General features: G+C 64.7%; 100 protein-coding genes, 1 pseudogene and 1 riboswitch (1 of these 102 cut by a window edge). Of the genes and pseudogenes, 56 read left to right on the forward strand and 45 right to left on the reverse strand.

The window, feature by feature from the left end:
* Positions 1-697, reverse strand: the 5' portion of a protein-coding gene (locus P8H27_RS08960) for a pitrilysin family protein (RefSeq protein ID WP_289636893.1). The gene continues 659 nt to the left of window position 1, outside the view; only the first 697 of its 1,356 coding nucleotides appear in the window; the start codon lies at positions 695-697; its stop codon lies beyond the left edge, outside the window.
* Between the two features lie 207 nt (positions 698-904).
* Complete coding sequence (locus tag P8H27_RS08965) at positions 905-1,837, reverse strand: LysR family transcriptional regulator (RefSeq protein WP_289636894.1); 933 nt, start codon at positions 1,835-1,837, stop codon at positions 905-907.
* 108 nt (positions 1,838-1,945) lie between these two features.
* Here P8H27_RS08965 and P8H27_RS08970 point away from each other — a divergent pair, with 108 nt between their 5' ends.
* From P8H27_RS08970 to P8H27_RS09000, 7 genes are all read left to right on the forward strand, one after another.
* Positions 1,946-3,688 carry an amidohydrolase gene (locus tag P8H27_RS08970; RefSeq protein ID WP_289636895.1) on the forward strand — a complete coding sequence of 581 codons (1,743 nt, stop codon included), beginning with the start codon at positions 1,946-1,948 and terminating at the stop codon, positions 3,686-3,688.
* Between the two features lie 85 nt (positions 3,689-3,773).
* Entirely contained in the window at positions 3,774-4,520 is a 747-nt protein-coding gene (locus P8H27_RS08975; protein WP_289636896.1) for a TorF family putative porin, read from the forward strand.
* A 450-nt stretch (positions 4,521-4,970) separates the two neighbouring features.
* The gene (gene ftsY, locus P8H27_RS08980; RefSeq protein ID WP_289636897.1) at positions 4,971-6,386 is read left to right on the forward strand and encodes a signal recognition particle-docking protein FtsY; all 1,416 of its coding nucleotides are present in this window, start codon (positions 4,971-4,973) and stop codon (positions 6,384-6,386) included.
* Positions 6,386-7,054 carry a cell division ATP-binding protein FtsE gene (gene ftsE / locus P8H27_RS08985; RefSeq protein ID WP_289636898.1) on the forward strand — a complete coding sequence of 223 codons (669 nt, stop codon included), beginning with the start codon at positions 6,386-6,388 and terminating at the stop codon, positions 7,052-7,054. Before ftsY ends, ftsE begins: the two co-directional genes overlap by 1 nt.
* A complete protein-coding gene (ftsX, locus tag P8H27_RS08990) occupies positions 7,054-8,070 on the forward strand; it encodes a permease-like cell division protein FtsX (protein ID WP_289636899.1) in 1,017 nt (338 codons plus the stop codon). The genes ftsE and ftsX overlap by 1 nt, the downstream gene beginning before the upstream one ends.
* Before the next feature lie 112 nt (positions 8,071-8,182).
* Entirely contained in the window at positions 8,183-9,037 is an 855-nt protein-coding gene (gene rpoH, locus P8H27_RS08995) for an RNA polymerase sigma factor RpoH (RefSeq protein ID WP_289636900.1), read from the forward strand.
* Positions 9,038-9,104: 67 nt separating this feature from the next.
* Positions 9,105-9,710, forward strand: a complete 606-nt coding sequence (locus P8H27_RS09000) for a hypothetical protein (RefSeq protein WP_289637049.1) — start codon at positions 9,105-9,107, stop codon at positions 9,708-9,710.
* A 45-nt stretch (positions 9,711-9,755) separates the two neighbouring features.
* On the opposite strand, the gene mtgA is transcribed toward P8H27_RS09000, so the two are convergent.
* Positions 9,756-10,466 (reverse strand): monofunctional biosynthetic peptidoglycan transglycosylase, encoded by a 711-nt coding sequence (gene mtgA, locus P8H27_RS09005; protein WP_289636901.1) that lies wholly within the window; start codon positions 10,464-10,466, stop codon positions 9,756-9,758.
* 67 nt (positions 10,467-10,533) lie between these two features.
* On the opposite strand from mtgA, the gene P8H27_RS09010 reads away from it, so the two are divergent.
* From P8H27_RS09010 to P8H27_RS09030, 5 genes are all read left to right on the forward strand, one after another.
* A complete protein-coding gene (locus P8H27_RS09010) occupies positions 10,534-10,911 on the forward strand; it encodes a DUF423 domain-containing protein (protein WP_289636902.1) in 378 nt (125 codons plus the stop codon).
* 129 nt (positions 10,912-11,040) lie between these two features.
* Positions 11,041-11,241 (forward strand): sulfur carrier protein ThiS, encoded by a 201-nt coding sequence (gene thiS, locus P8H27_RS09015; RefSeq protein ID WP_289636904.1) that lies wholly within the window; start codon positions 11,041-11,043, stop codon positions 11,239-11,241.
* 18 nt (positions 11,242-11,259) lie between these two features.
* Positions 11,260-12,054 (forward strand): thiazole synthase, encoded by a 795-nt coding sequence (locus P8H27_RS09020; protein WP_289636905.1) that lies wholly within the window; start codon positions 11,260-11,262, stop codon positions 12,052-12,054.
* A 10-nt stretch (positions 12,055-12,064) separates the two neighbouring features.
* Entirely contained in the window at positions 12,065-12,784 is a 720-nt protein-coding gene (gene trmB / locus P8H27_RS09025; protein ID WP_289636906.1) for a tRNA (guanosine(46)-N7)-methyltransferase TrmB, read from the forward strand.
* Positions 12,785-13,043: 259 nt separating this feature from the next.
* Positions 13,044-14,387 carry a DUF1329 domain-containing protein gene (locus P8H27_RS09030; protein ID WP_289636907.1) on the forward strand — a complete coding sequence of 448 codons (1,344 nt, stop codon included), beginning with the start codon at positions 13,044-13,046 and terminating at the stop codon, positions 14,385-14,387.
* A gap of 394 nt (positions 14,388-14,781) precedes the next feature.
* On the opposite strand, the gene P8H27_RS09035 is transcribed toward P8H27_RS09030, so the two are convergent.
* From P8H27_RS09035 to P8H27_RS09050, 4 genes are all read right to left on the reverse strand, one after another.
* Positions 14,782-15,153: a RidA family protein gene (locus P8H27_RS09035; RefSeq protein WP_289636908.1), complete on the reverse strand. Its 372-nt coding sequence runs from the start codon at positions 15,151-15,153 to the stop codon at positions 14,782-14,784.
* 72 nt (positions 15,154-15,225) lie between these two features.
* Complete coding sequence (locus P8H27_RS09040) at positions 15,226-16,746, reverse strand: BCCT family transporter (protein ID WP_289636909.1); 1,521 nt, start codon at positions 16,744-16,746, stop codon at positions 15,226-15,228.
* An 89-nt stretch (positions 16,747-16,835) separates the two neighbouring features.
* Positions 16,836-17,825, reverse strand: a complete 990-nt coding sequence (locus P8H27_RS09045) for a membrane dipeptidase (RefSeq protein WP_289636910.1) — start codon at positions 17,823-17,825, stop codon at positions 16,836-16,838.
* A 10-nt stretch (positions 17,826-17,835) separates the two neighbouring features.
* Positions 17,836-19,278 (reverse strand): aldehyde dehydrogenase family protein, encoded by a 1,443-nt coding sequence (locus P8H27_RS09050; RefSeq protein ID WP_289636911.1) that lies wholly within the window; start codon positions 19,276-19,278, stop codon positions 17,836-17,838.
* Between the two features lie 93 nt (positions 19,279-19,371).
* Here P8H27_RS09050 and P8H27_RS09055 point away from each other — a divergent pair, with 93 nt between their 5' ends.
* The 4 genes from P8H27_RS09055 (at position 19,372) to P8H27_RS09070 (ending at position 23,691) form a co-directional block, all read left to right on the forward strand.
* Entirely contained in the window at positions 19,372-20,277 is a 906-nt protein-coding gene (locus P8H27_RS09055) for a LysR family transcriptional regulator (protein ID WP_289636913.1), read from the forward strand.
* Between the two features lie 187 nt (positions 20,278-20,464).
* On the forward strand, positions 20,465-22,186 hold the full coding sequence (locus P8H27_RS09060) for a hypothetical protein (protein ID WP_289636914.1): 1,722 nt from the start codon (positions 20,465-20,467) through the stop codon (positions 22,184-22,186).
* Complete coding sequence (locus P8H27_RS09065) at positions 22,186-22,935, forward strand: DUF3726 domain-containing protein (RefSeq protein WP_289636915.1); 750 nt, start codon at positions 22,186-22,188, stop codon at positions 22,933-22,935. The genes P8H27_RS09060 and P8H27_RS09065 overlap by 1 nt, the downstream gene beginning before the upstream one ends.
* A gap of 24 nt (positions 22,936-22,959) precedes the next feature.
* Positions 22,960-23,691, forward strand: a complete 732-nt coding sequence (locus tag P8H27_RS09070; RefSeq protein WP_289636917.1) for a sulfite exporter TauE/SafE family protein — start codon at positions 22,960-22,962, stop codon at positions 23,689-23,691.
* Positions 23,692-23,747: 56 nt separating this feature from the next.
* Here the strand turns inward: P8H27_RS09070 and P8H27_RS09075 are convergent, their stop codons facing one another.
* The 11 genes from P8H27_RS09075 to P8H27_RS09125 form a co-directional block, all read right to left on the reverse strand.
* Positions 23,748-24,071, reverse strand: a complete 324-nt coding sequence (locus P8H27_RS09075) for a DUF3392 domain-containing protein (RefSeq protein WP_289636920.1) — start codon at positions 24,069-24,071, stop codon at positions 23,748-23,750.
* 34 nt (positions 24,072-24,105) lie between these two features.
* Positions 24,106-25,281 carry a radical SAM family heme chaperone HemW gene (hemW, locus tag P8H27_RS09080; RefSeq protein ID WP_289636921.1) on the reverse strand — a complete coding sequence of 392 codons (1,176 nt, stop codon included), beginning with the start codon at positions 25,279-25,281 and terminating at the stop codon, positions 24,106-24,108.
* Entirely contained in the window at positions 25,278-25,871 is a 594-nt protein-coding gene (gene rdgB / locus P8H27_RS09085; protein WP_289636922.1) for an RdgB/HAM1 family non-canonical purine NTP pyrophosphatase, read from the reverse strand. The genes hemW and rdgB overlap by 4 nt, the downstream gene beginning before the upstream one ends.
* Positions 25,871-26,287 carry a DUF4426 domain-containing protein gene (locus P8H27_RS09090; protein ID WP_289636923.1) on the reverse strand — a complete coding sequence of 139 codons (417 nt, stop codon included), beginning with the start codon at positions 26,285-26,287 and terminating at the stop codon, positions 25,871-25,873. Before P8H27_RS09090 ends, rdgB begins: the two co-directional genes overlap by 1 nt.
* Before the next feature lie 37 nt (positions 26,288-26,324).
* Positions 26,325-26,927, reverse strand: coding sequence for a methionine biosynthesis protein MetW (gene metW / locus P8H27_RS09095; protein WP_289636924.1), 603 nt, complete (start codon positions 26,925-26,927; stop codon positions 26,325-26,327).
* 7 nt (positions 26,928-26,934) lie between these two features.
* Complete coding sequence (locus P8H27_RS09100) at positions 26,935-28,074, reverse strand: homoserine O-acetyltransferase (protein WP_289636925.1); 1,140 nt, start codon at positions 28,072-28,074, stop codon at positions 26,935-26,937.
* A 104-nt stretch (positions 28,075-28,178) separates the two neighbouring features.
* A complete protein-coding gene (locus P8H27_RS09105) occupies positions 28,179-30,161 on the reverse strand; it encodes a dynamin-like GTPase family protein (RefSeq protein ID WP_289636926.1) in 1,983 nt (660 codons plus the stop codon).
* 163 nt (positions 30,162-30,324) lie between these two features.
* Positions 30,325-30,621 (reverse strand): DUF167 family protein, encoded by a 297-nt coding sequence (locus P8H27_RS09110; protein ID WP_289636927.1) that lies wholly within the window; start codon positions 30,619-30,621, stop codon positions 30,325-30,327.
* Positions 30,622-30,634: 13 nt separating this feature from the next.
* The gene (locus tag P8H27_RS09115) at positions 30,635-31,225 is read right to left on the reverse strand and encodes a YggT family protein (RefSeq protein WP_289636928.1); all 591 of its coding nucleotides are present in this window, start codon (positions 31,223-31,225) and stop codon (positions 30,635-30,637) included.
* Positions 31,226-31,267: 42 nt separating this feature from the next.
* Positions 31,268-32,086, reverse strand: coding sequence for a pyrroline-5-carboxylate reductase (gene proC / locus P8H27_RS09120; RefSeq protein WP_289636930.1), 819 nt, complete (start codon positions 32,084-32,086; stop codon positions 31,268-31,270).
* A gap of 33 nt (positions 32,087-32,119) precedes the next feature.
* Complete coding sequence (locus P8H27_RS09125; protein WP_289636931.1) at positions 32,120-32,800, reverse strand: YggS family pyridoxal phosphate-dependent enzyme; 681 nt, start codon at positions 32,798-32,800, stop codon at positions 32,120-32,122.
* 54 nt (positions 32,801-32,854) lie between these two features.
* On the opposite strand from P8H27_RS09125, the gene P8H27_RS09130 reads away from it, so the two are divergent.
* The 3 genes from P8H27_RS09130 to P8H27_RS09140 all read left to right on the forward strand — a co-directional run bounded on the left by P8H27_RS09130 (position 32,855) and on the right by P8H27_RS09140 (position 35,857).
* Entirely contained in the window at positions 32,855-33,889 is a 1,035-nt protein-coding gene (locus tag P8H27_RS09130; protein ID WP_289636932.1) for a type IV pilus twitching motility protein PilT, read from the forward strand.
* 312 nt (positions 33,890-34,201) lie between these two features.
* Positions 34,202-35,347 carry a PilT/PilU family type 4a pilus ATPase gene (locus P8H27_RS09135; protein WP_289636933.1) on the forward strand — a complete coding sequence of 382 codons (1,146 nt, stop codon included), beginning with the start codon at positions 34,202-34,204 and terminating at the stop codon, positions 35,345-35,347.
* Positions 35,348-35,455: 108 nt separating this feature from the next.
* Positions 35,456-35,857 carry a TM2 domain-containing protein gene (locus tag P8H27_RS09140; protein ID WP_289636934.1) on the forward strand — a complete coding sequence of 134 codons (402 nt, stop codon included), beginning with the start codon at positions 35,456-35,458 and terminating at the stop codon, positions 35,855-35,857.
* A 164-nt stretch (positions 35,858-36,021) separates the two neighbouring features.
* Here P8H27_RS09140 and P8H27_RS09145 read toward each other — a convergent pair whose 3' ends face one another.
* From P8H27_RS09145 to gshB, 7 genes are all read right to left on the reverse strand, one after another.
* Entirely contained in the window at positions 36,022-37,293 is a 1,272-nt protein-coding gene (locus tag P8H27_RS09145) for a dihydroorotase (RefSeq protein WP_289636935.1), read from the reverse strand.
* Positions 37,293-38,303, reverse strand: coding sequence for an aspartate carbamoyltransferase catalytic subunit (locus P8H27_RS09150; protein WP_289637050.1), 1,011 nt, complete (start codon positions 38,301-38,303; stop codon positions 37,293-37,295). The genes P8H27_RS09145 and P8H27_RS09150 overlap by 1 nt, the downstream gene beginning before the upstream one ends.
* A 5-nt stretch (positions 38,304-38,308) precedes the next feature.
* Positions 38,309-38,821, reverse strand: a complete 513-nt coding sequence (gene pyrR, locus P8H27_RS09155; RefSeq protein ID WP_289636937.1) for a bifunctional pyr operon transcriptional regulator/uracil phosphoribosyltransferase PyrR — start codon at positions 38,819-38,821, stop codon at positions 38,309-38,311.
* A gap of 207 nt (positions 38,822-39,028) precedes the next feature.
* Entirely contained in the window at positions 39,029-39,463 is a 435-nt protein-coding gene (gene ruvX, locus P8H27_RS09160) for a Holliday junction resolvase RuvX (protein ID WP_289636939.1), read from the reverse strand.
* Positions 39,463-40,032: a YqgE/AlgH family protein gene (locus tag P8H27_RS09165; protein WP_289636941.1), complete on the reverse strand. Its 570-nt coding sequence runs from the start codon at positions 40,030-40,032 to the stop codon at positions 39,463-39,465. Before P8H27_RS09165 ends, ruvX begins: the two co-directional genes overlap by 1 nt.
* A gap of 81 nt (positions 40,033-40,113) precedes the next feature.
* On the reverse strand, positions 40,114-41,010 hold the full coding sequence (locus tag P8H27_RS09170; RefSeq protein WP_289636943.1) for an energy transducer TonB: 897 nt from the start codon (positions 41,008-41,010) through the stop codon (positions 40,114-40,116).
* An 87-nt stretch (positions 41,011-41,097) separates the two neighbouring features.
* The gene (gshB, locus tag P8H27_RS09175) at positions 41,098-42,069 is read right to left on the reverse strand and encodes a glutathione synthase (RefSeq protein WP_289636944.1); all 972 of its coding nucleotides are present in this window, start codon (positions 42,067-42,069) and stop codon (positions 41,098-41,100) included.
* A gap of 243 nt (positions 42,070-42,312) precedes the next feature.
* Between gshB and pilG the strand changes: the two genes are divergently transcribed.
* From pilG to P8H27_RS09215, 8 genes are all read left to right on the forward strand, one after another.
* On the forward strand, positions 42,313-42,720 hold the full coding sequence (pilG, locus tag P8H27_RS09180) for a twitching motility response regulator PilG (protein ID WP_289636946.1): 408 nt from the start codon (positions 42,313-42,315) through the stop codon (positions 42,718-42,720).
* A 47-nt stretch (positions 42,721-42,767) separates the two neighbouring features.
* On the forward strand, positions 42,768-43,133 hold the full coding sequence (gene pilH, locus P8H27_RS09185) for a twitching motility response regulator PilH (protein ID WP_289636948.1): 366 nt from the start codon (positions 42,768-42,770) through the stop codon (positions 43,131-43,133).
* Positions 43,134-43,177: 44 nt separating this feature from the next.
* Positions 43,178-43,714: a chemotaxis protein CheW gene (locus P8H27_RS09190; protein ID WP_289636949.1), complete on the forward strand. Its 537-nt coding sequence runs from the start codon at positions 43,178-43,180 to the stop codon at positions 43,712-43,714.
* Between the two features lie 84 nt (positions 43,715-43,798).
* A complete protein-coding gene (locus P8H27_RS09195; protein ID WP_289636950.1) occupies positions 43,799-45,847 on the forward strand; it encodes a methyl-accepting chemotaxis protein in 2,049 nt (682 codons plus the stop codon).
* Between the two features lie 68 nt (positions 45,848-45,915).
* Positions 45,916-46,773, forward strand: a complete 858-nt coding sequence (locus tag P8H27_RS09200) for a CheR family methyltransferase (protein WP_289636951.1) — start codon at positions 45,916-45,918, stop codon at positions 46,771-46,773.
* A 247-nt stretch (positions 46,774-47,020) separates the two neighbouring features.
* Complete coding sequence (locus P8H27_RS09205; RefSeq protein WP_289637051.1) at positions 47,021-54,283, forward strand: Hpt domain-containing protein; 7,263 nt, start codon at positions 47,021-47,023, stop codon at positions 54,281-54,283.
* Positions 54,280-55,299, forward strand: coding sequence for a chemotaxis protein CheB (locus tag P8H27_RS09210; RefSeq protein WP_289636952.1), 1,020 nt, complete (start codon positions 54,280-54,282; stop codon positions 55,297-55,299). Before P8H27_RS09205 ends, P8H27_RS09210 begins: the two co-directional genes overlap by 4 nt.
* Before the next feature lie 31 nt (positions 55,300-55,330).
* Positions 55,331-55,801, forward strand: coding sequence for a chemotaxis protein CheW (locus P8H27_RS09215; RefSeq protein ID WP_289636953.1), 471 nt, complete (start codon positions 55,331-55,333; stop codon positions 55,799-55,801).
* 81 nt (positions 55,802-55,882) lie between these two features.
* On the opposite strand, the gene P8H27_RS09220 is transcribed toward P8H27_RS09215, so the two are convergent.
* The 3 genes from P8H27_RS09220 to P8H27_RS09230 form a co-directional block, all read right to left on the reverse strand.
* Positions 55,883-57,376 (reverse strand): sodium:alanine symporter family protein, encoded by a 1,494-nt coding sequence (locus tag P8H27_RS09220; RefSeq protein ID WP_289636954.1) that lies wholly within the window; start codon positions 57,374-57,376, stop codon positions 55,883-55,885.
* Positions 57,377-57,600: 224 nt separating this feature from the next.
* Positions 57,601-58,323, reverse strand: coding sequence for a 16S rRNA (uracil(1498)-N(3))-methyltransferase (locus tag P8H27_RS09225; RefSeq protein ID WP_289636955.1), 723 nt, complete (start codon positions 58,321-58,323; stop codon positions 57,601-57,603).
* A 77-nt stretch (positions 58,324-58,400) separates the two neighbouring features.
* Positions 58,401-59,807, reverse strand: coding sequence for an adenosylmethionine--8-amino-7-oxononanoate transaminase (locus P8H27_RS09230; protein WP_289636956.1), 1,407 nt, complete (start codon positions 59,805-59,807; stop codon positions 58,401-58,403).
* Positions 59,808-60,106: 299 nt separating this feature from the next.
* Between P8H27_RS09230 and P8H27_RS09235 the strand changes: the two genes are divergently transcribed.
* Together P8H27_RS09235 and P8H27_RS09240 are read left to right on the forward strand one after the other, a co-directional pair.
* Positions 60,107-60,652 carry a cytochrome b gene (locus tag P8H27_RS09235; RefSeq protein ID WP_289636958.1) on the forward strand — a complete coding sequence of 182 codons (546 nt, stop codon included), beginning with the start codon at positions 60,107-60,109 and terminating at the stop codon, positions 60,650-60,652.
* 63 nt (positions 60,653-60,715) lie between these two features.
* The gene (locus P8H27_RS09240) at positions 60,716-61,294 is read left to right on the forward strand and encodes a YceI family protein (RefSeq protein WP_289636960.1); all 579 of its coding nucleotides are present in this window, start codon (positions 60,716-60,718) and stop codon (positions 61,292-61,294) included.
* Positions 61,295-61,403: 109 nt separating this feature from the next.
* On the opposite strand, the gene P8H27_RS09245 is transcribed toward P8H27_RS09240, so the two are convergent.
* A complete protein-coding gene (locus tag P8H27_RS09245; RefSeq protein WP_289636962.1) occupies positions 61,404-63,251 on the reverse strand; it encodes a DEAD/DEAH box helicase in 1,848 nt (615 codons plus the stop codon).
* A gap of 483 nt (positions 63,252-63,734) precedes the next feature.
* On the opposite strand from P8H27_RS09245, the gene ppnN reads away from it, so the two are divergent.
* A complete protein-coding gene (gene ppnN / locus P8H27_RS09250) occupies positions 63,735-65,108 on the forward strand; it encodes a nucleotide 5'-monophosphate nucleosidase PpnN (protein ID WP_289636963.1) in 1,374 nt (457 codons plus the stop codon).
* A gap of 175 nt (positions 65,109-65,283) precedes the next feature.
* Here the strand turns inward: ppnN and metF are convergent, their stop codons facing one another.
* On the reverse strand, positions 65,284-66,129 hold the full coding sequence (gene metF, locus P8H27_RS09255) for a methylenetetrahydrofolate reductase [NAD(P)H] (protein ID WP_289636965.1): 846 nt from the start codon (positions 66,127-66,129) through the stop codon (positions 65,284-65,286).
* Between the two features lie 91 nt (positions 66,130-66,220).
* The gene (ahcY, locus tag P8H27_RS09260) at positions 66,221-67,627 is read right to left on the reverse strand and encodes an adenosylhomocysteinase (RefSeq protein ID WP_289636967.1); all 1,407 of its coding nucleotides are present in this window, start codon (positions 67,625-67,627) and stop codon (positions 66,221-66,223) included.
* Positions 67,628-67,793: 166 nt separating this feature from the next.
* Positions 67,794-67,887: riboswitch (S-adenosyl-L-homocysteine riboswitch) on the reverse strand.
* A 370-nt stretch (positions 67,888-68,257) separates the two neighbouring features.
* On the opposite strand from ahcY, the gene P8H27_RS09265 reads away from it, so the two are divergent.
* Positions 68,258-68,707, forward strand: a complete 450-nt coding sequence (locus tag P8H27_RS09265) for a cytochrome c (RefSeq protein ID WP_289636969.1) — start codon at positions 68,258-68,260, stop codon at positions 68,705-68,707.
* A 73-nt stretch (positions 68,708-68,780) separates the two neighbouring features.
* Here P8H27_RS09265 and ligB read toward each other — a convergent pair whose 3' ends face one another.
* The 3 genes from ligB to P8H27_RS09280 all read right to left on the reverse strand — a co-directional run bounded on the left by ligB (position 68,781) and on the right by P8H27_RS09280 (position 72,923).
* On the reverse strand, positions 68,781-70,454 hold the full coding sequence (ligB, locus tag P8H27_RS09270; protein WP_289637052.1) for an NAD-dependent DNA ligase LigB: 1,674 nt from the start codon (positions 70,452-70,454) through the stop codon (positions 68,781-68,783).
* 249 nt (positions 70,455-70,703) lie between these two features.
* Positions 70,704-71,894 (reverse strand): methionine adenosyltransferase, encoded by a 1,191-nt coding sequence (gene metK / locus P8H27_RS09275; RefSeq protein ID WP_289636971.1) that lies wholly within the window; start codon positions 71,892-71,894, stop codon positions 70,704-70,706.
* A gap of 18 nt (positions 71,895-71,912) precedes the next feature.
* On the reverse strand, positions 71,913-72,923 hold the full coding sequence (locus P8H27_RS09280) for a metalloregulator ArsR/SmtB family transcription factor (protein ID WP_289636972.1): 1,011 nt from the start codon (positions 72,921-72,923) through the stop codon (positions 71,913-71,915).
* Positions 72,924-73,136: 213 nt separating this feature from the next.
* On the opposite strand from P8H27_RS09280, the gene tkt reads away from it, so the two are divergent.
* The 5 genes from tkt to P8H27_RS09305 all read left to right on the forward strand — a co-directional run bounded on the left by tkt (position 73,137) and on the right by P8H27_RS09305 (position 79,522).
* Entirely contained in the window at positions 73,137-75,134 is a 1,998-nt protein-coding gene (tkt, locus tag P8H27_RS09285; RefSeq protein ID WP_289636973.1) for a transketolase, read from the forward strand.
* A 116-nt stretch (positions 75,135-75,250) separates the two neighbouring features.
* Positions 75,251-76,318: an erythrose-4-phosphate dehydrogenase gene (gene epd, locus P8H27_RS09290; protein WP_289636974.1), complete on the forward strand. Its 1,068-nt coding sequence runs from the start codon at positions 75,251-75,253 to the stop codon at positions 76,316-76,318.
* 4 nt (positions 76,319-76,322) lie between these two features.
* Positions 76,323-77,486, forward strand: a complete 1,164-nt coding sequence (locus P8H27_RS09295) for a phosphoglycerate kinase (RefSeq protein ID WP_289636976.1) — start codon at positions 76,323-76,325, stop codon at positions 77,484-77,486.
* A gap of 214 nt (positions 77,487-77,700) precedes the next feature.
* Positions 77,701-78,765: a class II fructose-bisphosphate aldolase gene (fba, locus tag P8H27_RS09300; protein WP_289636977.1), complete on the forward strand. Its 1,065-nt coding sequence runs from the start codon at positions 77,701-77,703 to the stop codon at positions 78,763-78,765.
* 250 nt (positions 78,766-79,015) lie between these two features.
* Entirely contained in the window at positions 79,016-79,522 is a 507-nt protein-coding gene (locus tag P8H27_RS09305) for a YgjP-like metallopeptidase domain-containing protein (RefSeq protein WP_289636979.1), read from the forward strand.
* Between the two features lie 47 nt (positions 79,523-79,569).
* Here the strand turns inward: P8H27_RS09305 and P8H27_RS09310 are convergent, their stop codons facing one another.
* The gene (locus P8H27_RS09310; RefSeq protein WP_289636980.1) at positions 79,570-79,803 is read right to left on the reverse strand and encodes a DUF2789 domain-containing protein; all 234 of its coding nucleotides are present in this window, start codon (positions 79,801-79,803) and stop codon (positions 79,570-79,572) included.
* Between the two features lie 111 nt (positions 79,804-79,914).
* Between P8H27_RS09310 and P8H27_RS09315 the strand changes: the two genes are divergently transcribed.
* The gene (locus tag P8H27_RS09315) at positions 79,915-80,679 is read left to right on the forward strand and encodes an ABC transporter substrate-binding protein (RefSeq protein ID WP_289636981.1); all 765 of its coding nucleotides are present in this window, start codon (positions 79,915-79,917) and stop codon (positions 80,677-80,679) included.
* Positions 80,680-80,911: 232 nt separating this feature from the next.
* Here the strand turns inward: P8H27_RS09315 and P8H27_RS09320 are convergent, their stop codons facing one another.
* Complete coding sequence (locus P8H27_RS09320; protein WP_289636982.1) at positions 80,912-81,394, reverse strand: transcription elongation factor GreAB; 483 nt, start codon at positions 81,392-81,394, stop codon at positions 80,912-80,914.
* 120 nt (positions 81,395-81,514) lie between these two features.
* Between P8H27_RS09320 and P8H27_RS09325 the strand changes: the two genes are divergently transcribed.
* Both P8H27_RS09325 and P8H27_RS09330 read left to right on the forward strand, forming a co-directional pair.
* Complete coding sequence (locus tag P8H27_RS09325) at positions 81,515-81,745, forward strand: hypothetical protein (protein ID WP_289636983.1); 231 nt, start codon at positions 81,515-81,517, stop codon at positions 81,743-81,745.
* Positions 81,746-81,845: 100 nt separating this feature from the next.
* Positions 81,846-82,703 carry an HDOD domain-containing protein gene (locus P8H27_RS09330; protein ID WP_289636984.1) on the forward strand — a complete coding sequence of 286 codons (858 nt, stop codon included), beginning with the start codon at positions 81,846-81,848 and terminating at the stop codon, positions 82,701-82,703.
* A 62-nt stretch (positions 82,704-82,765) separates the two neighbouring features.
* Here the strand turns inward: P8H27_RS09330 and yccS are convergent, their stop codons facing one another.
* Positions 82,766-84,943: a YccS family putative transporter gene (yccS, locus tag P8H27_RS09335; RefSeq protein WP_289636986.1), complete on the reverse strand. Its 2,178-nt coding sequence runs from the start codon at positions 84,941-84,943 to the stop codon at positions 82,766-82,768.
* A 229-nt stretch (positions 84,944-85,172) separates the two neighbouring features.
* On the opposite strand from yccS, the gene P8H27_RS09340 reads away from it, so the two are divergent.
* From P8H27_RS09340 to ald, 3 genes are all read left to right on the forward strand, one after another.
* The gene (locus P8H27_RS09340) at positions 85,173-86,531 is read left to right on the forward strand and encodes a nodulation protein NfeD (RefSeq protein WP_289636988.1); all 1,359 of its coding nucleotides are present in this window, start codon (positions 85,173-85,175) and stop codon (positions 86,529-86,531) included.
* Positions 86,532-86,533: 2 nt separating this feature from the next.
* Positions 86,534-87,292 (forward strand): slipin family protein, encoded by a 759-nt coding sequence (locus tag P8H27_RS09345; RefSeq protein ID WP_289636989.1) that lies wholly within the window; start codon positions 86,534-86,536, stop codon positions 87,290-87,292.
* Positions 87,293-87,388: 96 nt separating this feature from the next.
* Positions 87,389-88,513, forward strand: coding sequence for an alanine dehydrogenase (ald, locus tag P8H27_RS09350; protein WP_289636990.1), 1,125 nt, complete (start codon positions 87,389-87,391; stop codon positions 88,511-88,513).
* 223 nt (positions 88,514-88,736) lie between these two features.
* Here the strand turns inward: ald and P8H27_RS09355 are convergent, their stop codons facing one another.
* Positions 88,737-89,531, reverse strand: a complete 795-nt coding sequence (locus P8H27_RS09355; protein ID WP_289636991.1) for a phosphatase PAP2 family protein — start codon at positions 89,529-89,531, stop codon at positions 88,737-88,739.
* A gap of 221 nt (positions 89,532-89,752) precedes the next feature.
* Here P8H27_RS09355 and hslO point away from each other — a divergent pair, with 221 nt between their 5' ends.
* A complete protein-coding gene (gene hslO / locus P8H27_RS09360) occupies positions 89,753-90,640 on the forward strand; it encodes an Hsp33 family molecular chaperone HslO (RefSeq protein WP_289636992.1) in 888 nt (295 codons plus the stop codon).
* 160 nt (positions 90,641-90,800) lie between these two features.
* Positions 90,801-92,342, forward strand: coding sequence for a phosphoenolpyruvate carboxykinase (locus tag P8H27_RS09365; protein WP_289636993.1), 1,542 nt, complete (start codon positions 90,801-90,803; stop codon positions 92,340-92,342).
* 46 nt (positions 92,343-92,388) lie between these two features.
* Here the strand turns inward: P8H27_RS09365 and P8H27_RS09370 are convergent, their stop codons facing one another.
* Positions 92,389-94,266: a bifunctional diguanylate cyclase/phosphodiesterase gene (locus tag P8H27_RS09370; RefSeq protein WP_289636994.1), complete on the reverse strand. Its 1,878-nt coding sequence runs from the start codon at positions 94,264-94,266 to the stop codon at positions 92,389-92,391.
* Between the two features lie 251 nt (positions 94,267-94,517).
* Here P8H27_RS09370 and P8H27_RS09375 point away from each other — a divergent pair, with 251 nt between their 5' ends.
* Positions 94,518-96,446 carry an ATP-dependent DNA helicase RecQ gene (locus P8H27_RS09375; protein ID WP_289636996.1) on the forward strand — a complete coding sequence of 643 codons (1,929 nt, stop codon included), beginning with the start codon at positions 94,518-94,520 and terminating at the stop codon, positions 96,444-96,446.
* An 80-nt stretch (positions 96,447-96,526) separates the two neighbouring features.
* On the opposite strand, the gene P8H27_RS09380 is transcribed toward P8H27_RS09375, so the two are convergent.
* Positions 96,527-97,435, reverse strand: a complete 909-nt coding sequence (locus P8H27_RS09380; RefSeq protein WP_289636997.1) for a LysR substrate-binding domain-containing protein — start codon at positions 97,433-97,435, stop codon at positions 96,527-96,529.
* Between the two features lie 157 nt (positions 97,436-97,592).
* Here P8H27_RS09380 and P8H27_RS09385 point away from each other — a divergent pair, with 157 nt between their 5' ends.
* From P8H27_RS09385 to P8H27_RS09410, 6 genes are all read left to right on the forward strand, one after another.
* Positions 97,593-98,729: an FAD-binding oxidoreductase gene (locus tag P8H27_RS09385; protein WP_289636999.1), complete on the forward strand. Its 1,137-nt coding sequence runs from the start codon at positions 97,593-97,595 to the stop codon at positions 98,727-98,729.
* Positions 98,719-99,060, forward strand: a complete 342-nt coding sequence (locus P8H27_RS09390; protein WP_289637001.1) for a (2Fe-2S)-binding protein — start codon at positions 98,719-98,721, stop codon at positions 99,058-99,060. The genes P8H27_RS09385 and P8H27_RS09390 overlap by 11 nt, the downstream gene beginning before the upstream one ends.
* On the forward strand, positions 99,050-100,456 hold the full coding sequence (locus tag P8H27_RS09395) for an NAD(P)/FAD-dependent oxidoreductase (protein WP_289637002.1): 1,407 nt from the start codon (positions 99,050-99,052) through the stop codon (positions 100,454-100,456). The genes P8H27_RS09390 and P8H27_RS09395 overlap by 11 nt, the downstream gene beginning before the upstream one ends.
* Entirely contained in the window at positions 100,453-100,806 is a 354-nt protein-coding gene (locus P8H27_RS09400; protein WP_289637004.1) for a RidA family protein, read from the forward strand. Before P8H27_RS09395 ends, P8H27_RS09400 begins: the two co-directional genes overlap by 4 nt.
* A gap of 162 nt (positions 100,807-100,968) precedes the next feature.
* Complete coding sequence (locus P8H27_RS09405; RefSeq protein WP_289637005.1) at positions 100,969-101,751, forward strand: ABC transporter substrate-binding protein; 783 nt, start codon at positions 100,969-100,971, stop codon at positions 101,749-101,751.
* Positions 101,752-101,830: 79 nt separating this feature from the next.
* On the forward strand, positions 101,831-102,157 hold the full coding sequence (locus P8H27_RS09410; protein ID WP_289637007.1) for a hypothetical protein: 327 nt from the start codon (positions 101,831-101,833) through the stop codon (positions 102,155-102,157).
* A gap of 437 nt (positions 102,158-102,594) precedes the next feature.
* Here the strand turns inward: P8H27_RS09410 and P8H27_RS09415 are convergent, their stop codons facing one another.
* Positions 102,595-102,852 (reverse strand): hypothetical protein, encoded by a 258-nt coding sequence (locus P8H27_RS09415; protein WP_289637009.1) that lies wholly within the window; start codon positions 102,850-102,852, stop codon positions 102,595-102,597.
* An 864-nt stretch (positions 102,853-103,716) separates the two neighbouring features.
* Here P8H27_RS09415 and P8H27_RS09420 point away from each other — a divergent pair.
* Positions 103,717-104,061, forward strand: coding sequence for a cupin domain-containing protein (locus P8H27_RS09420; protein ID WP_289637011.1), 345 nt, complete (start codon positions 103,717-103,719; stop codon positions 104,059-104,061).
* A gap of 41 nt (positions 104,062-104,102) precedes the next feature.
* Here P8H27_RS09420 and P8H27_RS09425 read toward each other — a convergent pair whose 3' ends face one another.
* Complete coding sequence (locus P8H27_RS09425) at positions 104,103-104,570, reverse strand: hypothetical protein (RefSeq protein WP_289637013.1); 468 nt, start codon at positions 104,568-104,570, stop codon at positions 104,103-104,105.
* Positions 104,571-104,947: 377 nt separating this feature from the next.
* Between P8H27_RS09425 and P8H27_RS09430 the strand changes: the two genes are divergently transcribed.
* A complete protein-coding gene (locus P8H27_RS09430) occupies positions 104,948-105,373 on the forward strand; it encodes an HPF/RaiA family ribosome-associated protein (protein ID WP_289637014.1) in 426 nt (141 codons plus the stop codon).
* Between the two features lie 66 nt (positions 105,374-105,439).
* Here P8H27_RS09430 and P8H27_RS09435 read toward each other — a convergent pair whose 3' ends face one another.
* A complete protein-coding gene (locus P8H27_RS09435) occupies positions 105,440-105,784 on the reverse strand; it encodes a hypothetical protein (protein WP_289637054.1) in 345 nt (114 codons plus the stop codon).
* 503 nt (positions 105,785-106,287) lie between these two features.
* Here P8H27_RS09435 and P8H27_RS09440 point away from each other — a divergent pair.
* The gene (locus tag P8H27_RS09440) at positions 106,288-106,545 is read left to right on the forward strand and encodes a hypothetical protein (protein WP_289637015.1); all 258 of its coding nucleotides are present in this window, start codon (positions 106,288-106,290) and stop codon (positions 106,543-106,545) included.
* Positions 106,546-106,817: 272 nt separating this feature from the next.
* Positions 106,818-107,223 (forward strand): annotated as a pseudogene (locus P8H27_RS09445) (acyl-CoA thioesterase).
* A 51-nt stretch (positions 107,224-107,274) separates the two neighbouring features.
* On the opposite strand, the gene P8H27_RS09450 reads toward P8H27_RS09445, so the two are convergent.
* Positions 107,275-108,564: an MFS transporter gene (locus P8H27_RS09450; protein WP_289637016.1), complete on the reverse strand. Its 1,290-nt coding sequence runs from the start codon at positions 108,562-108,564 to the stop codon at positions 107,275-107,277.
* 256 nt (positions 108,565-108,820) lie between these two features.
* Between P8H27_RS09450 and P8H27_RS09455 the strand changes: the two genes are divergently transcribed.
* Positions 108,821-111,625: an AMP-binding protein gene (locus P8H27_RS09455; RefSeq protein WP_289637017.1), complete on the forward strand. Its 2,805-nt coding sequence runs from the start codon at positions 108,821-108,823 to the stop codon at positions 111,623-111,625.
* A gap of 46 nt (positions 111,626-111,671) precedes the next feature.
* Here the strand turns inward: P8H27_RS09455 and P8H27_RS09460 are convergent, their stop codons facing one another.
* Complete coding sequence (locus P8H27_RS09460; protein ID WP_289637018.1) at positions 111,672-112,091, reverse strand: glycine zipper domain-containing protein; 420 nt, start codon at positions 112,089-112,091, stop codon at positions 111,672-111,674.
* Positions 112,092-112,122: the final 31 nt, after the last annotated feature.

Raw genomic sequence — 112,122 nt, forward strand, 5'->3', positions numbered from 1 at the left:
AGCGTTCGGCGAGCACCTTCACCTCGCTGGCGCTGACATCGCCAACCACCACCAGGGTGGCGTTGTTCGGCACGTACCAGGCGGCATACCAGGCGCGCAGCTCCTCGACGGTCATGCGCTCGAGGTCGGCCATCCAGCCGATGGTCGGAGTGTGGTAACCGCTGGCGGGGTAGGCCATGGCCTTGAACCGCTCGTACGCCAGCGCGCCGGGTTTGTCGTCGGTGCGCAGGCGCCGTTCTTCCTTGATCACCTCGATCTCGCGGGCGAATTCATCGGCCGGAAGCGCAAGGCTGGCCAGGCGGTCGGCTTCCAGTTCCAGGGCCACGGCCAGACGGTCGCGGGCCAAGACCTGGTAGTAGGCGGTGTAGTCGTCGCTGGTGAAGGCGTTCTCCTCGGCGCCGAGTTCGCGCAGGATGCGCGAGGCTTCGCCGGGGCCGAGCTTGCGGCTGCCTTTGAACATCATGTGCTCGAGGGCGTGGGACAGGCCGGTCTGGCCGGGCGTCTCGTAGCTGGAGCCGACCTTGTACCAGAGCTGGGACACCACCACCGGCGCGCGGTGATCTTCGCGGACGATGACCTTGAGGCCGTTGTCCAGGCTGAACTCGTGGGTCGGCTGTGGTTCGGCAGCCGTGGCCAGCAGCGGCAGGCCGATGGCGGCGAGCAACAGGGTTGCGGCGCGTAGAGCGATCATATGCATGGGAATGAGGTCACCGTGATGGGCTGCGTGCGTCGCCGAGTATGCCGTTGAGAGGTTGCAGCGTGGTGGCTGCAGGAGATCCCTGGGCATGCAGTTGTCGACGGATTCTAGCGGTAAGTGGCTATTAACAGAACCGTGAGACTCCTGAGGTGTGCCGGCGTTCCTTGGCCTGGGGTCGCGCAACTATTGCGAATATTGCGAAAGCGGTCATTCAGTGCTGCTGCTCAAGCCAAAGCCGCGCCGGTCGAAGAACGCGGCCAGGTAATCGATAAAGGTTTGCACCTTGCGCGTGGCCCGGCGGTGGCTGGGGTAAACGGCGAGGATCAGCGGGCCGAAGGCATCCGGATCGAAGTCGTACTCCGTCATCATCTGGAGCAATTGGCCGGTCTCCAGATAGGGCTGCACACTCCACAGGGGGCAGGCGTGCAGGCCTACTCCCAGCAGGCAGTTGGTCAGCAGCAGGTCGTAGTTGTCGCTTGCCAGGCGTGCTTGCGGCACCGGGGTGCGCAGGCGTACGCCGTGGTGCGCCAGCCACCAGTAGTGTTGATCCAGCGCCGGGTGGCGGTAGAGCAGCCATTGGTGGCGGCCGAAGGTTGCCGGCGTGACCGGCGTCGGGTTGGCCGCCAGGTAGGCCGGGCTGGCGCACAGGACGATGCGATTGTGCCCCAGCGGTTTGGCAATCAGCCCCGGCAGGTCGCTGCGGCCCTCGCGCAAGGCCAGGTCATAACCGCCCTCGGCCAGGTCGACGAAGGCGTCGCACAAATCCACCCGCAGGCTGAGCTGCGGATGTTCGGCGAGAAAATCGGCGCAGACTCGATCGAGAAACGCCCGGCCAAACGCCAAGGGGGCGGTCAGTCTCAGGCTGCCATGCAGGCCCTGCTTGAGCTGGCCGATCTCTTCGCCGGCATCGTGCAGGCGCTGCAGCACCTGGCGGGCGGTCTCCAGGTAGAGCCGGCCGGCCTCGGTCAGCGCCGTGCGTCGGGTGCTGCGCTCGAACAGTTGCGCGCCCAGTTCCGCTTCCAGGTGGCTGACCGCCTTGGTCAGGGCCGAAGGGGTCTTGCCCAACTGCTCGGCCGCACGGCTGAAACTGCCCTGTTCGGCGGTGGCGACAAACATGCTCAGGGCGCCGAGCTTGTCCATAGTGTTTTTCCTGTTTGGCAAGAATGTTTTGCTCGGCAGCGCTGTTCTGCCGCTGCCTATCCGCCGCTAGTCTCATGGCCAGACCAATAAAAACTAGAGGCTGCGGCGATGCAACGATTTATTCCAGGCTTGTTGGCCGGCGTGCTGGCTTTTTCCTCGATGGAAGCCATGGCGGCGGCGGATCTGTTGTTATTCAACGGCAAGGTGTTTACCGCCGAACCCGGCCAGCCGCTGGCCCAGGCGGTGGCGGTGGCGGGCGGCAAGATCCTCAAGGTCGGCAGCGATGCCGAAATCCAAGCCCTGGCCGATGCCGATACGCAACGGGTCGACCTGGCGGGCAAGGTGTTGATGCCGGGCATGATCGACAGCCACAGCCATCCGGTCATGGGCGCCATGGCCAGCCTGCGGGCCAACCTGTATGACGAGGTGCTGGCGCTGGCCGAGCTGGAGCAGTGGATCCTCGAACAGGATCGGGCCGGCAGCGCGCGCATGGGCGATCTGATCGTGATTTCCGGCGCCAGTTCGGCCTATTGGCAGCAGAGCGCCGGGCTGGGCGCTATCTTCAACCAGGGCCGTTGGGCCGAGCAGCCGCTGGTGCTCGATGGCATCGACGGGCATACCGGCTGGGCCAATCAAGCCCTGCTCAAGCGCCTGAACATCGATGCCGGACTGGTGCGCAGCCTGTCCGACAAGGAGCGCGGTTTTATCGGCCACGATGCCGACTTCAACCCCACCGGCTACCTGGCGGAGAATGGCTGGGATCGGGTGCGTAGCCAGTATCCGGCGCCCAGCGAGGCCGACATGCTCGCAGCCGCCCGCGAGGCGGTGAAGATCAACAACCGGGTCGGCATCACCGCCTGGATGGATGCGGCGGCCAATGCCGGTGACGGCGATGGCCTGTTCGAGCTGCGCCCCAGCGAACAAGACCTGGGCGTGCTGCCGCTGTACCGCGCGCTGGCCGAGCAGGGCGAGCTCAGCGCCCACGTCGCCGCGCTGCTGGTGACCCATCCGCAAAGCCAGCCGGCCGACCTGCAGGTGCTGGACAAGGTCATGCAGCAGTTCCGGGGCGTGCCCAACCTGAGTTTCCCCGGCATCAAGATTTTCGCCGACGGCGTCATGGAGTTCCCGGGGCAGACCGCCGCGGTGCTCGAACCGTTCAACAACAGCCGCAAACGCGGCGAGCTGCTGATCGACCCGGCCGGCTTCGGCGGGTTGGTGACGGCTGCCGAACAGCGGGGCTGGATCGTGCATGTGCATGCGGTGGGCGACCGCGCGGTGCGTGAGGCGCTGAACGGCTTCGAGCAGGCGCGCCAGCTCAACCCCGCGCCGCTGGCGCACAGCATCAGCCACCTGCAGATGGTCGATCCCGCGGAGTTCCCGCGCTTTCAGCAGCTCGGCGTGATCGCCTCCATGCAGCTGCTCTGGGCCACCGCCGAGAGCTACACCGAGGAGCTGGTCAAGCCCTACGTGAGCGCCGCGGCTTACCTGCACCAGTACCCGGCGCGCTCGCTGCACCAGGCTGGCGCGACTATCGCCGGCGCCAGCGACTGGCCGGTGTCCAGTCCCAATCCGTGGAACGCCATCGCCCAGGCCAGCACCCGCAAGGGCCCGCTCGGGGTGCTCAACGGCGCCGAGAGCATCGACCGCGAAAGCATGTTCCAGGCCTACACCCTCAATGCGGCCAAGGCCCTGCGCCTGGAGCAGCGCATCGGCTCCCTGGCGCCGGGCAAGCAGGCCGACCTGATCGTGCTGGATCGCGACGTGTTCCAGGTCAGCGACGAGCAGCTGTTCGACACCCAGGTGCTGCGCACCTACTTCGCCGGCCAACTGGTGCACGCTCAGGAGTCCTGACCCGCTGCGTCCGATCGGCCCTGCTCCGCGTTGGAGTGGGGCGGGCGGAACCTCGATCCACCCCGATAACAATAAGGAAAACCCTATGCGCGCGTTAACCGCCTTCGTTATGGCTGCTCTGGGATTGGCTCCGCTTGGCCAGCTACAGGCCTTGGAGCTGAACCAACAGTTCGACTTGCAGATCACCCCCAAGCTGCTCAGCGATTACCGCTCCAGCGGCATTTCGCAAACCCTGGGCGACCCGGCCTTGCAGCTGGATGTGCTGCTGGCCCATGCCAGCGGCCTGTATGCCGGGGTCTGGAGCAGCAATGTCGAGTATGGCTATGACTGGGAACAGGACGACGACTACGGCACCCGTCAGGAGGTCGACTACTACGCCGGCTATTACTGGCAGATCGACGACGACCTCAGCCTCGACCTTTACTACAACAGCTACAGCTACCCGGGGGAGGGCCAGTTCAACGGCGCCGATGTCTACCTGACCCTGGATGCCTACGGCTTCTTTATCGGCGGCAAGCACTCGGCCGATGTCGACGAGAGCAGTTCCAGCTACTTCGCCGGCTACCGCACCCAGTTGCCGCTGGAGATCGGCCTGGAGTTGAAAGCCGAGAATGTCGACTACAAGGACAAGGTGTTCTTCAACAAGGACTGGATCCGTGGCCAGGAGGACTACAACAACTGGAGCATCGGCCTGCAGCGGGAAATGCTCGGGGTGAACTGGGGCGCGAGCTATGTCGATACCGATCTGTCGCAGGCCGAGTGCATGAGTTACATGGGCTATGACGACCTGTGCAGCGCCACCCTGGTCTTCAGTGCCAGCCAGACCTTCTGATGCCCACGAGCGAGGACAGCGCCGTGAACTCCCCCGGCCTGCTCGCCGCCGTCGGCCTGCTGGCACCGATTCAAGGAAGTGGCCGGCGGCTGAGTCGGTCGACATGCTCCCTGGCGCTCGTGGGGCTTGCAGCGAGGAGGCGTCCATATGCGACAGATAGACCTGCTCCGCGGCGGCTTATAGTGGTAAAGTCGCGCGCAATTCTCGTGTGTTGCCCGTCAGCATGACTGGCTTCATGTCGGCTTGAGCCCTGTGCGGTCAAAGCCACACGCACGGTTCTTGGGGCTCCCGCTCAGGAATGATCCGGGGGTCGCCCGACCTTACCGGCGGCCACGTCTGGTATCTGGTCTGAATGTTACTGTGCGCTTCCTTCAGCTTTATATTCTGCTGCGCAGCCAATGTTCCAGACCCGCCCACTGGCGCGTCGCACCTTTGAGATAGCCGTCCTCCATGTTTGGTTCCAACGACGACAAGAAGACCCCCGCACCCGGCGCCACGCCCGCTGTACCGCCATCGGCCGAGAAACCCGCCGAGAAGAAAGACCTGTTCGGCTGGTTGCGCAAGAAGCCGCAGGAGCCCGCCAGCAGTCCAGCAACTCCCGCGGCCGAACCCACGCCTGCACCCGAGTCGCCAGCACCGGCGCCAGCGCTGCCGCCAGCCGGCGAGGCCGCTGCGCCAGTGCTCGGACAGGTCGCGCCGGCTGCCGGTGCCGAGCCCGCATCGACGCCGACACCGACACCGACACCGACGCCCGCGTCGGTGGCCGAGCCGGTGCAGGCGCCGCGGCCTTCGCGGTTTCGCATCAATGCCGGCAGCGAAGTGCTGCATCCCGTCGTTCACGTGGCGGAACCCGAGCCGCCTGCGCCGGCCGCAGCGAGCGTCGCGCCGGCTCCGGCAGCCGAGGTGCAGGTCGAGCAGAACAAACCGGGCGATAACCAGGGCGGCTGGTTCGCCCGCCTCAAGCTGGGGCTGTCGAAAACCAGCGCCAGCCTGGGCGAGGGCATGGCCAGCCTGTTCCTCGGCAAGAAGGCGATCGACGACGAGCTGCTCGAGGAGATCGAAACCCGCCTGCTCACCGCCGACGTCGGCGTCGAAGCCACCAACCTGATCATCCAGAGCCTGACCCAGAAGGTCGCGCGCAAGCAGTTGACCGACAGCGGCGCCTTGTACCAGGCACTGCAGGACGAGCTGACCGCGCTGCTCAAGCCGGTCGAGCAGCCGCTGCGCGTGGATCAAACCAAGCAGCCCTATGTGATTCTGGTGGTCGGCGTGAATGGCGCCGGCAAGACCACCACCATCGGCAAACTGGCGCAAAAACTGCAGCAGGACGGCAAGAAAGTCATGCTGGCCGCCGGCGACACCTTCCGCGCCGCCGCCGTGGAGCAGTTGCAGGTGTGGGGCGAGCGCAACCGCATTGCGGTGATCGCCCAGCACACCGGGGCCGATTCGGCGTCGGTGATCTTCGATGCGGTACAGGCCGCCAAGGCGCGCGGCATGGACGTGCTGATCGCCGATACGGCCGGGCGCCTGCACACCAAAGACAACCTGATGGAAGAGTTGAAGAAGGTGCGCCGGGTGATCGGCAAGCTGGACGACACGGCGCCGCATGAGGTGTTGCTGGTGCTGGATGCCGGCACCGGGCAGAACGCGATCAACCAGGCCAAGCAGTTCAACCAGACGGTGAACCTGACCGGCCTGGTGCTGACCAAGCTGGACGGCACCGCCAAGGGCGGGGTGATCTTCGCCCTGGCCAAGCAGTTCGGCCTGCCGATTCGCTATATTGGCGTCGGCGAAGGCATCGACGACCTGCGCACCTTCGAGGCTAACGCCTTTGTCCAGGCGCTGTTCCAGTCGCGGGAATCCTAATGATCAAGTTCGAGCAGGTCGGTAAGCGTTACCCCAACGGTCACGTCGGGCTGCACGAGCTGAGTTTTCGCGTGCGCCGTGGCGAGTTCCTGTTCGTCACCGGCCACTCGGGTGCCGGCAAAAGCACCCTGTTGCGCCTGCTGCTGGCGATGGAACGGCCGACCAGCGGCAAACTGCTGCTGGCCGGGCAGGATCTGGGGCAAATCAGTAACGCCCAGATTCCCTACCTGCGCCGGCAGATCGGCGTGGTGTTCCAGAACCACCAACTGCTGTTCGACCGCAGCGTGTTCGACAACGTCGCCCTGCCGCTGCAGATCCTCGGCCTGTCCAAGGTGGAGATCGGCAAGCGCGTCGGCGCCGCCCTGGAGCGGGTGTCGCTGGCGGACAAGGCCGAGCAGTTTCCCAGCGAGCTCTCCACCGGCCAGCAGCAGCGCGTCGGCATCGCCCGCGCGGTGGTGCATCGGCCGGCCCTGTTGCTGGCCGACGAGCCGACCGGCAACCTCGACCCGCGCCTGGCCGCGGAGATCATGGGGGTGTTCGAGGATATCAACCGCCTGGGCACCAGCGTGCTGATCGCCAGTCACGACCTGGCGCTGATCGCGCGCATGCGCCACCGCATGCTGACCCTGCAGCGTGGCCGCTTGATCGGCGACGGGGAGGCGGTCTGATGAGCGCTACCCGCATGCCCGCCCCCCAGCCGGCGCAACGCGTCGGCGCCGCGCCGAAAAAGCCCGAATCGAAGACCCCGGACGACGGCCCGGATTTTCGCAGTCAGTTCCACGCCTGGCTGGAAAGCCACCGCGCCAGCCTGGTCGACAGCCTGCGGCGCCTGGCCAAGCAGCCGATTGGCAGCTTCTTCACCTGCCTGGTGATGGCGGTTGCCCTGAGTTTGCCGATGGGCCTGGCCTTGCTGCTGGACAACGTCGAGCGTCTCGGCGGCTCCTGGCAGCGCGCCGCGCAGATTTCCCTGTTCCTGCAGATCGACGCCAGCGAGGCCGAAGGCCAGGCGCTGCGCGAACAGATCGGGGGCATGGACGAGGTTGCCGAAGCCGAGTGGATCAGTCGCGAGCAGGCCTTGCTGGAGTTCCAGCAACTGTCCGGGTTGGGCGAGGCGCTCAAGGAGTTGCCGGACAATCCGTTGCCGGGCGTGGTGCTGGTGACGCCCAAGGAAGTCGACAAGGTCACTCTGGAGGCTCTGCGTCTGCGCCTGGCCGATTTGCCCAAGGTGCAGCAGGCGCAACTCGATCTGGTCTGGGTCGAGCGGTTGACGGCGATTCTCAACCTGGGCGACCGTTTCGTCTTCGGCCTGACCCTGTTGCTGGTGATGGCCTTGTTGCTGGTGATCGGCAATACCATTCGCCTGCACATCGAGAACCGCCGCACCGAGATCGAGGTGATCAAGCTGGTCGGCGGCACCGACAGCTATGTGCGCCGGCCCTTCCTTTATATGGGCGCGCTCTACGGCTTGGGTGCCGGGCTGCTGGCCTGGCTGCTGCTGGCCTATGGCCTGGGCTGGCTGAACGACGCGGTGATTCGCCTGGCCGGGCTCTACGGCAGCGACTTCGCCCTGGCGGGCGTGCCGGCAGACGACGGCCTGTCCTTGCTGCTCGGCGCGCTGCTGCTCGGCTACATCGGCGCCTGGCTGGCGGTCGCCCGGCATTTGAACGAATTACAGCCAAGATAGTTAAGTGGTTGATTTTATTGATATTGACTATGTGTAAGGGAACTTGTACAGGCGTTCCTAGTCGTATTGCTCAGTGTTACACTGCGCTCGATTCGTGAGTCGGAGGATCCATATGTCCACTTCTTTGCAACCTGTTCATGCTTTAGTCCCGGGCGCCAACCTGGAGGCTTACGTGCATGCGGTCAACTGCATACCGCTGTTGACCGCCGAGCAGGAACGCGAGCTGGCCGAGAGTCTCTATTACCAGCAGGATCTCGAAGCCGCTCGGCAAATGGTGCTCGCCCATCTGCGCTTCGTCGTGCATATCGCCCGCAGTTATTCCGGTTATGGCCTGGCCCAGGCCGACCTGGTTCAGGAAGGCAACGTCGGCCTGATGAAGGCGGTCAAGCGCTTCAACCCGGAAATGGGCGTGCGCCTGGTGTCGTTCGCCGTGCACTGGATCCGGGCCGAGATCCATGAGTTCATCCTGCGCAACTGGCGCATCGTCAAGGTCGCCACCACCAAGGCGCAGCGCAAGCTGTTCTTCAACCTGCGCAGCCAGAAGAAGCGTCTGGCCTGGTTGAACAACGAGGAAGTGCATGCCGTGGCGGAGAGCCTGGGCGTCGAGCCGCGCGAGGTGCGCGAGATGGAAAGCCGCCTGACCGGCCACGACATGGCCTTCGACCCGGCCGCCGAGGCCGACGACGAAAGCGCCTTCCAGTCGCCCGCCCAGTACCTGGAAGACCACCGCTACGACCCGGCGCGCCAGCTCGAAGCTGCCGATTGGAGCGACAGCTCGACCGCCAACCTGCATGAGGCGCTGGAAGGGCTCGACGAGCGCAGCCGCGACATCCTCTACCAGCGCTGGCTGACCGAGGAGAAAGCCACGCTGCATGAACTGGCCGCCAAGTACAACGTCTCCGCCGAGCGCATTCGCCAGCTGGAGAAAAACGCCATGAACAAGCTGAAAGGCTCGATCGCGGCGTGATTGCACACCCCGAAAGAGCCGCACCCTGGTGCGGCTTTTTTCTGCCTGGAGAAAAGCCTTGAGGAAAATGCCGCCCCTGCGCGCGCAACACGGGTTGGTATTTGCCGCTGTTGCGTTGCTGTTCTTCGCCTGGGGCGCCTGGCTGATGCGCCCGCAACCTGCGGCGGCGCCGCTGCCCTGGTTGGCCGAGTGGCAAGCCGAAGTGTTCGTGCCCCTGGCCGATAACCGCCTGAACCTGGCGATGTTGAGAGCTCGGGTAGAGGGCGAGCTGTGGCTGCAGTCGCGTCCGGAGGGGGCGCGCTTGCTCTACCGCGCGGATTGGCCGGCGAGCGGCGAGCCTTGGGCGTTGGAAGCCGAACTCGAATTGGGCGAGGCCGAGCGCGCCAGCCTGATGGCGGCGGCCGGCTTGGGCGTGGGCGACGATGAGCAGCCGCTCGGCCGGCAGTTGCTGGCCGGACTGGGCAGCCATGCCATCGTGGCCCTGAGGCTCGAACCGCAGCAGGCCGTGGCCGCCGCGCGTCTGGCCAGCAGTCTCGGCCAGCCGCGCCTGCGCCTGGAACTGGGCGAGGGCCAGGCCTGGGTCTATCCCGAGGCGGGGTTGACGGCGCACACCGAGGGCGAGCGCTTGCGGTTGTTGCAGGTGCTGCCGCGGCAGGCCTTGAAGCGGCGCTGACATCGGCGGGCAGGACTCTCGTCGGGCGCTCAGCCCGTTCGGCCGTCAGTCCAGGCGCGCCGCGTGCAATCGATTGAGGTAGTGGCTGCCGCCGAGTTGGCGCATCTGCTGGCGAATCCAGGCCGCGCGGCGGTTGACGTGAGCGCTCGGCCGGCTGGCGCTCCAGTGCCGCGGATTCGGCAGCACGGCAGCCAGTTGGCTGGCCTGTTGGGCCGACAGGTAGGGCGCGCCGGTCTTGAAGTGGTAGCGCGCCGCGGCTTCGGCGCCGAATACGCCGTTGCCCCATTCGGCGCTGTTGAGGTACACCTCGAGAATCCGCTGTTTTGGCCAGAGCAGTTCGATCAAACCGGTGAACCAGAACTCGATCCCCTTGCGCAGCCAGCTGCGGCCCGACCAGAGAAACAGGTTCTTCGCCACCTGCTGGCTCAGCGTGCTGGCGCCGCGCAGCGAGCCGCCTCGCAGATTGTGCGCCAGCGCCGCGCGAATCGCCGCGACATCGAAGCCCCAGTGTTCGGCGAATTTCTGGTCTTCGCCGGCGATCACCGCGATTTTCAAGTCGTCCGGCAGCTCGCCCCAGGGGCGCCAATTGCGCTGCAGGTTGATGGGCTGGCCGTCGACCCAGGATTCGACCTTGCGCTCGACCATCAGGGCCGTGCCGGGTGGCGGCACCCAGCGCAAGACCAGCACCAGCAGCGCCGAGCCGGCCATGAGGCAGAGCAGCAGTTTGAACATCAGGCGGCGGATGGAGCGAAACATGCGGGCTTGGCCAGGGGGATTTTGCCGGCCATTATAGCGGTCGCCGTTGTCTTGTCTGGAGTGATGCATGGTGCGTCTGTGGTTGTTGCTGTCTGCCTTGGCCGGGTTTACCGGCGTCGCCCTGGGGGCTTTCGCCGCCCATGGCTTGAAGAGTCGACTCGGCCCGGAGTATCTGGCGCTGTTCCAGACCGGCAGCCACTACCAACTGATCCACGCCCTGGCGTTGTTCGGCGTCGCCCTGCTGGCGCTGCGGGTGCCGGGCCGCTGGGTGAATCTGGCCGGAGGTTTTTTCGCCCTGGGCATTCTGTTGTTTTCCGGCAGTTTGTATCTGTTGGCGCTCAGCGGCATCGGCGGGCTGGGGATCATCACGCCGTTCGGTGGCCTGGCCTTTCTTGCCGGTTGGCTGTGCCTCGGCCTGGCGGCCTGGCGTTGCGGCGAATGCTGAATACGGCTGCTGGGTCAGGTTAACCTGACCCGCACGTCAGAATGTGGGGCGAATGCCGTCCTTTGGCCTTGGTCATCGTCCGTGATCGGGCTAGAATGCCCGCCCCTGCCAAGTTGTGACCGTCCCGTTATGCGTATTCAGTTGAACGGTGAATCATTCGAGCTGGCCGATGGCGCCACCGTTGCCGACCTTATCGGTGGTCTGGATCTGGCTGAACGCCGGGTCGCGGTCGAACTCAACCTGGATATAGTGCCGCGTAGCCAGCATGCCGCCACCGCGCTTCGCGACGGCGACCGGGTTGAAGTGGTGCACGCAATTGGTGGCGGTTAATCCGCACTGGAGTTTGCAATGAGCCAAGTTCGTAACGACAAGCCGTTTACCCTGGCCGGCCGTACCTATCAGTCGCGTCTGCTGGTGGGCACCGGTAAATACAAGGATCTCGACGAGACCCGCGCGGCCATCGAAGCCTCGGGCGCCGAGATCGTCACGGTCGCCGTGCGCCGCACCAATATCGGCCAGAATCCGGGCGAGCCGAACCTGCTCGACGTGATCAGCCCGGAGCGCTACACCATCCTGCCGAATACTGCCGGTTGCTACGACGCCGAAGAGGCGGTGCGCACCTGTCGCCTGGCCCGTGAGCTGCTCGACGGTCACAAGCTGGTCAAGCTGGAAGTGCTGGCCGACCAGAAGACCCTGTTCCCCAACGTGATCGAGACCCTCAAGGCCGCCGAAGTGCTGGTCAAGGACGGTTTCGATGTGATGGTCTACACCAGCGACGATCCGATCATCGCCCGCCAGCTGGCCGAGATGGGCTGCATCGCGGTGATGCCGCTGGCCGGCCTGATCGGCACCGGGCTGGGCATCTGCAACCCGTACAATTTGCGCATCATCCTCGAAGAGGCGACGGTGCCGGTGCTGGTCGATGCCGGCGTGGGCACCGCCTCCGACGCCACCATCGCCATGGAGCTGGGCTGCGAGGCGGTGCTGATGAACAGCGCCATCGCCCATGCGCAGCATCCGGTGCTGATGGCCGAGGCCATGAAGTACGCCATCGAAGCCGGGCGCCTGGCCTACCTGGCTGGGCGCATGCCGAAAAAACTCTATGCCAGCGCGTCCTCGCCCCTGGACGGCCTGATCAAGTAACGAGCAGAACATGACCGAATCGCACCAACCCTCGGCCGAAGCCGAGGACACGCGCCAGCACCGCACCATCAAGAGTTTCGTGATGCGCGCCGGGCGCATGACCGAAGGCCAGCAGCGCGGCCTCGATCTGGGCTGGCCTAAGTTCGGCTTGAAGCTGGAGGACGGTGCTCAGGATTTCGACGCGCTGTTCGCTCGCCAGGCGCCGCGCACCTTCGAGATCGGCTTCGGCATGGGCCACTCCACCCTGGAAATGGCCGCCGCCGCGCCCGAACAGGACTTTATCGGCGTCGAGGTGCACCGCCCCGGCGTTGGCGCGCTGCTCAACGGCTTGATGACGCAGAACCTCGACAACGTGCGGGTCTACAGCTGCGATGCCCTGGAAGTGCTGCGCCACTGCGTGGCCGATGCCAGCCTCGATCGCGTGCTGCTGTTCTTTCCCGACCCCTGGCACAAGTCGCGGCATCACAAGCGGCGCATCGTCCAGCCCGCGTTCGCCGAGCTGGTGCGGCAGAAGCTCAAGGTCGGCGGCGTTCTGCACATGGCCACCGACTGGGAAGCCTACGCCGAATACATGCTGGAAGTGATGAACGTGGCGCCCGGCTACCGCAACCTGGCGGCCGACGGCCGTTGCGTGGCGCGCCCGGCAGAGCGGCCGACCACCAAGTTCGAGCGCCGTGGCGAGCGCCTCGGCCATGGCGTTTGGGATCTGAAATTCCAGCGCGAGAGCTGAGAGCCTGTAAAACGAATCCCCGCCTACTGCCAGTGCCGCAGGAGCACGCCGCGGCAGCGCAGGCAAACAGTATCGAGCGCTGCCCCGGCAGCGCGACCCGGCTGAACCACAGCCACAGGACGCTTGCACAAGATCGGGATCACCCGGCGCCAGGACGGCCCCTCACCGCATGACTGAAACACATCAAGTTCGAGCCCTTTGGCGGTTCGGGCACAAACAAGCAGTGGCGCCTGGCGCCAGCTGCGGTGAGGAGTTCGTTGTGTTGAGAGTATGTTCAATTGCGTTGCTGGCCGCCATTGCGCTGCAGGCGCAGGCCCAGGTCGACAGTGCCCAGGCCGCGCGCCTCGGCCAGGATCTCACCCCGCTCGGCGGCGAGCGCGCCGGCAATGTCGCCGGCACCATCCCCCCTTGGGAGGGCGGGCTGGCCGAGCCGCCGGCCAATTACCGGCCGGCCATGCACCATCCCGACCCTTACGCCGACGATGCGCCGCTGTATCGGGTCGACAGTCAGAACCTCGGCCAATACCAGGCGCAGTTACCGGCCGGGCTGAAGCGCTTGCTGGAAAACAATCCGGATTACTTCCTGCGCGTCTATCCGACCCGGCGCAGCGCTGCGGCGCCGCAACGGATCTACGATGCCACCCGCTTCAATGCCCTGAATGCCCAGTTGATCTCCGGCGGCAACGGCGTCGAAGGCGTCGCGGCGGGTATTCCGTTCCCGCTGCCGCAGAACGGCCAAGAGGCGATCTGGAACCACATCATGCGTTACCGTGGCGAGCAGGTCAGCATGGTCACCAACCAGGCGGCGGTGCTCGCCAACGGTGGCTACAACCTGCTCAAGCTGGAGCGCGACGTGTACTTCCGCTATGGCCGCGAAGGCGTCAACCCGCAGGATCTGGACAACACCCTGTTCTATTACAAGTACCGGGTGGTGGCCCCGTCCAAGCTGTCCGGCTCGGCGCTGGTGGTGCAGGAAACCCTCGACCAGGTGCTGGCGATCCGCAAGGCCTGGCGTTTCAACCGTGGCGAGCGGCGGGTGCGCCGTCTGCCGATGTTGGCCTACGACAGCCTGCAGCCGGACACCAACGGCATGGCCACCGCCGACCAGGTCGATGCCTATAACGGTGCGCCGGATCGCTACGAGTGGCAGCTGCTCGGCAAGCAGGAGATGCTGGTGCCCTACAACAGCTACGCGGTGCATCAGCAGGGCATTGCCTACGAGCGCATCCTCAGGGACAACACGCTTAACCCCGAGCTGCTGCGTTACGAGCTGCACCGCGTGTGGGTGGTCGAGGCCGAGCTGCGCAAGGGCTTCCGCCATCCTTACGGCAAGCGCCGCTTCTACCTGGACGAGGACAGCTGGCAGATCCTCGCGGTCGACTTGTACGACCGGAATGGCGAGCTGAGCGGCCTGCAGGAAAGCCACCCGATCAGCTACTACGAGGTGCCGATGTTTGGCAGCACCCTGGAAACCCTCTATGACTTGAAGGGCGGCCGCTACTTCGTCGACGGCCTCGACAACAACGAGCCGATGTACGATTTCAACGCCCGCCTCAACCCGCGCGACTTCACCGCGCAGGCGCTGCGCCGCGAAGGTAACTGAGTTCGGTTAGCGCCGCTACACACAAAAGCCGCCCACTGGGCGGCTTTGTTGTGTATGCAACGCCGCGCTTGGCTGACGCGGTCGACGCAGTGGCAGAAGAAACCGTCCTCGCTTGTGGCAAATAGGGACTTGTGCCGAGGGAGGTAGAGAACCCCAGGGTTGCGATGGTGGCCGCTCTCAAGGGCTTGAGTGCCAGGCACTCTGCGCGCCAGCCGGTTGTGCCGAGCCAGCGCGTTAGCAGGTCGTTGAAAAATGTAGGCGAGGCAGGCAAGACAAGGCAAAAACGGCCGAGGAAGCGGAGTTTACTGGCTGTAAATGAGCATTCCGAGGCCGTTTTTAACGCAGTATTGCCAACGTAGGTAGTTTTTTAACGGCCTGCTAGACACGGCGTGGCTTAGGCGGCGGCGTACACCACCAGCTCGACCAGCATTTCCTCGCGGGCCAGGCCGGCGATGACCAGGGCCGCGCGGTTCGGGTAGGGCGCGCTGAAGTATTCGGCGTACACCGCATTGACCGTGGCCAGGTAGCTGCGGTCGGTGACGTAGATCAGCACCTGGGTCACCGCGTCCATGCCCAGGCCGGCGCATTCCAGCGTGTGCTTGAGGTTGTCCAGGGTCTGCCGGGTCTGCGCCTCGATGCCGCCGGGCACCACTTGGCCCTGGGCATCGATGGGGATCTGCGCGGTGTACAGGGTGCCGTTGCCGATCACCGCCCACTCCAGCGGGGCCTTGGACGGGAACAGTTGGGTTTTTACGGCCTGTTTCATGGAGGCTCCTAGGTTCTTGCGAAATAAAAAAAGAGGGAGGCGACGTTAGTCGCGCTCCCTCAAAGGTGAGGATTAGAGGCCTTGCTCGTCGGCCATGCGCCGGGCGATCTGCGGCGCGTTCCACAGCGCCGGCAGCAGCACCAGGGACACCGGCACGGCGGTGATGACGATGAACGACTGCAGCGCGCTGATGCCGCCGGCACCGATGGAGATCAGCAAGGCCGCCACCACGCCCATCATCACGCCCCAGAACACGCGGATCTCGGTGCGTGGGTGATCGGTGCCGGTCATCACCATGGAGATGGTGTAGGTCATGGAGTCGCCGGTGGTGGTGACGAAGATGATGGTGAGGATCAGGAACAGCACCGAGATCAGGTAGCCCAGCGGCAACTGCGCGGTGATCGCCAGCAGGGCGCCGGGCAGGTTGAAACCGGCGAAGGCTGCGGACACCGAACCGGGGTTGTTCAGCTCGAAGGCCAGGCCGCTGCCGCCGACGATGGTGAACCAGAAGCAGGTGATCACCGGCGCCACTATCGAGATCATCAGCACCAGCTCGCGGATGCTGCGGCCACGGGAGATGCGCGCGACGAACATCGCCATCAGCGGGCCATAACCGAGGAACCAGCCCCAGAAGAACACCGTCCACCAGTCCAGCCAGGCCGGGTCGGCGCGGAAGGTGGCCATCGGGATGAACTTGTCCAGGTAGATGCCCATGGACTGCACGTAGGCATCGAAGATGAACGCGGTCGGGCCGAACAGCAGGATGAACAGCATCAGCAGCACCGCCAGGGCCACATTGAGCTGGCTGAGGAGCTTGATCCCGCGGGTCACCCCGGAGACGGCGGAGATTGTGTAGATGCCGACCAGGATGAAGATGATGGTCAGCTGGGTGCCGTAGTCGTTGCTGATGCCGAACAACTTCTCCAGGCCGAAGCTCACCTGCAGGCCGAGGAAGCCGATCGGGCCGATGGTGCCGGCCACTACCGCCAACACGCAGCAGGCATCGACCAGGGCGCCGAACCAGCCGCCCATGACGCGCTCGCCGAACACCGGGTAGAGCAGGGTGCGTGGCTTCAGCGGCAGGCCTTTCTCGTAGTGCAGGTGCATCAGCACGATGCCGCTGAGGCTGCCGAGAATCGCCCAGGCGAGGAAGCCCCAGTGCATGAAACTCTGTGCCAGCGCGTTGTAGGCCGCCTGCGGGGTGCCGGTCTCGCCGCCGAACAGCGGCGGCGGCGAGAGGAAGTGGGCCATCGGCTCGGCCGCGGCCCAGAACACGCCGCCGCCGGCGAGCAGGGTGCACATGATGATCGACACCCAGGTGTAGGTCGGCATCTCAGGCACCGCCAGGGCGCCCAGGCGCACCCGGCCGGTGCGGCCGAAGGCCAGCGTCAGGCCGATGCCGAAGGTCAGCAGCAGCAACACCTGCCAGTAGGCGCCGAACAGCTTGGTCGACCAGGCGAAGGCGCTGTTGACCCACTGGGTCATGGCTTCGATGTCCCACAGGGCGAGGGCGGCGAACAGCAGGATGAAGCCGCCGCTGATGAGGAACACCGGGACATCCACTTCGTGCAGCAGCTTGCTCTTGTAGCTCATGGCGGGACTCCCGTGGTGGGTAGCCAATGGCGTGCTATTCATTACAGCCTCCTGACAAGAATCTTGTACTTGTTGGTTGTTCAGGGCAGTTACTGGGCAGGCTTGAGGCCTTGCTCCAGGGTGTTGAGCCAGTTCAGGCCCATCACTTTGGCGGTGTCTTCGGCGCTGAAACCGCGCTGCAGCAGGCCTTGGGTGATGTTCGGGAAGTCGCGGCTGTCGCCGAACCAGCCCAGCGGCCTGGGCCAGTCGGCGTTGCTCGCCGAGCCCTCGCCGTAGTCGACCTGCTTCGACCAGCGGCCGCTGCGCATCCACTCCAGCACCGACTGCGGCTGGTTCTGGCACAGGTCGGTGCCGATGCCGATGTGCTCGATGCCGATCAGCTCGGCGGTGCGTGCGACCATGTCGCAGAACTGCTCGAGGCTGCAGTCCGAGCCGTTGTGCAGGTGGAAGGGGTACAGGCTGAAGCCGAGCAGGCCGCCGGAGCGGCCCAGCTCGCGCAGCACCGTCTCCGACTTGTTGCGTTTGGCCGGGTGGAAGAACGCCGGGTTGGCGTGGGAGATGATGATCGGCCGGCTCGACAGCTCGATGGCTTCCAGGGTGCTGCGCTCGGCGCTGTGCGACATGTCGATGAGCATGCCGACCCGGTTCATCTCGGCGATGGCCTGCTTGCCGAAGCGGGTGATGCCGCTGTCGCTGCCCTCGTAGCAACCGGTGGCCAGCAGGCTCTGGTTGTTGTAGGTCAGCTGCATGATCAGCAGGTTGAGCTGGCGGAACACCTCGATCAGGGCGATATCGTCCTCGATCGGCGAGCAGTTCTGCGCGCCGAAGAACACCCCGACCTTGCCCAGCTGCTTGGCCCGGCGGATATCGGCGGCGCCCGCCACCGGCATGATCAGGTCGGCGTGCTGCTCGAAGCGGCGGTTCCACTCGCCGAGACGGCTCAGGGTCTCGCGGGCGTTCTCGTGGTAGACCAGGGTCGCGTGCACGGCGCTGACGCCGCCCTCGCGCAGTTGGCTGAAGATCTCGCGGGACCAGTTGGAGTACTGCAGGCCGTCGATCACGATCAGGTCGTCATGCATGGCGCCGTCCTCAAGCACGGATGTAGGTGGTCTTGACCACGGTGTAGAACTCGCGGGCGTAGCTGCCCTGCTCGCGCGGGCCGAAGCTGGAGTTCTTCCGGCCGCCGAACGGCACGTGGTAGTCGGTGCCGGCGGTCGGCAGGTTGACCATCACGCAGCCGGTCTTGGCCCGGCGCTTGAAGTCGCTGGCGACCTTCAACGACTGGGTCATGATCCCGGCGGTGAGGCCGAAGTCGGTGTCGTTGAGGGTGGCCAGGGCCTGCTCGTAGTCATCGACCTTGATCACGCAGGCGATAGGGCCGAACACCTCGTCGCGGTTGATCTGCATGTCGTTGCGGGTGTCGACGAACAGCGCCGGACGCATGTAGAAGCCCTCGTACTCTTCCTCGATGCGCTCGCCGCCGCAGACCAGACGGGCGCCCTCGGCCTTGGCCTGCTCGATGTAGCGCAGGTTCTGTTCCAGCTGCTTGCCGTCGATCACCGCGCCTATCTGCACGCCTTCGCGCAGCGGGTAGCCGACCTTGAGCTGGCCCATGCGCTCGACCAGGGCGGCGACGAAACGGTCGTGAATGCCGGCGCTGACGATCAGGCGCGAGGAGGCGGTGCATTTCTGTCCGGTGCCGAAGAAGGCGCCGTTTAGCGCGCAGTCCACGGCCTGCTCCAGGTCGGCGTCGTCGAGCACGATCAGGGCGTTCTTGCTGCCCATCTCCAGCTGGCAGCGGACGAAGTTGGCGGCGGTGGCGCTGGCCACCTTGCGCCCGGTCTCGACCGAGCCGGTGAAGCTCAGGGCATCGATCTTGTTGGAGTGGATCAGCGCGTCGCCGACCGTGGCGCCGCTGCCCATGACCAGGTTGAAGGTGCCGGCCGGCAGGCCCTGGCGGGCGATGATCTCGGTCAGCGCCCAGGCGCTGGCCGGTACCGCGTTGGCCGGCTTGAACACCACGGCATTGCCGAAGGCCAGCGCCGGGGCGATCTTCCAGGCGGCGGTGGCCATGGGGAAGTTCCACGGGGTGATGATGGCGACCACGCCCACCGGTTCGCGGCGGGTTTCGATTTCCACGCCGGGGCGCACCGAGTCGGCGGTCTCGCCCATCTGCCGCAGCACTTCGGCGGCGTAATACTGGAAGAACTGGCCGGAGCGGTAGACTTCGCCCATGCCCTCGGCGAGGGTCTTGCCCTCTTCGCGGGCCAGCTGCTCGCCCAGTTCGGCCTTGCGCGCGATCAGCTCGTCGCCGATCGCCATCAGCACCTGGTAGCGCTGCTCCAGGCCGCTGCGCTGCCACTGCGCCTGGCCGGCGCTGGCCGCGTCGAGGGCCTGCTCGATTTGCCCGGCGTCGGCCTGGGCGTACTCGCCGAGCACATCCTGGGTGTTCGCGGGGCTGACATTGCGGATAGTCGCGGAGCCCGTAAGCCACTCGCCATTGATGTAGTTAGCAAAGATATCGCCGGACATATGCACCTCCTCTCAAACTGTTAACGAATGGTAGGCGCCGTCTTGAATAAACTAAAATCAGTAGTAACTATTGTTCGATAAGGAAAACTTACCGTGCTTCCCGACCTCAAGATCGTCCAGCTGCGCCATTTCGTCTGGGTCGCCGAGCTGCAGGGTTTCCATGCCGCCGCGGAGAAGGCCCACCGCACCCAGCCGGCGATTTCCCTGTCGATCCGCGACCTGGAAGGCAAGCTCGGCCAGGCCCTGTTCGAGAAGCGCAACGCCCGCGCGGCGCGACCGGAGCTGACCCCCTTCGGCGTGCAGTTCATGGTCTACGCCAAGGAGCTGATCGCCCACCACGACCGGGTGGTCAAGGACATGAGCCTGATCGCCCAGCACAAGTCCGGGCACCTGCGCATCGCCTCGGTGCCCTCGATCGCCAGCCGCCTGCTGCCGGACATCCTCACCCGCTTCATCGGCGACTCCACCGACCTGCACGTCAGCCTGTTCGACGACAGCTCCGAGGTGGTGCTGGGCATGGTCGAGAATCAGCAGGTGGATTTCGGCATCGCCAGCCTGTGGGAGGCGGAGAGCGACATCCAGTTCATCCCGATCTGGGAGGACAGCATCGGCGTGGTCTGTCGCAGCGACCATCGCCTGGCCGGCGAGGCGCAGCTGAGCTGGCGCCAGTTGCGCGGCGAGCGGCTGATCGGCAACGGCACCTCGCGCCTGCTGGCCGGCAGCGAGGCCGAAGAGCTGGTGGCCGATTCGCAGTTCTTCATGTCCAACATGATTTCCCTGCTGGCCATGCTCGAGGCCGGCATGGGCATCACCACCCTGCCGCGTTTCGCCTTCCCGGCCGAGCACGGCCAGCTGCGCTTCATTCCGCTCAGCGAGCCGCAGGTCAACCGCGACATCGGCATCGTCCGCCGCGCCGACCACTCGCTGCCGGTGGCGGCCCAGGCGCTGTTCGAGTTCATCCTGCGCGACAACGAACTGGATCCGGCAGACTGGCAGTAGATGACTCTTATCTGATCGATATGGTCATGCGAATAAGTTTCCCTTATCAGGCGATAGGACGATCTGAATTGCCCGGCCCTCGCCCTTGGACCACCATCGACGGCAGATAACAACAATCCGTCGCACCCCTCAGACCTCTGGCCGAGCCTGATGTCGGGTGGGGCCTGCGCCAGTCGAGGGCACCGGTATGACTACTTCATCCAGCAACCATCCCGCCATGCAGGGGGCGCAGGCGCTGCCCATGCGTCCGGCCTCTGTGGTCATGGACCTGGAGCGGCTCGGCAGCCTGCACCAGAGCCGCCTGAGTTTCATGCGCAGCCTGGTGCGCAAGATCATGCGCGAGGGCTGGCGCATCGAGCCGCGCCGTTTCGAGCTGGATGCCGAGGGCTACGGCAGCGTGATCTACCGGGTGCAGACCGAAGGCGATCTGTTCAGCTTCGTGCTGTTCTCCCAGTACCTGGCGCCGGACAAGCGCAACGACCGGGTGATCGCCACCGAATGGGATCTGACCATGGCCCTGTGCGAAGGCGAGGTGGACGACGACTACGTCGAGTTCCTGCGGCGCAACGTGCCGCTGCAGGAAGCCGGGCGCCTGGATGCGCGGGTGCTGGTGCTGTCGCGGGCCAACCGCAGCGTGCGCAACTTCGATGCGGTGGTCGACGCCCTCAGCGCCGGCCGCCAGCCCGACGCCGCGCAGATCGCCAAGGTCGGCTACCTCTATCGCACCACCGCGGTCTATGGCAGCGGCAAGCTGGGCATGGCCGACTGGGAGAAGGTCAGCGGCAAGCACCCGGACTTCGCCCGGCCCTACGCCGCCGAGATGTTCGTCTGCTACATGCTGCGCAACTTCAGCCTGCAGCAGGCCGAACACATCGCCCGCCAGCGTGCGCCGCAGACCGCGGTGCCTATGCAGCCGGCGCTCAAGCGCTACTTTGGCATCGGCAACTCCACCGGCCTGGGCATGGCGCCCTACCTGATCAATCACCCGCAGCTGGTCAGCCGCTGGATCGAGATGCGCGAGCTGGCCCTGGCGCGGGTCTGCGGCCTCGGCCAGGTCACCGCCGAGCGCCTGGCCCGCCTGCAGGCGCTGGTCGCTCGCGGCATCGCGCATATCCAGCAGACCGTCACCGAAGACGCCTGGCAGACCGGGCATAACCAGGCGGTGCTGGAGGATCTGGCCCGGCTGCAGGACTGGCTCGCCAGCCAGCCGCTGCAGAGCTGGGCGCAGCTGCAGGCGTGGTCGGCGCGCATGCTCGGCCTGCAGGGCCAGGAGCTGCTCAATTGCATCCTGCTGGAACTCTACCCGGAGCTGGTCGACAGCCTGGAAGACCGCCTGGTCGTGGTCGAGAACCTGGAGTTGCAGCCGCAGATGCCGGCCCGCGAGCTGCGCGCCCTGATCGAGCGGCACTACGATTGGGCGCTGGCCATCGACTTCGCGGCCGAGGGCGCCAGCGAGACCTTCTGGTACCGCTCCGAGGAGAAACAGGAGCCGCGCCTGGGCAACTGCAGCCTGGAGAGCGGCCGCGACAAGCAGATGCCGCTGGGCATCGGCTACCTGGTGCAGCAGTGCCATCGTCAGCTGCTGGCCTACCTGGCCGAGCAGCCGGAGCAATGCACCGCCAGCTTCCTCCTGCGCCATCCCGAGCAGCGCGGCATCGCCCGGCGCATCCAGAGCATGAGCCAGACCCATTACGGCGAGATTCGCGCCAACCTGCTGGATCGCGAGGTGCTGCCGATGCACCTGCTGCGCTGCAAGCTGGCCTTCTTCGGCGTCAGCAAGTTCGATCCGCGCTCGCGCCTGTGGGTGCGCAACACCATGTTCCAGGGCGCGCCGCTGCTGGAGGATATCGGCCAGCCGTTCGAAGACGACTGGTTCCTGCCGTTGGCCCCGACTGAGGAGAAATGCTGATGCTGATTTCATCGAATGAACTGACCGCCCTGCTCAAGCGGGTATTCGAGGGCATGGGCTATCCGGTCGGCTACTACGAGGACGCCGCCGCCCTGGTCAAGTGGCTGCAGGTGCATGGCGAACAGGGCTTCGGCGAGTTGCAGCGTGCCCTGCCCTATGTGGCCGACAGCCAACGCCCGGCCCTGCAGCTGCTCGCCGAGGAGAGTCAGGCGCTGCTGTTCGATTGCTTCGGGCGCAGCGCCCTGAACTGCCTGCCGAGCATCGTCGAGCTGGCCCAGACCAAGGTGCTGGAGCAGGGCTGCGTCAACGTCAAGGTGCGCAATTGCCACAACCGCAAGTTCATTCTCAAGCTGCTGGTCGACTGTGCCCGTCAGGGCATCAGCGTGCTGGCCTATTGGCAGAACGGCAAGCAACCGGTCAGCGAGCATGTCGCCAGCATCGCCGCCGGTACCGCTTACCCCAGTTACAGCGAGGCGTTGCTGGCCGATGCCAGCGCGGCCGATACCCAGACCCTGACCCTGTTGCTGAGCACCCGCATCGACCTGAGCGGGCAGTTGCACGGCAGCGCCAGCCAGCGTAGCGGCTATCGCCAGGTCGCCCCGGAACAGTTCGCCCGGGCCGGCCAGGGTGCCCTGGAAGGCGGCATGGATATCGCCATCGAGTTGTGGCAACAGCTCAACCAGTTGGCCGAGGCGGTGCTGGTGGAAAGCTCCGAGCAGTCGCGCATGGGCGCGGGCGGCGGGCGCTAAGGCGCCAGCGACGGGCAGGCAGCCATGGACTACAGCGGCAGCGAATGCCTGGCGCTGCTGATCGTGCTGGGCGGCAGCCTGGTGCAGGGGCTGCTGGGCATTGGCTTCGGCCTGCTGGCGGCGCCGCTGCTGTATCTGCTCGACCCCGGCTACGTGCCCGGCCCGGTGTTGCTGCTGGGTTTTCTCCTGGCCTGCTGCATGCTCCTCGGCCACCGCCAGGCCCTGGCCTGGCGGCGGCCGCTGCCGGCCATCCTGGCGCGACTGCCCGGCGCCTGGTGCGGCGGCCTGTTGCTCGGCCTGCTGCCCAGCGCCTGGCTCGGCCTGCTGCTCGGCGCCTGCGTGCTGCTGGCGACAGTATCCAGCTACCGCTGGCTGGAGGTTCGCTGCAACCCGCACAACCTGGCGCTCGCCGGTTTCTGCTCGGGACTGCTGGGCACCGCCACCTCGGTCGGCGGGCCGCCCATGGCGCTGGTCTACCAGACGCGCGAGCGACTCGGCGCGCGCGATGAACTGGCCGCCTTCTTCCTGCTGACCACCCCGGTCTCGCTGCTGGTGCTGCTGTACCAGGGGCGCCTGCCGCTGGATTACCTGCACAGCACACTCAAGCTGGCGCCTGGCGTGCTGGCCGGCTATGCCCTGGCCCGCTGCCTGGACGGCCGCTTCGACACACGCAGCCCGCGCCGGCTGTTGCTGCTGCTGTCTTTGCTGGCGGCGGGCGGGCTGCTAATGCGCAGCCTTTGGCAGTTGTTGCGGTAGTGCATCGCCTCGGTCTGTCGACGACCCCTCGCTATTACACCGGCAGCGGCAGGTGCTTAGCTGCGATCCGCCAGTACGCCGATCAGGAAGAACACCAGCAGCAACACCGGCGCCAGGGTGTAGTTGTTGAAGTGGCCGAGGCCCTGGGCCAGCCAGGGGGTGAGGAAGACCATCGCCAGACCGTAGCCGACCGCGCAGATCAGGACGAAGATCAGGGTGCGGAAGATGAAGTTGAGGCTGCCGATTCTGCGTTGTACCCAGGCGTTGATGCCGGGGCCGAACAGCACCAGCAGGGTGGCCATGATCGCCAGGGCGATGTCGTACAGGTGGCCACGGCTCCAGCGCGACAGGGTGGCGATCAGGTCGAATAGCAGATCCAAACGGAGTCCTTAGCGCCATGTGGCGCACAGCAGGTCAGGGCAGAAAATGTTGCAGCAGGTCGTTGAGAAACAGCTGGCCTTCGCGGGTGGCGACCAGGCGGGCCGGGTCGCTGTGCAGCAGGCCGCGCTGCTCGGCTTCGGCGCGGGCGGCGGCCAACTGGCTCAGCGCCAAGCCGGTGCGCCGAGTGAACAGGGCGCTGGCGACGCCGTCCGTGAGGCGCAGCACGTTCATCAGGAATTCGAAGGGCAGTTCGTCCGGGCCGAGCCGGCGCTCGCCGGCACTGAAGCCTTTGTCGCGATCCAGGTAGTCTTTGGGCAGGCGGGTTTTCCAGCTGCGCGTGATCGTGCCGTCCGGGTTGCTGAGTTTGGCGTGGGCGCCGGCGCCGATGCCGAGGAAGTCGCCGAAGCTCCAGTAGTTGAGGTTGTGCCGCGCCGCCTGGCCGGGTTGGGCGTAGGCGGACACCTCGTACTGGGCGTAGCCCTGTGCGGCGAGCAGCGCCTGGCCGGCCTCCTGGATGTCCCAGAGGATGTCGTCTTCGGGTATCAGCGGCGGCTGGTTCCAGAACAGCGTATTCGGTTCCACCGTCAGCTGATACCAGGACAGGTGGGTGGGGCCCTGGGCGATGGCGATGCGCAAATCGCCGAGGGCATCCTCAAGCGACTGGTCGGGCAGGCCGTGCATCAGATCCAGGTTGAAGTTGTCGAAGCCGGCGGCGCGCGCCATGTCGGCGGCGCGGATCGCCTCGTCACCGTCATGGATCCGCCCCAGGGCCTTGAGTTTGGCGGCCTGGAAGCTCTGCACGCCAATCGACAGGCGATTGATGCCCAGCGCGCGGTAGTCGCGGAACTTGGCCTGCTCGAAGGTGCCGGGGTTGGCTTCCAGGGTGATTTCGATATCGGCGGCGAAGGGCACGCGGCGCGCCACGCCTTCGAGCAAACGGCCCAGTGCCTTGGCCGAGAACAGGCTGGGGGTGCCGCCACCGAAGAACATCGAGCTCAGCGGCCGGCCATGAACTTGCGGCAAGTCCCGGTCGAGGTCGGCGAGCAGGGCGTCGACGTACTCTTCTTCCGGCAATGTCGGCCCGGCGGCATGCGAGTTGAAGTCGCAGTACGGGCACTTCTTCACGCACCAGGGGATGTGGACATAGGCCGCCAGGGGCGGCAGCTCGAAGCGGCCAGCTGTAGGCGCGGCGCTTGAACCCGTGCTCATAGCCCCAACCGCTGCTTGAGCAGGCGCATGGCGCGGGCGCGATGGCTGATCTGGTTCTTCTCGGCGGGGGCCAGTTCGGCGCTGGAGCAGTCATGTTCCGCTACCCAGAACAACGGATCGTAGCCGAAACCCTGGGTGCCTCGCGCGGCATGCAGGATGTGCCCGTGCCAGAGGCCCTCGCAGATGATCGGCAGCGGGTCTTCGGCATGCCGCAGCAGCGCCAGGCAACAGACGAATTGCGCGCCGCGCTGCGCGTCCGGCAGGCCTTTGAGCACCTCGAGCAGCTTGGCATTATTGGCCGCATCGCCCTGGCCATCGGCATAACGCGCCGAGTAGATGCCCGGTGCGCCGCCGAGAAAGTCCACGGCCAGGCCGGAGTCGTCGGCCAGCGCCGGCAGGCCGGATACGCGGGCCGCATGGCGGGCCTTGAGGAGGGCGTTTTCGACGAAGCTCAGGCCGGTTTCTTCCGGCTCCACGCTGCTGAATTCGGCGACCGAATGCACGCGCACGGCATCGCCGAGCATGGCCTGGAGTTCCTTGAGTTTGCCGGCGTTATGGCTGGCGAGTACGAGCTCGTTTAGCTGGATCATCAGTCGGGGAAGAGTTCCTGGTTGAAGTCGAGGCTGTGCGTGGTGCCGCCGGTCGCCTGGATCGTGAGGCTGAAACGCAGGACTTCCTGTTGCTCGATGGGGAACTGGGCCAGGTAGTAGATGGCCTCGCCTTCGCTCACCTGTTTGAACTTCAGGGTGTGGATCTGGCCGAGCAGGTTGCGCATCTCGCCGCTGACCACGGCCGCGGTCGGTTGCCCGGCCTTGAGCAGCGAGATATTCAGCACGCCCTGCTTCTTGCCGCGGCTGAGACCCACCGCCGCGGCGATCTCCGGTTGCAGGAAGCTGGAGTTGAAGGCGATGTAATGCACGTCCAGCTCGCCGAAGCTTTGCTTGCGTTCGGCAACGGCCGGCAGGCTCAGGCACAGGGCGATAAACAGTAGGGCGATGCGGCGCATGGTGGTTCTCCTCGGGGTGGCCTGGTTGCCGGCGAAGTCAGGTGGCGATCGATCCGCTGATCCGGTAGATACCGATCTCTCCTAACAGATTAGGCCAAATGCGGCTGGCCCATCCGTGGCGATGGTCGCGATCCACCGCCAGGCGCTCGAGAACCCTGGCCTGCTGTGCGCGGCACAGGCGCTCGAAATCCTCGAAGGTGCAGAAGTGGATGTTCGGCGTGTTGTACCAGGTGTAGGGCAGAAAGTCGGACACCGGCATGCGGCCCTTGCTGGCCAGGTACCAGCGGCAACGCCAGTGGGCAAAGTTGGGGAAGGTGATGATGCAGGTCTTGCCGACCCGCAGCATCTCCGCCAGCACCTTGTCCGGGAAGTGCAGGGCCTGCAGCGACTGGGTCATCACCACCACGTCGAAGCTGTTGCTGGCGAAGTTGCCCAGGCCCTTGTCGAGGTTCTGCTCGATGACGTTAACGCCTTTTTCGACGCAGCGGGCGATGTTGTCCGGGTCGATCTCCAGGCCATAACCGCTGACCCCCTTGTGCTCGGCCAGCCAGGCGAGCAGTTCGCCATTGCCGCAGCCGAGGTCGAGCACCCGGCTGCCGGCGGGGATCCAGTCTTGGATGATGTCCAGGTCGGCTCTCATGGGCGCCTCATACTGCGATTCGGTTCATATAGCTGCGGAAGGCCTGCAAATAACGCGGAATGGGGATCAGGAAGGCGTCGTGGCCCTGCGGTGCGTCGATTTCCAGGTAGCAGACGTTCTTGCGTGCGGCGATCAGGGCGTCGACGATCTCCCGCGAGCGCGCCGGCGAGAAGCGCCAGTCGGTGGTGAAAGACATCACGCAGAAGTCCGCCTGCACCCCGGCCAGGGTCTGGGCCAGGTCGCCGTCGTGGTTGGCCGCCGGGTCGAAGTAGTCCAGCGCCTTGGTCATCAGCAGGTAGGTGTTGGCGTCGAAGCGCCCGGAAAACTCCTCACCCTGGTAGCGCAGGTAGCTTTCGACCTGGAATTCGACGCTGTGGAAGTCGTAGTTGAGTTTTTCGCTCTTCAGGCCGCGGCCGAATTTCTCGCCCATGGCGTCGTCCGACAGGTAGGTGATGTGGCCGACCATGCGCGCCAGCATCAGGCCGCGCTTGGGGATCACCCCGCGTTCCTGGAAGTGCCCGCCATGGAAGTCCGGATCGGTGAGGATGGCCTGGCGCGCCACCTCGTTGAAGGCGATGTTCTGTGCCGAGAGCTTCGGTGCCGAGGCAATCGCCAGGCAATGACGGATGCGCTCGGGGTAGCTGATGGCCCACTGCATGGCCTGCATGCCGCCGAGGCTGCCGCCGATCACTGCGGCCCATTGGGCGATGCCGAGGGCGTCGGCCAGACGCGCCTGGCTGTGCACCCAGTCTTCCACGGTCATCACCGGGAAGTCCGCGCCAAAGGGCTTGCCGCTGGCCGGATTGAGGCTGCTGGGGCCGGTCGAGCCGTTGCAGCCGCCGAGGTTGTTGAGGCTGACGATAAAGAAGCGGTTGCTGTCGATCGGCTTGCCCGGGCCGATGCAGCTGTCCCACCAGCCGGGCTTGCGCTCGTCCGCGTGGTGGTAGCCGGCGGCGTGGTGGTGGCCGGACAGCGCGTGGCAGATCAGCACCGCGTTGCTGCGCGCGGCGTTCAGTTCGCCGTAAGTTTCGTAGACCAGTTGGTAGTCGGCCAGGCTGCGTCCGCACGCGAGCGTCAGGGGCTCGGCGAAGTGCAGCACCTGGGGGGTCACCAGGCCAACAGAGTCTTGGGGGAAGGCTGTAGACATCGACCCTGCTCGCAGTAAAGGAAGTGCCGCAGTCTAAAGAGCGCTGCTGCGGGCGGCAAGCGTGCGGGCCGCGGGCAAGGCCTGGGCGCGCCGCTGGCGGCGGATTATTCGCCGACTCTGTGCTGGCGTGCCGGGCCGGGCAGGTTGACCACCTTGCCCTGGCGTTGCACCGGCGCGGGGCGGCGCAGGTTGCGCAGTATCTCGTCCGCCTGGTGCAGTTGATGGGTCAGTTCATCGCGGTAATCCAGCAGTTGCTGGCCGCGCTGACGGGCTTGCTGGGTTTCCTGGGCCAGGGCCTTGAGCCGCAGCATGTGGCTTTCCAGCAATTGTTTGTGTTCCAGGGTGTGTTGCATCAGCGGCATCAGGGCGTCGCTGGCCCACTGCCCGGCGTCGGCCCGCAGGCGTTGGTGCAGGCCGATGACTTCCTGCACCAGGGTGGCGAAGAAGCGCTTGCTCAGGCTGCGTTGTTCGGTGAGCAGGGTTTTCAGGTGCAGGCGGAACTGGTCGGCCTGGGTCTGCAGCTGTTTGAGCTCGCGCAGGTAGCGTTTGACGTTGAACTGCGGCGCATCGATGCCCTGCAGTGGGTTGTCTTGATTGTGTCGGCGATAGATGGCCGCGACCATCTTGTTGGCCATCTCGGCTTCATGCGCCAGGCTGTCCATGTCATGTTCCACCGAGCGGAAGAAGGCCAGGATAGCCTGGTTGATGCCCAGGGTGGTCCAGCTGCCGGCGAGGTTCTTGCGCACTTTATTCAGGTGTTCGTCGAGGCGTTCCGGGCGTACGGCAAGGCGCAGTAGCTCGCCTTGGCGCTGGAGCAGGCGTTGATTGGTTTTCAGGCCGAGCAGGCGCTTGTGGTGTTGGCTGTGATCATTCTTGGTCTTGGCGGTCAGCTCGAACAGCAACTGACCGTTGTCGTGCTGGTGGTTGCTCAGCAGCGCCTGTTGTTCGTGAACCTTGTCCAGGCGCAGGTTGAGGGCATGCCGGCTGCCCTGCAGCAGCGCCAGCACCTGGTTGACCACCCGGTCTTCGATCAAGCGCTCCTTCTGGCTGACGATACGCTCGCACAGCAGGGTCTCCAGATCGCCCATCTGGCTGCGGGCCAGCAAAGCCTGATCCTTGCGCACCTTGGCCAGCAACGCTTGTTTGGCCGATAGCGGCAGCACGTCCTCGGGCCGGATGCCGAGTTGCTTGGCGGTCATGGTCTGGATCTGCGCAATGGCGTTCTGCACGAAGGCTTCGCCGGCCAGGTCGTCCCAGAGGATGTCGATCTTGTTGAGCACGGCGAACAGGCAGGTCTGGGTGTCGTCGTCGAGTTGGCGGATATGCTGCTGCCAGACTGCCATGTCGCTGGCGGTCACCCCGGTGTCGGCGGACAGCAGGAAGATGATCGCCTGGGCGCTGGGCAGCATCGACAGGGTCAGCTCGGGTTCGCTGCCCAGGGCATTCAGGCCGGGGGTGTCGAGAATACGCAGGCCTCGGCGCAGCAGCGGGTGGTCGAAGTTGACCAGCGCGTGGCGCCAGGCCGGCACCAGCACCTGGCCGGGTTTGCCGGTGCTTTCCAGGGCGTCGGGGTGGAAGCCCAGCTGGATGGCTTGCTCGACCGGCATGGGTTTGCTCTTCGCCACCTGGGTGAAGGCCTGGATCATGTTGTGCGGATCGCTGAGATCCAGCGGGATATTCACCCAATGCCGGGGAATGCGCTTGAACTGGGCGACGCTGGCCTCGGTCGAGCGGGTTTCGATCGGCAACAGGCGGATGTAGGAGCGCTCCGAGCGGGGGTCGAAGAACAGCTCGGTGGGGCACATGGTGGTGCGCCCGGCCTGGGACGGCAGCATGCGCTGGCCGTATGCGGAAAAGAACAGGCTGTTGATCAGTTCGGTCTTGCCGCGCGAGAACTCGCCGACGAAGGCCAGGGTGATGTGGTCGCTACGCAGCAGCTTGAGGGCGCGCTCGAGCTTGGCGTCCAGCGCATCGGAGTTGAGCCGATTGTTGACCAGCCAGGTGCGGTAGCGCGTGATCTGGCGCATCAGTTCGCGCTTCCAGCCGACGTAGGCGTCGATCTGTTGACTGAGACGTTCCATGCTCATCCTGGCGTTCCTCTGGCTGACGCGCCCTTGGGGGCCGTGCTGTTGGCGGCGCGAGTCCGTCAGGCCTGGTGGGGTGGGCGCTGATGCACTGGGCTGGCGAGCATTATGCGGGGCGTGCAGGGGCTGTCAATTGGCTAGTATTTCGATCCGGCCTGATGGTCGCTCAGGCGGGGCGAACGGTCAGCCCGAGCGCTGCTGGCAGTTGCTGCGGCTGTTTGATGCGCACGCGTTTTTGCCGGCTTTGCTGGCCGCTTTCCAGGCTGACCTGGCTCTTGCCGACGGCAAAGGCGGCGGCGAGAAAGGCCAGCAACTTGGCGTTGGCCTTGCCGTCGACTGGCGGGGCGGTGAGGCGAATCTTCAACCGCTCGCCGTGCAGCCCGGCGAACTCGTCGCAACTGGCTTTGGGCTGCAGGTGGCAATCGAGGATCAGATCCGCGCCGTCCCAGCGATAGAAACTCATCGGCTTCTCGGGGTCAGACCGCCATGCTGAGGCCCTTGAACATGCCGGTCATCACCGCCAGGTTGCGGATCACCAGCATGTCGATCAGGTTGAGGGCGAGAAAGGCGAAGATCGGCGACAGATCCAGCCCGCCCAGGCTCGGCAGAATGCGCCGGATCGGCGCCAGCAGCGGTTCGCAGATCTGATTGATCAATTCGGCCGCCGGGTTGTGGCTGCCCTGGGCGACCCAGGACAGGATCACGCTGATGATCAGGGCGAAGAAGAACACCTTGATGAACAGGGCGGTGACGCCAATGATCGACCAGATCAGCAGTTGCAGCGGGTTGTCCAGGCCATAGCCCATCAGCAGCAGGACCAGGGCCATGAGCACCAGTTGCACCAGGATCGCCAGCACCAGCGAAGCCAGGTCGAGGCCGGCGAAACTGGGAATGACCTTGCGCAAGGGTTTGAGCAGCGGGTGGGTGGCGCGCACGATGAACTGGCTGAGCGGGTTGTAGAAGTCGGCCCGCACCAGTTGCAGGATGAAGCGCAGCAGCACGATCAGCAGGTACAGGCTGCCGATGGTTTGCAGGATATACACCGCTGCGGTACTCAGTCCGATCATGATTGACTCCTTGTTGGTCCAGCTGTTTGTGGGCCAGATTGTTTAGCGACCGAGCTGCTCGGCCAGTTGCGCCGAGCGCTGGGCGGCGGCATTCAGTGCCTGTTCGACCAGGGCTTCGAAGCCGCCGGCCTGGAAGGTCTTGATTGCCGCTTCGGTGGTGCCGGCCGGCGAGGTGACGCGACGGCGCAATTCGCTGGCATCGACGTCGCTGGCCACCGCCATGCGTGCCGCGCCCAGCGCCGTGTGCAGGGTCAGTTGAGCGGCGGTGTCGCGCGGCAGGCCGAGTTTTTCGCCGGCAGCCGTCATGGCCTCCATCAGCAGGAAGAAATACGCCGGGCCGCTGCCGGAAACGGCGGTGACCGCATCGATCAGTTGCTCTTCGTCCAGCCACAGGGCCAGGCCAACCGCGCCCAGCAGCTGTTCGGCTTGCTGGCGCTGTTGCGCCGAAACCAGGTTGTTGGCATACAGGCCGCTGACGCCCTGGCGCAGCAGCGCCGGGGTATTGGGCATGCAGCGCACTATCGCGCGGGCGCCGAGCCAGTGTTCCAGGCTGGCGCAGCTGATGCCGGCGGCGATGGATACGACCAACTGACCCGCGTCGAGATGGGCGGCCAGATCCAGGCAGACGTCTTTGATCACTTGCGGTTTGACGGCGAGGACGATCAGGTCGCAGCCCTGAATCGCCTCGGCGTTGCTGGCGAAGGCGTGGATGCCGTGTTCGGCGCTGATTTTGGCGCGTTGTTCGGCGCCATGGTCGCTGGCGCGAATGCTGCTGGCGTCGACGCCTTGGGCGCGCAGCCCGCCGATCAGGCTAGCGGCCATATTACCGGCGCCGATAAACGCAATGCGGGGGGAGGTCATAGCGGGTTTCCTTTAATGAGTCGGGGCTGGCGGCTAGGCATAGTCGCGGGCACCAAACAGAGCGGTACCGATGCGCACCCAGGTCGCGCCTTCGGCAATGGCGGCTTCCAGGTCATGGCTCATGCCCATGGACAGGGTATCGAGGTTCAGGTTCAGCTTGCTTTGCAGTTCTGCCAAGCGGGCAAAGGCGGCCTGTTGCGTGGCGCGGTCTTCGCTGGGTTGGGGAATGGCCATCAATCCACGCAGCTTGAGGTTGGGCAGTTGTGTCACCGCCTGGGCCAATACCGGCAATTGTTCGGGGTTGCAGCCGGATTTGCTGGCCTCGCCACTGACATTCACCTGCAGGCAGATATTCAGCGCCGGCAAGTGCGGCGGGCGTTGCGCGGACAGGCGCTCGGCGACTTTCAGGCGATCCACCGAATGCACCCAGTCGAAATGCTCGGCGATGGCCCGGGTCTTGTTCGATTGAATGGGGCCGATGAAATGCCAAATCAATGGCAGGTCGCGCAACTCGAGTTGTTTTTCCAGTGCTTCCTGCAGGTAGTTTTCGCCGAAATCGTGCAGTCCGGCAGCATGGGCCTGGCGGATTGCCGCTGCGGGTTTGGTTTTGCTCACTGCGAGCAGGCCAATCGTTGCACAATCTCGCTGCGAGGCTTGCGCCGCCTCACGGATGCGCGCGCCGACCTTTGCAATATTCTCTGCTATCGTGGACATTACTTGCGCCAGCCGCCTAGGGTTTGCGGCATTCTACCGTCATTAGGGAGTTCCATGGATATCACTGAGCTGCTTGCCTTCAGCGCTAAGCAAGGCGCGTCGGATCTGCATCTCTCTGCTGGTCTGCCGCCGATGATTCGGGTCGACGGCGATGTGCGCCGAATCAATTTGCCGGCCCTGGATCACAAGCAGGTGCATGCACTGATCTACGACATCATGAACGACAAACAGCGCAAGGATTTCGAGGAGTTCCTCGAAACCGACTTCTCCTTCGAAGTGCCGGGTGTCGCGCGTTTCCGGGTCAACGCCTTCAACCAGAACCGGGGTGCCGGCGCGGTGTTCCGCACCATTCCGTCCAAGGTGCTGACCATGGAAGACTTAGGGATGGGCGAGGTGTTTCGCAAGATCACCGACGTGCCGCGCGGTCTGGTGCTGGTCACCGGGCCGACCGGTTCGGGCAAGTCGACCACCCTGGCGGCGATGCTCGATTACCTCAACGGCAGCAAATACCAGCACATCCTGACCATCGAAGACCCGATCGAGTTCGTTCACGAATCGAAGAAGTGCCTGGTCAACCAGCGTGAAGTGCACCGCGACACCCTGGGCTTCTCCGAAGCCTTGCGCTCGGCGCTGCGCGAAGACCCGGACATCATTCTGGTCGGCGAAATGCGCGACCTGGAAACCATTCGCCTGGCGTTGACCGCCGCGGAAACCGGCCACCTGGTGTTCGGCACGCTGCACACCACCTCGGCGGCCAAGACCATCGACCGGGTGGTCGATGTGTTCCCCGCCGAAGAAAAATCCATGGTGCGCTCGATGCTGTCGGAATCCTTGCAGGCGGTGATCTCGCAGACCCTGCTGAAGAAGGTCGGCGGCGGTCGGGTGGCCGCCCATGAAATCATGATCGGCACCCCGGCGATCCGTAACCTGATCCGCGAGGACAAGGTGGCGCAGATGTATTCGTCGATCCAGACCGGCGGTTCGCTGGGCATGCAGACCCTGGATGCCTGCCTGAAAACCCTGGTATCCAAAGGGCTGGTGACCCGCGAAAGCGCGCGGGAAAAATCCAAGACCCCGGAAAACTTCTAGCAGGCCGTTGAAAAATGTAGGCGAGGCAGCCAAGACAAGGCAAAAATGGCCGCAACGTAGCGCAGCGGAGTAACAGCCACAGGCTGGCCCGCAGGGCGAGCGAAGCGAGTCAAAAGCGGAGTTTACGTGTTGTAAATGAGCATTTTGAGGCCATTTTTAACGCAGTATTGGCAACGTAGGTAGTTTTTCAACAGTCTGCTAATCCGTATCTGGCCAGCCGCAAGGTTGGCCAAGACCCAGACCGCTGGCGAGACACGCGCCCCGGCAACTGGTGGTTGGCTAAGCGCGTGACAGTGATGGGCGAGATAACGCATGGAATTCGAAAAACTGCTGCGCCTGATGGTGGAAAAGGGCGGCTCTGACCTGTTTATCACTGCCGGCGTACCGCCATCGATGAAGGTCAACGGCAAGATCATGCCGGTGACCAAGACCCCTATGTCCCCCGAGCAAACCCGGGAAACCGTGCACTCGGTGATGAACGAGCAGCAGCGCCGCGACTTCGCCGAGAGTCACGAATGCAACTTCGCCATCAGCGCCCGTGGTATCGGCCGCTTCCGCGTCAGTGCCTTCTACCAGCGCAACCTGGCCGGCATGGTGCTGCGCCGGATCGAGACCAACATCCCGACTCTGGATGACCTCAAGCTGCCGGAGGTGCTCAAGAAACTGGCGCTGACCAAGCGTGGCCTGGTGCTGTTCGTCGGCGCCACCGGTACCGGCAAGTCGACCTCGCTGGCGGCGATGATCGGTTACCGCAACAAGAACAGCAGCGGCCACATCATCTCCATCGAGGATCCGATCGAATACATCCACCAGCACCAGAACTGTATCGTCACCCAGCGCGAGGTCGGCATCGACACCGAGTCCTTCGAGGTGGCGCTGAAGAACACCTTGCGCCAGGCGCCGGACGTGATCCTGATCGGTGAGGTGCGCACCCGCGAGACCATGGATCACGCCGTGGCCTTCGCCGAAACCGGTCACCTGTGTCTGGCCACGCTGCACGCCAACAACGCCAACCAGGCGCTGGATCGGATCATCAACTTCTTCCCGGCCGATCGGCAGAATCAGGTGTGGATGGATCTGTCGCTCAACCTCAAGGCCATCGTCGCCCAGCAGTTGATTCCCACTCCGGACGGCAAGGGCCGCCGCGCGGTGATCGAAGTGCTGATCAACACCCCGCTGGCGGCCGACCTGATTCGCAAGGGCGATGTGCACGAGCTCAAAGCCTTGATGAAGCGCTCCACCGAACTGGGCATGCAGACCTTCGACCAGGCGCTGTACAGCCTTTACAGTCAGGGCGAAATCACCTACGAGGACGCACTGTTGTACGCCGACTCGGCGAACGACCTGCGCCTGATGATCAAGCTCGGTTCGGAAGCCGACAGCGACCACCTGGCCCACCTCAGCGATGGCCTGTCACTGGAAATCACTCCGGAAGACCCGGGGCGGAGTTTCCGCTGAACCAGAGTGGTGCAACTCTGCCCGCGTTCGCGGGCTTTTTATCGGGCGGTAAACCTTGCGCGGTCTTGCCGATCCCATGCGCATCGGCCCGCGCTGCAGGAGCAAGGTATGGACGTAAGCAAGGACACCCACAGCAAGGTCATCGGTTATCTGCTGTGGATCTTCGGTTTTCTCGGTGCCCACCGCTTCTATTACGGCAAGCCGGTGAGCGGAACCCTCTGGTTTTTCACCCTCGGCTTGCTGTTTATCGGCTGGATCATCGACCTGTTCCTGATCCCGGCAATGGATCGCGAGGCCGACCTGCGCTTCACCGCCGGCGACACCGATTACAATGTCGCCTGGATTCTGCTGACCTTTCTCGGCGTTTTTGGCGTGCACCGCATGTACCAGGGCAAGTGGATCAGCGGGATCCTCTATCTGTTTACCGGCGGCCTGTTCCTGATTGGCGTGCTCTACGACTTCTGGACCTTGAACGAACAGATATCGATCAAGAATGCCGCCCGCGAATAAGTGGCCAGGGCAGGGCCATGTCCAGCCGCAGAATCATCTGCCCGCGCGTAGGGCGTACTCGCGAAGCAGTACGCCATTGCCCTTGCGGAGTCGCGGCGCACTGTTCGCTTCGCGCCTGGGCGGCCGCTGTCCCGATCCGCCCTATTCGATGCCTCGTTGTCGGATCACGCCTGGTAGCTGATCCGTCCGTCGACCAAGGTGTAGCGCACCGCACCGGGCAGGCAATGGCCGATAAACGGGCAGTTGGCACCTTTGGAATACCAGCTTTCCCCGGCCAGGGTCGAGGCCTGCGGGTCGAACAGCAGCAGGTCGGCCGCTGCACCCACGTGCAGGCGCCCGGCGGGCAGGCGTAGGGCCTGAGCCGGACCGCTGGACAGGCGGGCGAGCAGGGTCGGCAGGTCGAGCAGGCCGTCTTCCACCAGACTCATGGCCAGCGGTAGCAGCAGTTGCACGCTGCTGATGCCCGCTTCGGTGGCACCGAACGGCGCCAGCTTGGCGTCGCGTTCGTGGGGTTGGTGGTGGCTGGCGATGGCCGAGATCACCCCGCTTTTCACCGCTTCGCGCAGGCCGTCGCGGTCGGCGCGTGAGCGCAGTGGCGGCTGTACGTGGTAGAGGCTGGAGAAGTCGCTCAAGGCCTCGTCGGTGAGAATCAGTTGATACAGCGCCACATCCGCCGTCACCGGCAGGCCGCGGGCCTGGGCCTCGGCGATCAGCTGGGCGCCGCGGGCACTGGTCAGCTGGCTGAAGTGGGCGCGCACGCCGCTTTGTTCGACCAGCAGCAGGTCGCGGGCCAGGGCCACGGTCTCGGCGGTTTCCGGGATGCCGGCCAGGCCGAGGAAGCTGGCGGTGGCGCCTTCGTGGGCCAGGCCGCCTTCGGCCAGGTCGTGATCCTGGGAGTGGAAGATCACCGTCAGGTCGAAGGTGGCGGCGTATTCCAGGGCACGGCGCAGGGTGCGGGTGTTGCGGAAGCTGTCCAGGCCATTGCCGAAGGCCACGCAACCGGCGTCGCGCAGGGCCACCAGCTCGGCCAACTGTTCGCCGTCCAGGCCTTTGCTCAGGGCGCCTATGGGGAAGACCTTGGTGTGGCCGGCCTCGCGGGCACGGTCGAGGATCAGTTCGGCCACCGCCGGGGTGTCCAGCACCGGCTTGGTAAAGGGCGGGCAGCACAGGCTGGTGACGCCGCCGGCGGCGGCGGCCAGGGTTTCGCTGGCGATGCTGCCCTTGCGGCTGTAACCGGGTTCGCGCAGGGCGACGGACAGGTCGACCAGGCCGGGCGCGGCCACCAGGCCCTGGGCGTTGATGATTTTCTCCGCGACGAAACCGGCCGGGGTCTGGCCGATGGCGATGATCTTGCCGGCATCGATAAAGAGGTCGCTGACCTGGTCGAGGCCATTGCTCGGGTCGATCACGCGGGCCCCGAGGATTGCGCTACGCATCAGTTGGACTCCTCGGCTTCCTGGTTGAGTTGGCGCTGGGCATTCTGCCCGCTCATGGCCATGGACAGCACGGCCATGCGTACGGCGATGCCGTAGGTTACCTGGTTGAGAATCACCGATTGCGGGCCATCGGCCACCGCCGACTCGATTTCCACGCCGCGGTTGATCGGCCCCGGGTGCATCACCAGGGCATCCGGTTTGGCCAGGGCCAGGCGCCGCTCGGTCAGGCCGAACAGGCGAAAGAATTCGCCCTCGCTGGGCAGTAGGCCGCCAGTCATGCGTTCGCGCTGCAGGCGCAGCATGATCACCACGTCGACGTCCTTGAGGCCGGCAGCCATGTCGCTGTAAACGCTCACGCCGTATTGCTCGATGCCGACCGGCAACAGGGTCTTGGGTGCGATCACGCGGATGTCCGGGCAGCCCAGGGTCTTGAGTGCCAGCATGTTCGAGCGGGCCACCCGCGAGTGCAGGATATCGCCGACGATCGCCACCGAAAGGTTCTCGAAGCCACCCTTGTGTCGGCGGATGGTCAGCATGTCGAGCATGCCCTGGGTCGGGTGGGCGTGACGGCCATCGCCACCGTTGATGATCGCCAGATTCGGGCAGACGTGTTCGGCGATGAAATGCGCGGCGCCCGAATCGGCGTGGCGTACCACGAAGATGTCGGCGGCCATGGCTTCGAGGTTGCGCAAGGTGTCGAACAGGGTTTCGCCCTTGCTGGTCGAGGAGGTCGAGACATTCAGGGTGATGACGTCGGCGGACAGCCGTTGGGCGGCCAGCTCGAAGGTGGTGCGGGTGCGCGTGGAGTTTTCGAAGAACACGTTGCACACGGTCTTGCCGCGTAGCAGCGGGACTTTCTTCACCGCCCGGGCGCCGACTTCGAGGAAGGAGTCGGCGGTGTCGAGGATTTCCGTCAGCAGTTCGCGGGGCAGACCGTCGAGGGTAAGGAAGTGGCGCAGCTGACCTTGGTCATTCAGCTGCAGCGGGCGCTTGGCATCCATGGGGATCATCGCGGTCATTCTCGGTTGGCCAACATCTGGAGTTCGAGGGTCAGCGGCGTGGGGCCGGACAATTTTACCCGCTGATCGGCTGCCAGCGACAGGCTGGCGCCGACCACGTCGGGGTGGATCGGCAGCTCGCGGGCATTCAGGTCGAGCAGACAGACCAGGGTCACGCTGGCCGGGCGGCCGTAGTCGAACAGTTCGTTGAGGGCGGCGCGGATGGTACGGCCGCTCATCAGCACGTCGTCGATCAGCACCAGGTGCTGGCCTTCGACCTCGAACGGCAGTTCGGACGGCTGTACCTGCGGGTGCAGGCCATTCTGGGTGAAGTCGTCGCGGTAAAAGGAGACGTCGAGGATGCCCAGGGGCGCCGGATCGCCCAGGGCCTCCAGCAACGCCTGGGCGACCCACACGCCGCCCGTGCGGACGCCGATAAAGCGTGGCTCGCGGATCTGCCGCCGATTGAGCTGGCTGATCAGTGCCGCGGCCATTTGCGGCAGCAATTCGGCGGGGTTGGGTAAGCTCATGGCAACACTCCAGATGTAAGTAAAACAGCCCCTGAAAACGTAGGCGAGGCAGCCGAGACAAGGCAAAAACAGGCGAGGAAGCGCAGTTTACGTGTTGTAAATGAGCATTGCTCGCTTCGCTCGTCCTCCGGGCCGCGCTAAAGCGCGTCAGCAGCTAGCTCCTTTCCGAGCCTGTTTTTAACGCAGTATCGGCAACGCAGGTCGTTTTCAGGGGCTGTTTTCTTCTAACCAGCCTTGTAGCAGCAGTGCTGCGGCCAGGGCATCGACCGGGCGTTCGCGATAGCCACCGCTCTGCCCTTGTTGCAGGCGCTGGCCCTTGGCGGCATAGGTGGTCAGGCGTTCGTCGTGGGTGTGCACCGGCAGGTTGAAGCGGCCATTGAGGCGGCGGGCGAATTTCTCCGCCCGCTCGCTCATCTCGCTCGGGGTGCCGTCCATGTTCAGCGGCAGGCCGACGACTATGGCGTCCGGCTGCCACTCCTTGATAAGGGCTTCGACCTTGTGCCAGTCCGGCACGCCATTCTGTGCTTTCAAGATGCACAGTTCGCGAGCCTGGCCGGTGATCGTCTGGCCAACCGCAACGCCTATCTGCTTGCTGCCGTAATCGAAACCCAGTAACAGGCGCAGCGGTTTGGTTTCGCTCATCAGGCGTGCCCGGCTTGCGAAGTGAGCAGGCTGAGGTTGACGCCCAGGCGTGCGGCGGCGGCATTCAGACGCTGATCGAAGGGCAGGTCGAAGAGGATGCTGCTGTCGGCCGGGCAGGTCAGCCAGGCGTTATCGGTCAGCTCGGTTTCCAGTTGCCCGGCATCCCAGCCGGCATAGCCGAGGGTGATCAGGTATTTTGCCGGCCCCGTGCCGTCGGCAATGGCGAACAGCACGTCCTGCGAGGTGGACAGGCCCAGCTCGCCGAGTTCCAGGGTGGCCTGAAACTGTGGGCCGGCCGGGTGCAGGACGAAACCGCGGTCGGTCTGCACCGGCCCGCCGGAGAAAATCGGCAGGTCTTGGCAGCGCGTGGGCGGCTCGGGTTCCGGGCGCAGTTGTTCCAGCACATCGGCCAGGTTCAGGCCGTTAGGGCGGTTGATCACCAGGCCCATGGCGCCCTGCTCGTTGTGCTCGATCAGGTAGATCAGCGTCTGCGCGAAATTCGGATCGGCCATGTGCGGCATGGCGATCAGGAAGTGGTGCTTGAGGTAGCTGGGTTTGGCGTCTTTCATGGGCATTAGTTTCAGGCCTGGAGCCAAGAGCTTCAAGCGCCAAGCAGCCAACGGCAAGAAAAAATCGGGAGAAGCCCGGAGTCAGTTGCTGGACAGGCGATCACCGCGCTCGAAACGCCAGGTGCGGATGATTTCCAGGCGGTCGACATCGGCCAGATCGCCGGTGAACGGGGCGTAGGGCGCGGCCAGGCGCACGATGCGCAAGGCCGCCTGGTCAAGCAGTTGCTGGCCGGAGGACTCCAGAACCTGGACTTCGTAGAGGGTGCCGTCACGGTTGATCGAGACCAGCACCCGCAGGCTGCCGTAAATCTGCTGGCGGCGTGCGTCGTCCGGATAGTTGAGGTTGCCGATCCGTTCAACCTTCTTGCGCCACTCGTCCTTGTACCAGGCACCCTTGTCGCGCATGGTCGAGGCCGCGCTGAGGCGGTGGATCTTCGGCCGTTTGGCGTATTGCTGGATGTCCTGGGCCAGTTCGGCTTCCAGGCTGGCGATCTCCGCAGAAAGCTGCGCGCTGTCGAACACCGGTGCCGGAGGTGCCTGCACTGTGGGTTTGGCTGCCTCGCGCTTGACTGGAGTCTTTTGCTGTTGCGGGGCGCGGGTCGCGACTGCGGCTTTCGGCGCTTCCTGGCGAACCGCCGCTTGTGCCGGTGCGGCGGGCGGGGTCACGCGCTTGACCTGGGTGTCCTGGAACAGTGCCTGTTCGGTGGTTTTCGGTGCGGCCTTGTGTTCCAGGGTGCCGCTGCCTTGCTGGTTGTCCTGGGCGAGGAAGTCGGCTTGTTTCGGCGTTTCCTCGCTCTTGAAGGTCGACAGGGTGATTTCCAGGGTTTTGCTGATCTGGCTAGGCTCGGCCAGGCTGAAACCCAGGCCGAGAATCAGCGCGGCATGCAGGGCGGCGGCGAGGAACAGGGTGAAACCCAGCCGATCCGCTGGGCGGACGCCAGCGGCGAGTAGGTCGGGCGGGTTGATGGCTGCGTTCATGTTGTTTCGGGTCTGTTCAGGTTGCCGCGCAGTCTGACGGCTTGGGGCCGCCAGCTGCAAGCGACAAGCCTGAAGCTGCTACTTGCGTCAAGCTTTCGCCTTGCCGCTTATGGCGTGCAGCTTGCCTTCGATGGCGTCCATCAGGCGTTCGCCGATACGGGTGTCGTAGGCGGCGTCTATCTCGCGGATGCAGGTCGGGCTGGTGACGTTGATTTCGGTCAGGTAGTCGCCGATCACGTCCAGGCCGACGAACAGCAGGCCTTTCTCGCGCAGGGTCGGGCCGACGGCTGCGGCGATCTCACGGTCGCGTTCGCTCAGTGGGCGGGCTTCGCCGCGCCCGCCGGCGGCCAGGTTGCCACGGGTTTCGCCGTGCGCCGGGATGCGTGCCAGGCAATAAGGTACCGGCTCGCCATCGATCATCAGGATGCGTTTATCGCCTTCGAGGATTGCCGGCAGGTAGCGTTGCGCCATTATCTGCTGTTTGCCGTGGGCGGTAAGGGTCTCGAGAATCACCGAGAGGTTGGGATCGCCCTCGCAATGACGAAATATCGAAGATCCGCCCATGCCATCCAGGGGTTTGAGAATGATGTCACGTTGCTCTTTGGCAAACTCGCGCAGAATGTCGGATCGGCGACTGACCAGGGTCGGTGGTGTGCAGAGCGGGAACTGGGTGGCAAACAGCTTCTCATTGCAGTCGCGCAGGCTCTGTGGGCGGTTGACCACCAGTACGCCGGCTTGCTCGGCCTGTTCCAACAGGTAGGTGGAGTAGACGAATTCGTTATCGAAGGGTGGATCCTTGCGCATCAGGATCACATCCAGCTCGGTCAAGGCGACGTCATCCTCGGCGCCCAGCTCGAACCAGCGCTCCGGGTCATTGAATACCTTGAGCGGGCAGAGGCGGGCGCGTGCTTCGCCCTGGGCCTGGTAGAGGTCTTTCTGCTCCATATAGAAGAGCGACCAGCCGCGCGCCTGGGCCGCGAGTAACATGGCCAGCGAACTGTCCTTCTTGAAGGCGATCTGGGCGATGGGGTCCATGACAATGCCGAGGCGAACGCTCATGGGGGGATTCTCCGTGAAAGGCAGCGGTTTGAAAGGTGTCGGAACTGGCGTGTGGCGTCAGGGTGGCGCTGGGAAGGCGGGGGGTCAAGGAAAAAACCTGGCCCACCCGCGGCTTATAGCTTGCATGGGGAGAGTGTGCTAAAAAGGCCCGACGATTGGGTTGCAGCCCGTCGGTGGCAAGGCCTCAGGCGCACTGATTAGAACGCAAAAATAACGACTCACCGAGGCGATGGTAGGGCAAACATGGAACAGCATTCCGAGGGTTTGAGGGTAATGGTGATCGACGATTCGAAGACGATTCGTCGTACCGCGGAAACCCTGCTGAAGAAGGTGGGTTGCGAGGTGATTACCGCAGTTGACGGCTTCGATGCTTTGGCAAAGATCGCCGACACCCATCCAAGTATTATTTTTGTCGACATCATGATGCCGCGGCTCGATGGCTACCAGACCTGCGCCCTGATCAAGAACAACAGTGCTTTCAAGTCCACCCCGGTGATCATGCTGTCCTCCAAGGACGGCTTGTTCGACAAGGCCAAGGGGCGCATCGTTGGCTCCGATCAATATCTGACCAAGCCTTTCAGTAAGGAAGAGTTGCTGGGTGCGATCAAGGCCCATGTCCCTAACTTCACCCCGTTGGAACAGGCATCCTGACGTTTACCGGGTAGCGGTAGACGCTTTTTCATGTATTGGGAAACACCATGGCTCGAATTCTGATTGTTGATGACTCGCCGACCGAGATGTACAAACTGACCGCCATGCTGGAAAAAAATGGCCATCAGGTGCTCAAGGCGGAAAATGGCGCGGACGGCGTTGCCCTGGCGCGCCAGGAAAAGCCTGACGCGGTGTTGATGGACATTGTCATGCCGGGGCTCAATGGTTTTCAGGCGACCCGCCAACTGACCAAGGACGCCGACACCAGCCACATCCCGGTGATCATCGTCACCACCAAGGATCAGGAGACCGACAAGGTCTGGGGCAAGCGCCAAGGCGCCAAGGACTACCTGACCAAGCCGATTGACGAAGAGACACTGCTGAAAACCTTGAGCGCCGTATTGGCCGGTTGATGCTGTGCCAATAATTAAAAAATAAGCAGAAGGCCACGGTTGGCATGGCGGACGCGCAGACACCTTTTCAAACCCTCCTCGAAATCGACCAGCGTTGTCGGTTGCTGGCGGCTGGCCTGCCTTTGCAGCAGACCGCCGTGCAAACCTGGAGCGGTATTGGTTTTCGCATGGGCGAGCGGTTTTTCGTCGCGCCCATGGGCGAGGTCGGGGAAGTGCTGCACGAGCCGCGCCATACCTTGCTGCCCGGGGTTAAAAGCTGGGTCAAGGGCGTGGCCAACGTGCGCGGTCGTCTGTTGCCGGTGATGGACTTGTGCGGCTTCTTCGGCAACGAGTTATCGCCGCTGCGCAAGAAGCGACGGGTGCTGGTGGTCGATCACCAGGACGTATTCGCCGGGCTGACGGTCGATGAGGTGTTCGGCATGCAGCATTTTCCGGTGGACAGCTTCTCCGAGCGGCTACCGCCGCTCGAAGCGTCCATCGCGCCGTTTATTCATGGGGTCTTCCAGCGCGAGCAGCCCTGGTTGGTGTTCAGCCCTCATGCGCTGGCTCAGCACCAGGGGTTTCTCGATGTTGCGTTTTAACAGTTTTTCGGTTGGGTCGGCTTTGCCGGCCTGTTGGGGTTGTGTGGGAACCGTAGCGCGCTCGGTCCAGGCGGGGGCCAGATAATGAAAAAACTAAATACAGGCAATTTATTCGCGAGTACGCGTAGCAGTACGCTGATCGCCGGGCTGTTTATCGTCCTGATCGTCTCCATCGTGCTGTTGTTCGCCAACTTCGCCTACATCAACACGCAATCCAACTACGATACGGAATACATCAGCCACTCCGGTGAGCTGCGGGTGCTGTCCCAGCGTATCGCCAAGAACTCCACCGAAGCGGCCGCCGGTACTGCCGAGGCCTTCGGCCTGTTGCGCGAGGCGCGCAACGACTTCGAAACCCGCTGGGGCTATCTGACCAACGGCAACCAGGAGAGTGGCGTGCCCTCGGCGCCAGAGGCCGTGCAGGCGCAGATGACTGCCGTGCAGCAGGACTGGGACAGTCTGCGGCAGAACACCGACGCCATTCTGGCCAGCGAGCAGACCGTTCTGTCCCTGCACCAGGTGGCCGAGACCCTGGCGGAAACCATCCCGCAGCTGCAGGTCGAGTACGAGGAAGTGGTCGACATCCTCCTGGAAAGCGGCGCGCCAGCTGCCCAGGTTTCGGTGGCCCAGCGCCAGTCGTTGCTGGCCGAGCGTATTCTCGGCTCGGTAAACAAGGTGCTGGCCGGTGACCAGGACTCGGTGCAAGCGGCCGACATGTTCGGCCGTGACGCCAGCCTGTTCGGTCGGGTATTGAGCGCCATGCTGGAAGGCAACGCGGCGATGGAAATCGCCAAGGTGACCGACGCGGAAGCGCTCGAGCGACTGGCGGAAATTTCCGAGCTGTTCGAGTTCGTCTCCGGTTCGGTGGACGAAATCCTCGAGACCTCGCCGGAACTGTTCCAGGTGCGCGAGTCGGCCGACGGCATTTTCAGCGTCTCGCAGACCCTGCTGGATAAAGCCTCCGACCTGGCTGCCGGGTTCGAAGACCTGGCCGATGGCCGCGCCATCAACACCCTGGCCGGTTATGTGCTGGGTATTCTGGCGTTGGGCTCGATCATCCTGATCGGCATCGTGATGGTGCGCGAGACCAACCGCCGCCTCGCCGAGACCGCCGAGAAAAACGAACGTAACCAGGCCGCGATTTTGCGCCTGCTCGACGAAATCGCCGACCTCGCCGACGGCGACTTGACCGTTGCCGCGACCGTAACCGAAGACTTCACCGGCGCCATCGCCGACTCCATCAACTACTCCATCGACCAGCTGCGCGACCTGGTAGTGACCATCAACCTGACCGCCGTTCAGGTCGCCGGCGCCGCCCAGGAAACCCAGGCCACGGCGATGCACCTGGCCGAAGCCTCGGAGCACCAGGCACAAGAAATCGCCGGTGCGTCCGCGGCGATCAACGAAATGGCCGTGTCGATCGACCAGGTATCGGCGAACGCCTCGGAATCCTCGGCGGTAGCGGAGCGTTCGGTAGCCATCGCCAACAAGGGTAACGAAGTCGTACACAACACCATCACCGGCATGGATAACATCCGTGAGCAGATCCAGGACACCTCGAAGCGGATCAAACGCCTCGGTGAGTCGTCCCAGGAGATCGGTGACATCGTCAGCCTGATCAACGACATTGCCGACCAGACCAACATCCTCGCCCTCAACGCCGCGATCCAGGCCTCCATGGCCGGTGACGCCGGTCGCGGCTTCGCCGTGGTAGCGGACGAAGTCCAACGCCTGGCGGAACGTTCCTCGGCTGCGACCAAGCAGATCGAGGCGCTGGTTAAGACCATTCAGACCGACACCAACGAGGCGGTTATCTCGATGGAGCAGACCACCTCCGAGGTGGTGCGCGGTGCTCGTCTGGCGCAGGACGCCGGGGTCGCCCTGGAAGAGATCGAGAAGGTATCCAAGACCCTCGCGGCCTTGATCCAGAACATCTCCAACGCGGCGCGCCAGCAGGCTTCCTCGGCGGGTCACATCTCCAACACCATGAACGTGATCCAGGAGATCACCTCGCAGACCTCGTCCGGTACCACCGCCACCGCCAAGAGCATTGGTAACCTGGCCAAGATGGCCAGTGAGATGCGTAAGTCGGTTTCCGGCTTTACCTTGCCGGAAAGCGGCGAACAGGCGTAAGTGAGCGGAGCGTGGCGGCCTTTGCCGGTCGTTGCCCAACGCCTATGGCCATGAGCGAGAGGCACCACATGCAGTCAGGCGTCTGGGCCTTGCAACCGGTGGCAGACATGTCGGCCACCGAGTTTCGCGCTTGGCAGGAGCTGCTCGAGGAGCGCACCGGCGTGGTGATCAGCGAGCAGCGACAGGCGTTCCTGCAAACCAACCTGAGTGCGCGCATGCGTGAGCTGGGGGTGCTGGATTACGCCAGCTATTACCGGCAGGTCACGGATGGCCCGCGCGGTGCAGTCGAGTGGTCGACCCTGCTGGATCGTCTGACCGTACAGGAGACCCGTTTCTTCCGGCATCCGCCATCGTTCGAGCTGCTCGAACGCTACCTGCGCGAGCGACTGCAGCACGGATTGGCCAGCCCCTGGGAATTTTGGAGCGTGGGTTGCTCGAGTGGCGAGGAGCCTTACTCGTTGGCGATCATGGCGGCTGAAGTGCTGCGCGACAGCGGGCAGCCCGCGCACTTTGGCGTGACCGCTACCGATATCAGCCTGAAGGCGCTGAGCAAGGCACGCGACGGTCAGTATGGCGCGCGCAAGCTGGAACAACTCGATGCGCAGTTGCGTCAACGCTATTTTGTGGCCCAGGCCGATGAACGCTTCAAGGTGGAGCCGGGCCTGGCGGCGCAAGTGTGTTGCGCCAGGCTCAATGTGCTGGAGTTGGCCAAGGCGCCAATGTCCGGTATGGACGTCATTTTTTGTCAGAACTTGCTGATCTATTTTCGTCGCTGGCGCCGCCGCGAGATCCTCAACCGCCTGGCCGAGCGCCTGGCGCCGGGTGGTCTGCTGGTGGTGGGAGTGGGTGAAGTGGTCGGTTGGCAGCATCCGGATTTGCTTCCGGTGGCCGACGAGCGAGTGCTGGCGTTTACCCGCAAGGGATAGCAGGCCGTTGAAAAACGTAAACGAGGCAGCCAGTGCAAGGCGTAACGACCAACGGGAGTAACAGCCGAAGGCTGGCCCGAAGGGCGAGCGCTAGCGAGTCAAAACAGGCGAGGACGCGACTGGGGTCGCATTCGACTTTACGCGCTGTAAATGAGCAGTCCGGGCCTGCTTTTAACGCAGCGATGGCAACGCAGGTAGTTTTTCAACAGCCTGATAAGGCAGAGCCAAGTATATGAGTGGAGTGGCTATGGGGGATCGGCACGACTATGTCGCCCTGGAATGGGTCAAAGGCGAAATCGCGGAAACCCTGAAACAGGCGCGCCAAGCCCTGGAGGCGTACGTCGAGAATCCGCAGGATTCGACGCGCATGCGTTTCTGCCTGACCTATGTGCACCAGGTACACGGCACTCTGCAAATGGTGGAGTTCTACGGCGCAGCGCTGCTCGCCGAAGAAATGGAGCACCTGGCCCAGGCGTTGATGGAAGGCCGCGTGGCCAACCAGGGGGAGGCCCTGGAAGTGCTGATGCAGGCCATCCTGCAGTTGCCGGTCTACCTCGACCGGATCCAGACCGCGCGCCGCGACTTGCCGATGGTGGTGCTGCCACTGCTCAACGACCTGCGTGCTGCCCGCGGCGAAAAATTACTCTCGGAAACCAGCCTGTTTTCCCCGGATATGTCCGTGCGAACGCCGGCCTTGTCGGTCGATTCCCTGGGCGCACTGCGCACCGCAGAGCTGCCGATACTGCTGCGCAAACTGCGCCAGATGCTGCAAGTGGCGTTGGTTGGGGTGATTCGCAATCAGGATCTGCCGACCAATCTGGGCTACATGGCGCGGGTTTTCGGCCGCCTCGAGACGCTGTGCAAGGACGCACCGCTTGGCGCGTTATGGCAGATCGCCTCGGGTTTGGTCGAGGGTCTGGCCGGCGGTGGCGTGACCAATGGTACGTCGGTACGCACCCTGCTGCGCCAGGTCGATAAAGAGCTCAAGCGCCTGGTCGAGCAGGGTGCCGATGGCATCAACCAGTCTGCCCCCGACGAGCTGACCAAGAATTTGTTGTTCTACGTGGCCAAGGCGCCGGCGCAGTCGCCGCGCATCAGCGCCTTGAAGGAACAATTCCGTCTCGACGACGCGTTACCGGGCAATGATGTCGTCGATGAAGAACGGGCCCGGCTGGCCGGCCCGGATCGCGACGCCATGCGTTCGGTGGTCGGCGCCCTCTGCGAGGAGTTGGTGCGGGTCAAGGACAGCCTCGACCTGTTCGTGCGCAGCGACCGCAATCAGGTGGCCGAACTGGACAGCCTGCTGGCGCCGCTCAAACAGATTGCCGACACCCTGGCGGTGCTCGGTTTCGGCCAGCCACGCAAAGTCATCCTCGATCAGATCGACGTGGTTCACGGTCTGGCGCTTGGCCGGCAGGCGCCGAGCGATGCCGTGCTGATGGATGTTGCCGGTGCCCTTCTGTACGTCGAGGCGACCCTGGCGGGCATGGTCGGCCCGGTTGCCGACAGTGGTCGCGAAGAGAGCCATCTGCCCACCACCGACGTGGCGCAGATTCACCAGTTGGTGATCAAAGAGGCGCGCACTGGCCTGGAGCAGGCCAAGGACGCGATTATCGAATTCATCGCCTCGCAGTGGAACCACGAGCATCTGGCGCGCGTGCCGGCGTTGCTGACCCAGGTGCGTGGCGGCCTGGCCATGATTCCGTTGACGCGTGCCGCGGATCTGCTGAATGCCTGCAACCGCTACATTCAGGAACAGCTGCTGGCGCGCAAGGCCGTGCCGAACTGGCAGAGCCTGGACACCCTGGCCGATGCCATCACCAGCGTCGAGTATTACCTCGAACGCTTGGCCGAAGATCATGGCAGCCAGGGCGACCTGATTCTCGATGTGGCCGAGGAAAGCCTGGAAAACCTCGGCTACCCACTGCAAGAAAAACCCTCGATCCTCGATCGTGTGGAACCGCCGGATGAGCCGCAGGCCGACCTGCGGCATGCCCGCGAAGTGCTGGCCGACGACCCGGACGCGGGGGTGGCGCTTGAGCTGCCGGCCGATCCGCTCGGTGAGCCGGCAGAGCCGCTCGCCCCGCCACCCGCCGATGAGCTGGATGCGGAGTTCAGCGAGCTGGCCGCCGTCGCGCCCATCGGCGAGCCGCCGCTCGACGATTGGGCTATTGAGCCATTGGCAGGCGAGTTTGAGCTGGTCGACTTCACTGGCGAACCCGCCGCTGCCGAGTCGCTGCCGGCACTTGAACTGGATGAGCAACCGACGCTCTCGTTCGACAGCGTCGATCTGCAACCCGAAGAGTTGCGCCTGGACGAGCTGAGCAGCCCGGCGGATTGGGATGAGGCCGAACTGGTGTCGCTGGGGGTGCCGGCGGTTGAGCTGCCGAGCGCGCCGCCAGTGGTCGATGAGTCCGCTCCCGAGGCCGACAGGCCGCTGTCGATGGCCGATGTCATGGCCGCGCCGCTACAGGCGATTAATCCGCCGGCGCAGGATGTGCCGCCCAGTTTGTTGCCGCCGCCGGCCGATGAAGAGCCGGTCGATAACGAGTTGATGGAAGTCTTTGTCGAAGAAGCCGGCGAAGTCCTGGAGACCATCGGCGTGTTTCTGCCGCAATGGTGCGCCGACACGACCGACAGAGAGGCCCTGAGCGAAATACGCCGGGCCTTCCACACCCTCAAGGGCAGTGGCCGCATGGTTCGGGCACTGGTCATCGGCGAATTGGGCTGGTCGATCGAGAACCTGCTCAATCGGCTGCTCGATCGGAGCATCCAGCCCGCTGCCGAAGTGCTGCAGGTCGTGGCTGATGTGGTCGTGCTGATGCCGGCCCTGGTGGACGAATTCGCCGCCAAGGCCCAGCGTCAGCGTGACGATGTCGACCTGCTGGCCGCCACCGCGCATGCTCTGGCGAAAGGCCAACGCCTGGCCGGAGCCGACGCCCCGGCGGCCCCGCTTGCGGGTGTCGCCGAAGCGACCGCAGCAGTGGATGAACAGGTCGAAGCGCTCGATCCGCAACTGTTGGAGATTTTCCGCAACGAGGCCGAAACCCACCTCGATACCCTGGGCGGTTTCCTGGCCGATTGCGCGCAAGAGTTGCCGAGGCCGGTCACTGACGACTTGCAGCGAGCCTTGCACACCCTCAAGGGCAGCGCCTACATGGCCGGGATTCTGCCAATCGCGGAGATAGCCGCGCCGCTGGAGAAGCTGGTCAAGGAGTTCAAAAGCAACCTGATCCCCATGGATCTGGCCGAAGCCGAATTATTGAGCGCCGCCGAGCAGCTGTTCCGCCTCGGCCTGGGGCAGTTGGAGACTCAGCCCCTGGCCCCATTGCCTGGGGCACCGGAGTTTCTCGAACGTGCGCGCAAACTGCATCAGGATCGCCTCGAGGCCGCGCAGAGCAGTCGCCAGAGCGAGCAGGGCGAAACCCGCGACCCGCAGCTGATCGGCATTTTCCTCGCCGAAGGCATGGACATCCTGCTGGATGCCGAGGCTTTGCTGCAGCGCTGGCGCGAGCATCCGGCCGATCGCCAGGAGCTGAGTGCTTTGCTGGACGAACTGACGACCCTGGGGCGCGGCGCGGAGATGGCCGAGCTGCCGCAGATCGATGAGCTCTGTGAAGCCCTGCTCGACCTTTATGGCGCGGTGGAAGAGGGCAGTCTGGCGGTCAGCGAGCGCTTCTTCGGTGAGGCCGAGCAGGCGCATGAAGCGCTGATCAGCATGATGGATCAGGTGGCTGCCGGCTTGCAGGTCAACGCCGAGCCTGCACGGGTCGAGGCGTTGCGGGGCTTGCTCGGCGAAGCGCTGGATCCGCGCGCGCTGGCGCTGTTGTCCGCAGAAGGTTCGGCGGGCCTGGAAATCGTCGAGTTGGAACTCGCCACTGCGGCGCTCGCCCAAGCACCCTGGGCACAGGAGAACGACGGCGAGACAGCCACGGCAATTGAACTGCAGGTTGACCAGGACGCCGACCGCATGTCCGAGTCGGCGCCGGCTGCGCCGTCCTCTGGCCATGAGGCGCTGGATGCGGAAATGGTCGAGATTTTTCTCGAGGAGGCGGTGGACATCCTCGAGAGTGCGGGGCAGGCGTTGCAGCGCTGGAGTGCCGAGCCGGATAACAAGGCCGCTCTGTCGTCCCTGCAGCGGGATCTGCACACCCTCAAGGGCGGCGCGCGGATGGCCGAAATCCGCCCGATTGGCGACCTCGCCCATGAGTTGGAGTCCTTGTACGAAGGCTTGGTGGATCGGCGCTTCAGCCATTCCCCGCCGCTCGTTGGCCTGCTGCAGCAAAGCCATGACTGCCTGGCCATGTTGTTGGAGCAACTGCAGAACCAAGCCGTATTGCCGCAGCCACTCGAACTGATCGAGGCGATTCGCTGCTTCCGCCAGGGCGGAGGCGCACAGGGCTTGTCAGCCGCGCTGACGGCGCCCGAGACTGATCCCGAAGCCGAAGCCGAAGCCGAAGCCGAAGCCGAAGCCGAAGCCGAAGCCGAAGCCGAAGCCGAAGCCGAAGCCGAAGCCGAAGCCGAACTGGAGGACGCGGCAGAGCACGAGCAAGGAGACGACCTGCCGCTAGTGCCGCAAGTCGAGGACGAGATTGAGCTGAGCCTGCCGGTCGACGAGCAACCGACGGTGCAGGTGGCCGCACCTGAGATGGCCGCACGAGCCGAGCTGGAGACGCTGGCGCCAGCAGAGCTCGACGATCGGCCCGACCAGGAACTGATGGAGATCTTCCTCGAGGAGGGCTTCGACATTATCGACAGCGCCGGCGCGGCCCTGCTGCGCTGGATGGATGACACTGACAACAGTCTCGAACTGGAGGCTCTGCAACGCGACCTGCATACCCTCAAGGGGGGCGCGCGGATGGCGGAGATCCGCGAGATCGGCGACCTCGCCCATGAACTTGAATTCCTCTATGAAGGGCTCTGTGATGGGCGGCTGCGTCCTGGCCAGGAGTTGTTCGGCCTGCTCCAGGGGTGCCACGATCGCCTGGCCGAGATGCTCGATGCGGTGCGTGACAAGCGTGCGCTACCCAATGGCGACGCGCTGATCGAGACGATCAAGCATTTTCGCGCCAACCCGGACGAGCAATTGAGCATGCCGTCTGCCGTGCAGCTCAAGGCGGTGCCCGAAAACCAGGATCAGGACGATGCCGAGTCGGACATCCTCGATATTTTCCTGGAGGAGGCCGACGACCTGTTGGAAGCGATGGAAGTCGCCATGGGCCGTTGGGATCAGCGCCGCGAGGATGGCACTGCGCTCGATGACGTGTTGCGTGTCCTGCATACCCTTAAGGGTGGCGCGCGGCTGGCCGGACAGAATCGCCTGGGCAATCTGGCCCATGACCTTGAGTCACTCCTGAGCGAGGCCCAGCAGCAAGGTGCGCCTTGGCCGGAAAGCCTGTTCCTCGACCTCCAATCGGGGTTCGAGGGGCTGCAGCAAGAACTCAATCAATTACGCCAGCGCCTGCAAGACCGTCTGGCGGCGGAAGACAGTGCGGCGGCTGACGTTGAGCCCGCGGCGGTAAAAATGCCCGGCCTGCGGCTGCCCATAGTCGCGGCCAGCGACCTGCCGGCCCGAGAGCTGGTGGCCAAAGTCCTGCCATTCGTCCGCCGAGCGCAGGAGGCCGCACAGGAAGCCGCTGCCCGGCGAGCCCCGCAGGAGCTGGTCAAAGTGCCCGCCGAACTGCTCGAAGGCTTGGTCAACCTGGCCGGTGAGACCTCGATCTTTCGCGGTCGGGTCGAGCAGCAGGTCAGCGATTTTGGTTTTACCCTGAGTGAGATGGAAGCGACCATCGACCGTGTGCGCGATCAGCTGCGGCGTCTGGATATCGAAACCCAGGCGCAAATCCTCAGCCGTTATCAGGCCGAAGCCGAGCGCGCCGGTTATGAAGACTTCGACCCGCTGGAAATGGATCGCCACTCGCAACTGCAGCAGCTATCACGCGCATTGTTCGAATCGGCCTCCGACTTGCTCGACCTGAAAGAAACCCTGGCCATGCGCAACCGCGATGCGGAAACCCTGTTGTTGCAACAGGCGCGGGTCAATACCGAGCTGCAGGAAGGCCTGATGCGCACCCGCATGGTGCCTTTCGACCGCCTGGTGCCGCGGTTGCGGCGGATTGTTCGTCAGGTCGCTGGCGAGCTGGGCAAGCAGGTCGAATTCGTCCTCGGCAATGCCGAAGGCGAAATGGATCGCGCCGTGCTCGAACGCATTGTCGCGCCGCTGGAACACATGCTGCGCAACGCCGTCGACCATGGCATCGAATCGGCCGCTGCGCGCCGCGCTGCGGGCAAGCCGGAGCAAGGTACTATCCGCCTGAACCTCGGGCGTGAGGGCGGCGATATCGTCTTGACCCTCAGCGACGATGGCGGCGGCATCAAGCTCGATGCGGTGCGGCGCAAGGCCATTGAGCGTGGCCTGATGGACGAGGAGTCGGATCTGACCGATCACGAGATCCTCCAGTTCATCCTCGAGGCTGGTTTTTCCACCGCCGAGGCGGTCACGCAGATTTCCGGACGTGGCGTCGGCATGGATGTGGTGCACTCCGAGGTCAAGCAACTCGGCGGCAGCATGAGCATCGACTCGACGCCGGGCGCGGGTACCCGCTTCGCGATTCGTCTGCCGTTCACCGTGTCGGTCAACCGCGCGCTGATGGTGCTGTCGGGCGAAGACCTGTATGCCATCCCGTTGAATACCATCGAAGGCATCGTGCGGGTTTCCCCCTACGAGCTGGAAGCCTATTACGCGCCCGATGCGCCACGCTTCGAGTATGCCGGCCAGGCCTACGAGTTGCGCTATCTCGGCGACCTGCTGAATAACGGCCAGCAACCCAAACTGGTCGGCCAGAGCCTGCCTTTACCGGTGATCCTGGTGCGTTCGAGCGAGCACGCGGTAGCGGTGCAGGTCGACTCTCTGGCGGGTTCCCGCGAGATCGTGGTGAAAAGCCTCGGGCCGCAGTTCGCCGGGGTGCATGGGATTTCCGGCGCGACCATCCTCGGTGACGGTCGCGTGGTGGTGATCCTCGACCTGCTGGCAACCATCCGCGTCCTGCATGCGCATTTGCTCAACCAGCTGCAACCCCGGCTGGTCGGCCATACGGCGAGCGCTGCGGAAGTCGAAGCGGATCGGCCAACCCTGGTCATGGTGGTGGACGATTCGGTCACCGTACGTAAGGTCACCAGTCGCCTGCTCGAGCGGAACGGCATGAACGTATTGACCGCCAAGGACGGTATGGATGCCATTGCCCAGTTGCAGGAGCACAAGCCCGACATCATGTTGCTGGACATCGAGATGCCGCGCATGGACGGTTTTGAAGTGGCGACTCTGGTGCGTCACGACGAACAGCTGAAAGACTTGCCGATCATCATGATTACCTCGCGTACCGGTGAGAAACACCGCGAGCGGGCGCTGGCCATCGGCGTCAACGAATACCTTGGCAAACCCTACCAGGAGTCGTCATTGCTCGAGAGTATTGCGAAATGGGTGGATCGCCGCCCGGGCGAGCCGGCATGAAGGAGAGCAGTGTGGCACGCATAGCAGTCATCGCCGACACTTCCCTGCAGCGCCATGTGTTGCAGCAGGCGTTGACCGGGAGTGGCTATCAGGTGGTGCTCAACAGTGACCCGGCGCGTCTGGATGAGGCGACCCTGGCGACTTGCGAGACCGACTTGTGGTTGGTCGATCTGGCCCAGACCGAGGATTTTCCACTGGTCGATAAGCTGATGGAAAACGCCAGCGCGCCGATCTTGTTTGGCGAAGGGCATGCTCCGGAACGGCATTCGGAAAACTACCCGCGCTGGGAGCGGCGTCTGTTCGGCAAGCTGAAGAAACTGGTCGGCGACCCCTCGCAAGCGGTTGGGCCCAGCCTGCAGGCGCTACTGGCCGAGGCGCAGCGGCCGACCCGCCTGGATTTGCCACAGGTGCTTGCGGATACGCCGCTGGTGGTCGGTGAGCCAGCCCGGCAGGTCTGGTTACTGGCCGCCTCGCTCGGCGGCCCGGCTGCGATCAAGGCCTTCCTCGACGCCTTGCCTGGCGGTTTGCCGGTGGGGTTCGTCTATGCCCAGCATATCGACGCCAGTTTCGAGTCGGCGTTGCCGCAGGCCGTCGGTCGGCATAGCCAATGGCGGGTCAATCCGGCGCGTCACGGCGATTTGGTGCGTTGTGGCGAGGTGGTGGTCGTGCCGATCAGTCGTGAACTGGGCTTCAGCGACGAAGGTGCCATGCAGATCAGCGAACGTGCCTGGCCAGAACCCTACAGCCCGTCGATCGACCAGATGATGCTCAACCTTGCCCAGCACTTTGCCGGGCTATGCGGCGTCATTGTGTTCAGTGGCATGGGCAGTGACGGCTGCGCCGCGGCGGCGTATGTACGGCGTCAGGGGGGCGCTATCTGGACCCAGCGTGGCGATACCTGCGCCTGCCCGAGCATGCCGGACAGCCTGCGCGAGGGTGGCTACAGCAGCTTCAGCGCCGACCCGCGGGAGCTGGCCGCTGGGCTGGTCAATCACCTGGCCGAGCAGTGCAGTTAATCTGGGGCAGCGCCCTCCTTAGGATTTTTTCATGAGCCAAACCGTAGCCACCCCGAATACCGTCAACAGCCTGACCGCCCTGCTGGTGCCGCTGGCCGACCGCAGCTTGTTGTTGCCGAACGTGGCAGTCGCGGAGCTGATTGCCTATCGCGCCCCGCAAGTCAGTGCCGGTATGCCGGCCTGGTTTCTCGGCCAGATTGGCTGGCGTGACTTGAACCTGCCGCTGTTGTCGTTCGAGGCGGCATCCGATGGCCAGGCGCAGGTCGGTTCCGCTGCGCGGGTGGCGATCATCAACGCCCTCGGCGGCCGAGCCAAGGTCAAGTTCATTGCTCTGTTGGTTCAGGGGATTCCGCGATCGGTAAAAGTCGGTACTGAGCTGCTGCGTGCCGATGTGCCGTTGTCGCCTCTGGAGCTGGACGCCGTGCTCATTGGCGAGGAGGTGCTGAAGATTCCCGACCTGATCGGCCTGGAGCAGAGGCTCGAGGATGCCGGGCTGATTTAACCGACGCCATGTAAAAAGCCCCGCCTGTCGAGCGGCCCCGATCGGGGCCGTCCGCCAGGCGGGGCTTTTTAGTTCAGCGCGTTAGCGAGCGCTTTCTGGCTGCGCGCCGGCGAGCGGGGCATCCGCCGTAACCGGTTCGCTGGCGGGCTGCTTGCCGATCCAGAAGTCGGCATTCTTGATGCCGAGCTTCTCTGGATCGAAGACCGGATCCAGGCCTTGCTGCTTCTGCGCCTCGTAGTCCTTCAGGCAGGTGTAGGCCACCTTGTGCATCAGCAGGATGGCGCCGATGTTGAGCCAGGCCATCAGGCCCACGCCGAGGTCGCCCAGACCCCAGGCCAGGTCGGCGGTCTTGACGGTGCCGTAGACGGTCGCCGCGATGATGCCGAACTTCAGCAGCGGGGCCAGCCAAGGACGATCCACCTTGCGGGTGAGGTAGGCGATGTTGGTTTCGGCGATGTAGTAATAGGCCAGGATGGTGGTGAAGGCGAAGAAGAACAGGGCGATGGCGACGAAGTAGGAGCCGAAGCCCGGCATGATGTTTTCCATCGCGTTCTGCACGTAGCCGGGACCGGCGGCGACGCCGGCGATGCCGGTGAACAGCGCTTCGCCGTCGGCGCCCTGCACGTTGTACTGGCCGGTGACCAGCAGCATGAAGGCGGTGGCGGAGCAGACGAACAGGGTGTCGATGTAGACCGAGAAGCCTTGAACCAGACCCTGCTTGGCCGGGTGGCTGACGGCCGCGGCGCTGGAGGCGTGCGGGCCGGTGCCCTGACCGGCTTCGTTGGAATACACGCCGCGCTTGACTCCCCACATGATGGCCTGGCCGAGGATGGCGCCGAAGCCGGCTTCGAGGCCGAAGGCGCTCTTGAAGATCAGGGCGATCACGTCAGGCAGTTGCTCGATGTGCAACATGACGATGACGCAGGCGACGATGATGTAGCCCAGCGCCATGAAGGGCACGACGACTTCGGTGAAGGAGGCGATGCGCTTGACCCCACCGAAGATGATCATGCCGAGCATGATTGCCAGCACCGCCGCGGTGGTGTTGGGGTGGATGTCCATGGCGTTCTGCAAGCTGGAACCGATGGAGTTGGCCTGTACGCCTGGCAGCAGCAGGCCGCAGGCGAAGATGGTGACGATGGCGAAGGTCACCGCGTACCACTTCATGCCCAGGCCTTTCTCGATGTAGAACGCCGGGCCGCCGCGGTGCTGGCCGCGCACCTCTTCCTTATAGACCTGGCCGAGGGTGGATTCGATGAAGGCCGAGCTGGCGCCGAGGAAGGCCACCATCCACATCCAGAACACCGCACCCGGACCACCGAAGGTGATGGCGGTGGCGACCCCGGCGATGTTGCCGGTGCCCACGCGCCCGGCGAGGGTCATGGTCAGTGCCTGGAACGAGGTGATGCCATTGCTGTCGGTACGGCCGGCGAAAATCAGGCGAGCCATTTCACGGAAGTGGCGAATCTGCAGGAAACGGCCGCGCAGGGTGAAATACAGGCCGACGCCCAGGCACAGGTAGATCAGTGCCGGGCTCCAGATGAGGCCGTTGAGGTAATTAACCAGATCATTCATAGGGTGCTCCTTGGGCCTGGGGTGTGCAGCGACCTCCTTTTGGGAAAGGCGCATGACCCTGGCGAATTATTATTGGAGAGAGGTTCGGCGCGGTGAACACCGGTCTCGGCAAGTGCAATGTGCGGGGTGGACCGCGGCTCGCAATTGGGGTGCAGAGGATGCCAGAGGCGGGCGGCCTTGCCACCTCGAAAAATCACATCTTGTTACATCCAGGCGACAGAGACTTACGAAAAGTCGCCCCAGAGCTGCTGGGCGACGGCCAGGGCCACTACTGGCGCGGTTTCCGTGCGCAAAACGCGCGGTCCGAGGCGGGCGGCCTGGAAGCCGGCGACCTTGGCCTGTTCGACTTCGCTCTCGCTCAAGCCGCCTTCCGGGCCGATCAGAAAGGCCAGCGACTGCGGTTTGAGGTGGCTGGCTAACGGCTCGGCAACCGGGTGCAGCACCAGTTTCAACTCTGCATCGACCTGTTGCAGCCAGTCGGCCAGGCTGAGCGGCGGGTGAATGAGCGGAATCGCCGAGCGCCCGCACTGCTCGCAGGCGCTGATGGCGATCTGGCGCCAGTGGGCCATGCGCTTGTCGGCACGCTCGTCTTTCAGGCGTACCTCGCAACGTGCGCTGACAATCGGGCTGATTGCGTTGGCGCCCAACTCGCAGGCCTTCTGGATCGCCCAGTCCATCCGTTCGCCACGCGACAGGCCCTGGCCCAGGTGGATCTGCAGCGGCGATTCGGCCAGGCCGGCAAAGACTTCGCGCAGTTCGACGCGCACGCTCTTCTTGCCGACCTCGATCAGCTCGCCGAGGTATTCCAGGCCGCTGCCGTCGAACAGTTGCACGGCATCGCCGACCGCATGGCGCAGCACGCGGCCGATGTAGTGGGCCTGGGTTTCCGGCAGCGTGTGCTGGCCGAGGGAGAGCGGGGCGTCGATAAAGAAGCGGGATAGGCGCATAAGGGGCGAACCTGGATCAAAGGCGCAAATTCTAGCGGTAGGGTGCGCCGTGCGCACCGATATCCGTAGGCGGGCTGTTAGCCCGGATCGCGAAAGCCCGGGTACAGGGTATTGCCCTGAGCCACACTGACCGAGCTGCGGGTGGCGATGTCGATGCCCTCGCTGGCCACTTCGGCGAGGAAGTCGATCTGCTCTTCAGTGATCACATAGGGCGGCAGGAAGTACACCACGCTGCCCAGCGGGCGCAGCAGGGCGCCACGTTCGAGGGCGTGCTGGTAGACCTTGAGGCCGCGTCGTTCCTGCCACGGGTAGGCGGTCTTGCTCGCCTTGTCCTGAACCATCTCGATGGCCAGGGCCATGCCGGTCTGACGCACCTCGGCGACATGCGGGTGATCGGCCAGGTGCGCGGTGGCGCTGGCCATGCGCGCGGCGAGCTGCTTGTTGGCCTCGATGACGTTGTCCTGCTCGAAGATATCCAGGGTCGCCAGGGCCGCGGCGCAGGCCAGCGGGTTGCCGGTGTAGCTGTGCGAATGGAGAAAGGCGCGCAGGCTGGTGTAGTCGTCGTAGAACGCCCGGTAGATGCGGTCGGTGGTCAGGCAGGCAGCCAGCGGCAGATAGCCGCCGGTCAGCGCCTTGGACAGGCAGAGAAAGTCCGGGCGGATGCCGGCCTGTTCGCAGGCGAACATGGTTCCGGTGCGGCCGAAGCCGACGGCGATCTCGTCGTGGATCAGGTGCACGCCATAGCGGTCGCAGGCCTCGCGCAATAGCCTGAGGTAGATCGGGTGGTACATGCGCATGCCGCCGGCACCCTGGATCAGCGGCTCGACGATCACCGCCGCCACCTCGTGACCGTGCTCGGCCAGGGTCTGCTCCATATGGGCGAACATGGCCCGCGAGTGGGCTTCCCAGCTCATGCCGTCGGGGCGCCAATAGCAGTCCGGGCTGGGCACCTTGAGGGTGTCCAGCAGCAGCGCCTTGTAGGTGTCGGTAAACAGGCCGACATCGCCCACCGACATGGCCGCGATGGTTTCGCCGTGGTAGCTGTTGGTCAGGGTGACGAAACGCTTCTTCTCGGGCGCACCGACATTCAGCCAGTAGTGAAAGCTCATCTTCAGCGCGACTTCGATGCAGGATGAGCCGTTGTCGGCATAGAACACCCGATCGAGTCCCGCCGGGGTCATCTTCACCAGGCGCTCGGACAGTTCGATCACAGGCGCATGGCTGAAGCCGGCGAGGATCACGTGTTCCAGTTGGTCGACCTGATCCTTGATGCGCTGGTTGATCCGCGGGTTGGCGTGGCCGAACACGTTGACCCACCAGGAGCTGACTGCGTCGAGGTAGCGCTTGCCGTCGAAGTCTTCCAGCCAGACCCCGGAGCCAGAGCGGATCGGCACCAGGGGCAGCTGTTCGTGATCTTTCATCTGCGTGCAGGGGTGCCAGAGCACATTCAGGTCGCGCTGCATCCAGTGGTCGTTCAGGCTCATCGAAACACTCTCCCAATCATCTGCGCCAAGCCTATCAGATGCCTCCAGGGTCATGTGCGCTACAACCGAGCGGATCGGTGGGCGCCAGCAGGAGCCGATTATCCCCTCAGGCGCGCCCTTGGTAGGCATGGACTGAACTTCAGAATGGGCGGGTGGACTAACTTCGTTGGGCTAAATTTTTCAGGTTTAAATATCGTATTTCCAGATATTTAAAAGCGAAAAATTCCACTTTTATTCGATAGGTTTGTCGTTAATCTTGCGCTCATCTTCCGGATCGCATTCTTTCTATGGAGCCCTCGATGCAGTGGCGCAACACTTCTTCCCACTACGGCGTGATCAGCATTGCCTTGCACTGGCTGATGGCGCTAGCGGTCTTTGGCCTGTTCGGGCTGGGTTTGTGGATGGTCGGTCTGGATTACTACAGCGGTTGGTATAAAACCGCGCCGGATCTGCACAAAAGCATTGGCCTCCTGCTGTTCGCGGTGATGCTCGGGCGCATGCTCTGGCGTTGGATCAGCCCGCCGCCGCTGAGCCTGCCCAGCCATGGCCGGCTGACTCGCCTGGGCACTGCGCTCGGGCATGGCTTTCTGTACCTGGGCCTGTTGGCGTTGATGATTTCCGGTTACCTGATCTCTACGGCGGATGGCCGCCCGATCGAGGTGTTTGGCTGGTTTGCCGTGCCGGCGACCCTCACCGGCATCCCCAATCAGGAAGACGTGGCCGGCCTGGTGCATGAATACCTGGCCTGGGCGCTGGTGGTGTTTGCCGCTATCCACGCGCTGGCCGCCCTGAAGCATCACTTTATCGACCGTGACCGCACGCTGGCCCGCATGTTCGCTCGCTAACAACCTTTTGTCGCGTGGAATGACCCGCGTGCCGAACTATTCAACCTCACAAGGAGATTGCCCATGTTGAAAAAAACCCTCGCCGCCCTGGCCCTCGGTTCCGCCCTGCTCGGCGCCGGCCATGCCATGGCCGCCGATTACGCCATCGACAAGCAAGGTCAGCACGCTTTCGTCAATTTCAAGATCAGCCACCTGGGTTACAGCTGGCTGTACGGCACCTTCAAGGACTTCGACGGCAGCTTCAGCTTCGACGACAAGAACCCGGAGGCCAGCAAGGTCAATGTCACCCTCAGCACGGCCAGCGTCGACACCAACCACGCCGAGCGCGACAAGCACATTCGCAGCGCTGACTTCCTCAGCGTCGACCGGCACCCGACGGCGACCTTCGCCTCCACTGCGGTGAAATCCACCGGCGCAGGCACGGCCGATATCAGCGGCAACCTGACCCTCAACGGGGTGACCAAGCCGGTGGTGATCGCCGCCACCTTCATCGGCCAGGGCGATGATCCATGGGGCGGCTACCGCGCCGGCTTTACCGGCAGCGCCATGCTTAAGCTGAAAGACTTCGCGATCGAGAAGGATCTTGGCCCGGCTTCGGCGGAAGTCGAGCTGATCATCTCGGTGGAAGGCGTGCGTCAGTAAGCCTGGCAACGCGCTGTTTCGCAGAACGCCGACCTCAGGGTCGGCGTTTTTGCCGGTGCAGAAACCACAACGCCGACCCTGGGGTCGGCGTTGTGGTTAAGAACGCTGCTTAGCTTTCGCGGTTGCGCGTCAGCAGGGCAGGTTTCTCGCCGCGCGGACGATTGCTCGGCAGCTGGTCGAGTTGCTCGGGCGTCGGGAAGCGTTCGCTGCTGCGCGAACCTTTGTGCACGATCACCGGTTGCTTGTCACTCGGGCTTTTTGCCGCGCCCTCTCGGCGTGGCAACTCATCGCGGTTGAGCGAGGTGGTGATCTCGCGTGAGTCGCGCGGCGGCCGGGCGCGGCCGGAGCCATTGCGCCCTTGGCCGCCCGAACCCTGGCGTTTGCCTTGGTTGCCGGCACCGGCACCGGCACCGCTACGCGGGCTTTTGCTCGGCGTGCGCGGCCCCTGGCCAACGGCATTGCTGGCGCTGGGGCCCGAAGCAGGCGCGCCGGGCCGACGGCCACGGTTCTGCTGCTTGTTCTGGTGTGGGCTGACATAGTCGGCCCGATTACCGAAGTTATCGATTTCGTCGTCGCGGAACTCATCCGGCGCCCGATCCGGCGGCAGAGCAGGCACTGCCGGCGCGGCGGCGCGGCCGGTTTGCGCGCGGCGTGGCTGCTGCGAACGGGCGGCCTGAGGCTTGGCCTTGCCGCTGTCCTTGCCCTTGTCCTTGCGGCCGCCGCCGTGGCGCTCGCCTTCCGGCTTGGCGCCGCGGGGTTGGCGCGGCTTCTGCGGCTCGCGCACTTCCGGGCGCTCGGCCTCGACCGTGCTGGCATCGAAGCCGAGCAGGTCGCCGTCGGCGATCTTCTGCTTGGTCATCCGCTCGATGCCCTTGAGCAGTTTTTCTTCATCGGGCGCGACCAGCGAGATCGCCTCGCCGCTACGCCCGGCGCGGCCAGTACGGCCGATACGGTGCACGTAGTCTTCCTCGATATTCGGCAGCTCGAAGTTGACCACATGCGGCAACTGGTCGATGTCCAGGCCGCGGGCGGCGATATCGGTGGCGACCATGATCCGCACGTTACCGGCCTTGAAGTCGGCCAGGGCCTTGGTGCGGGCATTCTGGCTCTTGTTGCCGTGGATCGCCACGGACGCCAGGCCGTGCTTGTCGAGGTATTCGGCCAGGCGATTGGCGCCGTGCTTGGTGCGGGTGAACACCAGCACCTGTTCCCAGGCGCCAGCGCTGATCAGGTGGGCGAGCAGGGCGCGCTTGTGGCTGGCCTGCAGGCGGAATACCCGCTGTTCGATGCGCTCGACCGTGGTGTTCGGCGGGGTGACCTCGATACGCTCGGGGTTGTGCAGCAGCTTGCCGGCCAGGTCGGTGATGTCTTTGGAGAAGGTCGCCGAGAACAGCAGGTTCTGGCGCTTCGCCGGCAGCTTGGCGAGGACCTTCTTCACGTCATGCACGAAGCCCATGTCGAGCATGCGGTCGGCTTCGTCCAGCACCAGGATTTCCACGTGGGACAGATCCACGGCGCGCTGGCCGGCCAGGTCGAGCAGGCGACCAGGGCAGGCCACCAGCACGTCGACGCCCTTGGCCATGGCCTGCACCTGGGGGTTCATGCCGACTCCGCCGAAGATGCAGGTGCTGACGAATTTCAGGTCGCGGGCATAGACCTTGAAGCTCTGGTGCACCTGGGCGGCCAGTTCGCGAGTGGGGGTGAGCACCAGCACGCGCGGTTGTTTCGGGCCGTGGCGCTGCTCGCGATCCGGATGGCCGTTGGGGAACAGCCGCTCCAGGATCGGCAGGGCGAAGCCGCCGGTTTTACCCGTCCCGGTCTGGGCGGCAACCATCAGGTCGCGGCCTTGCAACACGGCGGGAATGGCCCGCTGTTGCACTGGGGTGGGCTGGGTGTAGCCCGCTGCCTCGATGGCGCGGACTAAAGCCTCGGAGAGACCGAGGGAGGCAAAGGACATGAGTAATCCTGTTTAGTGAGGGCGAGGCCCTATGGGGTGTATTGCCTGACTTGAATCGCGTTTGGGGGGCGCAATCCCGTCCGGTACTGCTGGTCTCTGGGGACTAGCATCCGGGCGCAAGCCTGGCGGGAAGGCCGGAGTATAACAGAGCCGTCGCGGTGTGGGATTTTTCGACTGCCCAGCGGTGCAGGTCTGCCGGCGAGGCCTGCCATGGCGCGTTCTGCGTGGCTGCTGCAGGCAGGTGCGCAGGCCTGCTCGAGAACGCCGGCGCCACTAGCGTGGCCCGGGCCGAGCCCGACAGCGGCTTGCGCGGCGGCGCTCGGGGGATGAAACACGGCGTGCAAATTGCGCCCGTAGCGCGGATCATGCCGACCCGCCGGGGCGATCCCGCAGTCGCCCGTTGGCTCGGGGGTCTAGGCTATAACTTGACTAAACGATCAGGCCTGTATGACTTGAGCGGTACCACAGCCATGGAGTGTGCATATGGCCAGCAGAAAAACCACCAACGCCACGGTGTCCCCCAAGGGCAGCCTGGAAACCCTGTCGCAGCGCGAAGTGCAGCAGTTGCGCGAAACCGGCTCCGGCAGCGTCTATGCGCTGTTCCGCCAGTGCGCCCTGGCGATCTTGAACACCGGCTCGCACAGCGACAACGCCAAGACCATCCTGGAGGCATACCCGGATTTCGAGATTCTGATTCATCAGCTCGATCGCGGCATTCGCCTGGAGCTGTGCAACGCGCCGGCCGACGCCTTCGTCGATGGCGAGATGATCGCCAGCACCCGGGAAATGCTGTTCAGCGCCCTGCGTGACATCGTCTACACGCAGAGCGAGCTGGAAAACAAGCGGGTCGATTTCAACAGCTCCCAGGGCATCACCGACTATGTCTTCCACCTGCTGCGCAACGCCCGCACCTTGCGCGCCGGTGTGGAGCCGAACGTAGTGGTGTGCTGGGGCGGCCACTCGATCAGCGGCGAAGAATACCGCTACACCAAGGTGGTCGGCCATGAACTGGGCCTGCGCGGTCTGGATATCTGCACCGGCTGTGGCCCCGGGGTGATGAAGGGGCCGATGAAGGGCGCCACCATCGCCCACGCCAAGCAGCGCATTGTCGGGGGGCGTTACCTGGGATTGACCGAGCCGGGGATCATCGCCGCCGAGGCGCCCAATCCGATCGTCAATGAGCTGGTGATCCTGCCTGATATCGAAAAGCGCCTGGAGGCCTTTGTCCGGGTGGGGCATGGCATCATCATCTTCCCCGGCGGCGCCGGTACCGCCGAGGAACTGTTGTATTTTCTCGGCATCCTGCTGCACCCGGACAACCGGGGCGTACCCTTCCCGTTGATCATGACCGGGCCGAAAAGCGCCAGCCCCTACCTGGAACAACTGCATGAGTTCATCGGCGTCGCCCTGGGGGCCGAGGCGCAGCAGCGCTGCAAGATCATCATCAACGATCCGGCCCAGGTGGCACGGGAAATGGCCCAGGGGATCAAGGGCGTCACCCAGTTCCGCCGCGAGCGCAACGATGCCTTCCATTTCAACTGGCTGCTGCGGATCGACGAGAGTTTCCAGCGCCCGTTCGAACCCACCCATGAAAACATGGCCAGCCTGAATCTGACCCGCGACCAGCCGGTGCATGAGCTGGCGGCGCAGTTGCGCCGCGCGTTCTCCGGCATAGTCGCCGGCAATGTCAAGGTTCAGGGGATTCGCCTGATCGAGCAGTATGGCCCCTATGAGATCACCGGCGATCAGGACATCATGCAGCCGCTGGGTCGCCTGCTCCAGGCCTTCGTCGACCAGCACCGGATGAAGCTGCCGGGGGGCAGCGTCTATGTGCCCTGCTACCGGGTGCTGAGCTAGCCGGGCGCCGCGGCGCAGACCCAGGCAGGCGAGACCCGCGATGGCGATTAACTGGCGCTGAAACACTGGCATGGCGCCAGATGTATCCATCTCGTCCCCTGATGGGGAGGTGAGCGGCGGGTCGCGCTGCAGGCAAACCCGGAGGTCGGGCAAGGCTCCGACCTCCGGGCGGCTGTCAGCGCGGCAGCTTGAGGTTGTTCCAGATTGCCAGGCTGGGGGCTGCCTGGTTCATGCAGTAGAAGTGCAGCCCAGGCGCACCGCCTTGCAGCAGGCGTTCGCACATCTCGCCGATCACCTGCTCGCCGAAGGCGCGGATGCTGTCGCTGTCGTCGCCATAGGCCTCCAGTTGCTTGCGTACCCAGCGCGGGATTTCGGCGCCACAGGCATCGGAGAAGCGTGCCAGCTTGCTGTAGTTGGTGATCGGCATGATGCCCGGTACCACCGGAATATCCACGCCCAGCTTGCGCAGTCGCTCGACGAAGTAGAAGTAGCTGTCGGCGTTGAAGAAGTACTGGGTGATCGCGCTGCTGGCGCCGGCCTTGGCCTTGCGCACGAAGTTGGCGATGTCGTCCTCGAAGTTGCGTGCCTGCGGATGCATCTCCGGGTAGGCGGCGACTTCGATGTGGAAGTGATCGCCGGTCTCCTGGCGAATGAAGCTGACCAGTTCGTTGGCGTAACGCAGCTCGCCGCTGGCCAGGCCCATGCCGGACGGCAGGTCGCCACGCAGGGCGACGATGCGCTCGATCCCGGCGTCCTTGTAGGTGTTCAGCAGCTCGCGCAGTTCGGCCTTGGAGTCGCCGACGCAGGACAGGTGCGGCGCCGTGCTCACGCCGACATCGTTATTTAGCTGCAGCACGGTGTGCAGGGTGCGGTCGCGGGTCGAACCGCCGGCACCGTAAGTGCAGGAGAAGAAGTCCGGCTGGTAGCTGGCCAACTGGCGCGCGGTGGCCAACAGTTTTTCATGCCCGGCTTCGGTCTTGGCGGGGAAGAACTCGAAGCTGTAACGGCGTTCTTGAGACATAAGAAAACTCCCTAGGGTGGGTTAGCCGAAGGCGTAACCCACCATGGTTCTCGATGGGTTACGCCGCTGCGCGGCTAACCCACCCTACGCATCAATAGCGATAGGCGTCCGGCTTGAACGGGCCTTCCTGGGTGACGCCGATGTAGTCGGCCTGCTGCTTGGTCAGTTGCGTGACCACGCCGCCGAAGCCCTTGACCATCTCCAGCGCCACTTCTTCGTCGAGCTTCTTCGGCAGGACTTCGACGCACAGGCGTTCGGCTTTCTGTGCGGCCGGCAGCTCGGCGAACTTCTGGCCGAACAGGAAGATCTGCGCCAGCACCTGGTTGGCGAAGGAGCCGTCCATGATCCGGCTCGGGTGGCCGGTGGCGTTGCCCAGGTTGACCAGGCGGCCTTCGGCCAGCAGGATCAGGTAGTCGTCGTTGAGCGGGTCGAGGTCTTTGCCGGTGCGGTGGATCTTGTGCACCTGCGGTTTGACTTCTTCCCAGGCCCAGTGCTTGCGCATGAAGGCGGTGTCGATTTCGTTGTCGAAGTGGCCGATGTTGCACACCACGGCACGCTTCTTCAGCGCCTTGAGCATGTTGGCGTCGCAGACGTTGACGTTGCCGGTGGTGGTGACGATCAGGTCGATCTTGCCCAGCAGCGCGCTGTCGACGCAGGCTTCGCTGCCGTCGTTGATGCCGTCCTTGAACGGCGAAACCAGTTCGAAGCCGTCCATGCACGCCTGCATGGCGCAGATCGGGTCGACTTCGCTGACCTTGACGATCATGCCTTCCTGGCGCAGCGACTGCGCCGAGCCCTTGCCCACGTCGCCGTAGCCGATCACCAGCGCCTGCTTGCCGGACAGCAGGTGGTCGGTGCCGCGCTTGATCGCGTCGTTGAGGCTGTGACGGCAGCCGTACTTGTTGTCGTTCTTGCTCTTGGTCACCGAGTCGTTGACGTTGATCGCCGGGACTTTCAGCTCGCCCTTGGCCAGCATGTCGAGCAGGCGGTGTACGCCGGTGGTGGTTTCTTCGGTGACGCCGTGGATCTTGTCGAGCATGGCCGGGTATTTGTTATGCAGGATCTCGGTCAGGTCGCCGCCGTCGTCGAGGATCATGTTGGCGTCCCATGGCTGGCCGCCGGCCAGGATGGTCTGCTCGATGCACCACTCGTATTCGGCTTCGGTCTCGCCCTTCCAGGCGAACACCGGGATGCCGGCGGCGGCGATGGCCGCGGCGGCCTGATCCTGGGTGGAGAAGATGTTGCACGACGACCAGCGCACTTCGGCGCCCAGGGCGACCAGGGTCTCGATCAGCACGGCGGTCTGGATGGTCATGTGGATGCAGCCGATGATCTTCGCGCCCTTGAGCGGTTGTTCGCCGGCGTATTTGCGGCGCAGGCCCATCAGCGCGGGCATTTCCGATTCGGCGATGATGATTTCGCGGCGGCCCCAGGCGGCCAGGGAAATGTCGGCGACTTTGAAGTCGGTAAAACCGGCAGGCGTCAGTACAGCGCTCATGCAGTGAATTCTCCATTCGTTGTCTGCGATCAGGCTGTGTGAAAACTACTGCGCTCGGCCAGGCTGCGTTAGAAACCGGCTCGGAATGCTCATTTACAGTGCGTAAACTCCGCTTCCTCGCCTGATTCTGTCTTGCCTGACCTTCGCTCGCTACGTTTTCACGCAGTCTGATTGGGCGCCGTTGATGCGTTTGGTTAACGCCCCATCCGAGCCTGACAAATCCCCGCTTGGCAGGGTTTGCTGCAGCGCCCCTCGGACAGGTGGCGGGAGCGACCGGAACTGTGCCGGTCGTGTGAAGCCCGGCGATTATAGCGAGGCCGGGCGCCAAGCCCAAGGCTTTCCGTCGCTCGGGATGGCCGTGGATGGCCGTCTGGGCCAATAGCGCCGCAATGGATCGGACATGGGCACTCCAGGAGCGGGATGCGCCAGCGCAACGTCGGCCCAAGCCAGCGGGCGAGCTGGTTGGCCGCCGCGCCAGCGCCTGGGTGCGCGCCAGGCATGGGGCGGCCTGCGAACGGCCGTTCCCGGCGTGTTGACCTCTGCGCTCAAACACCACGCTTGGCCGCACCGGCGCGGATGGCGATACTGTCGGCCGTTCTGTTAATCCAAGCTGTTTGTCGTGAAGGTGTTATGAAGTTGAAGAGCCTGTTCCTCGTTGCGCTTGCCCTGACCCTGACTGCCTGCGGAGGGGTCGACCCGAACTCTCCGCAGGGCCAGCGCCAGGCCATTTTCAAGCAGATGCTCAAGGTCAGCGAAGACCTCGGCGGCATGTTGCGTGGGCGGATTGCCTTCAAGCCGCAGCGGTTTGTCAGCGGTGCGGCCGAACTCGATCAACTGGTTCGCACGCCTTGGCAGCACTTTCCCCAAGTCAAGGAAGAGGGCGGTGAGAGCCGTGCCAAGGATGAGGTCTGGCAGCGCCAGGCGCGTTTCCAGCAGCTGGCCCGCGAGCTGGAAGCAGGCACGGCCGCACTGGTCGCCGCGACGGCTGTCCGCCCGCTGGAAGCTGCCGATTTGGTTGCGCCCGTGCAGCGTGTCGAGGACGGCTGCAAGGCCTGTCACGAGGAGTTTCGTGCGTTCTAGCAGGCCGTTGAAAAACTACCTGCGTTGGCAATACTGCGTTAAAAACGGCCTGCTAGCGGGGCATCGCACCGGCTTAAAACCCCTCGATCCGCGCGCCGCGCAGTTGATCGCGCAAGGCCTGCACTTGCGGGTGGCGAAAGAAGGCCTGCAGTTGCGCCGCGCGGCTTGGGCCGATTCCGGGCTGGCGCTGCCAGTCTGAGCTGGTGCGTTGCGCCAGCTCATCCCAGTTGTCCGCCAGCGGCGCATCGCCGCTTGGCGGCAGGCCGATGGCGCGCAGCCAGTCGGCAAAGGGGCGTTGCCGGGCCAGGCCGAAACTGTGCAGCAACGCGGCAGCGCTGCGTTCGCCAAATCCGGGAAGATTGCGCACCTGGCTCTCGCTCAGGCTCAGCCAGTCGAGCAAGCCGTCGATTTGCTGCGCCTGCAGCAGTTTGTCCCAGGTGGCGGGGCCGACCCCGGGTAGCGCCAAGCCCTGTTTGCCACTGAGCCAAGCCAGGCGCGCGCGGAACTGGCTGGCGCAGGCCGGGGTGGCGCGCCAGCAGCTCAGCGGGTGGTATGTGTCGGCATCAGGAACCGCGAGTCGGCGGCGTTGCGGGCTACGCCAGACCACGCTGTCCAGTTTGGGAATGGTCAGGCCGGCGAGGCGGATCGCGACCTGATCGCCCGGGCGAATGTCCAGCTGCTGCCAGCGTTGCAACGAGCCGAGGCCGACATATTCGATCCGGCGCTCGTCCAGGGTGATCGCCTGCAAGCGCAGCACTGGGGTGATGCGGCCGCTGCGGCCAATCCGGAAATCCACCGCCTGCACCACGGCCAACGCCTGGCTCAGCGGGTATTTCCAGGCCGCCGCCCAATGCGGCGGTGCGGCTTGCCAGCGTTCGACGGCGGGGCGCTTGCCCTGGCGCAGCACCACGCCATCGCTGGCGAAAGGCAGGGGGTTGCGGTACCACTGTTCGCGCCAGTGCCGGGCGGCGCTGAAGTCGCTGAGCGGCTGGCTGAATCGCAGGCTGTCGGCAAAACCCAGGGCGTCGAGTTGCTGCAAGCGCTCGCGCATCTCGGCCGGGCCGTCCGGCCAGTCCCAGACGAACAAGCCGATGCCGGCGGCGTCCTGCTCCGTCAGCGTTTGCCGCGCCAGCAGGCCGGCGACCCGGCCGCGCGCGCCAAGGCCGCCGGCCTCGGCTTGCACATGCTCGGGCAGGCGCCAATAGAGTTCGCCTTGCAGGGTCAGGTCAAGCGCCGTCGGCAGGCGTTGCGGAATGGCTGGCAGGCGTTGCGCCTGGGTCGTCCAGTCCTGGCCGCTGCGGCCGTCGCCGCGGCTGATGGCCTGCCGCAAATGGCCGTCGCGATAGACCAGGGTCACCGCCACGCCATCGACCTTGGGTTGGATCCACAGGTCGTTGCGGGTCGCGATCCAGTTGCGGACCTCGGCGTGATCCGCCAGCTTGCGCAGCCCGGTCTGTGCCACCGGATGGACGACCCGCCCGGCGCTGCCGCTCAGGGGATCGGTGGGCGGCGGGCCGATTCCGGCAAAGCAGCTGCGCCACTGCTCCAACTGGGCGCGGGCCTGGTCGTAGAGTTCGTCGGCGACCAGGGCCACGCCCTGGCGATGGTAGGCGTCGTCCCAGGCGGCGAGCTGTGCGCCGAGTGCGGTTATTTCAGCCTTGGCCTGCACCGTGGGCCAGTCGGGGCAAGGGGCGGCCCAGGCATCGAGGACGAGCGCAAGCAGGAGTAGGGCGATCCGGGGATTCATCATGAGCATCCTTGCTCGGGGGGAATAGGCTTTACAGCCTAGCAGGCCGTTGAAAAACTACCTACGTTGCCGATACGGCGTTAAAAACAGGCTCGGAATGCTCATTTACAGCTCGTAAACTCCGCTTCCTCGCCTGTTTTTGCCTTGTCTCGGCTGCCTCGCCTACGTTTTTCAACGGCCTGCTAGTCGGTTTCCTGCGCACAACAAAAAGCCCCGCACGGGGCGGGGCTCTCGGTGTTGCTGGCGGGCTTACAAACCGCCGGCGGCGCGCAGCTCGGCGGCCTTGTCGGTTTTTTCCCAGGTGAAGGCGGTGAAGCTGTCGTCGCCCACGCTCATCTCGACCGGGGGACGGCCGAAGTGGCCGTAGGCCGCGGTCGCCTGGTACATCGGGTGCAGCAGGTCGAGCATTTTGGTGATCGCGTAGGGGCGCAGGTCGAAGTGCTCGCGCACCAGCTGGATGATCAGGTCGTCGCCGATCTTGCCGGTGCCGAAGGTGTTGATCGAGATCGAGGTCGGTTGGGCCACGCCGATGGCGTAGGACACCTGGATCTCGCAGCGCTCGGCCAAACCTGCAGCGACGATGTTCTTCGCCACGTAACGGCCGGCGTAAGCCGCCGAACGGTCGACCTTGGACGGATCCTTGCCGGAGAAGGCGCCGCCGCCGTGACGGGCCATGCCGCCGTAGGTGTCGACGATGATCTTGCGCCCGGTCAGGCCGCAATCGCCCACCGGGCCGCCGATGACGAATTTGCCGGTCGGGTTGATATGGTACTGGGTGCCCTTGTGCAGCAGTTCGGCGGGCAGGGTGTGCTTGACGATCAACTCCATGACCGCTTCCTGCAGGTCGGCCTGGCTGATTTCCGGGTTGTGCTGGGTGGACAGCACTATCGCGTCGATGCCGACCACCTTGCCGTTCTCGTAGCGGCAGGTGACCTGGGATTTGGCGTCCGGGCGCAGCCACGGCAGCAGGCCGGATTTGCGCGCTTCGGCCTGGCGCTCGACCAGGCGGTGCGAGAAGCAGATCGGCGCCGGCATCAGCACGTCGGTTTCGTTGCTGGCGTAGCCGAACATCAGGCCCTGGTCGCCGGCGCCCTGGTCTTCCGGCTTGGCCCGGTCGACGCCCTGGTTGATGTCCGGGGACTGCTTGCCGATGATGTTGAGCACGCCGCAGGTGGCGCCGTCGAAGCCGACGTCGGAGCTGGTGTAGCCGATGTCGCAGATGACGTCGCGGACGATCTGCTCGAGGTCGACCCAGGCGCTGGTGGTGACTTCGCCGGCGACAATCGCCACGCCGGTCTTGACCAGGGTTTCACAGGCCACGCGGGCGTGTTTGTCCTGGGCGATGATGGCATCGAGCACCGCGTCGGAAATCTGGTCGGCGATCTTGTCCGGATGGCCTTCGGAGACGGACTCGGAGGTAAAGAGGGAGTATTCGCTCATCGATCGGTTTTCCTATGGTTAAGCGCTGACTGGAGCCCGTAGGCCGCTGTGTGTTGGCGGTTTGGCAAAGTGCCGAACCTGAATCTGGAAGCCGTTACGCAGGCCTACATAGAGGCTGTCGCTGGCGCTGAGTCCGGCCGCGACGGCCCAACGGGCCAGGTCGTCTTGCTCGAAGCCGAGCCAGAGATCGCCGCAGGCCTCGCGGGCCCAGCTCTGGTTATGGCTGCAGAGATCGGTGATCAGCAGACTGCCGCCGGGGTTTACCCGGTTGGCCAGTCGCTTCAGGGCCTCGGCCGGGGCGGCGAAATGGTGCAGCACCATATTCAGCACCACGCAGTCGGCGGCGGCGTAGTCATCGCTCAGGGCGTCGGCCAGTTGCAGTTCGATGTTGGCCAGGCCTTCTGCCGCGCAGCGCAACTGCGCCAGTTCGAGCATCGCCTGGCTGTTGTCCAGGGCCGTGACCCGGGCAAAGCGCCGCGCCAGCTCAGGCAGGAAGCCGCCGTCGCCGGGGCCGATTTCCAGCGCTGTGGCCGATGGCGTAAAGCCCAGGGAGTCGAGCAGGGTCAGCACGCTGTCGCGATATTGCGGCAGGCCGGCGATCAGGTCTTGCTGGGCTTGGAAGCTGGCCGCGCTGCGGGCGAAAAACTCCTGGCTGGCCGCGGCGCGCTGGCTGTGCACGTTGGCGATGCGCGCCCGAACCTCGTCCGGCAGCGGCAAGCCATCGACTTCCTCGAGCAGGGCCGCATGCAGAACGCTGCCGAGGTGTTCGCTCTGCGCCAGGGCGCGGCGATAGAAGATCGCATTGCCTTCGCGGCGGGTGGCGACCAGGCCGGCCTGGGCCAGCACCTTCAAGTGGTGGCTGATGCCCGATTGGCCGATGGCGAATATCTGCGCCAGCTCCAGCACGCCGAAGGAGTCGTTGGCCAGGGCGCGCAGTACGTTCAGGCGCAACGGATCGCCGCCGGCCTTGCACAGGGCGGACAGTTCATCGACGGGCTCGAAATGCAGTTGGGGGGCGCGCACATTCATAGGGTGGGCAGTCTAGTCGGTCACTTTTCATCCAGCAACAGCAATATCAATAAATTTTGATATTGCTGTTGCTGGCGTGGGTTTGCGGATGGCTGCCTAGAAAACATTGGCCCTACGACTATCTGTCATTGCCCCGGTGGGCTCCGCTGGGCGAAAATGGCCGCCTTTTTCCGCCCCCTTCGTTTTAGAAGTAGCCCCGTAGGAGATTCAGTGATGCCCAGCCGTCGTGAGCGAGCCAATGCCATTCGTGCCCTGAGCATGGATGCCGTGCAGAAAGCCAACAGCGGCCACCCGGGTGCCCCTATGGGCATGGCGGACATCGCCGAAGTGCTCTGGCGCGACTACCTCAAGCACAACCCGGGCAACCCGAGCTTCGCCGACCGTGACCGCTTCGTGCTGTCCAACGGCCATGGTTCGATGCTGATCTACTCGCTGCTGCACCTGACCGGTTACGACCTGGCTATCGAGGATCTGCAGAACTTCCGCCAGCTGCACAGCCGCACCCCGGGCCACCCGGAATACGGCTACACCCCGGGCGTCGAAACCACCACCGGCCCGCTCGGTCAGGGGCTGGCCAACGCCGTGGGCTTCGCCCTCGCCGAGAAAGTGCTGGGCGCCCAGTTCAATCGCGACGGCCACCAGATCGTCGATCACCACACCTATGTGTTCCTCGGCGACGGTTGCATGATGGAAGGCATCAGCCATGAAGTCAGCTCGCTGGCCGGCACCCTGGGCCTGGGCAAGCTGATCGCCTTCTACGACGACAACGGCATCTCCATCGACGGCGAGGTCGAGGGCTGGTTCACCGACGATACGCCCAAGCGCTTCGAGGCCTACGGCTGGCAGGTGATCCGCAACGTCGACGGCCACGACGCCGAAGAAATCAAGATCGCCATCGACACCGCGCGCAAGAGCGCGCAACCGACCCTGATCTGCTGCAAGACCACCATCGGCTTCGGTTCGCCGAACAAGCAGGGCAAGGAAGACTGCCACGGCGCGCCGCTGGGCAACGACGAAATCGCCCTGACCCGCGCCACCCTGGGCTGGAACCACGGCCCCTTCGAGATCCCCGCCGAGATCTACGCCGAGTGGGACGCCAAGCAGGCCGGCGCCGCCGCCGAGGCCGAGTGGAACCAGCGCTTTGCCGCCTACGCCGCCGCCTACCCGGAGCTGGCGTCCGAGTTCGAACGGCGCATCGCCGGCGAGCTGCCGGCCGATTTCGCCGAGAAGGCCGCCGCCTATATCCAGGACGTCGCGGCCAAGGGCGAAACCATCGCCAGCCGCAAGGCCAGCCAGAACGCACTGAATGCCTTCGGCCCGCTGCTGCCGGAATTCCTCGGCGGCTCGGCCGACCTGGCCGGTTCCAACCTGACCCTGTGGAAGGGCTGCAAAGGCGTGTCCGCCGAAGATGCCAGCGGCAACTACATGTTCTACGGCGTGCGCGAGTTCGGCATGAGCGCAATCATGAACGGCGTCGCCCTGCACGGCGGTTTCGTGCCCTACGGCGCGACCTTCCTGGTGTTTATGGAATACGCCTGCAACGCCGTGCGCATGGCCGCGCTGATCAAGAAGCGCGTGCTGTTCGTCTACACCCACGACTCCATCGGCCTGGGCGAAGACGGCCCGACCCACCAGCCGATCGAGCAGCTGGCCAGCCTGCGCTGCACGCCGAACCTGAACACCTGGCGTCCCTGCGATGCGGTGGAGTCGGCGGTGGCCTGGAAATGCGCGATCGAGCGCAACGACGGCCCCAGCGCGCTGATCTTCTCGCGGCAGAACCTCACCCACCAGGTGCGTGACGCCGAGCAATTGGCCAACGTCGCCCGCGGCGGCTATGTGCTGAAAGACTGTTCCGGCGAGCCGGAGCTGATCCTGATCGCCACTGGTTCGGAAGTCGGCCTGGCGGTGCAGGCGTTTGACGCCTTGACCGAGCAGGGCCGCAAGGTGCGCGTGGTCTCCATGCCGTCGACCAGCCTGTTCGACCAGCAGGACGCCGCCTATAAGCAGGCGGTGCTGCCGTTGCAGGTTGGCGCGCGGATTGCCATCGAGGCCGCCCATGCCGACTTCTGGTACAAGTACGTCGGCCTGGAAGGCCGGGTGATCGGCATGACCGGCTTCGGTGAGTCCGGCCCGGCACCGGCGCTGTTCGAACACTTCGGCTTTACCGTCGAGAACCTGCTGGAAACCGCCGCCGAACTGCTGGAAGACTGAGTCATACCGACAGAGTAGGGTGGGCTGAAGCCCTCCGAGCCGGTCACCCGTATCGGCCAATCGGTGGGCTGAAGCCCGCCCTACCTCGCATCTCCCTCGTTTCGGTGAGCCTTTCTATGCTGCAACGCCCCTACAGAGTCGCCCTCAACGGCTACGGCCGCATCGGTCGCTGCGTGCTGCGCGCCCTGCATGAGCGCGGTGCCGACGCGCGCCTGGAAATAGTCGCGCTGAACGACCTGGCCGACCAGGCCAGCATCGAATACCTGACCCGTTTCGACTCCACCCACGGGCGCTTTCCCGGTGAGGTGAAGGTCGACGGCGACTGTCTGCATATCAATGGCGGCTGCGTGCAGGTGCTGCGCCAGGCGGCGCCGGAAGGTATCGACTGGGCGGCGCTGGATATCGACCTGTTGCTCGAGTGTTCCGGCGCTTATCACACCCGCGCCGACGCCCAGCGTTTCCTGGCGGCCGGCGCACCGCGGGTGCTGTTCTCCCAGCCGATGGCCAGCGAGGCGGATATCGATGCCACCGTGGTCTACGGGGTCAATCAGGCTTGCCTGAGCGGCAGCGAGAAACTGGTGTCCAACGCCTCCTGTACCACCAACTGCGGGGTGCCGCTGCTCAAGTTGCTCAATGAGGCGATTGGTCTGGAGTACGTGTCCATCACCACCATCCACTCGGCGATGAACGATCAGCCGGTGATCGATGCCTACCACCACGAAGACCTGCGCCGCACCCGCTCGGCCTTCCAGTCGGTGATTCCGGTGTCCACCGGCCTGGCCCGCGGCATCGAGCGCTTGCTGCCGGAACTCAGTGGGCGGATTCAGGCCAAAGCCATCCGCGTGCCGACGGTGAACGTGTCCTGCCTGGACATCTGCCTGCTGACCACCCGCGACACCTCGGCGGCGGAAATCAATCGGGTGCTGCGCCAGGCCGCCGAAAGCGGCCCGCTGCAGGGCTTGCTGGCCTACACCGAGCTGCCCCATGCCAGTTGCGATTTCAACCACGATCCGCATTCGGCCATCGTCGATGGCAGCCAGACCCGGGTTTCCGGTCCGCGCCTGGTCAATCTGCTGGCCTGGTTCGACAACGAATGGGGCTTTGCCAATCGCATGCTCGACGTCGCCGAACACTTCCTTGCTGTGTCCCCTGTTCCCATTCAACCAGCCCCCGTGAAGGACTGATTCCATGACCGTTCTGAAGATGACCGACCTCGACCTCGCCGGTAAGCGCGTGCTGATCCGCGAAGACCTCAACGTGCCGGTAAAAGACGGCGCGGTGACGAGCGACGCGCGCATCCTCGCCGCGCTGCCGACCATCAAGCTGGCCCTGGAAAAGGGTGCGGCGGTCATGCTCTGCTCGCACCTGGGCCGCCCGAGCGAAGGCGAGTACAGCGCAGAGAACAGCCTCAAACCAGTGGCCGACTACCTGAGCCAGGCCCTGGGCCGTGAGGTGCCGCTGATTGACGATTACCTCGGCGGCGTCGAGATCCAGCCGGGCCAACTGCTGTTGCTGGAAAACGTGCGCTTCAATTCCGGCGAGAAGAAAAACAGCGACGACCTGGCCCGGCAATACGCCGCCCTCTGCGACGTCTTCGTCATGGACGCCTTCGGCACCGCCCACCGCGCCCAGGGCTCGACCCATGGCGTGGCCAAGTTCGCCCAGGTCGCCTGCGCCGGCCCGTTGCTGGCGGCCGAGCTGGAGGCGTTGGGCAAAGCCCTGGGCAGCCCGGCCAAGCCGATGACCGCGATTGTGGCCGGTTCCAAGGTGTCGACCAAACTCGATGTGCTGAGCAGCCTGAGCCAGATCTGCGACCAGCTGATCGTCGGCGGCGGCATCGCCAACACCTTTCTCGCCGCCGCCGGTTTCCCGGTCGGCAAGTCGCTGCACGAAGCCGACCTGCTGGAGACCGCCAAAGCCATCGCGGCCAAGGTCAGCGTGCCGCTGCCGGTGGACGTGGTGGTGGCCAAGGCCTTCGCCGAAGACGCCGAGGCCACGGTCAAGCTGGTCGCCGAGGTGGCCGCGGACGACATGATTCTGGATATCGGCCCGCAGACTGCGGCGCAGTTCGCCGAGCTGCTGAAGTCGTCGCAGACCATTTTGTGGAACGGTCCGGTCGGCGTGTTCGAGTTCGACCAGTTCGGCAACGGCACCCAGGTGCTGGCCGAGGCCATCGCCGCCAGCCCGGCGTTCTCCATCGCCGGTGGCGGCGACACCCTGGCGGCCATCGACAAGTATGGCGTGGCCGACAAGATTTCCTATATCTCCACCGGCGGCGGCGCCTTTCTCGAGTTCGTCGAGGGCAAGGTGCTGCCGGCCGTGGCAGTGCTGGAACAGCGCGCCAAGGGCTGAGCAAGGGCGATCAATGCCTGCTTTACTGGGCTGCTAGCGATGCTTGGATCGATGGCGCCATTGCCAGGTAGCCCGGATGCAATCCGGGAAGATCTCAAGGCAGTCGGGGTTTAGCAAGAGACCAGGCTGCCCCTTGGTCTCCAATAACTTGAATAGCGCCTGCCCCTGCGGCAGGCTTGCACGATTAACGAATCCCACCGGGAGAAAGAACACCATGGCACTTATCAGCATGCGCCAGATGCTCGACCACGCCGCCGAATTCGGCTATGGCGTGCCGGCCTTCAACGTCAACAACCTCGAGCAGATGCGCGCCATCATGGAAGCCGCGGACAAGACCGACTCCCCGGTAATCGTCCAGGCCTCGGCCGGTGCGCGCAAATACGCCGGTGCGCCGTTTCTGCGCCACCTGATCCTGGCCGCCATCGAAGAGTTCCCGCATATCCCGGTGTGCATGCACCAGGATCACGGCACCAGCCCGGACGTCTGCCAGCGCTCGATCCAGCTGGGCTTCAGCTCGGTGATGATGGACGGCTCGCTGAAGGAAGACGGCAAGACCCCGGCCGACTACGACTACAACGTGCGCGTGACCCAGCAGACCGTGGCCTTCGCCCACGCCTGCGGCGTCTCGGTGGAAGGCGAGCTCGGTTGCCTGGGCAGCCTGGAAACCGGCATGGCCGGCGAAGAAGACGGCGTCGGCGCCGAAGGCGTGCTCGACCACAGCCAGATGCTCACCGATCCGGAAGAAGCCGCCGACTTCGTCAAACGCACCCAGGTCGATGCCCTGGCTATCGCCATCGGCACCAGCCACGGCGCCTACAAGTTCACCAAACCGCCGACCGGCGACATCCTCGCCATCGACCGGATCAAGGAAATCCACAAGCGCATCCCCAATACCCACCTGGTGATGCACGGCTCCAGCTCGGTGCCGCAGGAGTGGCTGGCGATCATCAACCAGTACGGCGGCGACATCAAGGAAACCTACGGCGTGCCGGTCGAGGAAATCGTCGAAGGGATCAAGCACGGCGTGCGCAAGGTCAATATCGACACCGACCTGCGTCTGGCTTCCACCGGTGCCATGCGCCGCCTGATGGCCGAGAACCCGAGCGAGTTCGACCCGCGCAAGTTCTTCGGCGCCACCGTGACCGCCATGCGCGACATTTGCATCGCCCGCTACGAAGCCTTCGGCACCGCCGGCAATGCCTCGAAGATCAAGCCGATCTCCCTGGAAGGCATGTTCCAGCGCTACGCCAGGGGCGAGCTGGCCGCCCAGGTCAACTAAGCCTCTGCGTTACGCCAAGAGCCCCGCCCGTGCGGGGCTCTTGCGTTTTCGCGGGCAAATCCGCCGGGGGCGTTCGTGGATCCTGCCAATCCGCGCCTCTCGTGCTGGCGGCATCGCCAAGGCTGCGCGTGCTAAGCGCTGGCGTGGCGCCCATGGCGAGGTGGCCGCGAATCCAGCCGGAGTCGCTGCAACGGCTCAGCTGCTGCATACTCCTCGGCTCGAATCCCGAGCTAACCGCCCATCACTGACCATGACCCCACTGAAATTCCTCCAGGGCTACCCGCTGCCGTTGCAAGAGCAGATCCGCCAGCTGATTGCCGAGCAACGCCTGGGCGACTACCTGGCCCAGCGTTACAGCGGCAAGCACGACGTGCAAAGCGACAAGGCGCTATACGCCTATATCCAGGCGCTCAAGCAGGAACACCTGAAGAACGCGCCGGCGATCGACAAGGTGCTGTTCGACAACCGCCTCGACCTGACCCATCGCGCCCTCGGCCTGCACACCGCGATTTCCCGTGTGCAGGGCGGCAAGCTCAAGGCCAAGAAGGAAATTCGCGTCGCCGCCTTGTTCAAGGACGCCGCACCGGAATTTCTGCAGATGATCGTGGTGCACGAGTTGGCCCATCTGAAAGAGGCCGAGCACAACAAGGCGTTCTACAAGCTCTGCCAACACATGCTGGCCGATTATCATCAGCTGGAGTTCGACCTGCGCGTCTATCTGACTTGGCGCGAGCTGCAAGGGCGTAACCCGGCCTGAGGCGGCGGGGGCGCTAGCCATCACCGGGACAGTCGCCGCGGCGTCCCTCAGCCGCGCAACATCAGGTTGAGCTGATCGACCACTTCCGCCCAGTCGGCATCCTCGAGAATCTCCTCGCGCAGAAAGCTGGCCTGGGCGACAGTCCAGAAGGGCGCGTCGGCCAATTGGCAGGTTTCCGGCAAGGGGGAGTGGGTGGCGATGAAGCGTTCGATGCTGGCCTGCTCGGCCGGCAAGCCGAGCTGGGCAAACAGGGCCGAGAGGCTGTGAGTGGGGCTTTCCATGGTGTGCTCCTTCTAGCGATTGGGCTCGCCCATACAGCCTAGCGTATATCGCTAGTGGCCCCGGGGTCTGCCGGTGGCACAATGGTTCCAGGGATTGGAGGTGGTCAGGGTATGCATCCAGGGTTTCTGCGCAGTTTGTTCGCGGTGGGGGTCGGCCTTGTGCTGCTGATCCCGCCGCTGGCACTGGCGCGCGAGTTGTTGGTGGTCGGCAGCGATTTTTCGCGGATATTCGAACGCACGGCGGCGGACGAATACCGGGGGCTCGGCCCTGACCTGCTGCGCCAGGTGCTCGAGCCGCGCGGCTACAGCCTGCGCTTCGCCTCTTACCCCTGGGCCCGGGCGCAACTCATGGTCGAACGGGGCCAGGCCGACATCCTTGTCGGCCCCTATCGCAGCCCGGCGCGCGAGGCGCGTTTCGCCTTTGCCGAGTCGGCCTTTCAGCGCGACCGGATCGTCTTTTATCGCCGCCGCGACCGGCCGTTTGAGTGGTCTGGCGATTACCGCCAGCTGGCTGGGCTGCGTATTGGCGTGGTGCGTGCCTGGACCTACGGCGCGCGTTTCGATGGCGTGCGCGAGGGGCTCGATCTGGTCACCGTGGAGGCGGTCGACAACGGCCTGAAAATGCTCAGCCTGGGCCGTCTCGAGCTCTTCGCCAGTAATCAGCGCAACACTCTGCCGGTGTTGCAGGCGCTGGGCTTGAGCGATGAGATCAACCAGCTTGAGCATCCTATCGATACGCAGGACGGTTACTTCGCGTTTCCTCTGCAGAGCAGCCATAACCGCCTGCGCGAGGATTTCGACGAGGGCTTTCGGCAAGTGGTCGAGCGCGGGCAACTGGCCCGGCTGGCGGCCCGCTGGCAGGTGGAAATCCCTTGAGCAAGGCCATGTGCCAGTTGGCTGTTGCGCCCACAAAAACGAGTGGCAACAATTAAAGGTGGACAGCGCCATGGCTTTGGACGTGGGTAGCGCTGGATAAGCGCCAGCGCAATCCGGGATCGCTCTCCCGGATTGCACCGCGTCCCGCGGTTTATCCAGGCTACTCTCGCCGATTCGATCTGCCAGCAGCCCACCGCCGGCGCAAGCCCTTCAGAGCCTTGAGCGAGGGCGTTCAGCAGGCCCGCAACACCAGGAACAGCTGGGTGGCGGTGCCCAGGCGCAGCTCCACCCGATCGCCTTCGCCGCAGCCGATCAGGCGTTGTCCGAGCGGTGCCCGTGGGCTGATCACCCGCACCTCCTGACCGTCCAGCAGCACCTTCAGGCCGGCACCGTCGGGGCCGAGGAACAGGCATTGCTCGCCGCCCTGGGCATCGGCCAGCCACACCAGGGTGCTGAGCTGAATGCCCAGTTGCGCATCGAAGGGCCGCAGCCGGAGTTTTTCCCAGGCACTCAGGGCTTGGCGAATCTCCTCGACCCGGCGCGCCTGCCCGGCGGCCAGATAGGACGCTTCCAGGCCCAGGGTGTCGTACTTGTTCTCGGCAATATTTTCTTCATGAGTGGCCGCTTCATAGGCAGTCAATGCCGCGTGCTGGGCCAGTGCCAGGTCGGTTTGCAGCCGGTCGAGAATCAATTGCTGGAGCAGGGCTTTGTTCAACGGTCACTCGCAGGGTCGGGGCGGCAGGAAAACTTCGGCTTATGCACCAAAGTCTAGTGTCGCCATGGCTACCGAAGGCGGCATTGTGCACCGGTTGCTACTAAAAGCGAGGGTGCGGGAATGAACATGATGCGGTCGATGGGGTTTTTCTTCCTGTTTCTGCTGGTGCCGTTGGGCGCTTCGCTGGCCAGCTACCCGGGGCCGATTGCCGAATGGTTGAGCAGCTTGTTCGGTGTGCCGATCAGCCGGGGCAACCTCGGCGCCGGCTTCATGCTGCTGGCGGCGATCTGCCTCAAGCTCGACCTGAGCATTCGGCGCCGCGCTCAGGTCAACCAGGCTCGCATCGCCTGAGCCGACGCCTGGCCTTGGCCTGTGTGCCGGTGCCGTCTGAAAGCAGCGCAATACCCCGGCGCCTTGGATACACTGCCTCCATCTGCGGCGGGAGGCGATGATGGAGACGACACAGTCGGACTACTCGATTTATCGGCAGGTAGTCACGCAACTGATCAATGATCGGGAACAACTGCCCAGCTTGCCGACGTTGACCCTGGAAATTCGCCGAGCGCTGGCCGAGCCGGAGGTCAGCATGACCCGGCTGATCGGCTTGATCGGCCGGGATCCGGCACTCAGTGCGTTGCTGATGAAGTACGCCTCCAGCGCCTTGCTGCGCACCCGCGTGGTGCCGAAGACCCTGCAGGACGTGTTGCGCGTGCTCGGCATGCAGCAGGTGGATCGGGTGGTGATGCTGCACAGCGTCAAGAGCCTGTTTATTCTGCACAGTGCCGAGCACAAGTTATTGTTCCTGGACGCCTGGCAGCGGTTGACCCTGAAGGCGAGTATCTGCGGCTGTCTCGCGCGCAAGGTGGGACGGGTTCCGGCCGATCATGCGGTGCTCGGCAGTTTGCTCAGCGAGGTGGGCTCGCTCGCGGTGCTCTCGGCGTTCAAGGCCGGTGACCTGGTGCCGACGCCCGCGCGCTACCACAGCTTGTGCCAGGCCTATGGCAAGTCGCTGGGGGTGATGCTGCTGAAAAAGTGGGCGGTGGATGAGGCTTATGTGGATCTGGTGCGCGAGGCGGGCAACTGGACGCTACAGCGGCAGCGGCAGATCGAGTTGCTCGATCTGGTCAACCTGAGCCTGTTCCATGCCCTGCTTGATCGCCATGACGCAACGCAGTTGCCAGCGCTGGCCAGCCTGGCCGCCTACGCCAAGCTCCCTGGCGCACACCAGGAAGTGGCGGCGGACGGCCGCCTGGCCCTGGTCAGCCAGCATGGCGACGAAATCCATGAGCTGGCCGCGATCCTGCGTTAGCGGCCCAGCAATCCTCTGAATATCGCTTGGCTAACGCCCTCCTGCAGGTTCCGGACAGGCTGCTAGGGCTTGCCGCGATCCTTGAGCAGGTGCGCGGCGAGGGTGCGCAACGGCCCGAGTTGCCGGCAGATCAGCGCCAGCTGGGTCTGCACCAGGCGCTGCTGATCGTCCAGCGCATCCGCGCGCTGTTCCAGTTCGGCGGCCAGTTGCTCTTCGGCATCGCTCTGAATCGCCACCGCACGTTCTTCGGCCAGGCTCTGGGCGATTTCGTCGAGGCTGGCGGCGAGGCGTTCGGCGCTCGCCGGCAGCGGGCTCTGCCGGTCGCCGAGGAGGATCTCGCCGCGGTGCGCGCCGAGGCCCGAGAGATAGCTCAAGAGGGTGTGCGACAGCACCAGAAAGCGGAAGCCGACGTCCGCTTCCTTACGGAAATGCCCGGGTTCCATGAGCATGTTGCCGAGGGTGGTGGACAGTGTGGCTTCGGCGTTGTGCGCATTGCGCCGGGCCAGGCGGTAGGCCAGGTCGTCGCGTTTGCCGCTGACATACTGCGCGATGATCTGGCGCAAATAGCTGCTGTTGCAGCTGAGGGTGTTGGCCAGCATGCGGTTGAGCCGGCGCCCTTGCCAGTCCGGCAGGATCAGGAACACCGCGAGGCCGGCGATCAGGCTGCCGATCAGGGTGTCGACCAGGCGCGGGATAAACAGCCCGTAGCCGTCGCCGACCTGATTGAAGCAGAACAGCACCAGCAGGGTAATGGCCGCGGTGGCCAGGGTGTAGTGGCTGCTGCGAGTGGCGAAGAAGGCCACCCCGGCAGCCACGGCGAAGAAGGCCTGCACCAGCAGATTGGGGAACAGGTCGAACAGTGCCCAGCCGAGCAGCAGGCCGAGCACGGTGCCGGCGATTCGCTGCACCAGCTTGAGGCGGGTGGCGCCATAGTTCGGCTGGCAGACGAACACCGTGGTCAGCAAAATCCAGTAACCCTGGGCCGGATGAATCCAGTGCAATACGCCATAGCCGGCGGCCAGGGCGATGGCCAGGCGCAGGGCGTGGCGGAACAGCAGCGAGGTCGGGGTCAGCTGCTGGCGCAGGCGTTCCGCGACCTCCTTGAGCGACTGCGGCCCGCGATCCAGCAGGCTGCTGTCCTGTTGCTCGGCCAGGGCATCGGGGTTGCTGGCGTGGCCGAGCAGTTGGTCGAGGGCGGCGAGGTTGCCGGCCAGGGCCCCCAGCGAGCGCAACAGCTGGCGCCAGGCCGGATTGCTTTGCAGGCGCAGGTGTTGCAGCGAGGCCTGCAGGTCGTCCAGCGCTTGCGTGCATAGCCCGCGGTACTCGAACGGCTGGCGCAACTCGATGGCTTGGGCCAGGCGCTGGCAAGCCTCGCCATGCAGGCGCAGCAGACGCTGGCAGCGGAACAGCACATCGCTGTGAAAGAACGCCTCGGCCAGTTCGTTGTAAGGGTAATGCGATGAGCTGGCGCGCTCGTGGAGATCCTGGGCGAGGAAATACAGTTTGAGGTAGCGACTGACCTTGCTCCCCGGTCGGTCATTGCCGGCGCGGTGCAGGATGATTTCCTTGGCGGCATTCAGCGCCGCCACCACCCGGCCGTTCTGCCGGGCCAGGGCCAGCCGCCGCTGCTCCACATCGAGTTGCCGCAGCGGCTCGAACAGGGCGGCCTTGAGCGTGAGGTATTCACCCAGCTCGCGAAACAGCCGGGCCAGGCTGTGCTGTACCGGCTGGTTGGCGAACAGCGCATGCCAGATCACCGAGAGCACGCCGTACCAGGCCGCCCCCGCCACCAGCAGCAGCGGCTCCAGCCACAGGCCGGCGATACCGCCGCGCTGCTCGACGCCGATCATGCTGTAGATCGCCAGGATCAGGGTGGCCGAGCCCAGGGTGGCGTAGCGCTCGCCAAGGGCGCCGAGCATGGTCAAGGCGAAGCTGGCCAGGGCCAGGGCGCTGACGAACAGCCAGGGGTGGGGGAACAGCCACTCCACCGCATAAGCCGCTGCACTGAAACAGCCGAGCGTTACCAGCAGCGCGGTCAGGCGGCCCTGCCAGCTGTCGTCGGTCTCGGCCAGGGCGCTGGCGATCACCCCGAGAAACAGCGGAATCAGCGCCTGCATCCAGCCCTGCGCCCAGCACAGCGACAGGCTGCCGCCGAGGGCGATGAACACCCGCAGGCTGTAGCTGAATTTATCCAGCGCCCACAGGCGGCGCAGGGAATGGCGAAGAGAGGTGGCGGGCATCCGGGCGACCTTGTGTAGCGGTAATAGTGAGCAGACTAACGGAGTAGGCGGACGTCTGGCACTCCCCTGGAGACACCTTTTACCGCGCCAGGGGCATCTCTGGCTCTGGGCGAAAAGTCATGGACTATCCTGTAAGCAGACAGCCGCGCTTTGCCCATCCTTCGCCACCCGTGGCGGCTGTCCTGGAGAGGCCGTGAAGGTTTTCCCAACATATCCTTTGCTCTTTGCCTTGGCCCTGCTGCTTTTGCCTGCGGGGTTGTGGGCGGCGCCCGCGGTGGTGGTGGAGTTGCGCGTCGACGGGGCGATAGGCCCGGCCAGTGCCGACTACGTGGTGCGCGGCCTGTCTCGCGCGGAGGAGGACGCGCAGCTGATGGTGCTGAGCATCGACACCCCGGGCGGCCTGGACACCTCGATGCGGGCGATCATCAAGGCGATTCTCGCCAGCCCGATTCCGGTGGCCAGCTTCGTCGCGCCCAGTGGCGCGCGGGCCGCCAGTGCCGGCACCTATATCCTCTATGCCAGCCATATCGCGGCGATGGCGCCGGGCACCAACCTCGGTGCGGCCACCCCGGTGGCCATCGGCGGCATGCCCGGTTCGCCGCCGCAGAAGCCGGCAGGGGATAAGGCGGAGAAGTCCGACAAGGCGGGCGAAGGCGAGGCCGAACAGGCGCCGACCGATACCCTGAGCAAAAAACAAATCAACGATGCCTCGGCCTACATCCGTGGCTTGGCGCAACTGCGCGGGCGCAATGTCGAGTGGGCCGAGCAGGCGGTGCGCGAGGCGGTCAGCCTGTCCGCCGAAGAAGCGCTCGAACTCAAGGTGGTCGACTATGTCGCCCGCGACCTGGCGGATCTGCTCAAGCAACTGGACGGCAAAAGCTTCACCGCCGCCGGCGTCGAGGTGACCTTGCAGACCGCCGGCGCCGTGGTGGTCAGCCGCGAGCCGGACTGGCGCACGCAGTTTCTGGCGGTGATCACCAACCCCAGCGTGGCGTTGTTGTTGATGATGATCGGCGTCTACGGCCTGTTCTTCGAGTTTTCCAACCCGGGCAGCGGCGTCGGCGGGGTGCTCGGGGGCATCTGCCTGATTCTGGCGCTGTATGCCTTGCAGTTGCTGCCGGTGAACTACGCTGGAATGGCCCTGATCCTGCTCGGCATCGCCTTCATTACGGCCGAAGCCTTCATGCCGAGTTTCGGCGTGCTCGGGATTGGCGGCTTGGCCGCCTTCGTCTTCGGCGCCTTGATTCTGATCGACACCGAGGTGCCCGGCTTCGGCATTCCCCTGGTGCTGATCGTGACCCTGGCTTTGACCAGCGGGGCAGTGATTTTCGCCATCCTCAGCATGGCCTTGCGCGCCCGGCGCCGCGCCCTGGTCGGTGGCGACAGCGAACTGATCGGCAGTCTGGCGCGGATCCACGCGGTGCAACCGAGCAACCCGTTAGGCGGCTGGGTGCAACTGCAAGGGGAAAATTGGCAGGTCGTCAGCCAGGTGCCGCTGCAGCCCGGTCAGCAAGTACGGGTGCTGGCGCGCCAGGGCTCGACGCTGGACGTTGCCACTACCGATGAGCCACCGCCACGAGGAGAATGACCATGGGTTTCGAACTGAGTTTCGCCACGCTGGCGGTGCTGTTGATGGCGCTGCTGGTCTCGGCGTTTCGTATCCTGCGCGAATACGAGCGCGGCGTGGTGTTCCAGTTGGGCCGTTTCTGGCGGGTCAAGGGGCCGGGTCTGGTGATCATCATTCCGGGCATCCAGCAGATGGTGCGCGTCGACCTGCGCACCATCGTCCTGGACGTGCCGACCCAGGACGTGATTTCCCGCGACAACGTCTCGGTCAAGGTCAATGCGGTGATTTACTTCCGTGTGCTCGACCCGCAGAAGGCGATCATCCAGGTCGAGGATTACCACGGCGCCACCAGCCAGTTGTCGCAAACCACCCTGCGCGCGGTACTCGGCAAGCATGAATTGGACGAGATGCTCGCCGAGCGCGAGCGACTCAACATCGATATCCAGCAGGTGCTCGACGCGCAGACCGACGCCTGGGGCATCAAGGTGGCCAATGTCGAGATCAAACACGTCGACCTCGACGAGTCGATGATCCGCGCCATCGCCAAGCAAGCCGAAGCCGAGCGCGAGCGGCGGGCCAAGGTGATTCATGCCGAAGGCGAATTGCAGGCCTCGGAAAAGCTCATGCAAGCCGCCGAGATGCTCGGCCGCCAGCCCGGCGCCATGCAACTGCGCTACATGCAGACCCTGAGCAATATCGCCACTGACAAGAGTTCGACCATCGTCTTCCCGCTGCCGATCGAGCTGTTGCAGGGCATGGCCGAGCTCAAGGGTAAGCCTTAGCAGAGCGCCGCGTCAGCGGCTTGAGCGGTCAAGCGCTGCAGCTCTTCTACGCTTGAACATGATGCGGCGCCGCCCGCTGGATAGAAGGAGAGGATCATGCGTATCGGTGTCCCCAAAGAAATCAAGAACCATGAGTACCGGGTTGGCCTGACCCCGCAATCGGTCACCGAGCTGACCGCTCTCGGCCATGAGGTCTGGGTCGAGACATTGGCCGGTGCCGCCATCGGCTTCAGTGACGGCGACTACCAGGCGGCCGGCGCCAGCATCGCCCAGGACGCCGCCCAGGTGTTCAGCGAGGCGCAGTTGATCGTCAAGGTCAAGGAGCCGCTGGCGGTCGAGCGCGCGCGCCTGCGTCCGCAGCACACCCTGTTCACCTACCTGCACCTGGCGCCGGATCGGCCGCAGACCGATGAGTTGATGGCCAGCGGCGCCACCTGCATTGCCTATGAAACCGTTACCGACAACCACGGCCGTCTGCCGCTGCTGGCGCCGATGTCCGAGGTGGCGGGGCGCATGTCGATCCAGGCCGGAGCCAATTGCCTGGAAAAAGCCAAGGGTGGGCGCGGCGTATTGCTCGGCGGTGTGCCGGGGGTGGCGCCGGGCAAGGTGGTGATCCTCGGCGGCGGCGTGGTCGGCAGCCATGCCCTGGCCATGGCGGTGGGCCTGGGCGCCGATGTCAGCGTGCTGGACAAGAGTGTCGATGCCCTGCGCCGTCTGGATGCGCAGTACGGCAATCGCATCACCACCCTCTACTCGACCCGTGCGGCGTTGCGCGAGCAGATTCTGGCGGCCGATCTGGTGATCGGCGGCGTGCTGATTCCCGGTGCCGCCGCGCCCAAGCTGATCACGGCCGAGATGGTTAAGCAGATGCAGTCCGGCTCGGTGTTGGTGGATGTGGCGATCGACCAGGGCGGCTGCGCGGAAACCTCGAAAGCCACCACCCATGCCGACCCCACCTATGTGGTCGACGAGGTGGTGCATTATTGCGTGGCCAATATGCCCGGCGCGGTGGCGCGTACTTCGACCCTGGCGTTGAACAACGCGACTCTGCCGTTCGTCATCGCCCTCGCCGAGAAAGGCACGCGGCGTGCGTTGGAGGAAGACCCGCACCTGTGCAACGGCCTCAACGTGGCCAGGGGCGTGATCACCTGCGGCAGCGTGGCCGAAGCCCATGGCTTGCCTTATCAGTCGGCGACCGGCGTGCTGGAGCATCTGCTGTAGCGCAAGCGGCCGGGGCCCGCACAGGGAATGGCAGGGTCTGCTGCTTTTGTGGGAGGGCCGCCCTCGGCGCGATGCTTTTGCTTGTGGGCGGACGATGTCCGCCATCGCCGCGGGTCGCGCCTCCTACAGGGGGTTGGTGGTGTCTGCTGCTTTTGTGGGAGGGCCGCTCCTGCGCGATGTTTTTGGCCTGCAGGGCAGGCCTGTTTTCGCCGCGTGGCGCCTCTCAGCGTCCCGAAATCACGCTGGCTCGCCCCAGCAGCGGCAGGCGCGCCAGTTGGCGGATCAGCGGTGCGCTGATGCGCTCCAGCCAGGCGCTGGCCGCGCAGGCGAAGGGGGTATAACAGCCCCATGCCAGCGCCAGCAGGCTGAGCAACACCCCGCCAACCAGCGCGTCCGAAGCCCAATGGGCGCCAGCGACCAGGCGTGGCAGCATGAACAGCACGGCCATGCTCCAGACCAGTAGCAGCTTCCAGCCGCGGGCGAAGAAACTCATGAACAACGCCCAGAGCAGCAGCACCGAGGCGTGGTCGCCGGGGAAGCTGCGGCTGGCGCTGTCTTTCATGTGCCAGCGCTCTGCCCAGGCGGGGAACAGCTCGGTCAGGCGCGCGCTGCCTTCTACCACCAGTGAGGCGCTCGGCCGTTGCCAGCCCATCAGTTTGACCAGGTCGGCGAAACCGACGCGTATCAGCAGCATTACCAGCAGGACGGCGAGAAAGGCGAACAGCGCTCGGCGCACCTGGGTAGCGCTGAATACCAGGTCGGCCTTGAGCATCACCGCCAGCATCAGCAGGCCGACGCCCATATCCACCGGACGCATGCTGCCGATGGCCCAGATGTGCGCCCACAGGCCGGCCGCGTGCACCGGCTCGTTGAGCAGGGCGAACAGGAGCAGGTCGAGTCGATCCCACAGTTGCCGGGTTGGCTGCCACAGCCAGCTGGCGAGCAGCAGCGCGGCGCTGATGTGGCAGATCAACAGGGGGCGCAGGCGCCATTGGCTGGTGACGAAAGTGCAGGGCATGCTGCCGCTCCTTGGTGGAAATAATGTTGCGCCTCCCCAGGCGGCGCGCATTTTAGGGGAGTTGGCCGGGGTTTGCATGTGATCTGAGCCGCAATTTCTCCGGCGGGTGATCGTCAGCCCGCAGGCTCGTGGCGGTCATTCGGCGTGCGGCCCTTGGTTAGGCCGGCATTTGTGCCTAAAATTGCCAGCTTTTCGCAGTTCCCCTTGCAGGCGAGCCCGCTATGCCCGATTTCACCCAACGCTTTCTGTTCGACGACACCGACATTCGCGGCGAGTTGGTCGTCCTGGGCGAGAGCTACCAGCAGGTGCTGGCCAAGCATGAGTACCCGCAACCGGTCGCCCAGCTGCTCGGCGAGCTGATGGTCGCCGCCTCCTTGCTGGTTGGCACCCTGAAGTTCGACGGCCTGCTGATTTTGCAGGCGCGCTCCTCGGGGGCGCTGCCGTTGTTGATGGTCGAGTGCTCCAGCGCCGGCGAGCTGCGCGGTATCGCGCGCTACCACGCCGAGCGGATTGGCGCCGATGCCGGCCTGGCCGAGCTGATGCCCGATGGCGTCCTGGCGATGACCGTCGACCCCACCCAGGGCCAGCGCTATCAGGGCATCGTCGACCTGGACGGCGCCACCCTGAGCGATTGCCTGTCCAACTATTTCGTCACTTCCGAGCAACTGGCCACCCGCTTCTGGCTGTGTGCCGACGGCCAGCGTGCGCGCGGCCTGCTGCTCCAGCAATTGCCCGCCGATCGTCTGAACGATCCAGAGGAGCGTGAGGCCAGCTGGCAGCATGTGGCGACCCTGGCCGGCACCTTGAGCCACGAAGAGTTGCTGGGCCTGGACAACGAAACCCTGTTGCACCGCCTCTATCATGAAGAGCCGCTGCGCCTGTTCGAGCCACGCGCCCTGCAGTTCCGTTGCAGCTGCTCGCGTGAGCGTTCGGCCAATGCACTGGTCAGCTTAGGCCAGGCCGATGCCGAGTTGCTGCTCAGCGAACATGCCGGCCAGGTGGTGATCGATTGCCAATTCTGCAACCAACGCTACGCGTTCGATGCTGCCGACATCGCCCAGCTGTTCGCCGGCGGCGGCACTGCGGGGCCGGCGCAGACCCTGCACTGAAGGCGATAGCCTGTGCCTATCGACCCGCTTGGCGGATCGGGTGCTGCCAAGGGACGTGCTTTCTGGCATACTCCCGCGACTTTTTTCTCGCTGTAGTAGTGTTTTTGCCTTTACTACAAAACGTTTGGAAAACTCGGCCCTTTGGTCGATGGGGACCCACATGACGCAAGCTAACAACGCCGTGTACACCGACATCAGCGCTGCCCAATTGGTCGAAGAAGCCATTCGCCGCGGTGAGGGCGAACTGGCCGCCAGTGGCGCCCTGGTCGTACGTACCGGGCACCGTACTGGTCGTTCGCCGGCTGATCGCTTCATCGTGCAAGAGCCGACTACCGAGGCGAAAATTGCCTGGGGCGCGATCAACCGTCCCTTTCCTGCGGACAAGTTCGACGCCCTGTGGGATCGCGTCGAGGCGTTCAGCCGGGATCAGGATCGTTTCGTTTCCCACGTCCATGTAGGCTCCGCCGAGGAACACTACCTGGCGGTCAAGATGACCACCGCCACCGCCTGGCAGAACCTGTTCGGCCGTCAGCTGTTCATCAATCCGCCAACCTACAACCCGCTCGGCAAGGACGAGTGGCAGGTGCTCAACGTGGCCAACTTCGAGTGCTCCCCTGAGCGTGACGGCACCCACTCCGACGGCTGCGTGATCATCAACTTCGCCGCCAAAAAAGTCCTGCTCGCCGGCATGCGCTACGCCGGCGAGATGAAGAAAGCCATGTTCTCGGTGCAGAACTTCCTGCTCCCGGAAAAAGACGTGCTGCCGATGCACTGCGCCGCCAACATCGGCGAAGAGGGCGACGTGACCCTGTTCTTCGGCCTGTCCGGCACCGGCAAGACCACCCTGTCGGCCGACGAGTCGCGCTACCTGATCGGCGACGACGAGCACGGTTGGGGCGAGGGCGTGGTGTTCAACATCGAGGGCGGTTGCTACGCCAAGTGCATCGACCTGTCGGAGAAGAACGAGCCGGTGATCTGGAAAGCCATCCAGTTCGGCACCGTGCTGGAAAACGTCGTCCTCGACGCCGAGCGCGTGCCGGATTACCGCGACGACAGCCTGACCCAGAACAGCCGCGCCGCCTACCCGCTGGAGTTCGTCGAGAAGCGCAGCGAGAAGAACCTCGGCGGCGAGCCGAACGCGGTGATCTTCCTCACCTGCGACCTGACCGGGGTGCTGCCGCCAGTGTCGATCCTTAACGAAGAGCAGGCGGCCTACCACTTCCTGTCGGGTTACACCGCGTTGGTCGGCTCCACCGAAATGGGCAGCGGCAGCGGCATCAAGTCGACCTTCTCCACCTGCTTCGGCGCGCCCTTCTTCCCGCGTCCGGCGGGCGAATATGCCGAGTTGCTGATCAAGCGCATCCGCGGCTTCGGCTCCAAGGTCTATCTGGTCAACACTGGTTGGACTGGGGGCGGGTACGGAGTGGGTAAACGCTTCAATATCCCGACTACTAGAGGCGTGATCGCGGCGATCCAGAGCGGTGCGCTGATCGGCAGCGAGACCGAGCAACTGCCGATCATCAACCTCAGCGTGCCGACGTCGGTGCCGGGCGTCGAAACCAGCCTGCTCAACCCGCGCAACACCTGGGCAGACCAGAACGCCTACGACGAAGCGGCCAAAGGCCTGGCCAAGCTGTTCATCGACAACTTTCAGAAGTTCGACGTCAGCGACGCTATCAAACAGGCCGGTCCGCAGCTCTAAGCCGCGGTCTATTGCCGCTCGAACAAGCCGCCTTCGGGCGGTTTTTTCATGTTCGGGCCGGCAAGGACGCGGCGCTACACCCCGACGTAGCCCTGTGCTTGGCCGCAGGCGCGGCTCTGGCCGACAACGCCTGCCAGTGCCGCGCGAACGACTCGGCCGCCATGGGCCGGCCCAGCAGGTAACCCTGACACTGGTCACAGCCTTCGCCCAGCAACCAGCCCTGCTGCTCCGGCGTTTCCACCCCTTCGGCCAGCACCGTCAGTTGCATGGATCTGGCCATGGCGATAATGGTATGGACTAACTGGCAGTCGCTGCTATTGGCGGGTACTCCGGCCATGAAGCTTTTATCGATCTTCAGTTTGTCCAGGGCAAAGCGGCGCAGATAGGCCAGCGATGAGTAGCCGGTGCCGAAATCGTCCACCGATATCCGCACGCCCAAGGCCTTGAGGGCTTTCAGAGTGTTTTCCGCCTGATCGATGTGGCGCATCAGCGCGCCTTCGGTGATTTCCAGTTCCAGGCAATGAGCCGGCAGGCCGCTGCCGGCCAGAGCCCGCGCGACCAGTTGGACGATGTCTTGTTGCATGAACTGGATCGGCGACAGGTTGACGGCGATGGTCTCCAGCAGCAGTCCTTCTTCGCGCCAGGCGTTGGCCTGGCGGCACGCCTCGTTAAGCACCCAGCTGCCGATCGAGACAATCAGTCCGCTGTCTTCGGCCAGCGGGATAAAGGTATCCGGCCCTACCTGACCGTGTTGCGGGCTGTGCCAGCGCAGCAGCGCCTCGGCGCCCAAGCAATGGCCGTCCTCCAGGCGCATCAGCGGCTGAAAGTGCAGGCTCAGTTCATGGTTATGCAGGGCCCCGCGCAGGGAACGCTCCAGCTCGAAGCGCGTCCGCGCATGCTCGGTCAGGCAGGGGATGTAGTGGGCGCAGGTGTTACGACCGTTGGCCTTGGCTCGGTACATGGCCGCATCCGCGTTGCGGATCAGTTCCGCCGCGCTGCCGCCATCGCCGGGGTACAGGGCAATGCCAATGCTGGCGCCCACATACAGCTCATGATCCTCTTCCAGCTGCAATGGCTGTTCGAGCAACTGCAGCAGGCTGCGGGCCACCAGGCTGGCCGTGCTCGGTGCCGGCAACTGCTCGAGGATCAGCAGGAACTCGTCGCCCCCCAGCCGCGCCAGGGTATCTTCCTGACGGCAGCGGGTCTGCAGGCGTTGGGCCACCGTGCGCAGCACGGCGTCGCCAAAACCATGGCCATAGCTATCGTTCAGCGTCTTGAAGCGATCCAGGTCGATAAACAGCACCGCGAGGTGGCCGCCACGGCGCGTCACCTTGTCCAGCGCGTGCGCCAGTCTGTCGTACGCCAGCGCCCGGTTGGGCAAGCCGGTCAGCGAGTCGAAATGCGCCATTTGCTGCAACTGGCGTTGATAGCTCTCGACAAAGCGGATCAGCATCTGTGAGCCGAACAGCAACCCCAGCATCAGCAGGAATACCGCCAGCGCATACACCGGCGCACGCTCGACGAATACTTGCTGGAAACTCTTGCCGCTCACCAGCACCGCCAGCACCCCGGAGCCCTCGCGTTGGCGAACCCAGGCTCCGAATGGCAGCTGCGCATCCAGCAGGGTCAAGCCCGACAAGTCGACCCAGCCCGGCTCGAGCCGGGCCGCCTGGATCAGCTTGCGCTGGACGGGAGAGGAGGCCTCGCCGCTGAGGAGCAGCGGTTGCAGTGAATCTTCAGGTGAGGCAGGCTCGCCCCCCTGCCACCACAACAACAGGCTCCGAGCCTGATCCTGTCGGCTCTGGTTGACACTGCGCTGCTCCAGCGCCATCGCCACTACAACCACCAGCAGGATACTGATGAAAGCTACGCCGTTGACCGCCCAGAACTTGTAGCGCAATGGCATTCGCCGTAATGCTTCCATGCCTGAGTTCCATAGTCAGAAAAGAGATGATTCTATATTTGTGAGCTGGTTCGCATCATGCGTTGAGTCAATGCTGACGGGGGTGCGCCGTATTTACGCACATTGCTTGCCGAACTTGGCGGCTAACCGCGGCAACGTCCTGGCGCGGGCAGGCTTATCCCGAGACTATTCAGCCTAGCACTCAGGCAAAGGTTCATTTCGATCATTGGACAATGGTCGTATACCGCCAACGGTTAATGGAGTAACAGCCCATGCACAGCACCCTCGAACGTGTTTTCGGCTTCAAGCAGCTGCGCCCCGGCCAGGAGGCGGCAATCGGCGCCGTGCTGGCCGGGCGCTCGGCGGCGGCGATCTTCCCCACCGGCTCGGGCAAATCGCTGTGCTACCAACTGTCGGCACTGCACCTGCCGCACCTGTGCCTGGTGGTCTCGCCATTGCTGGCGCTGATGCAGGATCAGCTGGCCTTTCTCGCCCGCCACGGCATCAGCGCCGCCAGCATCGACTCGGCGCAGAGCCGCGAAGACGCCAGCGCGGTGATGGCCAGGGCCAGGTCCGGCGAACTGAAGATCCTGATGATCTCGGTCGAACGCCTGAAGAACGAACGTTTCCGCCACTTCATCGGCCAGGTGCCGATCTCCCTGCTGGTGATCGACGAAGCCCACTGCATCTCCGAGTGGGGCCACAACTTCCGTCCCGACTACCTCAAGTTGCCCGACTACCAGCGCCAGTTCGGCATTCCCCAGGTGCTGCTGCTCACCGCCACCGCCACGCCGCCGGTGATCGCCGACATGCAGGCCAAGTTCGCCATCGCACCGGCGGATGTGATCACCACCGGCTTCTACCGGGCCAACCTCAACCTGTTGGTCGAGCCGGTCAGTGGCGCCGACAAGCAGCGCCGGCTGGCCGAGTGGCTGGGGGCCAAGGCCGGGCAGCCGAGCATCGTCTACGTCACCCAGCAGAAGACCGCCGAGCAGGTCGCCGAACGCCTGAGCCAACAGGGTATCGCCGCCAGCGCCTACCACGCCGGCATGGCCCACGAGGCACGCGAGGCGATCCAGCGCCGCTTCATGGCCGGGCAGATCAACTGCATCGTCGCCACCATCGCCTTCGGCATGGGCATCGACAAGAGCGACATCCGCAACGTGGTGCACTTCGACCTGCCCAAGTCGATCGAGAACTACAGCCAGGAGATCGGCCGGGCCGGGCGCGACGGCCAGCCCTCCGACTGCCTGGTGCTGGCCAACCGCGACAGCCTCAACGTGCTGGAAAACTTCGTCTATGGCGACACGCCCGAGCTGGGCGGCATCCGCTGCGTACTCGACGAGCTGCTGGCGCACGGCCGGGACGGTGAGTGGGAACTGCTGCTGGGTGCCCTGGCCGAGCAGAGCAACATCCGCCAACTGCCGCTGAAAACCCTGCTGGTGCAGTTGGAGCTGCGCGGCATCATCGCCCCGCGCTACGCCTACTTCGCCGAATACCGCTTCAAGCACCTGCTCGAACCCGAGGCCCTGCTGGCCCAATTCGACGGCGAGCGGCGCCAGTTCGTCGAGGCCATCCTCGACAGCTCACCACGCGCCCGCACCTGGTGCACCCTGGATTTCGCCAGGCTCTACCAGCAGCACCAGGCCGAACGCGGGCGGGTGGTCAAGGCGCTGGACTACTTCCAGGACAAGGGCTGGATCGAGCTGGAAAGCAAACAGATGACCGAGGTCTACGCGCTGCTCGATGCCGGCTTCGACCCCGAGGCACTGAGCGCCGAGCTGCACGGTTACTTCAAGCAGCAGGAACGCAGCGAAATCGCCCGCATTCACGCCATGCTCGAACTGTTCGCCAGCGAGGATTGCCTGGGTCAGCGTCTGGCCGCCTACTTCGGCGACCGCCAGGCGCCCGAACGCTGCGGCCACTGTTCGGTGTGCCACGGTCAGGTCGCCCGTCTGCCGGAGCCGCCGCCGCTGCGCGCATTGGCCGAACATGACCTGCAACGCCTGTGCGGCAGCTTTATCCAACGGCATGCCGAGCTGAAAGGCAGCCCCCCGACTGCCGAATGCCTGACCCGCTTCCTCTGCGGCATCAGCGTGCCGCTGTTCACCAAGCTCAAGGCGCGCGGTATTGCCGGCTTCGCCGCGCTGGACAGCTATCCCTACGCCGAGGTGCGCGCCTGGGCCGAGCAGGCAGGCTAATCAGGTGGCGGCTTGAGAGCGCATAACGGCTCGGTTCTCGAGCGAGCAGTTGCAGAGGCCTGGCCGGATCGGCAGGCCGCTTAAGGGATTTTGTAGCTGTCGGGTACCTCCAGCGCCACGAAGTGGCGCATGTGCTCCAGAAACCGCTGATGAAACTTCGAGAGCCGGCTTTGGCTGGGTATCAGCATGTTGAAGTCCATTTCGATCACCGGCTCGAAGGGGCGAAACAGTACGCCCGTGCCGCGGTATTCGAGGGCGCTGATGGCATCCACCAGGGCGACCCCGGCGCCCTGCTCGACGAACATGCACATGGGGATCGACAGCTGGGTCTCCAGGCGCAGCTCGCGCTGCACGTCGTGGGCGGCGAAAATCGCGTCGATATGCTGGCGTGAGGCGATCGCGTGGGGGTAGGAGATGAAGGCTTCGCCCTGCAGATCCTCGGGCACTATCACGGCCTTGTCCTGCAGGCGATGGCCGAGCGGCAGGGCGCACAGCAGGCAGGACCTCAGCAACCGCTCGCTGCGCGGGCTGGGGTAGGTATTGGGCTCCACGATAAAGCCCAGGTCGTAGCGCTGGCTTACCACCAGATCCACCACTTCGCGCGACGCCTGCACCATCAGGGTGATCTGCGCCTGCTCATGTTCTTTGAGAAAAGCGCTGATCGCCCGCGGCAGAAAGGACAGCCCCAGCGCCGGGGCACAGGCGATATGCAGCGAGCCGCGCTTGAGGCTGCCGATTTCCCGGGCGGTACGGGCGATGCGCTCGACGCCGAGCAATGAGCGCTGCACTTCCTCGTACAGCACCAGCGCCTCCGGGGTGGGCTGCAGGCGACCCTTGATCCGCTCGAACAGGGCGAAGCCGATGTCCTCCTCCAGCGCGCCGATCAAGCGGGTCGCCGCCGGCTGGGAGATGTGCAGCATCTCCGCGGCGCGGGTGACGGTCTGGCCGAGGATGACCGCACGAAAGGCTTCCAATTGACGCAGGTTCATCCGCCGCAACCCCATAACAAAAAGACATAGTCTTGCCAAAATAAAGCATTTTTCAGCGCCGCATAAGCACCCTAGGATCAATCCCATCTTCACCGACAAGGCAGTCTGACTGAATCCCGGCACAAGCGCGGGAGTAATCCTGACTGAGGCGCACCCTATGCAGAAAACTGAGATCATGGTCGTTGGCGGCGGTTTGCTCGGCATGGCCATCGCCTACGGCCTGGCTCGCCTGGGGCGCCAGGTCAGCGTGCTGGACGAGGGCGACACGGCCTTGCGCGCGGCCCGCGGCAACTTCGGCCTGCTCTGGGTGCAGGGCAAGGGCTACGGCATGCCGGCTTATGCGCAGTGGACCCTGCAATCGGTGGCGCTGTGGCCGCAGCTGGCGCGCATGCTGCTGGCCGACACCGGCATCGACGTGCACTTGCGCCAGCCCGGCGGCTTGCAGCTGTGCCTGTCCGATGCGGAAATGGCCGAAGAAAGCCGTCGCCTGTGCTGGCTCAAGGATGCGCTGGAGGGCGACTATCCCTTCGAACTGCTCGACCCGGCCGCCCTGCGCCAGCGCCTGCCCGGTGTCGGCCCGCAGGTGGTGGGCGCCTGCTATTCGCCGCTGGATGGCCACGTCAACCCGCTTAAATTGCTGCGCGCCCTGCATGCGGCCTGCCAGCAACGCGGCGTGCAGCTGCTCAATGGCCGCCGGATCAGTGGCATCGCGCAACGCGGCGCGGGCTTCGAGCTTGCCAGCGGCGACCAGCGCTGGCACAGCGAGCGTCTGGTGCTGGCGGCCGGGCTGGGCAACCGCGAGCTCGGCGCCTTGCTCGGCCAGCCGGTACCGCTGCAGCCCAGTCGCGGGCAGATCCTGGTGACCGAACGCCTCGAGCCCTTCCTCCATTACCCCACCAGTACCGTGCGCCAGACCGACGAAGGCACCGTGCAGCTGGGCGACTCGGCCGAGATGGTGGGCTTCGACGACGGCACCAGCAGCGCGGTGATGGCCGATATCGCCGGGCGCGCGGTGCGGTGTTTTCCGCGTCTGGCGAACGTGCGTCTGGTGCGTGCCTGGGGCGCGTTGCGGGTGTTGAGCCCGGATGGCGCGCCTATCTATCAGGCCCTGCCCGGCGCACCGGGCGCCAGCGTGCTGTCCTGCCACAGCGGCGTGACTCTGGCCGCCGCCCACGCACTGCGCCTGGCGCCCTGGATCGCCGGTGAACAGGCACTGGCGGAGATCAGCCCCTTCGGCCTGCAACGCTTCGCCACTACCTCCGCAACCGCAACCGAGGTGCGTCATGCCAGCTGACAGCCTGTTCCGCCAACTGCCCTCGGCCGCCGAGCTGCTCAGCATCGACTTCGATGGGCAAACCTTGCAGGTGCCGGCCGGCGTCTCGCTGGCGGCGGCCTTGCTCGCCAGCGGCGTGCGCCATACCCGCAGCACCCCGGTGAGCGGCAGCCCGCGCACGGCCTACTGCATGATGGGGGTGTGCTTCGAATGCCTGGTCGAGGTGGACGGCATGCCCAACTGCCAGGCCTGTCTGCTCCAGGTCGCGCCCGGCATGCAGGTGCGCAGCCAGCACGGCGCTCGCCGCCTGGGCTCGGCGTCCGCGCTGGAGGAGCACCAGGATGACGCTTGAAACCTTCGATCTGCTGATCATCGGCGCCGGCCCGGCCGGCATGAGCGCGGCGCTCGAGGCGCGCCGCCATGGCCTGAGCGTGGCGCTGCTGGACGAACAGCGCTCGCCCGGCGGGCAGATCTACCGCAACATCGACCACAGCGACCCGCAACGCCTGGCGATACTGGGTGCCGATTACCAGGCCGGCGCCAGCCTGAGCGCGGCCTTTATGGCCTGCGGCGCGCGCTACATCGCCGGCGCCGCGGTGTGGCAAGTCACCGCGCAGAAGCAGGTGCACTACCTGCTCGACGGCCGCGCCGGTGTCTTGCAGGCACGGCGCTTGCTGATCGCCACCGGCGCCTATGAACGGCCCATGCCGATTCCCGGCTGGACCCTGCCCGGAGTGATGACCGCCGGTGCCGGGCAGATCCTGCTGAAAAGTGCCGCGCTGCTGCCAACCGATCCGGTGGTGCTGGCCGGCTGCGGCCCACTGCTGTACCTGTTGGCCGTGCAGTACCTGCGCGCCGGCATTGCCCTGGCGGCGCTGGTCGACACCAGCAGCCACACCGATGCCCTGCGCGCCTGGCGCCAGCTGCCGGGGGCTTTGCGCGGTTGGCGCGACCTGCTCAAGGGGGTGTCGCTGCTGGCCAGCCTGCGCCGCGCCGGGGTGGCGCATTATCGCGGCGCGCGCGATCTGGCGATTGAGGGCGAAGAGCAGGCTCAGGTCTTGCGTTTCAGCAGTGGCGGCATCCAACGGCGCATTCCGGCGAGCTTGATCCTGCTGCATCAAGGCGTGGTGCCGAACACCCAGATCAGCTGGTCGCTGCGCCTGCAGCACCAGTGGAACAACGCGCAACTGTGCTGGAGCGCCGAGCGCGACGCCTGGGGCGAGACCAGCCTGGCGGGGATTTTCATCGCCGGCGACGGCGGCGCCATTGGCGGCGCGCTGGCGGCGCAGCAGCAGGGCCGGCTCGCCGCCCTGGCCATCGCCGGGCAGTTGCACCGCCTCACAGCGCCTGCCATCGAGGCACTGGCCAAACCCTATCGCCGCGCCCTGGCCCGGCAGCTCGCCGCGCGCCCATTGCTCGATGCGCTGTACCGCCCACCACTGGAACACCGCGTGCCGGCGGATGCGATCATCGTCTGCCGCTGCGAGGAAGTCAGCGCCGGCGAGGTACGCCAGCACGTCGACCTCGGCTGCCTCGGCCCCAACCAGACCAAGGCCTTCGGCCGCTGCGGCATGGGCCCCTGCCAGGGACGCCTGTGCGGCCTGAGCGTGACCGAAGTGATCGCCGAACGGCGTGGCGTCCCCCCCGAGGAGGTCGGCTACTACCGCATCCGTTCGCCGTTGAAACCCATCACCCTCGCGCAGTTGGCCAGCGAGGCCACGGCCAGCATCCCTCAGGAGTCCTTATGAACGGCATCCAACGCATCGACAGCAATCCCCGCCTCAGCCGCGTGGTGGTGCACAACGGCGTGGCCTGGCTCAGCGGCATAGTCGCCGCCGATTGCACTCAGGATATTCGCGAGCAAACCCGCCAGGTGCTGCAACGCCTGGAGGAATTGCTGGCGGAGGTCGGCAGCGACAAGAGCCGCCTGCTCAGCGCACAGATCTGGATGAAGGACATGCCCGGCGACTTCTCGGCGATGAACGAGCAGTGGAGCGCCTGGTTCGCCTCCGGCGAGACGCCGGCCCGCGCCACCGCCCAAGTGTGCTTCGACGCTGCCGACATCCGCCTCGAGCTGATCGTCACCGCGGCGGTCTGAGCACCGCATTCACCCTGAGCCCGCCGGGCTCGCCCGGAGGTATGGCCGCAATGGCCAGCCAAGTGCCATGCACAGCAGTCATCCGACGTGCTGCTGCCGATTACGGGTGACTTCATTTCCTGGAGCATCCGGATTACAACAACAACGTAATTGGAGCCACCTATGAATCGCTACAGCACGCTCAAAACCCTCGGCCTGGCGACGCTGGTCGCCTTTGCCTGCGCCGCCCAGGCCGCCGACAAGCACCTGCGCCTGGGCATCGAGGCGGCCTACCCGCCGTTCGCCTACAAGACCCCGGACAACCAGATCCAGGGCTTCGATTACGACATCGGCCAGGCGCTGTGCGCCGAGATGAAGGTCACCTGCGAATGGACAGAGGTCGAGTTCGACGGCCTGATCCCCTCGCTCAAGGTGCGCAAGATCGACGCCGCCCTGTCGTCGGTGTCGATCACCGAGGAGCGCCTGAAATCGGTGGACTTCAGCCACAGCTACTACCGCGTCCCGGCCAAACTGGTCGCCCGCACGGGCAACGGCATCGAGAGCATCCCGGCCGACCTCAAGGGCAAGCGCATCGGCGTGCAACGCGCCACCAACTTCGACCGTTATGCCAGCGAGTATTTTGAGCCCGCCGGTGCCGAGATCGTTCGCTACGGCACCCAGAACGAGGTGTTCCTCGACCTGCTGGCCGGCCGCGTCGATGCCAGCCTGGCCGGCTCCATCGCCATCGAAGAGGGCCTGCTGAAGAAGCCGGAAGGCAGTCCCTTTCAGTTCGTCGGGCCGAACTTCAGCGAAGAGCAGTATTTCGGCACCGGTGCCGGCATCGCGGTACGCAAGAACGACCCCTTGGCCGCCGAGCTGAACAAGGCCCTGGCCGCCATCCGCGCCAACGGCACCTACGAGCAGATCCGCAAGAAGTACTTCGACTTCGACATCTACGGGGACTGATTGACTCCGCTCGTCGCCGCCCCTGCGGCGGCGAGTCTGGCCTTCGCAACGCCTTGAACCTTAACGCGGGGTGGTAGCTATGGAACTTGATCTGGTTGAGCTGTTTGCGCTGGAGCGCTTGTTTGGCCAGGCTGGCGCCGAGCCCCGCTGCTTGGCTGGCGCGCGCCATAGTTTCGAGGTGCTGGAGCGCTCGAAGACCTCGCTCGGATTCTATTCAATCATTAAATACCCCCACGGCCTCGAGCAGATCCAGCCGCGGCAGGAGCTAAGCTTGCCCTTCAGGCACCATTTGCTGCCGTCTGGCGGCCACTTCGTCTGCTGGGTCGAGGGTGACTCGACGCTGTGCTTGGAGGCCGTCGCCAGTCAGCAACCTTGGCCCGCGGATTTCACTCCGGCTGGCTTGTAAGGTGGGCGCGGCCTGCCTGCTGGCAAGTTGTGGGGGGAGGCGCAGGACAACGGCTTCGCCCCGAGGTCGGGCCTCCCACAGACAAGACTCAAGCCGGCGAATTTGAGCTAAGCAACTGGCAGGCCGTTGAAAAACTACCTACGTTGCCGATACGGCGTTAAAAACAGGCTCGGCAAGCCGCTTGCGGCTAACGCGCTTTAGCGCGACCCCGCAGGGGCGAGCGAAGCGAGTCATGCTCATTTACAGCTCGTAAACTCCGCTTCCTCGCCTGTTTTGACTCGCTAGCGCTCGCCCTTCGGGCCAGCCTTCGGCTGTTACTCCCGTTGGTCGTTGCGCCTTGTCTCGGCTGCCTCGCCTACGTTTTTCAACGGCCTGCTAGCCGTACAGACCGCCAGCTGCTTGCTCAAGTCTTTAGGGTTGCTCTGCCAGCGTGCTTGTCAGGTACGACCGTGTTCGCCGAAATGCACCTTGGCCGCCTTGCGGCACTCGATGGCGCCGCGGCGGTGATTGCGGGGCAGGCTGCTGCTGTCGATACGGCTGTCCAGAGCCTGCCATTCGGCCAGGCATGAGGTGTCGTCGTTGCAGCCCTCGATCCACCGCGCATCAACCCCGCGGTTAACGCTGCGTCGGGCCGGCGCATTGTTGCGGCTGGCTTGTTCCGCCTCGTTCTGCGCCATGTACGGCGGTGAGGGCATGCCGCGGCTGGGCGCAGTCTGCTGGGCGCGCGGCAGTTCGCCGTAGCGGCAGGTGACTATGTGTTCGTCGATGTGTTCGTCGATGTGGTTGCCGGGCTTGATACGGTCGCTCAGGGGCGCCGGGGCGCTTGACGGCGCACCGGTCAGGCGCTCGGGCTGGATTGGCTCGGGTTGCTGGGCAGGGGTGGCGCCGAGGCGGCGCTGGTGAGGGCCAGTAGCCGTCTCGGGTTTCGCTGGTTAACGCCCTGTGCAGGGCGTTCGATCTGTGTCGCTGGCCGCCTGGACGAGTGCCAGGGTGCTGCGTCGGATCGTCATGCTATTCAGTTCGAACAGATCTTCGTTAGCGCGTTGGCTATTTCTCCAGACCCAAGGTCGGATTAGGCCGTTCGACTGTTCTAGCGTTGTACGATTTGCCCACACGCGAGCTGCGGCGTTATGCGCTAAGCGCAGAGTGGTGTCTCTATGTGTTGTTGACCTGCACCCATGGTCTGACGTTTAAACTCCCTGGTTGTACGTGCATTCTGCGCTTTGGCACTCTGGCTCACGTGCAGAACCACGCGGGTGCTGATTGGGGGAAAATGATACGGCGTGTCGTCATTCACTTAAGCCCTCCTTGCTGCTGTCCTGGGTCTTAAGGTAGCTCGATTTATTGCGTGAGGTTTAGTACATGTGGCAATAAAACCTGAGCTCTCAGGAATTAATGCACATAAAGCCCGCCAACATTGAATTTCGCGCGGTGATCGGCGGCTGATCCGCCCTGGCGGCGCGCGTCCAGGCACTTGAGTGTCGACTACAGACAACTGTGCATGACCCAAGCGCTCTAGGTTAGACGGGTGTTATTTCAGCCGAAAACTTGGAGCCGACATGCCTAACCCGATCACCGTTCTGCGCGATACCGCGCCCATGCCCATGCTCGACGCCTGCAAATGGGAGAAGCTTGCCGGCGACCCGCACACCGTCAATCTCAATGCCTACACCTCGGAAGACGGCAGCAAGATCATGGGCACCTGGATCTGTACCCCCGGCAAATGGCGGGTCGCCTACGAGAAATGGGAGTACTGCCACTTCCAGGAAGGCTACTGCATCATCACCCCGGACGGCCAGGCGCCGATCCACCTCAAGGCCGGCGACATCTTCATCGTCGAACCCGGCATGCAAGGCACTTGGGAAGTGGTCGAGACGGTGCGCAAGTATTTCGTCTTCGCCTGAAAATCCCGTCGCGTAGAAGAACAGCTGGCCCGAGCCGCGGGCTAGCTCGCCTCCTCATCGGTTAACCGCTGCAGGTAAACGGCGAAATCCGGGTCTTCCCCGCGCAGCAACTGTGGCAGCCGTTCGCGGAAGTCCTCGCGTCGGCTCCACTCGCGCATGTAGTCCTCCCAGGAATGCCAGCGGCGCTGTTTCTTCTCGTCCATGTCGCTCTCGTAGACCAGCAGATAGGCACGCTCGAACAGGGAGATCAGCATGTCGAAAATCAACCACATGCGTTCGCGCTGTTCGTCGCTCAGATCCGGGGTGGCGAGCTGGCTGCGCAGTTTCAGATCCGGGTTGGCCAGCACCACTTCGAGGAAGTCGATATAGGCATCGGAGAGCTGCTGCCAGGTGGCCTCTTCTTCGTTCGCGCGTTCCTTGCGTTGCTCGACCAGGAACACCCCAATCGCGAAGGGCAAGGCCACCACAGTGACGATGTAAGACAGCAGTTCCCAGGTTTCAAGTGTCATATCGACGCCTTTGGCTAATGGCCATTAGCAGGCCGTTGGAGAAACTATCTGCGTCGCCGACGCGGCGTCAAAAAACGGCCTGCTAGAGCAAGGTTATTTTGCCGCAGGCAGGGCGGCACGGCGCTATTGCCCAGGCATTATTTACTCGCGCAGGCGATAAGAGTTGCCTTCCACGCCGGCGATTGTCATAACTGTCACGTGGCCATGTGAGGAGCGTAGTCAACGCCCCTATGCAGGCTCCGCGCAGTACAGGGCTCGGCGTACGCAGTTGCAGCGTCGCAGGTTGTGGTCTTTGTCACCGTCGCAGCGACAAAGTCCGGAACCTCGACGCTATGCTGGCCCTCGAAGGTACAGACCCGTCAGAAGCGAGGAATACCATGCAAATTCATGTGAGAAGCAACCATATCGAAGGAAGTGTCCGGCTTCAGGAGTGGGTAAGCGCAACAGTGACGGAGCGGCTGGATCGTTTTGAAGATTTTCTCACTCGGGTTGAAGTTCACCTCAGCGACGAAAACGGCAACAAAGCCGGTGTCGACGACAAGCGCTGCCAGATCGAGGCGCGGCCCAAAGGCCATCAATCCATTTCAGTCACTCACAAAGCCCCATCGCTCGATCAGGCCGTGGACGGCGCCACCGAAAAACTGCGCCATGCCCTCGAACACATGGTCGGCAAGCTCGAGGTAAAAGCCGTCTCCAGCGGGCACATCGACGACCCACGTCTGAGCGAAGAGCCCCAGCAAGTCACCGAAGCCCTGCTGCAGGAAGAATTTCTGGCCAGGCAAGAAGCCCTTGGCCGGGACTAAGCTACTCACTTGCGTGATTCCTGAATGATTGCCATAAGGGGTTGCCATGCACGCATGGCAACCCCTTTAAGGTTGTGCAATCCGTTCCGGAACAAGCCGAACCAACCCGTAACCACGCCCTTGCAGACGCCGCGCCGCTGCCGACCTGTTGCGCAATAAGCCCCCCGTGATCCGGCGCCGACTGCCCGCTCGGATGGTTCCGTGCACCTGTGGGAGATTGCCCGCCGTCATCGACGGAGCGCTGTCGTGCAGCAATCGTTTCATGCCCTGCAACACTCGCCACGAGCCATAGGGAATGCCGTGCTGTTCGATATAGGCTTTGGATTCAGGTTCAAGAGGTAAAGCGTATTGCCCATTGGTTTTACCCTGAGAGGAGCCTTTGGGCTCAATTTCAGCCTGCGCTTGCAACATATGCCCGCGCCCGGTTGTCGTGGCTAATATCGGTGATGGGTGATGGCGCGTTTTTTCTTGTCACAGCAGGTCATTTTGCGGGCGCCTGGTTCATCGCCCCGTGAACACGCGTCAGAGCTCGCGCCGAGGTCGGGCCTCCTACGGGTACAGCGGCAAGTCGCGCCTTGCGCATAAAGGCAGGATTCGGTGAGTCGCCGGGATAAACCGAGATGCGGCGCAATCCACGAGAGCGTTCGCGGATTGCGCGGGTGTTTGTTCGGGCTTGGGCAGCACCGCAGTCGGGAGTTCGCGGCCGCCCTCCCATGCAGCACATAAGCGAACGGGGGCTTTTGTAAGCCAAACGCCATAGATGATTGGTGGTTATCTGCTACAACGCCAGGGCAAATAGCTCTTTTCTAGCGGGCATAAGGCCACTATTCTTCGTCGCATGTTTTATGCAGGCGTACCCCCGGCTCTTTGGGTTGTGTCAACGCCACCATTTGCAGGTAAGAAGGGACTCGACCATGCAAGAGCAACGCCACCTGCCTGCGCTCCGCGCGCACATCAATCAACTGCTGAGCGAGGGTTGGGTCATCGCCCAGCGCAATCCGCTCAAGTTGCAGCTAGGGAGTAGAACCTGTTTGATCATGCACGGCATGCTGATCAGCGAAGGCACGCTCTGGAACCATGCCGATGCTGCCTTGCGTTCCTCGGCATGCAACCCGCAGCCGCAGGCGCGGCAAACAATCGACGCGCCTGCGCCGGCTCGGGCCGCGGGTTAATACCAGGCCATATCCCGGTTATGTGTTGAGCACGATTGGCGTCTGCAGCGACTTCAGCCGCGAATTTTGCGGGCGTTTGCAGGTTTTCGCGGATAAGCCCGCTCCTGCCAAAGCACTACCCTCCATGCCGCGCGTAACTGCGACATAGCCTAACAGGCCGTTGAAAAACTACCTGCCTTGGCAATACTGCGTTAAAAACGGCCTCACAAAAGCGAAGCGTTGAACGCGCTTCGGCGCGGCCCCTTAGGGGCCAGCCTGCGGCTGTTACTGCGCTGCGCTGCGGCCGTTTTTGCCTTGTCTTGCCTGCCTCGCCTACGTTTTTCAACGACCTCTATGGCCATGTGAATAACGTCACCTACTACAGCTACTTCGACAGCGCGGTGAACGCCTACCTGATCGAGGTCGGCGGCCTGGATATCCACCACGGCGCAGTGGTCGCTTTCGTCGTCAGTTCCAGCTGCGACTACTTCGCTTCCATCGCCTTTCCCGAGCGTATCGAGATCGGCCTGCGGGTCGCCAAGCTCGGTGCAGTACGAGCTGGCGGTGTTCAAGGATGGCGAGGACGAGGCCTGCGCGGCCGGGCGTTTCGTCCATGTGTTCGTCGAGCGGGCGAGCAACCGGCCGCTGCCGATTCCGGCGAATTTACGCACGGCGCTGGTGGCCTTGCGGGTCGAGTAAGGGCGGCCCATCCTTCAGCGTTGACTTACAGCAGCCAAGCGCTACCGAGTCTTACGGATCGGCCAGCGCCGCGCGGCGACCGCGTGCAAGGTCGACGCTGGCGAGAATCAGCAGGCCGAGGACGAAGTAGCTGCCGGTGATCAGCAGCGCCAGGCGGTGGTCGCCAGCGCTCAGCCAACTGGTCAGGCCATAGGTCATCGGGCCGATAATCGACGACAGCTTCACCGCTTGGCCCCACAGGCCATAGAACTCCGCGCGCCGGGTCGGCGGCGCGAGCAGGCCGACGATGGCGCGTCCGGCCGACTGGCTGGCGCCCATGCACAGCCCGGCGATATTCGCCGCCAGCCAGAACAGCCCCGGCCCCTCGGCGGCCCAGGCCAGGCCGATCATCAGCAACCAGCCAAACAGGGTCAGGCTCAGGGTGGCGAGATGGCCGAGGCGATCCTGCACATAGCCGAACAGCAAGGCGCCGAGCGAGGCGGTGACATTCACCAGCAGGATCAGAACCAGAGTGTCCTGGGTGCTGAAGCCCATGGCCTGGTGGGCGTAGATGGCGGCCAGGGTCACCACCGCGGCGATCCCGGCCTGGTAGCTGACGGTGCAGGCGAGAAAGCGCAGCAGGTCGCGATAGCGTCCGGCTTCGCGTAGCGTTTGGGCGAAGCGGGCGAACGCCACCCGCGCGCTGTGGCGGGCGCCGGGCTGCAGCTGCGGCTGGCTGCGTTCGTGGAGGAACAGGAAGGTCGGCAGGCTGGCCAGGGCGAACAGGCTCGCGGTGAGCAGCATGCACACCGGCACGAATTGCGCCGCCGTGTGCCCCTGGGCCTGCGCCCAACTGACATAGGCCAGGCTGGCGCCGAGGCTGAGCAGGCCGCCGAGGTAGCCGAAGCCCCAGCCCCAGCCGGAGACGCGGCCGATGGCATCCTCGCGGGCGATTTCCGGGAGGAAGGCGGCGATCAAATTCTCGCCGCTGCCGAAGCAGAAGTTCGACAGCACGACGAAGACGATGGCGGTGGCCAATGCGCCCGGCCCGGCCAGTGCCAGGCCGGCGGTGAACAGCACGCAGCCGAGGGTGCAGAGCAGCAGCAGGCGCTTCTTGCAGGCATAGGCATCGGCGTAGGCACCGAGCACTGGCGCGCTGAGGATGATCAGGGCATAGGACAGGGCGATCGCGCCGGTCCAGACCAGGGTGCCCCAGGTGGCGCCGCCGGCCACCACCGCGACGAAGTAGGCGTTGAACACCGCGGTGATCACCACCGTGGTGTAGCCGGAGTTGGCGAAGTCGTACATCGCCCAGGCCCAGGCTTCGCGGGGTGTCACTCCGGGGGCGAGGCTGGGGGGCATGGCAAGCACTCCGTTGGCGGGCGCACGGCTGGCGGCGCGCAACCGTGCTCAAGCAAGCCTAGCAGCCTGCCCGACGAGAGACGCTCGCGCTATAACCGCGAGCCTGCTATGGGCTAGAGGTTATTATCGTCAGCGCCGGCAAAGGCTTATTGTTTTTGGCGAGGGCGGTCGTCGGGACTGCCCGCTCGCCGAGCGGCGGTGGAAAAACGCTCGCCGGCTGGCGCTCGATATTTTCACAACCGCTGAGGGGTCGTCGATGAGTCGTCTGCCTCATGCAACAAGCGCCCATCCCGACTCGGCGGCTGCGGCGCACAGACTGTTACGGATCGTTCGCCAGACGGTGGCCGAACTGCGCCCTTATGCCGCGCAGGGTGCGGCGGTCAGCCTGGACAGCGTGTTCGACAGCGATCTGGGGCTGGACAGCCTGGCGCGGGTCGAACTGTGGTCACGTATCGAGCGCGAGTTCGGCGTGCGCCTGCCGCAGGCGCTGTTCGCCTCGGCGGAGACCGCGGGCGACTTGCTCGAGGCGCTGCTGGCCGGCAGCCCGACAGGCGCGACGGGGCCACCCGGCAGGGTCGAGCACTTGCCGATCAGCCCGCCGGAGCGGCTCACGCCGGACGCCGCGCAGAGCCTGATCGAGGTGCTCGACTGGCATGTGCGGCGCCATCCGCAGCGCATCCATGTGCGCCTACTGGGCGATAGCGATGTGCCCGAAAACATCAGCTACCTGGCCTTGCAGCAGCGCGGCCTGCAGCCCGGGCAGCGGGTGGCGCTGATGCTGCCGACCGGGCGCGACTTCCTCTTCGGCTTCTTCGCCATCCTCCTCGCCGGCGGCGTGCCGGTGCCGATCTATCCGCCCATGCGCCTGTCGCAGATCGAGGAACACCTGCGCCGCCAGGCGGGCATTCTCGCTAACGCCGAGGCGGTGATGCTGATCACCGTCAGCGCAGCCAAGCTGCTCGCCCGCCTGCTCAAACCGCAGGTGCCGAGCCTGGGCGAGATCGCCACCGTGGCCGAACTAGCCGCCGAGCCCGGCACATTCCTGGCGACGCCGCGGCAGGCGCAGGATCTGGCTTTCCTGCAGTACACCTCGGGCAGTACCGGCCAGCCCAAGGGGGTGATGGTCAGCCACGCCAATCTGCTGGCCAACCTGCGGGCGATGGGCAGGGCGCTGCGGGTCGACGCCGACGACGTGTTCGTCAGCTGGCTGCCGATGTACCACGACATGGGCCTGATCGGCGCCTGGCTCGGCAGTCTGTATTACGCTTCCGTCCTGGTGTTGATGTCGCCGCTGGCCTTTCTCGCCCGGCCGGTGCGTTGGCTGGAGGCGATCCACCGTTACCGCGGTACGTTGTCGGCGGCGCCGAATTTCGCCTACGAATTGTGTCTGGGCAAGCTCGCCGACAGCGAGCTCCAGGGCCTCGACCTGAGCAGCTGGCGCCTGGCCTGTAACGGTGCCGAGCCGGTCAGCCCGGACACCCTGCAGCGCTTCGCCGAGCGCTTCGGTCGCTACGGGCTGCAGCCAGGGGCGCTGGCGCCGGTGTACGGCCTGGCCGAGGCGACCCTGGGCGTGGCCTTCCCGCCGACGGGGCGTGCGCCGCTGATCGATTGGGTTCGGCGCGAGCCGTTCCAGGCCCGGGGCAAGGCCCAGCGCGCCGAGCCGGGCAGTGCCGAGGCGCTGCGTTTCGTCAGTTGCGGGCGGCCGCTGCCCGGGCATCAGGTGCGCATCGTCGACGATCAGGATATCGAGCTGCCCGAGCGCTGCGAGGGGCACTTGCAATTCAAGGGGCCGTCCACCAGCAGCGGCTATTTCCATAACCCGCAGGAGAGCCAGCGGGTGCGCCATGGCGAGTGGCTCGACTCGCTCGACCTGGCGTACATGGTGGCTGGCGAGGTCTACCTGAGCGGGCGGGCCAAGGATCTGATCATTCGCGGCGGGCGCAACATCTATCCCTACGACGTGGAGACCGCCGTCGGCAGCCTGCCGGGCCTGCGCAAAGGCTGCGTCGCGGTGTTCGGCAGTGGCGACCCGGCCAGCGCCACCGAACGCCTGGTGGTGCTGGCGGAGACCAACGAGAAGGACGCCCGCGCGCGGCAACGCCTGCAACAGGCGATCAAGCGGGTGGCCATCGACCTGACCGGGGTGCCGCCGGACGATATCGTCCTGGCGCCGCCGCACAGCGTGCTGAAAACCTCCAGCGGCAAGATCCGCCGCGCCGCCAGCCGCGAGCTGTACGAGCGCGGCGAAGTGGGACGGCCGGGGCGACCGGTGTGGCGGCAGCTACTGCGCCTGCTGCAGTCGGCGCTGCGGGCGCAACTCGGTCGTGGCTGGCGCAGCGTTCTGGCCGCGCTCTATGCCGCGTATTTCTGGGTCTGGCTCGGGCTGCTCGGCAGCCTGACCTGGTCGGCCGTGGCGTTGCTGCCGCGCCTGATCTGGCGCCGCCGTCTGACCGGCGCGGCGGCGCGGCTATTCTTGCGTCTGGTGGGCATCCCCTTGCGCATCGGGGGGCTGGACAGGCTGCGTGGGCAGGGTGTGCGCGTGCTGGTCGCCAACCATGCCAGCTACCTGGACGGCTTGCTGCTCTGCGCGGCCTTGCCAGCCGAGTTCAGCTTCGTCGCCAAGCGCGAATTGGCCGGACAGCGCATCGCCGGGCACTTCCTGCGCCAGATCGGTACCTGCTTCGTCGAGCGCTTCGACCTGCAGCGCAGTGCCGCCGATGCCGAACGTCTGGCGGCGGCGTTGCAGGCCGGGCAGTCGCTGCTGCTGTTTCCCGAAGGCACCCTGAGCCGCGAGCCGGGCTTGCTGCCATTTCGCATGGGCGCCTTCGTCCTCGCCGCGCGCGCCGACGTGCCGCTGGTGCCGGTGGCCATCGCGGGTTCGCGCATGGTGCTGCGCGACGGCCAGTGGTTCCCCCATCGCGGCGCGATTCAGCTGCACATCTGCGCCCAACTGCTGGCGCCGGGGCGCGACTGGCTGGATGCGATCAAGCTGCGCGACACCGCGCGGGAGGTGTTGTTGCAGCGCTTGGATGAGCCGGATCGGTTGCTGCTGGCGGGTTGAGGCTGGCGGGGAATCGTTGCGGCAGGCGGGAGTTGTTCCCCGCCGCTCAGTGCTTCTTGTGCTTCTTGTGCTTGTGGCCATGGTAGTGGCCACGGTCGTCAGAACGATTGTCGTCGCTCATTTCGTTGCCGAGCGCGCCGCCCGCCGCGCCACCCAGGCCGGCGCCAATGGTTGAGCCGGTGCTGCCGCCGAGTTTGCCGCCGATCACCGAACCGCCGGCGGCGCCCAAACCGCCGCCCAGGGCCGCTTCGGTCTTGTTGCCGTCACGCGCGGTGATGACTCCGCCGGCCGCGCCGCCAACCCCGGCACCAATGGCGGCACCGGTGCTGCCGCCGACCTGCTGGCCGATCACGTTGCCGAGGACGCCGCCGACGCCGCTGCCGATGGCGACCTTGCCGCTGTCGCCGGCAAAGGCGGCCGGTATGCTCAGGGCGCTGAATAGCAGCGCGGGAATCAGGGTGCGCATAGGGAAGACCTCAAAAAGAATTGGACGCCCA

It is taken from the genome of Pseudomonas sp. sp1636 (assembly GCF_030376615.1).
In the GTDB taxonomy this organism is placed as follows: Bacteria; Pseudomonadota; Gammaproteobacteria; order Pseudomonadales; family Pseudomonadaceae; genus Aquipseudomonas.

Excerpts from the sequence above, each read along its gene's own strand:
- P8H27_RS08965 (WP_289636894.1), bottom strand. The coding sequence starts at position 1,837 with ATGGACAAGCTCGGCGCCCTGAGCATGTTTGTCGCCACCGCCGAACAG.
- P8H27_RS08970 (WP_289636895.1), top strand. The coding sequence starts at position 1,946 with ATGCAACGATTTATTCCAGGCTTGTTGGCCGGCGTGCTGGCTTTTTCC.
- P8H27_RS08975 (WP_289636896.1), top strand. The coding sequence starts at position 3,774 with ATGCGCGCGTTAACCGCCTTCGTTATGGCTGCTCTGGGATTGGCTCCG.
- ftsY (WP_289636897.1), top strand. The coding sequence starts at position 4,971 with ATGTTTGGTTCCAACGACGACAAGAAGACCCCCGCACCCGGCGCCACG.
- ftsE (WP_289636898.1), top strand. The coding sequence starts at position 6,386 with ATGATCAAGTTCGAGCAGGTCGGTAAGCGTTACCCCAACGGTCACGTC.
- ftsX (WP_289636899.1), top strand. The coding sequence starts at position 7,054 with ATGAGCGCTACCCGCATGCCCGCCCCCCAGCCGGCGCAACGCGTCGGC.
- rpoH (WP_289636900.1), top strand. The coding sequence starts at position 8,183 with ATGTCCACTTCTTTGCAACCTGTTCATGCTTTAGTCCCGGGCGCCAAC.
- P8H27_RS09000 (WP_289637049.1), top strand. The coding sequence starts at position 9,105 with ATGCCGCCCCTGCGCGCGCAACACGGGTTGGTATTTGCCGCTGTTGCG.
- mtgA (WP_289636901.1), bottom strand. The coding sequence starts at position 10,466 with ATGTTTCGCTCCATCCGCCGCCTGATGTTCAAACTGCTGCTCTGCCTC.
- P8H27_RS09010 (WP_289636902.1), top strand. The coding sequence starts at position 10,534 with ATGGTGCGTCTGTGGTTGTTGCTGTCTGCCTTGGCCGGGTTTACCGGC.
- thiS (WP_289636904.1), top strand. The coding sequence starts at position 11,041 with ATGCGTATTCAGTTGAACGGTGAATCATTCGAGCTGGCCGATGGCGCC.
- P8H27_RS09020 (WP_289636905.1), top strand. The coding sequence starts at position 11,260 with ATGAGCCAAGTTCGTAACGACAAGCCGTTTACCCTGGCCGGCCGTACC.
- trmB (WP_289636906.1), top strand. The coding sequence starts at position 12,065 with ATGACCGAATCGCACCAACCCTCGGCCGAAGCCGAGGACACGCGCCAG.
- P8H27_RS09035 (WP_289636908.1), bottom strand. The coding sequence starts at position 15,153 with ATGAAACAGGCCGTAAAAACCCAACTGTTCCCGTCCAAGGCCCCGCTG.
- P8H27_RS09040 (WP_289636909.1), bottom strand. The coding sequence starts at position 16,746 with ATGAGCTACAAGAGCAAGCTGCTGCACGAAGTGGATGTCCCGGTGTTC.
- P8H27_RS09045 (WP_289636910.1), bottom strand. The coding sequence starts at position 17,825 with ATGCATGACGACCTGATCGTGATCGACGGCCTGCAGTACTCCAACTGG.
- P8H27_RS09050 (WP_289636911.1), bottom strand. The coding sequence starts at position 19,278 with ATGTCCGGCGATATCTTTGCTAACTACATCAATGGCGAGTGGCTTACG.
- P8H27_RS09060 (WP_289636914.1), top strand. The coding sequence starts at position 20,465 with ATGACTACTTCATCCAGCAACCATCCCGCCATGCAGGGGGCGCAGGCG.
- P8H27_RS09065 (WP_289636915.1), top strand. The coding sequence starts at position 22,186 with ATGCTGATTTCATCGAATGAACTGACCGCCCTGCTCAAGCGGGTATTC.
- P8H27_RS09070 (WP_289636917.1), top strand. The coding sequence starts at position 22,960 with ATGGACTACAGCGGCAGCGAATGCCTGGCGCTGCTGATCGTGCTGGGC.
- hemW (WP_289636921.1), bottom strand. The coding sequence starts at position 25,281 with ATGAGCACGGGTTCAAGCGCCGCGCCTACAGCTGGCCGCTTCGAGCTG.
- rdgB (WP_289636922.1), bottom strand. The coding sequence starts at position 25,871 with ATGATCCAGCTAAACGAGCTCGTACTCGCCAGCCATAACGCCGGCAAA.
- P8H27_RS09090 (WP_289636923.1), bottom strand. The coding sequence starts at position 26,287 with ATGCGCCGCATCGCCCTACTGTTTATCGCCCTGTGCCTGAGCCTGCCG.
- metW (WP_289636924.1), bottom strand. The coding sequence starts at position 26,927 with ATGAGAGCCGACCTGGACATCATCCAAGACTGGATCCCCGCCGGCAGC.
- P8H27_RS09100 (WP_289636925.1), bottom strand. The coding sequence starts at position 28,074 with ATGTCTACAGCCTTCCCCCAAGACTCTGTTGGCCTGGTGACCCCCCAG.
- P8H27_RS09105 (WP_289636926.1), bottom strand. The coding sequence starts at position 30,161 with ATGAGCATGGAACGTCTCAGTCAACAGATCGACGCCTACGTCGGCTGG.
- P8H27_RS09110 (WP_289636927.1), bottom strand. The coding sequence starts at position 30,621 with ATGAGTTTCTATCGCTGGGACGGCGCGGATCTGATCCTCGATTGCCAC.
- P8H27_RS09115 (WP_289636928.1), bottom strand. The coding sequence starts at position 31,225 with ATGATCGGACTGAGTACCGCAGCGGTGTATATCCTGCAAACCATCGGC.
- proC (WP_289636930.1), bottom strand. The coding sequence starts at position 32,086 with ATGACCTCCCCCCGCATTGCGTTTATCGGCGCCGGTAATATGGCCGCT.
- P8H27_RS09125 (WP_289636931.1), bottom strand. The coding sequence starts at position 32,800 with ATGTCCACGATAGCAGAGAATATTGCAAAGGTCGGCGCGCGCATCCGT.
- P8H27_RS09130 (WP_289636932.1), top strand. The coding sequence starts at position 32,855 with ATGGATATCACTGAGCTGCTTGCCTTCAGCGCTAAGCAAGGCGCGTCG.
- P8H27_RS09135 (WP_289636933.1), top strand. The coding sequence starts at position 34,202 with ATGGAATTCGAAAAACTGCTGCGCCTGATGGTGGAAAAGGGCGGCTCT.
- P8H27_RS09140 (WP_289636934.1), top strand. The coding sequence starts at position 35,456 with ATGGACGTAAGCAAGGACACCCACAGCAAGGTCATCGGTTATCTGCTG.
- P8H27_RS09145 (WP_289636935.1), bottom strand. The coding sequence starts at position 37,293 with ATGCGTAGCGCAATCCTCGGGGCCCGCGTGATCGACCCGAGCAATGGC.
- P8H27_RS09150 (WP_289637050.1), bottom strand. The coding sequence starts at position 38,303 with ATGATCCCCATGGATGCCAAGCGCCCGCTGCAGCTGAATGACCAAGGT.
- pyrR (WP_289636937.1), bottom strand. The coding sequence starts at position 38,821 with ATGAGCTTACCCAACCCCGCCGAATTGCTGCCGCAAATGGCCGCGGCA.
- ruvX (WP_289636939.1), bottom strand. The coding sequence starts at position 39,463 with ATGAGCGAAACCAAACCGCTGCGCCTGTTACTGGGTTTCGATTACGGC.
- P8H27_RS09165 (WP_289636941.1), bottom strand. The coding sequence starts at position 40,032 with ATGAAAGACGCCAAACCCAGCTACCTCAAGCACCACTTCCTGATCGCC.
- P8H27_RS09170 (WP_289636943.1), bottom strand. The coding sequence starts at position 41,010 with ATGAACGCAGCCATCAACCCGCCCGACCTACTCGCCGCTGGCGTCCGC.
- gshB (WP_289636944.1), bottom strand. The coding sequence starts at position 42,069 with ATGAGCGTTCGCCTCGGCATTGTCATGGACCCCATCGCCCAGATCGCC.
- pilG (WP_289636946.1), top strand. The coding sequence starts at position 42,313 with ATGGAACAGCATTCCGAGGGTTTGAGGGTAATGGTGATCGACGATTCG.
- pilH (WP_289636948.1), top strand. The coding sequence starts at position 42,768 with ATGGCTCGAATTCTGATTGTTGATGACTCGCCGACCGAGATGTACAAA.
- P8H27_RS09190 (WP_289636949.1), top strand. The coding sequence starts at position 43,178 with ATGGCGGACGCGCAGACACCTTTTCAAACCCTCCTCGAAATCGACCAG.
- P8H27_RS09195 (WP_289636950.1), top strand. The coding sequence starts at position 43,799 with ATGAAAAAACTAAATACAGGCAATTTATTCGCGAGTACGCGTAGCAGT.
- P8H27_RS09200 (WP_289636951.1), top strand. The coding sequence starts at position 45,916 with ATGCAGTCAGGCGTCTGGGCCTTGCAACCGGTGGCAGACATGTCGGCC.
- P8H27_RS09205 (WP_289637051.1), top strand. The coding sequence starts at position 47,021 with ATGGGGGATCGGCACGACTATGTCGCCCTGGAATGGGTCAAAGGCGAA.
- P8H27_RS09210 (WP_289636952.1), top strand. The coding sequence starts at position 54,280 with ATGAAGGAGAGCAGTGTGGCACGCATAGCAGTCATCGCCGACACTTCC.
- P8H27_RS09215 (WP_289636953.1), top strand. The coding sequence starts at position 55,331 with ATGAGCCAAACCGTAGCCACCCCGAATACCGTCAACAGCCTGACCGCC.
- P8H27_RS09220 (WP_289636954.1), bottom strand. The coding sequence starts at position 57,376 with ATGAATGATCTGGTTAATTACCTCAACGGCCTCATCTGGAGCCCGGCA.
- P8H27_RS09225 (WP_289636955.1), bottom strand. The coding sequence starts at position 58,323 with ATGCGCCTATCCCGCTTCTTTATCGACGCCCCGCTCTCCCTCGGCCAG.
- P8H27_RS09230 (WP_289636956.1), bottom strand. The coding sequence starts at position 59,807 with ATGAGCCTGAACGACCACTGGATGCAGCGCGACCTGAATGTGCTCTGG.
- P8H27_RS09235 (WP_289636958.1), top strand. The coding sequence starts at position 60,107 with ATGCAGTGGCGCAACACTTCTTCCCACTACGGCGTGATCAGCATTGCC.
- P8H27_RS09240 (WP_289636960.1), top strand. The coding sequence starts at position 60,716 with ATGTTGAAAAAAACCCTCGCCGCCCTGGCCCTCGGTTCCGCCCTGCTC.
- P8H27_RS09245 (WP_289636962.1), bottom strand. The coding sequence starts at position 63,251 with ATGTCCTTTGCCTCCCTCGGTCTCTCCGAGGCTTTAGTCCGCGCCATC.
- ppnN (WP_289636963.1), top strand. The coding sequence starts at position 63,735 with ATGGCCAGCAGAAAAACCACCAACGCCACGGTGTCCCCCAAGGGCAGC.
- metF (WP_289636965.1), bottom strand. The coding sequence starts at position 66,129 with ATGTCTCAAGAACGCCGTTACAGCTTCGAGTTCTTCCCCGCCAAGACC.
- ahcY (WP_289636967.1), bottom strand. The coding sequence starts at position 67,627 with ATGAGCGCTGTACTGACGCCTGCCGGTTTTACCGACTTCAAAGTCGCC.
- P8H27_RS09265 (WP_289636969.1), top strand. The coding sequence starts at position 68,258 with ATGAAGTTGAAGAGCCTGTTCCTCGTTGCGCTTGCCCTGACCCTGACT.
- ligB (WP_289637052.1), bottom strand. The coding sequence starts at position 70,454 with ATGAATCCCCGGATCGCCCTACTCCTGCTTGCGCTCGTCCTCGATGCC.
- metK (WP_289636971.1), bottom strand. The coding sequence starts at position 71,894 with ATGAGCGAATACTCCCTCTTTACCTCCGAGTCCGTCTCCGAAGGCCAT.
- P8H27_RS09280 (WP_289636972.1), bottom strand. The coding sequence starts at position 72,923 with ATGAATGTGCGCGCCCCCCAACTGCATTTCGAGCCCGTCGATGAACTG.
- tkt (WP_289636973.1), top strand. The coding sequence starts at position 73,137 with ATGCCCAGCCGTCGTGAGCGAGCCAATGCCATTCGTGCCCTGAGCATG.
- epd (WP_289636974.1), top strand. The coding sequence starts at position 75,251 with ATGCTGCAACGCCCCTACAGAGTCGCCCTCAACGGCTACGGCCGCATC.
- P8H27_RS09295 (WP_289636976.1), top strand. The coding sequence starts at position 76,323 with ATGACCGTTCTGAAGATGACCGACCTCGACCTCGCCGGTAAGCGCGTG.
- fba (WP_289636977.1), top strand. The coding sequence starts at position 77,701 with ATGGCACTTATCAGCATGCGCCAGATGCTCGACCACGCCGCCGAATTC.
- P8H27_RS09305 (WP_289636979.1), top strand. The coding sequence starts at position 79,016 with ATGACCCCACTGAAATTCCTCCAGGGCTACCCGCTGCCGTTGCAAGAG.
- P8H27_RS09310 (WP_289636980.1), bottom strand. The coding sequence starts at position 79,803 with ATGGAAAGCCCCACTCACAGCCTCTCGGCCCTGTTTGCCCAGCTCGGC.
- P8H27_RS09315 (WP_289636981.1), top strand. The coding sequence starts at position 79,915 with ATGCATCCAGGGTTTCTGCGCAGTTTGTTCGCGGTGGGGGTCGGCCTT.
- P8H27_RS09325 (WP_289636983.1), top strand. The coding sequence starts at position 81,515 with ATGAACATGATGCGGTCGATGGGGTTTTTCTTCCTGTTTCTGCTGGTG.
- P8H27_RS09330 (WP_289636984.1), top strand. The coding sequence starts at position 81,846 with ATGGAGACGACACAGTCGGACTACTCGATTTATCGGCAGGTAGTCACG.
- yccS (WP_289636986.1), bottom strand. The coding sequence starts at position 84,943 with ATGCCCGCCACCTCTCTTCGCCATTCCCTGCGCCGCCTGTGGGCGCTG.
- P8H27_RS09345 (WP_289636989.1), top strand. The coding sequence starts at position 86,534 with ATGGGTTTCGAACTGAGTTTCGCCACGCTGGCGGTGCTGTTGATGGCG.
- ald (WP_289636990.1), top strand. The coding sequence starts at position 87,389 with ATGCGTATCGGTGTCCCCAAAGAAATCAAGAACCATGAGTACCGGGTT.
- P8H27_RS09355 (WP_289636991.1), bottom strand. The coding sequence starts at position 89,531 with ATGCCCTGCACTTTCGTCACCAGCCAATGGCGCCTGCGCCCCCTGTTG.
- hslO (WP_289636992.1), top strand. The coding sequence starts at position 89,753 with ATGCCCGATTTCACCCAACGCTTTCTGTTCGACGACACCGACATTCGC.
- P8H27_RS09365 (WP_289636993.1), top strand. The coding sequence starts at position 90,801 with ATGACGCAAGCTAACAACGCCGTGTACACCGACATCAGCGCTGCCCAA.
- P8H27_RS09370 (WP_289636994.1), bottom strand. The coding sequence starts at position 94,266 with ATGGAAGCATTACGGCGAATGCCATTGCGCTACAAGTTCTGGGCGGTC.
- P8H27_RS09375 (WP_289636996.1), top strand. The coding sequence starts at position 94,518 with ATGCACAGCACCCTCGAACGTGTTTTCGGCTTCAAGCAGCTGCGCCCC.
- P8H27_RS09380 (WP_289636997.1), bottom strand. The coding sequence starts at position 97,435 with ATGAACCTGCGTCAATTGGAAGCCTTTCGTGCGGTCATCCTCGGCCAG.
- P8H27_RS09385 (WP_289636999.1), top strand. The coding sequence starts at position 97,593 with ATGCAGAAAACTGAGATCATGGTCGTTGGCGGCGGTTTGCTCGGCATG.
- P8H27_RS09390 (WP_289637001.1), top strand. The coding sequence starts at position 98,719 with ATGCCAGCTGACAGCCTGTTCCGCCAACTGCCCTCGGCCGCCGAGCTG.
- P8H27_RS09395 (WP_289637002.1), top strand. The coding sequence starts at position 99,050 with ATGACGCTTGAAACCTTCGATCTGCTGATCATCGGCGCCGGCCCGGCC.
- P8H27_RS09400 (WP_289637004.1), top strand. The coding sequence starts at position 100,453 with ATGAACGGCATCCAACGCATCGACAGCAATCCCCGCCTCAGCCGCGTG.
- P8H27_RS09405 (WP_289637005.1), top strand. The coding sequence starts at position 100,969 with ATGAATCGCTACAGCACGCTCAAAACCCTCGGCCTGGCGACGCTGGTC.
- P8H27_RS09410 (WP_289637007.1), top strand. The coding sequence starts at position 101,831 with ATGGAACTTGATCTGGTTGAGCTGTTTGCGCTGGAGCGCTTGTTTGGC.
- P8H27_RS09415 (WP_289637009.1), bottom strand. The coding sequence starts at position 102,852 with ATGCCCTCACCGCCGTACATGGCGCAGAACGAGGCGGAACAAGCCAGC.
- P8H27_RS09420 (WP_289637011.1), top strand. The coding sequence starts at position 103,717 with ATGCCTAACCCGATCACCGTTCTGCGCGATACCGCGCCCATGCCCATG.
- P8H27_RS09425 (WP_289637013.1), bottom strand. The coding sequence starts at position 104,570 with ATGACACTTGAAACCTGGGAACTGCTGTCTTACATCGTCACTGTGGTG.
- P8H27_RS09430 (WP_289637014.1), top strand. The coding sequence starts at position 104,948 with ATGCAAATTCATGTGAGAAGCAACCATATCGAAGGAAGTGTCCGGCTT.
- P8H27_RS09435 (WP_289637054.1), bottom strand. The coding sequence starts at position 105,784 with ATGTTGCAAGCGCAGGCTGAAATTGAGCCCAAAGGCTCCTCTCAGGGT.
- P8H27_RS09440 (WP_289637015.1), top strand. The coding sequence starts at position 106,288 with ATGCAAGAGCAACGCCACCTGCCTGCGCTCCGCGCGCACATCAATCAA.
- P8H27_RS09450 (WP_289637016.1), bottom strand. The coding sequence starts at position 108,564 with ATGCCCCCCAGCCTCGCCCCCGGAGTGACACCCCGCGAAGCCTGGGCC.
- P8H27_RS09455 (WP_289637017.1), top strand. The coding sequence starts at position 108,821 with ATGAGTCGTCTGCCTCATGCAACAAGCGCCCATCCCGACTCGGCGGCT.
- P8H27_RS09460 (WP_289637018.1), bottom strand. The coding sequence starts at position 112,091 with ATGCGCACCCTGATTCCCGCGCTGCTATTCAGCGCCCTGAGCATACCG.